The 102,725-nt window shown below is 54.7% G+C and carries 103 protein-coding genes, 2 tRNA genes and 1 other RNA gene (1 of these 106 cut by a window edge); 56 read left to right on the plus strand and 50 right to left on the minus strand.

What is annotated here, in order from left to right:
- On the plus strand, positions 1-678 hold the 3' end of the coding sequence (locus tag ACTJJA_RS19805) for a YdgA family protein (protein WP_440668996.1). 855 nt of this gene lie to the left of the window's left edge; 678 of the gene's 1,533 nt are visible here — the last part of the coding sequence; its start codon lies off the left edge, out of view; its stop codon occupies positions 676-678.
- A gap of 39 nt (positions 679-717) precedes the next feature.
- Here the strand turns inward: ACTJJA_RS19805 and ACTJJA_RS19810 are convergent, their stop codons facing one another.
- Positions 718-1,572 (minus strand): alpha/beta fold hydrolase, encoded by an 855-nt coding sequence (locus ACTJJA_RS19810; protein WP_440668997.1) that lies wholly within the window; start codon positions 1,570-1,572, stop codon positions 718-720.
- Positions 1,573-1,587: 15 nt separating this feature from the next.
- Positions 1,588-2,568 (minus strand): MBL fold metallo-hydrolase, encoded by a 981-nt coding sequence (locus tag ACTJJA_RS19815; RefSeq protein ID WP_256459698.1) that lies wholly within the window; start codon positions 2,566-2,568, stop codon positions 1,588-1,590.
- 107 nt (positions 2,569-2,675) lie between these two features.
- Here ACTJJA_RS19815 and ACTJJA_RS19820 point away from each other — a divergent pair, with 107 nt between their 5' ends.
- Complete coding sequence (locus ACTJJA_RS19820; RefSeq protein ID WP_089599530.1) at positions 2,676-3,572, plus strand: LysR family transcriptional regulator; 897 nt, start codon at positions 2,676-2,678, stop codon at positions 3,570-3,572.
- A gap of 2 nt (positions 3,573-3,574) precedes the next feature.
- On the opposite strand, the gene ACTJJA_RS19825 is transcribed toward ACTJJA_RS19820, so the two are convergent.
- Positions 3,575-4,603: a Mal regulon transcriptional regulator MalI gene (locus ACTJJA_RS19825; RefSeq protein WP_320385420.1), complete on the minus strand. Its 1,029-nt coding sequence runs from the start codon at positions 4,601-4,603 to the stop codon at positions 3,575-3,577.
- 177 nt (positions 4,604-4,780) lie between these two features.
- Between ACTJJA_RS19825 and malX the strand changes: the two genes are divergently transcribed.
- The 3 genes from malX to add all read left to right on the plus strand — a co-directional run bounded on the left by malX (position 4,781) and on the right by add (position 8,692).
- Complete coding sequence (malX, locus tag ACTJJA_RS19830) at positions 4,781-6,373, plus strand: maltose/glucose-specific PTS transporter subunit IIBC (RefSeq protein ID WP_440668998.1); 1,593 nt, start codon at positions 4,781-4,783, stop codon at positions 6,371-6,373.
- A 48-nt stretch (positions 6,374-6,421) separates the two neighbouring features.
- On the plus strand, positions 6,422-7,594 hold the full coding sequence (locus tag ACTJJA_RS19835; protein ID WP_440668999.1) for a MalY/PatB family protein: 1,173 nt from the start codon (positions 6,422-6,424) through the stop codon (positions 7,592-7,594).
- A gap of 96 nt (positions 7,595-7,690) precedes the next feature.
- Complete coding sequence (add, locus tag ACTJJA_RS19840) at positions 7,691-8,692, plus strand: adenosine deaminase (protein WP_440669000.1); 1,002 nt, start codon at positions 7,691-7,693, stop codon at positions 8,690-8,692.
- Between the two features lie 51 nt (positions 8,693-8,743).
- Here the strand turns inward: add and ACTJJA_RS19845 are convergent, their stop codons facing one another.
- Positions 8,744-9,784, minus strand: a complete 1,041-nt coding sequence (locus ACTJJA_RS19845; RefSeq protein WP_440669001.1) for an oxidoreductase — start codon at positions 9,782-9,784, stop codon at positions 8,744-8,746.
- Positions 9,785-10,025: 241 nt separating this feature from the next.
- Between ACTJJA_RS19845 and blr the strand changes: the two genes are divergently transcribed.
- The 12 genes from blr (at position 10,026) to gstA (ending at position 20,204) form a co-directional block, all read left to right on the plus strand.
- Positions 10,026-10,151 (plus strand): division septum protein Blr, encoded by a 126-nt coding sequence (gene blr / locus ACTJJA_RS19850; protein WP_168112406.1) that lies wholly within the window; start codon positions 10,026-10,028, stop codon positions 10,149-10,151.
- A 221-nt stretch (positions 10,152-10,372) separates the two neighbouring features.
- Positions 10,373-10,588, plus strand: coding sequence for a transcription modulator YdgT (ydgT, locus tag ACTJJA_RS19855; RefSeq protein WP_108416867.1), 216 nt, complete (start codon positions 10,373-10,375; stop codon positions 10,586-10,588).
- An 85-nt stretch (positions 10,589-10,673) separates the two neighbouring features.
- On the plus strand, positions 10,674-11,114 hold the full coding sequence (locus ACTJJA_RS19860; protein WP_010430380.1) for a DUF2569 domain-containing protein: 441 nt from the start codon (positions 10,674-10,676) through the stop codon (positions 11,112-11,114).
- A gap of 76 nt (positions 11,115-11,190) precedes the next feature.
- Positions 11,191-11,772, plus strand: coding sequence for an electron transport complex subunit RsxA (gene rsxA, locus ACTJJA_RS19865; protein ID WP_010430378.1), 582 nt, complete (start codon positions 11,191-11,193; stop codon positions 11,770-11,772).
- Complete coding sequence (rsxB, locus tag ACTJJA_RS19870) at positions 11,772-12,350, plus strand: electron transport complex subunit RsxB (protein ID WP_440669002.1); 579 nt, start codon at positions 11,772-11,774, stop codon at positions 12,348-12,350. The genes rsxA and rsxB overlap by 1 nt, the downstream gene beginning before the upstream one ends.
- Positions 12,343-14,364 (plus strand): electron transport complex subunit RsxC, encoded by a 2,022-nt coding sequence (gene rsxC, locus ACTJJA_RS19875; protein WP_440669003.1) that lies wholly within the window; start codon positions 12,343-12,345, stop codon positions 14,362-14,364. Before rsxB ends, rsxC begins: the two co-directional genes overlap by 8 nt.
- A complete protein-coding gene (gene rsxD / locus ACTJJA_RS19880; protein ID WP_089599515.1) occupies positions 14,365-15,417 on the plus strand; it encodes an electron transport complex subunit RsxD in 1,053 nt (350 codons plus the stop codon).
- 10 nt (positions 15,418-15,427) lie between these two features.
- Positions 15,428-16,048 carry an electron transport complex subunit RsxG gene (rsxG, locus tag ACTJJA_RS19885; RefSeq protein ID WP_212473806.1) on the plus strand — a complete coding sequence of 207 codons (621 nt, stop codon included), beginning with the start codon at positions 15,428-15,430 and terminating at the stop codon, positions 16,046-16,048.
- A 2-nt stretch (positions 16,049-16,050) separates the two neighbouring features.
- Positions 16,051-16,737 carry an electron transport complex subunit E gene (locus ACTJJA_RS19890; protein WP_010430367.1) on the plus strand — a complete coding sequence of 229 codons (687 nt, stop codon included), beginning with the start codon at positions 16,051-16,053 and terminating at the stop codon, positions 16,735-16,737.
- Positions 16,734-17,369, plus strand: a complete 636-nt coding sequence (gene nth / locus ACTJJA_RS19895; RefSeq protein WP_008500570.1) for an endonuclease III — start codon at positions 16,734-16,736, stop codon at positions 17,367-17,369. The genes ACTJJA_RS19890 and nth overlap by 4 nt, the downstream gene beginning before the upstream one ends.
- A gap of 611 nt (positions 17,370-17,980) precedes the next feature.
- Positions 17,981-19,489: a dipeptide/tripeptide permease DtpA gene (gene dtpA, locus ACTJJA_RS19900; RefSeq protein ID WP_010430365.1), complete on the plus strand. Its 1,509-nt coding sequence runs from the start codon at positions 17,981-17,983 to the stop codon at positions 19,487-19,489.
- Between the two features lie 109 nt (positions 19,490-19,598).
- Positions 19,599-20,204, plus strand: coding sequence for a glutathione transferase GstA (gene gstA, locus ACTJJA_RS19905; RefSeq protein ID WP_023299960.1), 606 nt, complete (start codon positions 19,599-19,601; stop codon positions 20,202-20,204).
- A gap of 59 nt (positions 20,205-20,263) precedes the next feature.
- On the opposite strand, the gene pdxY is transcribed toward gstA, so the two are convergent.
- The 5 genes from pdxY to anmK all read right to left on the minus strand — a co-directional run bounded on the left by pdxY (position 20,264) and on the right by anmK (position 24,845).
- The gene (pdxY, locus tag ACTJJA_RS19910) at positions 20,264-21,124 is read right to left on the minus strand and encodes a pyridoxal kinase PdxY (RefSeq protein ID WP_120158808.1); all 861 of its coding nucleotides are present in this window, start codon (positions 21,122-21,124) and stop codon (positions 20,264-20,266) included.
- Positions 21,125-21,189: 65 nt separating this feature from the next.
- Positions 21,190-22,464 carry a tyrosine--tRNA ligase gene (gene tyrS, locus ACTJJA_RS19915; RefSeq protein WP_211445817.1) on the minus strand — a complete coding sequence of 425 codons (1,275 nt, stop codon included), beginning with the start codon at positions 22,462-22,464 and terminating at the stop codon, positions 21,190-21,192.
- Positions 22,465-22,589: 125 nt separating this feature from the next.
- Positions 22,590-23,246, minus strand: coding sequence for a pyridoxamine 5'-phosphate oxidase (gene pdxH, locus ACTJJA_RS19920; protein WP_003857601.1), 657 nt, complete (start codon positions 23,244-23,246; stop codon positions 22,590-22,592).
- A gap of 57 nt (positions 23,247-23,303) precedes the next feature.
- Positions 23,304-23,627: a C-type lysozyme inhibitor gene (mliC, locus tag ACTJJA_RS19925; RefSeq protein ID WP_023335447.1), complete on the minus strand. Its 324-nt coding sequence runs from the start codon at positions 23,625-23,627 to the stop codon at positions 23,304-23,306.
- Positions 23,628-23,720: 93 nt separating this feature from the next.
- The gene (anmK, locus tag ACTJJA_RS19930; protein WP_440669004.1) at positions 23,721-24,845 is read right to left on the minus strand and encodes an anhydro-N-acetylmuramic acid kinase; all 1,125 of its coding nucleotides are present in this window, start codon (positions 24,843-24,845) and stop codon (positions 23,721-23,723) included.
- Between the two features lie 254 nt (positions 24,846-25,099).
- On the opposite strand from anmK, the gene slyB reads away from it, so the two are divergent.
- Both slyB and ACTJJA_RS19940 read left to right on the plus strand, forming a co-directional pair.
- Positions 25,100-25,567, plus strand: coding sequence for an outer membrane lipoprotein SlyB (gene slyB, locus ACTJJA_RS19935; RefSeq protein WP_420985646.1), 468 nt, complete (start codon positions 25,100-25,102; stop codon positions 25,565-25,567).
- A gap of 198 nt (positions 25,568-25,765) precedes the next feature.
- On the plus strand, positions 25,766-27,127 hold the full coding sequence (locus ACTJJA_RS19940) for an MASE4 domain-containing protein (protein ID WP_440669005.1): 1,362 nt from the start codon (positions 25,766-25,768) through the stop codon (positions 27,125-27,127).
- Between the two features lie 40 nt (positions 27,128-27,167).
- Here ACTJJA_RS19940 and slyA read toward each other — a convergent pair whose 3' ends face one another.
- The gene (gene slyA, locus ACTJJA_RS19945) at positions 27,168-27,608 is read right to left on the minus strand and encodes a transcriptional regulator SlyA (protein ID WP_029485052.1); all 441 of its coding nucleotides are present in this window, start codon (positions 27,606-27,608) and stop codon (positions 27,168-27,170) included.
- A gap of 186 nt (positions 27,609-27,794) precedes the next feature.
- Between slyA and ACTJJA_RS19950 the strand changes: the two genes are divergently transcribed.
- The 3 genes from ACTJJA_RS19950 to ACTJJA_RS19960 are packed head-to-tail and all read left to right on the plus strand — an operon-like array spanning position 27,795 to position 30,927.
- Entirely contained in the window at positions 27,795-28,031 is a 237-nt protein-coding gene (locus ACTJJA_RS19950) for a DUF1656 domain-containing protein (RefSeq protein ID WP_010430338.1), read from the plus strand.
- 2 nt (positions 28,032-28,033) lie between these two features.
- Positions 28,034-28,897 (plus strand): efflux RND transporter periplasmic adaptor subunit, encoded by an 864-nt coding sequence (locus ACTJJA_RS19955; RefSeq protein ID WP_256459706.1) that lies wholly within the window; start codon positions 28,034-28,036, stop codon positions 28,895-28,897.
- Positions 28,894-30,927: an FUSC family protein gene (locus tag ACTJJA_RS19960; RefSeq protein ID WP_440669006.1), complete on the plus strand. Its 2,034-nt coding sequence runs from the start codon at positions 28,894-28,896 to the stop codon at positions 30,925-30,927. Before ACTJJA_RS19955 ends, ACTJJA_RS19960 begins: the two co-directional genes overlap by 4 nt.
- On the opposite strand, the gene sodC is transcribed toward ACTJJA_RS19960, so the two are convergent.
- The 3 genes from sodC to ACTJJA_RS19975 all read right to left on the minus strand — a co-directional run bounded on the left by sodC (position 30,906) and on the right by ACTJJA_RS19975 (position 32,689).
- Entirely contained in the window at positions 30,906-31,424 is a 519-nt protein-coding gene (gene sodC, locus ACTJJA_RS19965; RefSeq protein WP_010430333.1) for a superoxide dismutase [Cu-Zn] SodC, read from the minus strand. The two genes, ACTJJA_RS19960 and sodC, sit on opposite strands and share 22 nt — an antisense overlap.
- A gap of 80 nt (positions 31,425-31,504) precedes the next feature.
- Positions 31,505-32,401 carry an aldo/keto reductase gene (locus tag ACTJJA_RS19970; RefSeq protein WP_089600251.1) on the minus strand — a complete coding sequence of 299 codons (897 nt, stop codon included), beginning with the start codon at positions 32,399-32,401 and terminating at the stop codon, positions 31,505-31,507.
- A 48-nt stretch (positions 32,402-32,449) separates the two neighbouring features.
- Positions 32,450-32,689, minus strand: coding sequence for a DUF1289 domain-containing protein (locus ACTJJA_RS19975; protein WP_010430327.1), 240 nt, complete (start codon positions 32,687-32,689; stop codon positions 32,450-32,452).
- 148 nt (positions 32,690-32,837) lie between these two features.
- On the opposite strand from ACTJJA_RS19975, the gene eptA reads away from it, so the two are divergent.
- The 5 genes from eptA to rnt all read left to right on the plus strand — a co-directional run bounded on the left by eptA (position 32,838) and on the right by rnt (position 37,518).
- A complete protein-coding gene (gene eptA / locus ACTJJA_RS19980) occupies positions 32,838-34,478 on the plus strand; it encodes a phosphoethanolamine transferase EptA (protein WP_440669036.1) in 1,641 nt (546 codons plus the stop codon).
- A 26-nt stretch (positions 34,479-34,504) separates the two neighbouring features.
- Positions 34,505-35,104 (plus strand): TetR/AcrR family transcriptional regulator, encoded by a 600-nt coding sequence (locus ACTJJA_RS19985; RefSeq protein WP_100166913.1) that lies wholly within the window; start codon positions 34,505-34,507, stop codon positions 35,102-35,104.
- Positions 35,105-35,157: 53 nt separating this feature from the next.
- A complete protein-coding gene (locus ACTJJA_RS19990; protein WP_010430318.1) occupies positions 35,158-36,255 on the plus strand; it encodes an alkene reductase in 1,098 nt (365 codons plus the stop codon).
- Between the two features lie 99 nt (positions 36,256-36,354).
- Positions 36,355-36,762, plus strand: coding sequence for a lactoylglutathione lyase (gloA, locus tag ACTJJA_RS19995; RefSeq protein WP_010430317.1), 408 nt, complete (start codon positions 36,355-36,357; stop codon positions 36,760-36,762).
- 96 nt (positions 36,763-36,858) lie between these two features.
- Positions 36,859-37,518 (plus strand): ribonuclease T, encoded by a 660-nt coding sequence (rnt, locus tag ACTJJA_RS20000; protein ID WP_042718996.1) that lies wholly within the window; start codon positions 36,859-36,861, stop codon positions 37,516-37,518.
- Positions 37,519-37,595: 77 nt separating this feature from the next.
- On the opposite strand, the gene grxD is transcribed toward rnt, so the two are convergent.
- The gene (gene grxD, locus ACTJJA_RS20005) at positions 37,596-37,943 is read right to left on the minus strand and encodes a monothiol glutaredoxin 4 (protein ID WP_010430312.1); all 348 of its coding nucleotides are present in this window, start codon (positions 37,941-37,943) and stop codon (positions 37,596-37,598) included.
- 338 nt (positions 37,944-38,281) lie between these two features.
- Here grxD and ACTJJA_RS20010 point away from each other — a divergent pair, with 338 nt between their 5' ends.
- Both ACTJJA_RS20010 and sodB read left to right on the plus strand, forming a co-directional pair.
- The gene (locus ACTJJA_RS20010; protein ID WP_089599800.1) at positions 38,282-39,055 is read left to right on the plus strand and encodes a C40 family peptidase; all 774 of its coding nucleotides are present in this window, start codon (positions 38,282-38,284) and stop codon (positions 39,053-39,055) included.
- 123 nt (positions 39,056-39,178) lie between these two features.
- Positions 39,179-39,760 (plus strand): superoxide dismutase [Fe], encoded by a 582-nt coding sequence (sodB, locus tag ACTJJA_RS20015; protein ID WP_440669007.1) that lies wholly within the window; start codon positions 39,179-39,181, stop codon positions 39,758-39,760.
- A gap of 37 nt (positions 39,761-39,797) precedes the next feature.
- Here sodB and ACTJJA_RS20020 read toward each other — a convergent pair whose 3' ends face one another.
- Positions 39,798-40,964, minus strand: a complete 1,167-nt coding sequence (locus ACTJJA_RS20020; RefSeq protein ID WP_010430305.1) for an MFS transporter — start codon at positions 40,962-40,964, stop codon at positions 39,798-39,800.
- A gap of 165 nt (positions 40,965-41,129) precedes the next feature.
- Positions 41,130-41,219, minus strand: coding sequence for a cytochrome bd-I oxidase subunit CydH (cydH, locus tag ACTJJA_RS20025; RefSeq protein ID WP_042717882.1), 90 nt, complete (start codon positions 41,217-41,219; stop codon positions 41,130-41,132).
- A gap of 297 nt (positions 41,220-41,516) precedes the next feature.
- Here cydH and purR point away from each other — a divergent pair, with 297 nt between their 5' ends.
- Positions 41,517-42,542, plus strand: coding sequence for an HTH-type transcriptional repressor PurR (gene purR, locus ACTJJA_RS20030; RefSeq protein ID WP_010430302.1), 1,026 nt, complete (start codon positions 41,517-41,519; stop codon positions 42,540-42,542).
- 16 nt (positions 42,543-42,558) lie between these two features.
- Here the strand turns inward: purR and punR are convergent, their stop codons facing one another.
- Positions 42,559-43,470: a DNA-binding transcriptional activator PunR gene (gene punR, locus ACTJJA_RS20035; protein ID WP_421512116.1), complete on the minus strand. Its 912-nt coding sequence runs from the start codon at positions 43,468-43,470 to the stop codon at positions 42,559-42,561.
- A 114-nt stretch (positions 43,471-43,584) separates the two neighbouring features.
- On the opposite strand from punR, the gene punC reads away from it, so the two are divergent.
- Both punC and cfa read left to right on the plus strand, forming a co-directional pair.
- Positions 43,585-44,784 carry a purine nucleoside transporter PunC gene (gene punC / locus ACTJJA_RS20040; RefSeq protein ID WP_174339409.1) on the plus strand — a complete coding sequence of 400 codons (1,200 nt, stop codon included), beginning with the start codon at positions 43,585-43,587 and terminating at the stop codon, positions 44,782-44,784.
- A 298-nt stretch (positions 44,785-45,082) separates the two neighbouring features.
- Positions 45,083-46,231 carry a cyclopropane fatty acyl phospholipid synthase gene (gene cfa, locus ACTJJA_RS20045; protein ID WP_440669008.1) on the plus strand — a complete coding sequence of 383 codons (1,149 nt, stop codon included), beginning with the start codon at positions 45,083-45,085 and terminating at the stop codon, positions 46,229-46,231.
- 31 nt (positions 46,232-46,262) lie between these two features.
- Here cfa and ACTJJA_RS20050 read toward each other — a convergent pair whose 3' ends face one another.
- Positions 46,263-46,904: a riboflavin synthase gene (locus tag ACTJJA_RS20050; protein WP_010430291.1), complete on the minus strand. Its 642-nt coding sequence runs from the start codon at positions 46,902-46,904 to the stop codon at positions 46,263-46,265.
- Between the two features lie 225 nt (positions 46,905-47,129).
- On the opposite strand from ACTJJA_RS20050, the gene mdtK reads away from it, so the two are divergent.
- From mdtK to ACTJJA_RS20070, 4 genes are all read left to right on the plus strand, one after another.
- Positions 47,130-48,503: an MdtK family multidrug efflux MATE transporter gene (mdtK, locus tag ACTJJA_RS20055; protein ID WP_010430289.1), complete on the plus strand. Its 1,374-nt coding sequence runs from the start codon at positions 47,130-47,132 to the stop codon at positions 48,501-48,503.
- Between the two features lie 153 nt (positions 48,504-48,656).
- Positions 48,657-48,733: transfer RNA gene (locus ACTJJA_RS20060), tRNA-Val, on the plus strand.
- A 4-nt stretch (positions 48,734-48,737) separates the two neighbouring features.
- Positions 48,738-48,814: transfer RNA gene (locus tag ACTJJA_RS20065), tRNA-Val, on the plus strand.
- Between the two features lie 119 nt (positions 48,815-48,933).
- The gene (locus ACTJJA_RS20070) at positions 48,934-50,529 is read left to right on the plus strand and encodes an FAD-NAD(P)-binding protein (RefSeq protein ID WP_440669009.1); all 1,596 of its coding nucleotides are present in this window, start codon (positions 48,934-48,936) and stop codon (positions 50,527-50,529) included.
- A gap of 28 nt (positions 50,530-50,557) precedes the next feature.
- On the opposite strand, the gene ACTJJA_RS20075 is transcribed toward ACTJJA_RS20070, so the two are convergent.
- Positions 50,558-51,193 carry a carbonic anhydrase gene (locus ACTJJA_RS20075; protein WP_010430283.1) on the minus strand — a complete coding sequence of 212 codons (636 nt, stop codon included), beginning with the start codon at positions 51,191-51,193 and terminating at the stop codon, positions 50,558-50,560.
- A 72-nt stretch (positions 51,194-51,265) separates the two neighbouring features.
- Positions 51,266-52,048 carry an MBL fold metallo-hydrolase gene (locus tag ACTJJA_RS20080; protein WP_440669010.1) on the minus strand — a complete coding sequence of 261 codons (783 nt, stop codon included), beginning with the start codon at positions 52,046-52,048 and terminating at the stop codon, positions 51,266-51,268.
- 125 nt (positions 52,049-52,173) lie between these two features.
- Here ACTJJA_RS20080 and ACTJJA_RS20085 point away from each other — a divergent pair, with 125 nt between their 5' ends.
- On the plus strand, positions 52,174-52,314 hold the full coding sequence (locus tag ACTJJA_RS20085; protein WP_010430278.1) for a hypothetical protein: 141 nt from the start codon (positions 52,174-52,176) through the stop codon (positions 52,312-52,314).
- A gap of 37 nt (positions 52,315-52,351) precedes the next feature.
- Here the strand turns inward: ACTJJA_RS20085 and ACTJJA_RS20090 are convergent, their stop codons facing one another.
- The 4 genes from ACTJJA_RS20090 to ACTJJA_RS20105 form a co-directional block, all read right to left on the minus strand.
- Complete coding sequence (locus ACTJJA_RS20090) at positions 52,352-52,831, minus strand: GlcG/HbpS family heme-binding protein (protein ID WP_218308098.1); 480 nt, start codon at positions 52,829-52,831, stop codon at positions 52,352-52,354.
- A gap of 94 nt (positions 52,832-52,925) precedes the next feature.
- A complete protein-coding gene (locus ACTJJA_RS20095) occupies positions 52,926-53,537 on the minus strand; it encodes a response regulator transcription factor (protein ID WP_440669011.1) in 612 nt (203 codons plus the stop codon).
- Positions 53,530-54,855, minus strand: coding sequence for a sensor histidine kinase (locus ACTJJA_RS20100; RefSeq protein ID WP_440669012.1), 1,326 nt, complete (start codon positions 54,853-54,855; stop codon positions 53,530-53,532). Before ACTJJA_RS20100 ends, ACTJJA_RS20095 begins: the two co-directional genes overlap by 8 nt.
- A gap of 105 nt (positions 54,856-54,960) precedes the next feature.
- Positions 54,961-55,128 carry a hypothetical protein gene (locus ACTJJA_RS20105; protein WP_042713742.1) on the minus strand — a complete coding sequence of 56 codons (168 nt, stop codon included), beginning with the start codon at positions 55,126-55,128 and terminating at the stop codon, positions 54,961-54,963.
- A 247-nt stretch (positions 55,129-55,375) separates the two neighbouring features.
- Here ACTJJA_RS20105 and ACTJJA_RS20110 point away from each other — a divergent pair, with 247 nt between their 5' ends.
- From ACTJJA_RS20110 to ACTJJA_RS20125, 4 genes are read left to right on the plus strand one after another with little or no spacing between them, the layout of a single operon-like run.
- The gene (locus ACTJJA_RS20110) at positions 55,376-56,206 is read left to right on the plus strand and encodes an ABC transporter substrate-binding protein (RefSeq protein WP_029485049.1); all 831 of its coding nucleotides are present in this window, start codon (positions 55,376-55,378) and stop codon (positions 56,204-56,206) included.
- 1 nt (position 56,207) lies between these two features.
- Positions 56,208-57,023, plus strand: coding sequence for an amino acid ABC transporter ATP-binding protein (locus tag ACTJJA_RS20115; protein WP_042713739.1), 816 nt, complete (start codon positions 56,208-56,210; stop codon positions 57,021-57,023).
- A complete protein-coding gene (locus ACTJJA_RS20120; RefSeq protein WP_440669013.1) occupies positions 57,023-57,769 on the plus strand; it encodes an amino acid ABC transporter permease in 747 nt (248 codons plus the stop codon). The genes ACTJJA_RS20115 and ACTJJA_RS20120 overlap by 1 nt, the downstream gene beginning before the upstream one ends.
- Entirely contained in the window at positions 57,753-58,439 is a 687-nt protein-coding gene (locus tag ACTJJA_RS20125) for an amino acid ABC transporter permease (protein WP_440669014.1), read from the plus strand. Before ACTJJA_RS20120 ends, ACTJJA_RS20125 begins: the two co-directional genes overlap by 17 nt.
- On the opposite strand, the gene fumD is transcribed toward ACTJJA_RS20125, so the two are convergent.
- From fumD to ACTJJA_RS20145, 4 genes are all read right to left on the minus strand, one after another.
- A complete protein-coding gene (fumD, locus tag ACTJJA_RS20130; RefSeq protein ID WP_008500615.1) occupies positions 58,420-58,629 on the minus strand; it encodes a fumarate hydratase FumD in 210 nt (69 codons plus the stop codon). The two genes, ACTJJA_RS20125 and fumD, sit on opposite strands and share 20 nt — an antisense overlap.
- 108 nt (positions 58,630-58,737) lie before the next feature.
- Positions 58,738-59,550 carry a MetQ/NlpA family ABC transporter substrate-binding protein gene (locus tag ACTJJA_RS20135; RefSeq protein WP_010430254.1) on the minus strand — a complete coding sequence of 271 codons (813 nt, stop codon included), beginning with the start codon at positions 59,548-59,550 and terminating at the stop codon, positions 58,738-58,740.
- A 28-nt stretch (positions 59,551-59,578) separates the two neighbouring features.
- Positions 59,579-60,247 carry a methionine ABC transporter permease gene (locus ACTJJA_RS20140; protein ID WP_440669015.1) on the minus strand — a complete coding sequence of 223 codons (669 nt, stop codon included), beginning with the start codon at positions 60,245-60,247 and terminating at the stop codon, positions 59,579-59,581.
- Positions 60,240-61,262, minus strand: a complete 1,023-nt coding sequence (locus ACTJJA_RS20145; protein WP_089599778.1) for a methionine ABC transporter ATP-binding protein — start codon at positions 61,260-61,262, stop codon at positions 60,240-60,242. Before ACTJJA_RS20145 ends, ACTJJA_RS20140 begins: the two co-directional genes overlap by 8 nt.
- Before the next feature lie 401 nt (positions 61,263-61,663).
- On the opposite strand from ACTJJA_RS20145, the gene ACTJJA_RS20150 reads away from it, so the two are divergent.
- From ACTJJA_RS20150 to lpp, 5 genes are all read left to right on the plus strand, one after another.
- Positions 61,664-63,034, plus strand: coding sequence for a pyridoxal-phosphate dependent enzyme (locus ACTJJA_RS20150; RefSeq protein WP_440669016.1), 1,371 nt, complete (start codon positions 61,664-61,666; stop codon positions 63,032-63,034).
- An 11-nt stretch (positions 63,035-63,045) separates the two neighbouring features.
- The gene (locus tag ACTJJA_RS20155; protein ID WP_440669017.1) at positions 63,046-64,191 is read left to right on the plus strand and encodes a trans-sulfuration enzyme family protein; all 1,146 of its coding nucleotides are present in this window, start codon (positions 63,046-63,048) and stop codon (positions 64,189-64,191) included.
- Between the two features lie 73 nt (positions 64,192-64,264).
- Positions 64,265-64,561, plus strand: a complete 297-nt coding sequence (gene ynhH / locus ACTJJA_RS20160; RefSeq protein WP_419716694.1) for a protein YnhH — start codon at positions 64,265-64,267, stop codon at positions 64,559-64,561.
- 7 nt (positions 64,562-64,568) lie between these two features.
- Complete coding sequence (gene pykF / locus ACTJJA_RS20165) at positions 64,569-65,981, plus strand: pyruvate kinase PykF (RefSeq protein WP_010430242.1); 1,413 nt, start codon at positions 64,569-64,571, stop codon at positions 65,979-65,981.
- Positions 65,982-66,292: 311 nt separating this feature from the next.
- Positions 66,293-66,529 (plus strand): murein lipoprotein Lpp, encoded by a 237-nt coding sequence (gene lpp / locus ACTJJA_RS20170; protein ID WP_010430241.1) that lies wholly within the window; start codon positions 66,293-66,295, stop codon positions 66,527-66,529.
- Positions 66,530-66,589: 60 nt separating this feature from the next.
- Here lpp and ldtE read toward each other — a convergent pair whose 3' ends face one another.
- The 9 genes from ldtE to ACTJJA_RS20215 all read right to left on the minus strand — a co-directional run bounded on the left by ldtE (position 66,590) and on the right by ACTJJA_RS20215 (position 75,667).
- Positions 66,590-67,603 carry a L,D-transpeptidase LdtE gene (ldtE, locus tag ACTJJA_RS20175; protein ID WP_440669018.1) on the minus strand — a complete coding sequence of 338 codons (1,014 nt, stop codon included), beginning with the start codon at positions 67,601-67,603 and terminating at the stop codon, positions 66,590-66,592.
- 97 nt (positions 67,604-67,700) lie between these two features.
- Entirely contained in the window at positions 67,701-68,117 is a 417-nt protein-coding gene (sufE, locus tag ACTJJA_RS20180; protein WP_100166932.1) for a cysteine desulfuration protein SufE, read from the minus strand.
- 14 nt (positions 68,118-68,131) lie between these two features.
- Complete coding sequence (gene sufS, locus ACTJJA_RS20185; protein WP_100166933.1) at positions 68,132-69,352, minus strand: cysteine desulfurase SufS; 1,221 nt, start codon at positions 69,350-69,352, stop codon at positions 68,132-68,134.
- Positions 69,349-70,620, minus strand: a complete 1,272-nt coding sequence (gene sufD / locus ACTJJA_RS20190) for a Fe-S cluster assembly protein SufD (protein ID WP_440669019.1) — start codon at positions 70,618-70,620, stop codon at positions 69,349-69,351. The genes sufS and sufD overlap by 4 nt, the downstream gene beginning before the upstream one ends.
- Positions 70,595-71,341: a Fe-S cluster assembly ATPase SufC gene (sufC, locus tag ACTJJA_RS20195; RefSeq protein ID WP_440669020.1), complete on the minus strand. Its 747-nt coding sequence runs from the start codon at positions 71,339-71,341 to the stop codon at positions 70,595-70,597. The genes sufD and sufC overlap by 26 nt, the downstream gene beginning before the upstream one ends.
- A gap of 9 nt (positions 71,342-71,350) precedes the next feature.
- Complete coding sequence (sufB, locus tag ACTJJA_RS20200) at positions 71,351-72,841, minus strand: Fe-S cluster assembly protein SufB (RefSeq protein ID WP_032657798.1); 1,491 nt, start codon at positions 72,839-72,841, stop codon at positions 71,351-71,353.
- Between the two features lie 8 nt (positions 72,842-72,849).
- Positions 72,850-73,218, minus strand: coding sequence for a Fe-S cluster assembly scaffold SufA (gene sufA, locus ACTJJA_RS20205; protein WP_010430228.1), 369 nt, complete (start codon positions 73,216-73,218; stop codon positions 72,850-72,852).
- A gap of 306 nt (positions 73,219-73,524) precedes the next feature.
- Positions 73,525-74,259: a MerR family transcriptional regulator gene (locus ACTJJA_RS20210; protein ID WP_440669021.1), complete on the minus strand. Its 735-nt coding sequence runs from the start codon at positions 74,257-74,259 to the stop codon at positions 73,525-73,527.
- A gap of 187 nt (positions 74,260-74,446) precedes the next feature.
- Positions 74,447-75,667, minus strand: coding sequence for a diguanylate phosphodiesterase (locus tag ACTJJA_RS20215; protein WP_440669022.1), 1,221 nt, complete (start codon positions 75,665-75,667; stop codon positions 74,447-74,449).
- A 341-nt stretch (positions 75,668-76,008) separates the two neighbouring features.
- On the opposite strand from ACTJJA_RS20215, the gene ycgZ reads away from it, so the two are divergent.
- The 4 genes from ycgZ (at position 76,009) to fdhF (ending at position 79,220) form a co-directional block, all read left to right on the plus strand.
- Positions 76,009-76,248 (plus strand): regulatory protein YcgZ, encoded by a 240-nt coding sequence (ycgZ, locus tag ACTJJA_RS20220; RefSeq protein ID WP_440669023.1) that lies wholly within the window; start codon positions 76,009-76,011, stop codon positions 76,246-76,248.
- 4 nt (positions 76,249-76,252) lie between these two features.
- Positions 76,253-76,573 carry a hypothetical protein gene (locus ACTJJA_RS20225; protein ID WP_440669024.1) on the plus strand — a complete coding sequence of 107 codons (321 nt, stop codon included), beginning with the start codon at positions 76,253-76,255 and terminating at the stop codon, positions 76,571-76,573.
- A 29-nt stretch (positions 76,574-76,602) separates the two neighbouring features.
- Entirely contained in the window at positions 76,603-76,881 is a 279-nt protein-coding gene (locus tag ACTJJA_RS20230) for a biofilm development regulator YmgB/AriR family protein (protein WP_010430215.1), read from the plus strand.
- Positions 76,882-77,069: 188 nt separating this feature from the next.
- A complete protein-coding gene (gene fdhF / locus ACTJJA_RS20235; RefSeq protein WP_440669025.1) occupies positions 77,070-79,220 on the plus strand; it encodes a formate dehydrogenase subunit alpha in 2,151 nt (716 codons plus the stop codon).
- A 41-nt stretch (positions 79,221-79,261) separates the two neighbouring features.
- Here fdhF and fliB read toward each other — a convergent pair whose 3' ends face one another.
- From fliB to ACTJJA_RS20270, 7 genes are all read right to left on the minus strand, one after another.
- The gene (fliB, locus tag ACTJJA_RS20240; protein WP_440669026.1) at positions 79,262-80,479 is read right to left on the minus strand and encodes a flagellin lysine-N-methylase; all 1,218 of its coding nucleotides are present in this window, start codon (positions 80,477-80,479) and stop codon (positions 79,262-79,264) included.
- A gap of 103 nt (positions 80,480-80,582) precedes the next feature.
- Positions 80,583-81,224 (minus strand): helix-turn-helix transcriptional regulator, encoded by a 642-nt coding sequence (locus ACTJJA_RS20245; RefSeq protein ID WP_440669027.1) that lies wholly within the window; start codon positions 81,222-81,224, stop codon positions 80,583-80,585.
- 39 nt (positions 81,225-81,263) lie between these two features.
- Positions 81,264-81,776, minus strand: coding sequence for a fimbrial protein (locus ACTJJA_RS20250; RefSeq protein ID WP_440669037.1), 513 nt, complete (start codon positions 81,774-81,776; stop codon positions 81,264-81,266).
- Positions 81,777-81,786: 10 nt separating this feature from the next.
- A complete protein-coding gene (locus ACTJJA_RS20255; RefSeq protein ID WP_440669028.1) occupies positions 81,787-82,737 on the minus strand; it encodes a fimbrial protein in 951 nt (316 codons plus the stop codon).
- A 1-nt stretch (position 82,738) separates the two neighbouring features.
- Positions 82,739-85,282, minus strand: a complete 2,544-nt coding sequence (locus tag ACTJJA_RS20260; protein ID WP_440669029.1) for a fimbria/pilus outer membrane usher protein — start codon at positions 85,280-85,282, stop codon at positions 82,739-82,741.
- 28 nt (positions 85,283-85,310) lie between these two features.
- Positions 85,311-85,988, minus strand: a complete 678-nt coding sequence (locus ACTJJA_RS20265) for a fimbrial biogenesis chaperone (RefSeq protein ID WP_440669030.1) — start codon at positions 85,986-85,988, stop codon at positions 85,311-85,313.
- 60 nt (positions 85,989-86,048) lie between these two features.
- Positions 86,049-86,579 (minus strand): fimbrial protein, encoded by a 531-nt coding sequence (locus tag ACTJJA_RS20270; protein ID WP_440669038.1) that lies wholly within the window; start codon positions 86,577-86,579, stop codon positions 86,049-86,051.
- A 433-nt stretch (positions 86,580-87,012) separates the two neighbouring features.
- Between ACTJJA_RS20270 and ACTJJA_RS20275 the strand changes: the two genes are divergently transcribed.
- Both ACTJJA_RS20275 and ACTJJA_RS20280 read left to right on the plus strand, forming a co-directional pair.
- Complete coding sequence (locus ACTJJA_RS20275; protein WP_010430197.1) at positions 87,013-87,672, plus strand: helix-turn-helix domain-containing protein; 660 nt, start codon at positions 87,013-87,015, stop codon at positions 87,670-87,672.
- 77 nt (positions 87,673-87,749) lie between these two features.
- A complete protein-coding gene (locus ACTJJA_RS20280) occupies positions 87,750-88,376 on the plus strand; it encodes a helix-turn-helix domain-containing protein (protein ID WP_440669031.1) in 627 nt (208 codons plus the stop codon).
- 46 nt (positions 88,377-88,422) lie between these two features.
- Here the strand turns inward: ACTJJA_RS20280 and ACTJJA_RS20285 are convergent, their stop codons facing one another.
- From ACTJJA_RS20285 to ydiJ, 3 genes are all read right to left on the minus strand, one after another.
- Positions 88,423-88,617: a YdiH family protein gene (locus ACTJJA_RS20285; protein ID WP_010430192.1), complete on the minus strand. Its 195-nt coding sequence runs from the start codon at positions 88,615-88,617 to the stop codon at positions 88,423-88,425.
- A gap of 86 nt (positions 88,618-88,703) precedes the next feature.
- The gene (gene menI / locus ACTJJA_RS20290; RefSeq protein ID WP_440669032.1) at positions 88,704-89,114 is read right to left on the minus strand and encodes a 1,4-dihydroxy-2-naphthoyl-CoA hydrolase; all 411 of its coding nucleotides are present in this window, start codon (positions 89,112-89,114) and stop codon (positions 88,704-88,706) included.
- The gene (gene ydiJ / locus ACTJJA_RS20295) at positions 89,111-92,167 is read right to left on the minus strand and encodes a D-2-hydroxyglutarate dehydrogenase YdiJ (protein ID WP_089601396.1); all 3,057 of its coding nucleotides are present in this window, start codon (positions 92,165-92,167) and stop codon (positions 89,111-89,113) included. The genes menI and ydiJ overlap by 4 nt, the downstream gene beginning before the upstream one ends.
- A gap of 200 nt (positions 92,168-92,367) precedes the next feature.
- On the opposite strand from ydiJ, the gene ydiK reads away from it, so the two are divergent.
- Both ydiK and rprA read left to right on the plus strand, forming a co-directional pair.
- Entirely contained in the window at positions 92,368-93,483 is a 1,116-nt protein-coding gene (ydiK, locus tag ACTJJA_RS20300; RefSeq protein ID WP_010430184.1) for an AI-2E family transporter YdiK, read from the plus strand.
- A gap of 209 nt (positions 93,484-93,692) precedes the next feature.
- An RNA gene (gene rprA / locus ACTJJA_RS20305) (antisense sRNA RprA) lies at positions 93,693-93,800 on the plus strand.
- A 5-nt stretch (positions 93,801-93,805) separates the two neighbouring features.
- Here the strand turns inward: rprA and ACTJJA_RS20310 are convergent.
- The 3 genes from ACTJJA_RS20310 to ppsA all read right to left on the minus strand — a co-directional run bounded on the left by ACTJJA_RS20310 (position 93,806) and on the right by ppsA (position 100,197).
- Positions 93,806-96,181 (minus strand): glycoside hydrolase family 3 N-terminal domain-containing protein, encoded by a 2,376-nt coding sequence (locus ACTJJA_RS20310; RefSeq protein WP_440669033.1) that lies wholly within the window; start codon positions 96,179-96,181, stop codon positions 93,806-93,808.
- Positions 96,182-96,184: 3 nt separating this feature from the next.
- A complete protein-coding gene (locus ACTJJA_RS20315; protein ID WP_108416822.1) occupies positions 96,185-97,585 on the minus strand; it encodes an MFS transporter in 1,401 nt (466 codons plus the stop codon).
- 233 nt (positions 97,586-97,818) lie between these two features.
- A complete protein-coding gene (gene ppsA / locus ACTJJA_RS20320; RefSeq protein WP_440669034.1) occupies positions 97,819-100,197 on the minus strand; it encodes a phosphoenolpyruvate synthase in 2,379 nt (792 codons plus the stop codon).
- A gap of 335 nt (positions 100,198-100,532) precedes the next feature.
- On the opposite strand from ppsA, the gene ppsR reads away from it, so the two are divergent.
- On the plus strand, positions 100,533-101,366 hold the full coding sequence (gene ppsR / locus ACTJJA_RS20325; protein WP_042719439.1) for a posphoenolpyruvate synthetase regulatory kinase/phosphorylase PpsR: 834 nt from the start codon (positions 100,533-100,535) through the stop codon (positions 101,364-101,366).
- A gap of 152 nt (positions 101,367-101,518) precedes the next feature.
- Complete coding sequence (gene aroH, locus ACTJJA_RS20330) at positions 101,519-102,565, plus strand: 3-deoxy-7-phosphoheptulonate synthase AroH (protein WP_108416820.1); 1,047 nt, start codon at positions 101,519-101,521, stop codon at positions 102,563-102,565.
- Positions 102,566-102,725 lie beyond the last annotated feature (160 nt).

Genomic DNA, 102,725 nt, shown 5'->3' on the forward strand with positions numbered 1-102,725 from the left:
CAGAATCAGGATCTGGGGACCGGAAAATTAACGCTGAAGATCGGCAATATCGACGGCCAGGCGTGGCACGAATTTAGCCAAAAATACAGCAAAGAGAGCCAGGCGCTGCTGACCGATGCCGCGCTGCAGCAGAATCCGGAAGTGTACCAGCAGCAGGCGATGGCGGTGCTGTTCAACAACCTGCCAATCCTGCTGAAAGGCGAGCCGGTGATCACCGTCGCGCCGCTGAGCTGGAAAAACAGCAAAGGCGAAACTAACTTCAACCTGTCTCTGTTCCTGAAAGATCCGGCAACCGCAACGGGTGAACCGCAGACGCTGGCGCAGGAAGTGGATCGCAGCGTGAAGTCGCTCGAGAGCAAGCTGACCATCCCAATGGACATGGCGACCGAGTTTATGACCCAGATTGCGAAGCTGGAAGGTTACGGCGATGAAGACGCTGGCAAACTGGCGAACCAGCAGGTGAAAGGTCTGGCTGCAATGGGCCAGATGTTCCGCATCACTAAAGTGGAAGACAACACGATTTCCACCAGCCTGCAGTATGCCAACGGCCAGGTAAACCTGAACGGCGATAAAATGCCGCTGGAAGATTTTGTCGGCATGTTTGGTATGCCCGCTCTGGGGATGCCGGAACCGGCTGAACCTGCAGCGCCAGCCGAACCGGCGGCACCGCAGCAGTAAACAGCAAAACCCCTCGCATGAGGGGTTTTTTATTGCCCGTTAAAATTTCCATCCCGCCAGGAAATCCAGCAGCAGTGCGTTCACTTTCTCTGGCTGCTCCTCCTGCGGCAGATGACCGCACTCATCAATACCGTATGCCCGCAGGTTATCCGCCATTTCGGCCCAGACGCTTTGCATATCGAAGAGCTTGCCAACCGCGTGAAAATCATTGCCCCACAGCGACATTACCGGGCAAGTAATTTTCACGTCAGCGTCTGCCAGATCCTGCGCCACATCCTCTGCGTTAGCGCGATAGTCAGCCATTGCGCCCCGCACGGCACCCGGCGCCTGATACGCGCGTACATAGGTGTCAAACACCTCGCCGCTGATGGTTGACGGGTCGTAGGTCCAGTCCGAGAAAAAGTGGCGCAGCCATACGTTTTCTCTACCCGCAATCAGGGCTTCCGGCAGGTCGGGCACAAGATGAAACAGGAAGAACCAGTATGCACGCGCAATCGAAGCATTCAGATCGCGGGCCACAATACGCGTTGGCACGTTGTCCATTACCACCAGGCGGTCGATTAACTCGGGATAATCTTTCGCAAAGCGGGTCGCAACCCGCGCCCCGCGATCGTGCCCAACCAGCACCACCTTCTCCAGACCCAGCACTCGCATCAGTTCCCGGATGTCACGCGCCATGTTCCGTTTATCATAACCGGAGGCCGGTTTATCCGTTTCCCCATATCCGCGTAGATCGGGCGCAATCACGCGATAGTGGCGGGATAAAACCGGTATCTGGTGGCGCCAGGCATAGTTTGTTTCTGGAAAACCGTGCAGAAGAATAACCGGCGCGCCTTCACCCTCTTCGACCACAAACTGACGGATGCCGTTTGCCGTTACGGTGTAACTTTTCATGCGGTTAACCTCACTTTATTTCAGCAGAGGCACATGGGCCGCACGTTGATAAGGACCATAATTTACGGGGGTCCAGCGGTAGCCCTGCTGCCAGGCGGTGATATGCCCAATACCCGGGAAAGGCAGATGCGCCGCGGCCATCCACTCGCCGTCTTTCGCCAGCGCGTTAAATTCCTGCGCGCGGGATGAGACGGCTTTTTTCGAATCGACATCGAAACGAATAGACACTTCAGGATGCGGGAACTGGACAGCAGGAGCATGAATCAGGTCCCCAATGAAGTTAATGGCCGTTCCCTGTGAAGCAAACCGATAAACGGTGCTGCCGGGCGTATGGCCAATGGCATAGGCTGTCTGGACTTCAGGAATAGGCGAAGCGGGCGGAATAAAGGTTTTAAGATGTCCGGTGGCCTTATACGCAGCCAATGCATTCCTGGCGATAGCGAAATAGGCTTTCGCATTCGCAGGCGCGCTCGCCTCTTTAGCCGGATCGAGCCAGTATTCGGCCTCCCCCTGCGGCACATAGACGGTGGCATTGGGGAACAATGCCTTACCGTCCGCATCGCTCAGGCCGCACACATGGTCAAGATGAAGGTGGGTCAGGAAAATCGTATCGACCTGCTCAGGCCGATAACCTGATGCGTTCATATTGCCGATGAGCTGGCCGGCAGTTTCCGCCATGCAGTGTCCACCCCCGCTGTCAATCATGACCAGGTGTTTACCGGTATTCACCAGAAAGGCGTTGAAGGCGGTAGGCATGCGCTCGGCATCGATTTTTTGTTGTGCCAGCAGTTTACGAACCGCGTCGGGTGAAAGGCCTTGTAACAGCGTGGGCGAAAGATCGTTATAGCCGTCGAACAGCGCCGTCACCTCGTACTCCCCTACGGCAAGGCGATAATAGCCGGGGACCTGCTGCTTAACCTGCGCGGGTGCATCTGCCCACGTCGCGCTCGCAAACATCAGGCCGCTGAACGCCAGAACCGTTTTCAACTTTTTCATCTTCACTCCAAATTCATGTTTATCAAGATGTGAAGAGACTATGGCAGCGTAACGACAAATAATGTAGATATGCAATTTGATAAGGCAGCATAACGAAAAGCGAGATAATGAGACTGGAAGATATTGAAGTTTTTGTTGAAGCCGTCAGGGCGGGTAGCCTCGCCGGCGCCGCACGTCGGCTCTCCATGAGCGCCATGGCCGCGTCGCGCGCCCTGACGCATCTCGAAGCGGAGCTGGGGGTTCGGCTGGTACACCGCACCACGCGTTCGCTCTCGCCCACCAGCGACGGGGATATTTTTCTCCCTCACGCGCTGGCGCTCCTGGAAGATAAAAGCAACGCGCTTGCCGACCTGTTTCCCGACGGGACCCACCTTTCCGGACGCCTGCGCATTACCGCCTCAGCGGGGTTTGGCCGGAAGATCGTGGCTCCTATGCTGACCCGGTTCATGCAGCAGCATCCCGCCCTGCAGGTCGATTTACTCGCCACCGACGAACAGGTTGATATTGTCGGCAAAGGCATAGACGTGGCATTACGCATTGCGCCGCTGCGCGATAACCGACTGGTTGCCCATCGCCTTTGCCATAACCCTCGCGATCTCTGCGCCAGCGCGGAGTATCTGGCAACAAACGGTTATCCAAAATCGTTTAACGATCTGGCGGCACACAGCTGTCTGACCACGTCAGACACGGTCCACTGGTCTTTCGAACAGGGCGAACTACGCTACAAGCAGAAGGTGTCGGGCCGATTCTCCGCGAACTCTGTCGAGGCCATTTTCGAAGCCTGTCTCGGTGGGATGGGGATCGCTAATTTATCTCGCTGGTACGTAGAACCGGCGTTCAGAGAGGGGAAACTCGTGCGCATCGTCCTCGAAGATGCCCAGCCGGAATCGCTGGCCGTGTGGGCGGTTTACCCGACCTCCCGCCTGATCCCGGCAAAAGTACGAAAGTTTGTGGAAGCCCTTGAGGCCGAGCTTCTGCTCAACCCGCTTACGCAACAGACCTGAGGTTATTTCGCCGTCACTAGCCGCGCCGCCACAATCTGGTGCCCGGCCTGAACATCCGTATTGTCGATGCGCTGCATGATCCTGTCCGCCAGCGTGTAGCCCATCTCCCGCGCAGGGGTCGTGGCCCAGACGATCGGGAGATCGTCGAGCGCATTTTCGCCGACGTCGGCGAACGCCCCGAGCGCCACCTGATGGCCGAAGAACGTTTCTACCCCACCCTCGCCGCTCTGGCGTCCGGCGCGGATCAGGCCAAACCAGGCACCCATGGCAATCACGTCGTTATAGCAAATCACGGCGCTGATCGTCGGACTGCTTCGCAGTAGCGCGCCTATCGCTTCCGCCGCTTTCTTCTGGCTGGATTCACACTCCACGACCCATTCGCTGTGGAACGGCAGGCCGTATTTAATCAGCGTCGCGCAGTAGCCGCCTACCCGCTCGGCGCGCGTCAGGGACGAGCTTTTCCCGCCCAGCCAGGCGATGCGCTGATGCCCGCGACGAATCAGATGCTCGGTCAACATTTGTGCGGCCTGCATGTTATCCGGGCGCAGCGTATCGGCCTCGTCCAGGTAGCTGGCGCGAGAGGCAAACACCAGCGGTACGCCTTTTTCGGCGGCACGCTCACACAGCTCGCTGCCCACGCCCGACGCCCCGGCGACAATCACCCCGTCCACTCCCTGGTTTAGCAGCATATCGAGCCGGGAAAGAAGCTGATCGGCCTCGCGTCCGCCATGCAGCAAAAAGACCATTCGCCCCTGCGCTTCAAGCGCTTCAGTTAACCCTGCGGTCAGTTCCGCATAGAACGGCGACGTCAGGTCACGGACAATCAGGCCAATCACCCCGCTTTGCCCGCCGCGCAGCGCCGACGCCTGGCGATTACGCACAAAACCCAGCTGTTCAACCGCCTCGTTAACCCGCTGACCGGTTGCGGGCGAGATACGCCCTTTTCCGCTTAGCACCAGAGAAACGGTGCTGACGGAAACGCCCGCCGCCAGCGCGACATCGTTAATGGTGATTTTTTTCGCTACAGCCATGTGTCGGCGTGACTCCCTGAAATGAGATCGGTAAAACGTTTTATCAATACGTTATCTTTATACTACCAGTCAAAGCCTGAGAATGTGATTTAGCGCGCACTAAACTTTGATAAAACGTTTTATCTTCTCGCAGCATTGAAGCAGACAAACTGATTTTAACAATAAAGGAGTCGTTTTATGACGGCGAAAGCAGCACAAAAAATATCGCTGTGGGAATTTTTCCAGCAACTGGGTAAAACCTTTATGCTGCCCGTAGCACTCCTCTCGTTCTGCGGGATCATGCTCGGGATCGGCAGCTCGCTAAGCAGTAAAGACGTCATCACGCTGATCCCATTCCTCGGCGCACCCGTGCTGCAGGCGATCTTTATCTGGATGAGTAAAGTCGGCTCCTTTGCGTTTAGCTTCCTGCCCGTCATGTTCTGCATCGCCATCCCGCTGGGCCTGGCCCGTGAGAACAAAGGCGTCGCGGCGTTTGCCGGGTTTGTGGGCTACGCGGTAATGAACCTTGCGGTTAACTTCTGGTTGACCGCAAAAGGCATTCTGCCTACCACCGACGCTGCGGTGCTCAAAGCCAACAACATTCAGAGCGTGATTGGCATCCAGTCTATTGATACCGGGATCCTCGGGGCAGTGATCGCCGGGGTGATTATCTGGATGCTGCACGAGCGCTTCCACAATATCCGCCTGCCGGATGCCCTGGCCTTCTTCGGCGGTACCCGCTTTGTGCCGATTATCACCCTCGTGGTCATGGGTCTGTTTGGTTTGATCATTCCGCTGATCTGGCCGGTCTTCGCGATGGGTATCACCGGTATTGGTCGCATCATTAACGGCGCGGGTGATTTCGGTCCGATGATCTTCGGTACCGGTGAACGTCTGCTGCTGCCGTTTGGTCTGCAGCACATTCTGGTGGCCCTGATTCGCTTCACCGAAGCGGGCGGGACGATGGAGGTGTGCGGTCACGACGTGAGCGGTGCGCTGACGATCTTCCAGGCGCAGCTGAGTTGCCCGACCACCCACGGCTTCTCTGAGAGCGCAACCCGTTTCCTGTCTCAGGGCAAAATGCCTGCCTTCCTGGGCGGCCTGCCGGGCGCGGCGCTGGCGATGTACCACTGTGCTCGTCCGGAAAACCGTCATAAGATTAAAGGCCTGCTGATTTCCGGCGTGATCGCCTGCGTCGTGGGCGGCACAACCGAGCCAATCGAATTCCTGTTCCTGTTCGTCGCGCCGGTGCTGTATCTCATTCACGCCGTGCTGACCGGTCTGGGCTTCACCGTGATGGCGGTACTGGGCGTCACCATCGGCAACACCGACGGCAACGTGATTGACTTCGTGGTGTTCGGGATCCTGCACGGCTTGTCCACCAAGTGGTATCTGGTGCCGGTCGTGGCGGCAATCTGGTTTGCGGTGTACTACGGCATCTTCCGCTTCGCCATCACCCGCTTTAACCTGAAAACACCGGGCCGTGATGCTGAAACAGCGACCAGCGTTGAACAAGCGGTTGCAGGGACGGTAGGAAAATCGGGTTACAACACCCCGGCCATTCTGGCAGCGCTGGGCGGTGCGGATAACATCACCTCGCTGGATAACTGCATTACCCGCCTGCGTCTATCGGTGGCGGATATGTCGAAAGTGGATACCAATGCGCTGAAAGCTAACCGCGCCATCGGTGTGGTACAGTTAAATCAGCATAATTTGCAGGTGGTTATCGGCCCGCAGGTGCAGTCGGTGAAAGATGAACTGGCCACCCTGATGCGAACAGTCGAAGCCTGATGCCTCAGCCCCCTCTCATGAGGGGGTTTTACGTTAAGGATGAGAGTTATGTTTGATTTCTCGACCGTCGTGGATCGTCACGGCACCTGGTGCACCCAGTGGGATTACGTTGCCGACCGCTTTGGCGCGGCCGATCTGCTGCCCTTCACTATCTCGGATATGGATTTCGCCACTGCACCCTGCATTACCGACGCGCTGCATCAGCGCATCGATCACGGCGTGTTTGGCTACAGCCGCTGGAAAAACGATGAGTTTCTGGCTGCCGTCGCGCACTGGTTCCAGCAACGCTTTAACAGCCGTATCGATACCGAATCCGTCGTTTATGGCCCTTCCGTCATCTACATGGTGTCAGAGCTGATCCGTCTCTGGTCGCAGCCCGGCGACGGCGTGGTGGTTCATACTCCTGCGTACGATGCGTTTTATAACGCCATCGAAGGCAACGCGCGAAATGTCGTTCCGGTGGCGATGGTGAAACAGGCGAGCGGCTGGATGGGTGATATGGCCGCGCTGGAAACGGCCCTGGCCAAACCAGAAAACAAAATTTTGCTGCTCTGCAGCCCGCAAAATCCAACCGGTAAGGTCTGGACGCGGGATGAGCTGACGCAAATGGCGGAACTGTGCGCACGCTATGACGTGGCGGCGATCAGCGATGAAATTCATATGGACATGGTGTGGGGAAAACATCATCACACACCGTGGAATGAGGTAGCACGCGGCAAATGGGCGCTCCTCACCTCTGGCTCGAAAAGCTTTAATATTCCGGCGCTGACAGGAGCTTACGGGCTGATCGGCGATGAAGCGAGTCGAACGGGTTACCTCCGCGCGCTTAAAGGCCGCGACGGACTCTCTTCCCCTTCCGTGCTGGCGCTGACGGCGCATATCGCCGCCTATCAGCAGGGAGCGCCATGGCTGGATGCCTTGCGGGGTTATCTGGAGGAGAATCTGTTGTATATCGCGCAGGAATTAAACCGCGCTTTTCCGAAACTGAACTGGCAGCCGCCGGAAGCAACCTATCTGGCCTGGATTGACCTGCGCCCGCTGAAGATTGATGACAGGGCACTGCAAAAAGTGCTGATTGAGCAGGAAAAAGTGGCAATCATGCCGGGATATACCTACGGATTAGAGGGTAATGGCTTCGTGCGCCTGAACGCTGGCTGCCCGCGCAGCAAGCTGGAACAAGGGGTACAACGCCTCATCGCCGGGATCGCTACCCTGCTGTAATGCCATTGCGCAACGGAATATTCCCTTGCGCAAATAGCTTTTTACCCCGTTTTGTTTTTATAATATGGCGCACTTTAACCAGCAAAGAGTGCGACCATGATTGATACACGCCTGCCTTTAACTGATATTCATCGTCACCTTGACGGTAACATTCGTGCCCAAACCATCCTCGATCTTGGCCGCCAGTTCAATTTAACGCTTCCAGCACAAACGCTTGAAACCCTGATTCCACATGTTCAGGTCACCTCGAATGAGCCGGATCTGGTCAGCTTCCTGAGCAAACTCGACTGGGGCGTAAAGATGCTGGCCTCGCTGGATGCCTGCCGCCGCGTGGCGTTCGAGAACATTGAAGACGCCGCCCGTAACGGCCTGCATTACGTCGAGCTGCGCTTCTCACCAGGGTATATGGCAATGACCCATAACCTGCCCGTCGCGGGCGTGGTGGAAGCGGTGATTGAGGGCGTTCGCGAAGGATGTAAAGCTTTCGACGTTCAGGCACGTCTGATTGGCATCATGAGCCGTACCTTCGGTGAAGCGGCTTGCCTTCAGGAGCTGGAAGCATTGCTGGCGCATCGTGACCAGATCACCGCTGTCGACCTCGCCGGAGATGAACTAGGCTTCCCGGGTAGCCTGTTCCTCTCTCATTTCAATCGCGCGCGTGACGCGGGCTGGCACATTACCGTTCATGCGGGTGAAGCAGCAGGCCCGGAAAGCATCTGGCAGGCCATTCGCGAGCTGGGCGCAGAGCGTATCGGCCACGGGGTGAAAGCCGTCGAAGATCGTGCCCTGATGGATTTCCTGGCGGAGCAGCGCATCGGTATCGAATCCTGCCTGACCTCCAACATTCAGACCAGCACCGTGGCAACGCTGGATAAACATCCGCTGAAGACCTTCCTGGAACACGGCGTACTGGCCTCGCTGAACACCGACGATCCGGCGGTTCAGGGTGTGGATATTATTCACGAATACAACATCGCCGCACCGCAGGCGGGCCTGAGCCGCGAGCAGATCCGCCAGGCGCAGATTAACGGGCTGGAAATTGCGTTTCTGACGCCTGAAGAGAAGCTGGCGCTTAAAGATAAAGTGGCTCGCGGTTGAGCATTTGCCGGGTGGCTCTGCGCTTACCCGGCCAACAAAAACATTGAGAACTTATGCCAGACAGAGCGTGGAGCGATGTTTGGCAGATTCGATGCCCAGCTCAATCAGCTCCATGATCTGAATCGCCTGGCTGGCCGGAACCGGATTCTCCCCCGTCCCGTTGAGCGCGTCACGGATAGCCGCGTAATAAGCCGGATAGTTCCCTGGAATGGTCAGCAGCGTTTCCTGAACCAACTCTTCACCTTCCGCGCGCGTCAGCACGCCATCACGCATGTCGTAGCCCCAGTCCTCTTGCGGCAAACGCTCACCGTTTTTCAGGCGGTCCTCCTGCGGATCCAGACCAAACTTCACGTAGCTACCGCGCGTACCATGAAGGATATAACGCGCCGATTCCGCGGCGGCGAGCATCGTCCCGTGCAGTACGACACGACGCTGCGGATAGCTCAAAACGGCGTGGAAGTAATCTGTCGTCTGCGCGCCAGGCCGAAGCTGCGCTAAATCAACCGTCATACTCACCGGCAGACCAAACAGATTTACGGCCTGATCGAGTAAATGCGGCGCTAAGTCATACCAGATACCGCTTCCGGGGCCCGCCTGTTCACGCCATCGGTTACGCACCTGCGGACGAAAGCGGTCAAAATGAGATTCAAAATAGCCTATTTCACCGAGAGTGCCTTCACTAAGCAGGGCTTTCACCGTCAGGAAATCACTGTCCCAGCGCCGGTTATGGAAGACGGACAACAGCCTGCCAAGACTTCTTGCCAGTGCATCCAGCTCGCGCGCCTGTGACAGTGTCACGGTAAAGGGCTTATCGACCACAACATGTTTACCCGCTTCCAGCGCCGCTTTAGCTAACGGAAAGTGCGTGTCGTTTGGGGTAGGAATGACGATGACATCAATATTCGGATCGTTGAAAAGATGTTTAGGCTCAGAAACAACCGGAACGGTTGGCCAGTCGGCATGTACTTTGGCGGCATCACTGCTCGAAACCGCCCCCAGCGACATTCCCGGCGTCCCGCTAATCAGAGGCGCGTGAAAGGTTTTACTCGCGTAACCATAACCAATCAGCCCGACACGGATATTTTCACCCATCGTAGTGCCCTCCTGTCATTATCTTATTTCACACTGGCTTTGCGGGTATTACTACACATTAATAATGTGTCATATGACTTAAAATAGCACCTTGCACCAGATGTTTTTGTTACAAGAATGTAACTCACTGAGATTGATTAAGGGTATCGTTCCCAAACCGCTTGCCGAGGTCAGTGCTGCACGGTAACATTTGCAATCTGTATTTATGGATAAATTACAAACACGAGTCATGTCATCAATAATTAATCGAATCATTGAATTAGCGGGATGGATTGTCCTTGGGGTTTCGGTCATTTTGCTTGGCGTTGCCAGCCACATCGATAACTACCAACCGCCGGAGCCTGTCACCGTCGCACAACCGAAGTAACGCCCTTGTGACACATTCTGTCAGTTGCATATTGCCAGCCGTGTTGAACAGGGTTAACCTTCTCTTCCAGGCATCGTCTGATGCCTGAATCTTTCAGCAAAGAAAACTCCTAATTTCGTCACATTACCTGAGTGGGCTGTTTACGTCTTTATTTATCCGTTTATTATTCGAACGAATTACCGACACGGGTATTACTCACTTTTATATGGAAACTTATTAACATGACAGTTCAGGACTATTTATTAAAATTTCGCAAGATCAATTCCCTTGAGAGCCTGGAAAAACTGTTTGACCATCTAAACTACACGCTGTTGGATAATCACGAAATTATCAATATGTATCGCGCCGCTGACCACCGCCGGGCTGAACTGGTCTCCGGTGGCCGTTTGTTCAACGTCGGGGAAGTGCCGAAGTCCGTATGGCGTTACGTTTTATAAGAAAGTAGCCATCCGCGCGAAATGTTATATACTCTCCGCCCTGCAAATTTCTGTATACCCTTTCGCGCAGACTATGGGAGAGAGCATGACCGTATCGCCTGGAGAAAGAATTGGAGGCTGGTTAATCGCCCCGCTGGCATGGCTGCTGGTTGCATTATTAAGCGCATCGCTTGCGCTGTTACTCTATACCACCGCGCTGATCACACCTCATGCCATTCAGACCCTGATGTCGCAAAGTGTGCTTAATATTGCGTTGTGGTTTGCCTCGTTCGTCTTCGCCATCGGGATGTGGTACTACACGCTCTGGTTGACCATTGCGTTCTTTAAGCGCCGCAAAAGTGTGCCAAAACATTATATTATCTGGCTGCTGATTTCCGTGCTGCTGGCGGTGAAAGCCTTTGCTTTTTCTCCGGTTTCTGACGCGCTAGCGGTTCGCCAGCTGTTATTCCCGTTACTGGCTGCTGCGCTGCTGGTCCCTTACTTCAAGCGTTCGACGCGGGTGAAGAAAACCTTCGTGAACCCGTAATAACCTTACTGTTAACCTGTTGTCGCCTGTCGTGCTTTGTCCGATAATAGGCGGCTTTTTTATTTCAGGCTGAATAATGACCGATTACTTACTGCTCTTTGTCGGCACTGTGCTGGTTAACAACTTCGTTCTGGTGAAGTTTCTTGGCCTGTGTCCTTTTATGGGGGTTTCCAAAAAACTGGAGACCGCGATGGGCATGGGGCTAGCGACAACCTTCGTCATGACGCTGGCGTCCATCTGCGCATGGTTGATTGATACCTGGATCCTGATCCCGCTGGACATGATCTATTTGCGCACCTTGTCCTTTATTCTGGTCATTGCGGTCGTCGTGCAATTTACCGAAATGGTGGTGCGCAAAACCAGCCCGGCGCTCTATCGCCTGCTGGGTATCTTCCTGCCGCTGATCACCACCAACTGCGCCGTACTCGGGGTGGCGTTGCTGAACATCAACCTCGGGCATAACTTCATGCAATCGGCGCTGTACGGCTTTTCTGCCGCCGTCGGTTTCTCACTGGTCATGGTTCTGTTTGCCTCTATTCGTGAACGTCTGGCTGCAGCGGATATTCCCGCGCCCTTCCGCGGAAACGCCATTGCACTGGTGACGGCAGGTTTAATGTCTCTGGCCTTTATGGGCTTTAGTGGTCTGGTGAAGTTGTAATGAATGCTATCTGGATTGCCATCGCCTCCATCAGCGTACTGGGGTTGGTGTTTGGCCTGATTCTGGGTTACGCCTCCCGCCGTTTCGCGGTTGAGGACGATCCCGTTGTCGAAAAAATTGACGAGCTGCTGCCGCAAAGCCAGTGCGGGCAATGTGGCTACCCCGGATGTCGGCCTTATGCCGAAGCGGTTGGCGTGCAGGGTGAAAAAATCAACCGCTGTGCGCCCGGTGGCGAAGCGGTGATGCTCAAAATTGCCGCCCTGCTTAACGTTGACCCGCAACCTGTCGACGGCGATGCCGAGGTGCAGGAGCCGGTTCGCGCCCTCGCGGTGATCGACGAAGCGAACTGCATCGGCTGCACCAAATGTATTCAGGCTTGCCCTGTTGATGCCATTGTGGGCGCAACCCGCGCCATGCACACCGTTGTGGCCGATCTGTGCACCGGCTGTAACCTTTGCGTGGCCCCCTGCCCAACGCAGTGCATAGAACTGCGCCCGGTTGAAACGACTACCGAAAGCTGGAAATGGGATCTTCAGATCATTCCGGTTCGCAATATTCCTGTGGAACAACATGCTTAAGTTATTTTCTGCTTTCAGAAAAGAGAAGATTTGGGACTTCGACGGCGGTATCCATCCCCCGGAGATGAAAACCCAGTCAAACGGCACGCCGCTGCGACAAATTCCGCTGGCGACGCGTTACGTTATGCCGCTCAAACAGCATATCGGCGCGGAAGGCGAACTCTGCGTTAAAGAAGGCGATACCGTTCTTCGCGGCCAGCCGCTGACCTTTGGTCGGGGACGAATGCTGCCGGTACACGCCCCCACCTCCGGTAAAGTGGTGTCGATCGCCCCACATACCGTCGCGCACCCTTCAGCGCTGTCTGAACTGAGCGTGATTATTGAAGCCGACGGCGAAGACCGTTGGATCGACCGTGACGGCTGGAGCGATTACCGTTCCCGCAGCCGCGAAGAGCTGATTGAACGCGTTCATCAGTTCGGCGTGGCCGGTCTTGGCGGCGCAGGTTTCCCGACGGGTACCAAACTGCGCGGCGGTGGCGACAAAATTAACACGCTAATCATCAACGCTGCGGAATGCGAACCTTATATCACCGCCGATGACCGTCTGATGCAGGACTGTGCCGCCCAGGTGGTGGAAGGTATACGCATTCTCGCCCATATTCTTCAGCCACGAGAAGTGCTGATCGGCATTGAAGACAATAAGCCGCAGGCCATTTCCATGCTGCGGGCCGTGCTGGCGGGTTGCCATGATATTAGCCTGCGCGTCATCCCGACCAAATACCCGTCTGGCGGCGCAAAGCAGCTGACCCAGATCCTCACTGGTAAACAAGTACCGCACGGTGGCCGCTCCTCTGACATCGGCGTGCTGATGCAAAACGTCGGTACGGCGTATGCGGTAAAACGTGCGGTGATTGACGGCGAGCCGCTAACCGAGCGCGTGGTGACGTTGACCGGTGAATCGGTGTCCCGTCCAGGCAACGTCTGGGCGCGTCTGGGTACGCCGGTGCGTCATCTGCTGGAGCAGGCCGAGTTTTGCCCTGGTAGCGACCAGATGGTGATCATGGGTGGCCCGCTGATGGGCTTTACCCTGCCGTGGCTGGATGTCCCGGTCATCAAAATTACTAACTGTCTGCTCGCCCCCTCTCCGACCGAGATGGGTGAAGAACAGGAAGAAAAAGGCTGCATCCGCTGCAGCGCCTGTGCTGATGCCTGCCCGGCGGATCTGCTCCCGCAGCAGCTGTACTGGTACAGCAAAGGCCAACTGCACGACAAAGCGCAAGCCCACAATCTTGCCGACTGCATTGAATGCGGTGCCTGCGCCTGGGTCTGCCCAAGCAATATTCCGCTGGTGCAATACTTCCGTCAGGAGAAGGCTGAGATTTATGCCATCTCAATGGAAGAGAAGCGCGCAGCCGAAGCCAAGGCGCGCTTTGAAGCCCGTCAGGCGCGTCTCGAACGCGAGAAAATCGCCCGCCAGGAGCGCCATAAACAGGCTGCCGTTCAGCCTGGTGAGAAAGATCAGGACGCCATCAACGCTGCACTGGCGCGCGTGCGTGAGAAAAAAGCCACTGCAACGCAAACCCTGGTGATCCCGGCTGGCGAAAAACCGGATAACAGCGAAGCGATTGCGGCACGCGAAGCGCGCAAGGCCCAGGCTCGCGCCCGTCAGGCAGAGAAAGCAGAAACTGCCCAGCCGGAAACGGGTGTCGATCCGCGTAAAGCGGCGGTTGAAGCGGCAATTGCCCGTGCCAAAGCCCGTAAAGCTGGTCAGCAGGACGTGGTTGTTAAGAAAGACGCTGAGGATCCGCGTAAAGCTGCTGTCGAAGCGGCCATTGCACGCGCGAAAGCGCGCAAAGCAGCGCAGCAGGCGCAAACTGCGGAGCCCGAAGTGCCGGTTGATCCTCGCAAAGCCGCTGTCGAAGCCGCTATCGCTCGGGCCAAAGCGCGCAAAGCCGCCCAGCAGGAAGAGCAGCCGCAGGCCGCAAACGACGATCCACGCAAAGCCGCCGTCGCCGCCGCGATTGCGCGCGTTCAGGCGAAGAAAGCCGCACAACAAGCAGTTAACGAGGATTAAATGGTTTTCAGAATCGCAAGTTCCCCTTACACCCATAACCAGCGCCAGACATCGCGCATCATGATGCTGGTCTGCCTGGCGGCGTTGCCTGGCATCGCCGTTCAGTTCTGGTTTTTCGGCTGGGGAACCCTTTTCCAGTTGGTCCTTGGCTGCGCCAGTGCGTTAGCGGCGGAAGCGCTCGTGTTGAAGCTGCGAAAAATGGCGGTCTCCCGCATTCTCGCTGACAACTCCGCGTTACTGACCGGTCTGCTGCTGGCGATCAGTATTCCACCGTTTGCCCCATGGTGGATGGTGGTGCTGGGTACCGTGTTTGCGGTGATTATCGCCAAGCAGCTGTACGGCGGGCTCGGGCATAACCCGTTTAACCCGGCAATGATCGGCTATGTTGTTCTGCTGATCTCCTTCCCGGTGCAGATGACCAGCTGGTTGCCCCCCCATGAAATTGCCGCCACGGTTCCTGGCTTTATGGATGCCCTGCACGTTATCTTTACCGGCCATACGGCCCTCGGCGCGGATATGAACGCGCTGCGTATGGGCGTGGACGGTATCAGCCAGGCAACGCCTCTCGATACCTTTAAAACGTCCCTGCACGCCGGGCACAGCGTTGAGCAGATCATGAAATCCGCCATCTACAGCGGCGTGCTGGCAGGTGCTGGCTGGCAGTGGGTCAACCTGGCGTATCTGCTGGGCGGCCTGTTCCTGCTGCAACAAAAAGCGATCCGCTGGCATATTCCCGTCAGCTTCCTCGTGACGCTGGCGGTTTGCGCTACGCTGGGATGGGTCTTCTCTCCTGAGTCACTGGCCAGCCCGCAGATGCATCTGCTCTCCGGCGCGACCATGCTGGGTGCATTCTTTATTCTTACCGACCCGGTTACGGCGTCGACCACCAATCGTGGCCGTTTGATCTTCGGCGCGCTGGCGGGTCTGCTTGTGTGGCTGATTCGCAGTTTTGGCGGTTATCCGGATGGGGTAGCGTTCGCCGTCCTGCTCGCCAACATTACCGTTCCGCTCATCGACTACTACACGCGTCCGCGCGTGTACGGTCATCGCTAAGGGTTTCGCCATGTTAAAGACCATGCAAAAACACGGTGTCACGCTGGCTATTTTCGCTGCGGTACTGACCGGCCTGACGGCGCTGGTGAACGAGCTGACCAAATCGACGATTGATGAGCAGGCGGCAAAGCAGCAAAAAGCGCTGTTTGATCAGGTGATCCCGTCTGACTTCTACGATAACGACCTGCAGAAAAGCTGCTTTGTTGTAGAAGCGCCGCAGCTTGGGAAAGGCTCGCACCGCGTCTTTATCGCCCGCAAAGGGGATAGGCCTGTGGGTGCAGTCATGGAAACCACGGCCCCCGACGGTTATTCCGGAGCCATTCAACTGCTCGTCGGCAGCGATTTTTCCGGTACCGTACTGGGTACCCGTGTGACGGAGCATCACGAAACGCCGGGACTTGGCGATAAAATTGAAACGCGCTTAAGCGACTGGATTTTGCACTTTGCCGGTAAAGTGATCCACGGCGAAAATGACGCCGCGTTTGCGGTGAAGAAAGATGGCGGTGAGTTCGACCAGTTCACGGGTGCGACCATCACGCCGCGTGCCGTGGTTAACGCCGTAAAACGCGCCGGGCTGTATGCTGAAACGCTGCCTGCGCAGATTAACAATCTTCCGGCCTGTGAGGAGTAGCCATGAGCCAGGTTAAAGAGGTTATTGTTCAGGGACTGTGGAAGAACAACTCCGCGCTGGTGCAGCTTCTGGGGATGTGTCCACTGCTGGCCGTCACCTCGACTGCGACCAACGCACTCGGTCTGGGGCTGGCGACCACGCTGGTGCTGACCCTGACTAACCTGTCCATATCCGCACTGCGCCGCTGGACGCCTTCGGAGATCCGTATTCCGATTTACGTCATGATCATCGCGTCGGTGGTGAGTATCGTTCAGATGCTGATTAACGCTTACGCGTTTGGCCTGTATCAGTCGCTTGGGATCTTCATTCCGCTGATCGTGACCAACTGTATTGTGGTCGGGCGTGCCGAGGCATTTGCCGTGAAGAACAGCCCGGCGATGTCGGCGCTTGACGGTTTCGCCATCGGTATGGGGGCGACAGGCGCCATGTTTGTCCTCGGCTCGCTTCGTGAGATCCTCGGCAACGGTACGCTGTTTGACGGTGCAGATGCGCTGCTCGGCGGCTGGGCAAAAGCGTTGCGTATTGAAGTGTTCCACACCGATACGCCTTTCCTGCTGGCCATGCTGCCGCCGGGTGCTTTTATTGGCCTTGGCATGATGCTGGCGATAAAATACCTGATTGATGAAAAACGTAAGCGCCGCGCGGCTGAGCGTAGCGTTCTGGAAGGGACACCCGAGAAGGCTTCATGAATAAAGAAAAGCGCATTGCGATCCTGACCCGTCTGCGGGACGAGAACCCGCACCCGACGACGGAGCTGAATTTTACCTCCCCGTTTGAGCTGCTGATCGCCGTGTTGCTCTCTGCGCAGGCTACCGATGTCAGCGTCAATAAAGCCACCGCCCTGCTCTATCCGGTGGCCAACACGCCGAAGGCGATGCTTGAGTTAGGCGTCGAAGGCGTGAAGTCGTATATCAAAACCATCGGCCTGTTTAACAGCAAGGCCGAGAACGTGATCAAAACCTGCCGGATTTTGCTGGAACAGCACGGAGGCGAAGTGCCGGAGGATCGCGCCGCGCTGGAGGCACTTCCCGGCGTCGGACGCAAAACGGCGAACGTGGTGCTGAATACGGCGTTCGGCTGGCCGACTATCGCCGTCGATACGCACATTTTCCGCGTCTCTAACCGCACCAACTTTGCACCTGGCAAAAACGTTGAACAGGTAGAGGAGAAGTTATTAAAAGTCGTTCCGGCGGAATTTAAGGTCGACTGTCATCACTGGCTGATTTTGCATGGCCGCTATACCTGCATCGCACGCAAGCCTCGCTGCGGCTCCTGCATCATCGAAGATCTCTGCGAATATAAAGAAAAAGTCTATCCCTGATCGCTTTAGTGTATTTACTTCTGAATCAAAACCCTACAAAAGGAAGGCCATCTGCATACCTTCCTTTTGACCGTAATTTGTCCGTTTTTTCGCTATCCCACCTTATGGATTGTTCGGCTATTTAACACTCAAACAGGTTAATAGTTTTTTCATCACCAAAAATTTCTATACATCTGTGATCAAGATCACTCTGATAACGTCATGTTGGATTTTTGTTGTCAAACCCCTCGCAAAACCTTTACCCGATAAGAATTAACCGTTCATTTACCGCATATAAGACCAGTCATTTTTCAGATTATGGGCTATATCACTACCCAGAAGGTCAAATAGCAGAACATATCGCCATAGCGGGCTGGAAAAGGGTTTGGGGTAGTGAAAAAAACTAACAAAACGCAACGGATGAAATTTAACGCTGAATAACATTTATGTGACCCGTGGATTATACCACCTCAGTTAAATGTAACAGAGTATTTCAAACATATTGCCAGATGGGTCAGGATAGTGAACATTACCCGCCGTTTCCCCTCCCAATATAACTATAAAGCGGATGGACTACGGTCATCACGCTATGAACACCCCCGTTAATATGGGATGTAAAAAAAGAGGTATATGTGTCTACTGCAAACAATAAACCAACAAATGAAAGCGTGAGTCTCAACGCTTTTAAACAGCCGAAAGCGTTCTATCTCATCTTCTCTATCGAGTTATGGGAGCGTTTTGGTTATTACGGCCTGCAAGGGATCATGGCGGTTTACCTGGTTAAACAACTGGGTATGTCCGAAGCGGATTCCATCACGCTGTTCTCCTCCTTCAGTGCTCTGGTGTACGGTCTGGTTGCTATCGGCGGCTGGCTGGGTGACAAAGTCCTCGGCACCAAACGCGTCATTATGCTGGGCGCCATTGTCCTGGCGATTGGCTATGGTCTGGTTGCATGGTCTGGACACGATGCGGCTGTGGTCTATATGGGTATGGCAACGATTGCCGTTGGTAACGGCCTGTTCAAAGCGAACCCGTCCTCCCTGCTCTCTACCTGCTACAACAAAGATGACCCACGTTTGGACGGTGCATTTACCATGTACTACATGTCCATCAACATCGGCTCATTCTTCTCCATGCTGGCAACACCATGGCTGGCAGCGAAATTCGGCTGGAGCGTGGCCTTTGCGCTGAGCTTCGTGGGTATGCTGATCACCGTTGTGAACTTCCTGTTCTGCCGCAGCTGGGTTAAAGACTACGGTTCTAAGCCAGACTTCGAACCGGTTCACATGGGTAAACTGCTGGCCACCATCGCGGGCGTTGTCGTTCTCGCCGCGATCGCCACCTGGCTGCTGCACAACCAGGGCGTTGCACGTGCGGTTCTGGGCGTGGTTGCGCTGGGTATCGTCTGCATCTTTGCGAAAGAAGCCTTCGCCATGCAGGGCGCTGCACGTCGTAAGATGATTGTCGCGTTCATCCTGATGCTTGAAGCGATTATCTTCTTCGTGCTGTACAGCCAGATGCCAACTTCCCTGAACTTCTTCGCTATCCGTAACGTTGAACATTCAATCCTCGGTATCGCGTTCGAACCTGAGCAGTTCCAGGCTCTGAACCCGTTCTGGATCATGATTGGTTCCCCGATTCTGGCCGCTATCTATAACAAGATGGGTGACCGTCTGCCAATGCCGCACAAGTTCGCCGTGGGCATGGTGCTGTGTTCTTGCGCCTTCCTGGTGCTGCCGCTGGGAACGAAATTTGCGTCCGACGCGGGTATCGTCTCCGTTAACTGGCTGATCCTGAGCTACGCCCTGCAGTCTATCGGTGAGCTGATGATCTCCGGTCTGGGCCTGGCGATGGTTGCACAGCTGGTGCCACAGCGTCTGATGGGCTTCATCATGGGTAGCTGGTTCCTGACCACTGCGGGTGCGGCAATCATTGCAGGTAAGATTGCTAATCTGATGGCGGTTCCGGAAAACGTAACTGACCCACTGCTTTCCCTGAACGTGTACGGCACAGTGTTCATGCAGATTGGTATTGCCACGGCGGTTATCGCTGTGCTGATGCTGCTGACCGCGCCTAAGCTGAACCGCATGACTCAGGACGACGACAAAACGTCTAAAGCGACCGAAACCGCTACCGCGTAATGTCATCGGGAAACGACTGAATGGAAAGAAGCCGCTAAAGCATTAGCGGCTTTTTTTTTATCCGAACGCGCACTAACATAGCTGAAACCTCAGCAAAAAGGAGTTACCGATGAAACTGTTCTACAAACCGGGCGCCTGCTCTCTTGCTTCCCATATCACTCTTCGCGAGAGCGGCAAAGATTTCACGCTGGACGGCGTTGACCTGATGAAAAAGCGCCTCGAAAACGGCGATGATTTTTTTGCGATTAACCCGAAAGGACAAGTTCCGGCTTTGCTGCTGGATGACGGTACGCTGCTGACCGAAGGCGTGGCGATTATGCAGTATCTGGCCGACAACGTGCCGGATCGTCAGCTGCTGGCACCCACAGGCAGTATCTCTCGCTATAAAACCCTTGAGTGGCTTAATTACATCGCGACCGAGCTGCACAAAGGCTTTACGCCGTTGTTCCGCCCGGATACCCCGGAAGAGTACAAACCGACCGTACGTGCGTTACTTGAGAAAAAGATGCAGTACATTAATGAATCACTGAAAGACGATCAGTGGATCTGCGGCGCGCGTTTCACCATTGCTGATGCGTATCTGTTTACCGTTCTGCGCTGGGCGCGCGCGGTTAAGCTGAACCTGGAAGGGTTAGATCATATTGCGTCGTATATGGAACGCGTAGCGGCACGCCCTGCCGTAGCGGCGGCGCTGAAGGCGGAAGGGTTGAATTAATCCGAGCGCTCTGTATTGCCGGGTGGCGCTGCGCTTACCCGGCCTACATATCCCTGCTTTTACAATTGGGTTGCGCTGAAATAATGCTCGGGCTTCGCGATACGATCCTGCGCTGCCACCACCTGCAGCTCATATTCCTGCATGTTTTTCGTCGCCATCATAATTTCATAAACTGCTGCGGTCACATGCTCCAGCGCATCCCGCAGAGCCGTCCCCTGGAGCAACTTCACCAGCAGCAGGCCGCTGGTCACATCGCCCACCCCAACCGGCTGACGCGTACCAAAATCCACCAGCGGACGGCTGATGTGCCATGCCTCGTCTTTCGTCACCAGCAGCATCTCAAAACGGTCCTGGCTTAACCCTGCGCGCGCAAGGTGCTTCACCAGGACAATCTCAGGCCCCTGAGCAATTAGCTCGCGAGAGGCGCTTACAGCCTCTTCTACGCTGTTGACCGGATGCTCGCAGAGGATTTCAAGCTCGATCAGATTTGGCGCAATAATATCGCTAGCCGGCAGCGCGTGGCGGACGTGGAACTCCGCCACGCCGGGCGCGACAATACAGCCCTTTTCAGGGTGTCCCATGACCGGATCGCAAAAATATTTTGCCGCCGGATTCGCCGCTTTCACCTGACGAACGATCCCCAGGATATGTTCCCCCTGTTCTGCTGAACCGAGATAGCCGCTCAGCACCGCGTCACAGCGCTTAAGCTGGTCGATTTCGGCAATACCCTGCACAACCTCCGTCAAGTGCGATGGCGGCATCACGCAGCCGGTCCATTTGCCGTATTGCGTGTGGTTTGAAAACTGTACGGTATTGAGGGGCCAGACGTTGGCACCGAGGCGGCGCATCGGGAATTCCGCTGCGCTGTTGCCAGCATGCCCAAAAACAACGTGGGACTGGATGGCGAGGATGTTCTTCATTTTTTCTTACCAAACCCTGTAAAAACAAAAGGGGCGTGGTTTCCCACGCCCCTGTGTACTTTTAATTACTTCCAGCAGACCAGACAGTAATTTTTCTTACCGCGACGCAGCAGCGTGTAACGTCCGTACAGACGATCGCCGTCAACGAAGGCGTATTCCGGGTCAGCCTGCTTCTCACCGTTGATGGTGATGGCGTTAGACGCGATGGTTTTACGCGCCTGACCGCGAGACGGCTGCAGCTCAGAATCCACCAGTGCCTGCATCAGGTCAGCGCCTTTCTCCATCTCAACCATTGGCACGCCGTCCTGCGCCAGCTGTTCGAAGTCCGCTTCGCTCAGATCGCTCAGGGTACCGTTGAACAGGCTTGCGGTAATGCGTTTTGCCGCGGCCAGACCTTCTTCACCGTGAACCAGTTTGGTCACTTCGTCCGCCAGCACGTACTGCGCGCGTGGCGCTTTACCGCTATTTTTGTCTTCTTCTTCCAGCGCATTGATTTCTTCAATGTCCATAAAGGTGAAGAACTTCAGGAAGCGATAAACATCGGCATCCGCCGTGTTGATCCAGAACTGGTAGAATTTGTACGGGCTGGTTTTCTTCGGATCGAGCCACACCGCGCCGCCTTCAGTTTTACCGAATTTGGTGCCGTCGGCTTTGGTGATCAGCGGAACGGTCAGGCCGAAGACCTGATTCTGATGCAGACGGCGGGTCAGATCGATACCGGAAGTGATGTTACCCCACTGGTCAGATCCCCCAATCTGCAGGGAAACGCCGTGCAGTTTGTTCAGGCAGGCAAAGTCATAGCCCTGCAGCAGGTTGTAGGAGAACTCGGTGAAGGAGATGCCCTGGTCGTCACGGTTCAGACGCTGCTTCACGGCTTCTTTGTTAATCATCTGGTTAACAGAGAAGTGTTTGCCGATATCACGCAGGAAGGTCAGCACGTTCATGCCACCAAACCAGTCGTAGTTGTTAGCAGCAATTGCGGAGTTGTCGCCACAGTTGAAGTCGAGGAACGGTGCCACCTGTTTGCGGATTTTATCCACCCACTCCTGCACGGTGTCTTCGGTGTTCAGTTTACGCTCAGCGGCTTTGAAGCTTGGGTCACCAATCAGACCGGTTGCGCCGCCCACCAGGGCAACAGGCTTATGCCCCGCCATCTGGAAGCGTTTCAGGCATAACAATGGAACAAGATGCCCCAAATGCAAGCTGTCAGCGGTGGGATCGAAGCCGCAATAGAGCGCGATCGGGCCTTGCGCCAGTCGCTCTGCTAACGCTTCCTCGTCCGTCACCTGGGCCACGAGGCCCCGCTCTTGCAATTGTTTAATCAAGTTACTGCTTGCCATCAAATTCTCCATGTATAAACGACTGCACCTTTGCCGGTACACGACTTTTCGCCTGATGCGAAAGGACCATAGAATAAAGCGCAAGCGCGGTGCGCGCTAGCGCTTAAATCAACAAATTTCGGGGATTACGGTGCCAGTCTGTCGATTTTCCAGCCGCCGTTGTCGCGCTGGTATAAAAAGCGGTCGTGCAGGCGGTGTTCGCCCCCCTGCCAGAATTCCATCTGCTCAATGGGGATGCGGAAACCGCCCCAGAAGCTTGGCAGGGGCACTTCACCCTGCTGGAACTTCTGTTTGAGTTCGAGGAATTTGCTTTCCAGCACGCCGCGGGCAGAAATACGGCTGGACTGTTTTGAAACCCAGGCGCCAATCTGGCTGTCGCGCGGGCGGCTGTGGAAATACTTCACCACTTCCAGCGTCGAAAGACGTTCCGCTTTGCCTGTCACCATCACCTGACGCTCCAGCATGTGCCACGGAAACAGCAGGCTGATGCGAGGATTGTTTTCCAGATGGTGCGCTTTGCGGCTGCCCAGGTTGGTATAAAACACCAGCCCTTTCTCGTCATAATGCTTGAGCAATACGATGCGCTGATACGGTTGACCATTTTCATCAACCGTCGCGACAACCATGGCGGTGGGGTCGGCGAGTTTCGCTTCACAGGCCTGTTTCAGCCAGCGTTCGAAAAGCACAAGGGGTTCAGCGGGAAGATCCTGGCGACGCAAGCCGCCTTTGGTGTATTCACGGCGCAGATGCGCAATTTGCTGCAGTTCGTCGTTATCTGACATGGCGTTAGCTGACATTGAGATTGGGTGGCGCTATTGTGCGCCGCCCCTGTGAAAATCTCAACGCTTCGGATTTTCGAGCTGGCAATTGTTCAGCACAATGCGGTCACGTTTGTAGACCGTTGCGCTGTCACCTTTCGACCAGAACACGTAAATCCCGTCGGTATAACGCGCCCCGGAAGCCGACATCCCCTGTTTCAGGGTCAGCAGTTTGTTGTCGTAGACAAAACTGGCTTCCTGACGCGGATTATTCAGCTTAACAGTCAGCGGCTTTTCATCGCAGCGATACTCCAGCGTATCGGTCTGCATGCGCTCAAGGAGCTGGTTATAGACGCTGCATCCTGACAGCAATAAAGGCGCGGCAATAAGAAGAAGTTTTTTCATGGGCGTATTCCGAAGACTTTCCTGGTCCTGGAGGGCATCGCTGCCCTCCTGTTTCATTCCATTCTAACGACGACACGCCATGATGAATTTCAGTTAACTCTGATTATGACGCGGATTTGCCGGGAAAATCGCCCCGAGGACGCTTGCCTCCCGCGCGCCGGTGACAGAAGGTAAATTACCGGGCAAACCGGCAACGGTACGCCAGGCAAGCCAGGCGAAGGCCAGCGCTTCCATATCATCACCGCTGATCCCGGCTTCATCCGTTGTGGTGACTTCAGTACCCGGCAGTAGCCCCGCCAGACGCGCCATCACCAGCGGATTGCGGCTCCCTCCGCCACACACCAGCAGGCGTTCGCACCCTCCGCTGAGGAGAACCTGTTCGGATATCGACACTGCGGTCAATTCGGTGAGCGTGGCCTGAACATCATGTGGTGCCAGCGCAGGGAACTGCGCCAGCTGGCGTTCAAGCCAGCCGTAGTTGAAATACTCGCGCCCCGTACTCTTCGGCGCGGGCAGCGCAAACCAGGGATCGCTTAGCATGGACTGCAGCAGCGGAAGAATGACTTTGCCTTCGCTGGCCCACTCAGCGTCTTTATCATAGGGCTTCCCGCACTGACGCCAGATCCAGGCATCCATTAACATATTGCCCGGCCCCGTATCGTACCCGCGCACGGGCTGGCCGGGGATCAGCATCGACAGGTTTGCAATCCCGCCGATATTAAGCACCATACGGCGCTCAACCGGATGTGCCAGCAACGCGTGATGGAACGCGGGCACCAGCGGCGCACCTTGCCCGCCCAGCGCAATATCGCGGCGACGAAAATCCCCCACCACGGTGACACCTGTTTTTGCCACAATCTGATTATTATCACCGATTTGCAACGTGTGCGGCGCGTCGCCGGTGGGTTCATGCCAGACGGTCTGACCGTGACAACCAATGGCGACCACATCCTGCGGTTGCAGATTCTCTTTGCGCATCAGGGCTAAAACAGCCTCTGCAAACAGCGCCCCCAGCCGCACATCGAGCTGTCCCAGCTGCGAAAGCGTCAGTTGTTGGCCCTGGCAAATGCTCAAAATGTCTTCTTTGAGCGAAACGGGGATAGGCCAGGTCAGACTCGCCTGCTGCGCCACCATGTTTTCATCAATGGCGGCCAGAACGACATCGACACCGTCAAGACTGGTCCCAGACATCACACCGATATAGCGACCCGATTTCATGCGCTTTCCTTACGTTGAGTGGGCTAAGGATATCCACTCCACCATAAACAGCGGTGCTTTGCTATGCGGAGATAATATTTTTTAACAATGTCAGACAGGCGGCACGCGGGAAGTCCGTTTATCTTCCGTTAAGCCAAATTCAAGTACAATTTTCTGATAGTTAGTGCAAAGATATGAAGTATGGCCCGTAATGCCATATAATTTAGCCATAATGGATGCCCGAACCGGGCGTTTTGGGTGAACAGGAGATTCAAATGATTTTACGTGTACTGGGCGTTTCGCTGATTGGTTTAACACTCGCTGGTTGTGTGAATGACAGTTCACTTTCTGGCGACGTCTATAGCGCTTCTGAGGCTAAACAAGTTCAGAACGTGACTTACGGTACCATTGTTAATGCGCGTCCTGTTCAAATTCAGGGCGGCGATGAAAACAACGTAGTGGGTGCTATTGGCGGTGCGGTTCTGGGCGGCTTCCTCGGTAACACCGTAGGCGGTGGTACGGGCCGTTCGCTAGCGACAGCAGCTGGTGCCGTTGCCGGTGGTGTCGCAGGCCAGGGCGTTCAGGGTGCGATGAACAAAACCCAGGGCGTGGAGCTGGAAATCCGCAAAGATGACGGTAGCACCATTATGGTCGTTCAGAAACAAGGCAGCACCCGTTTCTCCGCTGGCCAGCGTGTTGTTCTGGCGAGCAATGGCCGTCAGGTGACGGTTTCCCCGCGTTAATCTGATAACGGATGTGGCTCTCGGGCCACATCCATTTACAAAATACATCATTTGAATGAATATATTTACAATATATATTTATTGCACTTATTATTAATGTTATCCGATATTGTTTCTGCGCAAAGTATTTATTGAATTAATAGATTAGACTCATCGCACTTAGCTCTTTTAATTCATTATAACTTTGTTAAAAATTATATGCTTGCGATGAGTCGTTTTGTAAAAGGTCGTTATATCTCGTTCTGTCTCGGTTGCATTGTTGTCATCGGGATATTACAAACGTTATTTATCAAACTGGTGGAATGGATCCCCTCCTTTTCACCGTTTCTGTTCCCGACGCTCACCATTTTCCTGCTGGTATTTCACCTCTTTATTGCCTGTTTTATGGCAATGAAATACTGGTGTGACAGGAAACGGTTGTATCTGGTAGCGATCGCCTTCGCCTTTGCCGGTTCGGCATTGTTGATGATTGGCACGCTGTCGAGTTTCCCGGCCTGGCTGGATCTCTATCAATTTAATGTCGTCAACTATAACGATGCGATGATTTACTACATGTTCCGCCATCTGTTGATGGCGATACTGATCATCGTCTCGGCATTACTCTACACCACGCGGAATCAGCCACTGTCACGGCTGACGCATGTTTCAATTATTAGCGGGTTATTTGTCTTTACCTTTTGTACCGTGTTTCTGGCCTGGGTCTATTCAAGTCATTCAGATTTGTTATCAATTGACCTGGTGGATAATGAAACCCGCCAGTTTATGGTTCTCTGGAGCCAGTGCATTAATATTTCATTAATTGTGCTGTGGATAGTGACATTAGCAACGCTGATGTTTATTACGCGCGTACGCAACCTTTTCTGGGTCGGGGGGAATTTCCTCTGCGTCTGTTATGTGGTCACGCTGTCAATGCTGTTAGTGGGTGGGCATGCCGAAGATATCTCCTGGTATCGCGCCCGTTTATTTGAAACTGTCGCGACGCTGCTTATTATTTTTGTCCTGCTTTACGACGTTTTCAATTTGTATCGTGAATCACATTTAAAGTATCAGCAGTCTTATCAGAACTCGATTCGCGATCCGCTGACGCGTCTTTATAACCGCAGTTATTTTTATGATTCATTAAATCAGGCGCTGGCTATCGCCAAAGCCAGCCGTCCGGTTTCGGTGATTGTCAGCGATCTCGATCGCTTCAAACGCATTAACGACAACTACGGGCACTTGCAGGGCGACAAGGTGCTGCAGTTTGTCTCTAACCTGCTGATGGATTCCGTGCGACCGCAAGATATCGCGGCACGTATCGGCGGCGAGGAGTTTGTCCTGATGCTGGAAAATACCTCTTCAGAAGAGGCACGCCAGGTCGCTGAACGCATCCGTATAAAGTTAAGCAGCTTTGATAAAGCCAGCAGTGAGGGGCAACTGCCAGAGCCGATTACGATCAGTATGGGCGTCTTCACGGCAACATCGTCGGACATAACCGCCGAGAAGTGTGTAGAAAGTGCGGATAAGGCGATGTACGAGGCCAAAGAGACTGGCCGAAACCGCGTGGTGATTTTCCAGTAAAAAGAGAAAGGCCTTGCTCATGCAAGGCCTTTTTTACTTCTCAGTCGCGTGACTGCAACTCATGAATGTTTTGCTCAAGACGCCCAATGAGGCTGATGAGCATTTCCAGTTCTTCAGGTGATACTCCGGAGAGGATTTCACCTCGCGTTTTACTGATAACGGCTTCCATCTCAGTAATGATAGGCGCCGCTTTTTCCGTCAGTTTAATCCGCTTCGCGCGACGATCGCTGGCACAGGTTTGCCGGGAGATGAGTCCTTTCTCTTCCAGCTGATCGAGCGTACGCACCAGTGACGGTTGCTCAATACCGATCGCTTTTGCCAGTTGAATTTGCGACTGCTCGGGCGGTAGCTGATGAATGTTATGCAGCGTGACCCAATGCGTCTGTGTCAATTCCAGAGGTTTCAGGCGATGGTCAATCAGAGCACGCCAGACGCGTACCAACCTTGCCAGATCAGAACCTAATGGCGATTCCAATTTCATCTCCTTATAATTAGCTTGCTAAGTTATTATACTGATTTTAGAATAGTGTGCAGTATTTATATTGCCAAAACAAATGCATTACTGCATTCAACATTAATAAAAGTATGATTTACACTGAATACACATGTTACTTCATTGTAAGACAGGCCATCGTGGCACTCAGTTCACTGCAAAGGACCACTGCTCGTGACGTTCTCGTTAAACTCCACGGGGTTACCCCTCCAGGACCTGATCTTTGGTGCATCAGTCTATTTTCCTCCCCTGTTTAAAGCCGTACTGGTGGGCTTTGCTATCTGGCTTGTCGCACACCGACTCCTGCGAGACTGGATGTATTCCGGCGAGATCTGGCACCCCATGCTGATGGATCTCTCCCTGTTTGCCCTCTCCGTATGCCTGGGCCTTGCTGTGTTGACCGTGTGGTGAATATGTCTCTGAAAACGCTGAAATACTTTTCCACTCTTCTTGTTCTGGCGCTGGCGCTGATTGCCGGTTGGTGGATGTGGAACTATTACATGCAGTCCCCCTGGACACGCGACGGTAAAATTCGGGCTGAGCAGGTCAGCATCACACCGCAGGTGTCTGGAAGCATCACGACGCTTCTTGTTAAGGATAACCAGTTCGTCAAAAAGGGAGACGTTTTATTCCGTATTGATGATACGCCCTTTCATATCGCCATCCTCAACGCCCAGGCACAGCTAGCGAAAGCGCAGTCCGATCTCGCGAAAGCCAATAACGAAGCGACCCGCCGTCGGCATTTGTCGCAAAACTATATCTCTGCCGAAGATTTAGACACTGCCAACATAAACGTTAAGGCTATGCAAGCCAGCGTTAACGTGGCGGAAGCGACGCTCAAGCAGGCGCAGTGGGCGTTAACGCAAACGGTGGTGGAAGCACCGGTCGATGGCTGGGTGACAAACCTCTCTGCCCGCGTGGGGAACTATGCCACTACCGGTCAACCCGTTTTTGCCTTAGTCGACAGCCACTCTTTTTATGTCGTGGGCTATTTTGAAGAGACCAAGCTTCGGCATATTCAGGAAGGGGCACCTGCAACCATCACCCTCTACAGCGGTTCGAACAGGTTACAGGGTCACGTTTCCAGCATTGGGCGCGCCATTTACGATCAAAGCGTTGAGACGGATTCCGGCCTGGTACCCGATATTAAACCTAACGTTCCGTGGGTTCGTCTGGCACAGCGCGTTCCGGTTCGCGTAGAGTTTGATAACCTGCCCCAGAATCTCACGCTGGTTTCAGGCACGACCTGTACTGTTTCTATCGGAACGCGCAGATGAACCTGCGGGTGCTCTCCTGGCAAAACCTTCCGTGGGTAAAAGCATCGCGCCCTCAGTGGCGTTACGCGCTGCGAAACGGCATTGCCATGTGCCTTGCGCTGACCGTCGCCTATTACCTGAATCTGGATGAACCCTATTGGGCGATGACCTCTGCGGCGGTGGTAAGCTTCCCGACCGTCGGTGGGGTCATCAGCAAAAGTCTGGGGCGCGTGGCCGGAAGCCTGCTGGGAGCCACCGCAGCGTTAATCATTGCGGGGCATACGCTAAACGATCCGTGGCTCTTTTTACTGAGCATGGCGGCCTGGCTGGGGTTTTGTACCTGGGCCTGCGCCCATTTTACCAATAACGTTGCCTACGCATTCCAGCTGGCGGGTTATACCGCCGCCATTATTGCCTTTCCCGTAGTGAATGTACTCGACACCACCGAGCTATGGGACATTGCCCAGGCACGCGTCTGTGAAGTGATTGTCGGCATTCTTAGCGGTGGGTTTATGATGATGATCCTGCCCAGTACCTCCGACGGTACAGCGCTTATCACCGCCCTGAAGACCATGCATGCCCGCTTACTGGAGCATGCAAGCCTTCTCTGGCAACCAGATACCAACGATGAAATCCGTCTGGCCCACGAAAAGGTCATCGGGCAGATCCTGACCATGAATCTTCTGCGCATTCAGGCCTTCTGGAGCCACTATCGCTTTCGTCGTCAGAACAAACTCCTTAACTATTTGCTGCATCAGCAGTTGCGGATGACCAGCGCTATCTCCAGCCTGCGTCGAATGCTGCTCAACTGGCCCACGCCGCCTGCCAACACGCGCGCCGTCATTGATGCCTTGCTGACTGCCCTCGCCCGCCCGGATACGGACATCTACACCGTGGCAAGGATCATCGCCCCGCTCGTTCCCGTCGATGAGTACGATTACCGTCACCGCGCGTTCTGGCAGCGCCTGAACTATTTTTGTCGGCTGTATCTGCGAAGCAGTCGCTGGATCAACGCGGTCGAAAATTCCAGTCCAATAACGGAATTCACCGTCCCCAGCAGCCCGGCGCTGGCGCGCCACACCGACTATATGGAAGCGCTGTGGAGCGGTTTTCGCACCTTTTGCGCCCTTACCCTCGTTGGCGCGTGGAGCATCACCACGCAGTGGGAATCCGGCTCTGCGGCCTTGACGCTTGCCGCCATCAGCTGCGTGCTCTATTCCGTTGCCGCGTCACCGTTTAACTCGCTTACGCTGCTTTTGCGCACGCTGCTGTTGCTGTCGCTGTTCAGTTTTGTGGTGAAGTTCGGATTGATGGTTCAGATAAGCGACCTGTGGCAGTTCCTGCTGTTCCTGTTCCCGCTGTTAACCACCATGCAGCTGCTGAAGCTGCAAATGCCCAGGCTGGCCGGTCTTTGGGGGCAGCTGATTGTCTTTATGGGGTCGTTTATCTCAGTGACGAATCCACCGGTGTATGATTACACCGACTTTCTCAATGACAATCTGGCGAAAATCCTCGGTGTGGGTCTGGCGTGGCTGGCGTTCGCCGTACTGCGGCCGGGTTCTGATGCGCGTAAAAGCCGCAGACATATCCGTGAGCTAAGACGGGGATTTGTCGACCAGCTTAGCCGTAAACCGCATCTGCGTGAAAGTGAGTATGAATCGCTGGTTTATCACCATGTCAGCCAGCTCAATAATAGCCAGGACTCTCTTTCCCGCCGCTGGCTGTTACGCTGGGGCGTGGTACTGCTGAACTGTTCACACGTCGTCTGGCAGCTTCGTGCGTGGGAAACGCGTTCCGACCCGCTGTCGCAGGTGCGTGATGTCTGCCTCTCCCTGCTACGTGATGTGATGAGCGAGCGCGGCGTCCAGCAGCGGCCGCTGGAAACCACGCTGGCTGAACTGCAGCGGATCTGCGATACCCTTGCGCGGCATCACCTGCCCGCGGCTCGTGATTTGGCCTCGATAATCTGGCGCCTGCACTGCTCGCTGTCGCAGCTGGAACAGGCACCGCCACCGGGAACGATTGGGGATCAGATCACGCCACAGGCATAGCGTGCTCCGCCACCCCCGAGGGGTTTAGGCTGATCGGACATGTTATCGCCGCCGACATGGATCATCAGCGCTTTCCCTTTCACCTCGTCCAGCTTTTTCAGACGAGGCGCCACCACCGGATCCGTCGCTTTACCGTCATTGTTCACCACCAGCACAGGCAAATCGCCCAAATGCCCCATTCCCTCCGGGCCTTCATGCTTGCCGGAATGCTGCGGATCGAGGTGACCCCCTGCAGCTTCCGCCGCCGACGGTTTGCCTTCTTTTAAAGCGGGCTGACAGCTGCCTTTAGCATGGACATGGAAACCATGTTCACCGGGAGGAAGTGCTTTGAGGTTGGGGGCGAACTCCAGTCCTTTATCGGTCTCCGTGATCTTCACCGTACCGATGGACTGACCTACCCCCTGTGAGGTGACGAGATTCATTTCTACTTCGTCGCTGGCTGCCTGCGCCCCTGCGCAAACAACCAGCGTGACCAATGCCAGAGCAAAACGCTTCATATGACCTCCGCTGGTTATTTTTTGCCCCTTAAGTGTATACCAGAGGCAAAGATTTCACCGGAAAGCCACCTTATGGCGGTTTATGGTACGTCGTAACCCAGCGCGGCCTTGCGGATGCGGAACCACTGCTGACGGCTCATCTGCAGCTCTTCGGCCGCCAACGCGGACCGCACACGCTCAATTTTACCCGAACCGATAATCGGCAGTGGTTTAGACGGCAGACGCAGGATCCACGCATAGACCACCTGCTCAATGCTTTCGGCATTCAGTTCGCGGGCAACGGTTTCCAGCTCGTCACGCAGGGGCTGGAATTCATCGTCATTGAACAAACGACCGCCGCCCAGGCATGACCACGCCATAGGACGGATGCGCAGCTGCTGCAGCTGATCGAGCGTACCATCCAGCAGCAGCGGCTGGTGTACTGGAGAAATCTCGACCTGATTAGTGGCCAGGGTAAACGGCAGACGCGATTGCAGGAGCGCAAACTGCGCCGGGGTGAAGTTAGACACCCCAAAGTGTCGGACTTTGCCACTCTGGTGCAGATTCAGAAACGCTTCCGCCACCTCATCGGCATCCATCAACGGGTCCGGACGATGGATCAGCAGCAGATCGATATGATCGGTTGCCAGATTCACCAGAGATTGCTCGGCACTCTTAATAATGTGTGCGCTGTCGGTAATGTAGTGGCCGAGCGCGTTTTCAGGTTTCGCGGTGGTGGCGATCCCGCACTTGGTGACGATCTCCATCCGCTGACGCAGGGCTGGCACCAGCTTTAGCGCCTCACCGAAGGCAGATTCACACTGATAGCCGCCATAGATGTCGGCATGATCGACGGTGGTGATGCCTAAATCGAGATGCTCTTCAATGAAGCTTGCCAGCTGAAGCGGGGACATATTCCAGTCCATCAAACGCCAGTAGCCCATGACAAAACGGGAGAATTCCGGGCCCTGCGGGGCAAGGGTAATACGCTGAACCATAACATTTTCCTCAAGAACGTGATGTCATGAGTATACGCAATTACCGTGTTAAAACAGTGAAGGTTGCTGGGGTTCTTCGGTTTCCCCCGCTTTGTTTGCGCGAATTTTGCGCAGCAGACGCTGTCGGCAGAGGCGAAGCACGTCCTGCTTTTGTGTATCGCTAAAGTTTTGCCAGTTAAACCGCTCGTCACGGGTACGCATACACCCACGGCAATAGCCGCGTTCATCAACCTGACAAATCCCCCGGCACGGGCTCTGGATGGGGAAAAATTCCAGTTGCTCTGCCACACTCACCTCCACAAATCGACCATCACTTACAGTGAAGACGTTATGCGCCTACTGTGCAAGAGATTTACCACCGTTTTGTGGCATTAAGGTTTCACTAATCTTCCCTCTCTATACTCGCCGCATCACTATAAAGAATGGTTTGCTTATGATGTGGTTTGCAAAAAAGTTACACTGTAACGATATTAAATTCACTCTGGGTTGTGCGCTTTTCTTCACTGCGCTAAATGCACTTTTTATTCAGCGCAGCTGGGCCATTATCGCCCCTGCACATCTGCACGATATCCTCTTCGCCGCTTCCGTACCGTTGGTGCTGTTTTGCGGCTGGGTGATTGTCTTTAGCCTGCTTAATATTCCCTTTATTCGTAAGCCGCTGCTGATTGTCCTGACCATGGGATGTGCTGCCGCGACCTACTTTATGTACACCTACGGCGCGGTTATCGATCAGAACATGATTGTGAACGTGTTTGAAACCAATTCCCAGGAAGCCACGGCACTGCTCACGCCGCAGATGATCCTGTGGATTGCCGTTGCCGGTATTGTCCCTTCCGTCATACTCGCACTGACGCGGATCCGTACCGGGAAATGGTGGTATGCGCTCCTGATGCGCTTTGCAGCAATGCTGGGGGCACTTCTGGTCATTATTCTGGTGGCTGCTGTCTTTTATAAAGATTACGCCTCGCTGTTTCGGAATAATAAAAGCATTGTCAAAATGGTCACGCCAGCGAACTACGTCAGCGCCGTCGTGAAATACAGCAAAATGCGCTGGTTTGCGGGCGACCAAACGCTGGTACGCATCGGTGAAGATGCCCATAAAGGCCCACTGATTGCCGGGCAGCAGAAAAAAACCGTGCTGGTGCTGGTCGTCGGTGAAGCCTCACGCGCGGCAAACTACTCGCTCAACGGTTACGGGCGCGAAACTAACCCGGAACTGAAAAAGCAAGACGTCATTAACTTCCCGCAGGCCTCGTCCTGTGGTACCGAAACCGCCGTTTCTGTCCCTTGTATGTTTTCCGGCATGACCCGGAAAAAATACGATGCCGACCTCGCGCGTCACCAGGAAGGTCTGCTCGATGTGCTTAACCATGCAGGCATCAATCTGCTGTGGCGCGATAACGATGGCGGCTGTAAAGGTGCCTGCGATCGTGTGCCGCACACAGATATGACGCAGTGGAAACTGGATCAATTCTGCAAAGACAAAACCTGCATTGATGATGTGGATCTCTATCGTCTGGATAATGTGCTGGACGGTCTGAAGCAAGACACGGTACTGGTTATCCATCTGATGGGCAGTCACGGTCCGGCGTATAGCAAACGCTATCCGGACAGTTTCCGAAAATTTACGCCAACCTGTGATACCAACGAAATTCAGGACTGCGATCATCAGGCGCTGATGAACACCTATGACAACACCATCCTCTATACCGACAGTGTGGTCAGTAAAACGATTGACGCCTTAAAAGCCCGTCAGGCCAACATGAACACGGCGCTGATTTATCTTTCCGATCACGGTGAATCACTGGGTGAAAGCGGGATTTATCTGCACGGTACGCCGTACATGCTGGCGCCCGAGCAGCAAACGCATATTCCCTTTATGTTCTGGCTCTCACCTGACTACGCGAAAAATTATGGCGTCAACGAGCAGTGTTTGCGTGACCATGCAGCAAAAGATGCGGTATCGCAGGACAATTTGTTCGCCACCGTACTGGGTATGATGGACGTGAAATCAACGGTTTATCAGCAACAGATGGATATTTTGTCGCCATGTCGTCACTCAGCAAGCTTGCATTAGACCGAACGGTCTATTAGAGTGCATCCATGAGCAGACACACTGAACACGATACACGCGAACATTTACTGGCAACCGGCGAGCGTCTTTGCATGCACCGCGGGTTTACCGGTATGGGGTTGAGTGAGTTACTGAAAACCGCTGAGGTGCCGAAGGGGTCGTTTTATCACTACTTCCGCTCCAAAGAAGCCTTTGGCGTGGCCATGCTGGAGCGGCATTACGCCAGCTACCATCAGCGCCTTGCCACCCACTTCGCCAGCGGTGCAGGTAACTACCGCGATCGTGTTCTGAACTACTATCAGGAAACGCTGACGCAGTTCTGTCAGCAGGGCATCATCAGCGGTTGCCTGACGGTAAAACTCTCTGCGGAAGTGTGCGATCTCTCCGAAGATATGCGCGCGGCGATGGATAAAGGTGCCAGCGGGGTTATCGCCCTGCTCGCGCAGGCGCTGGCGAAGGGGCGTGATGAAAACACACTCTCCTTCCCCGGTGACCCGCTAACACAGGCTCAGGTTTTATACTCCCTCTGGTTAGGAGCCAACCTGCAGGCCAAGATTTCTCGCAGTGCCGTGCCGCTCGAAAGCGCGCTGGCACATGTAAAAAGCAGTATTACTGCGCCTGGCGCTTAGCAGGCGTTTTTATTTACATTATTACTAGTCGACTGGTCTACTCAGGAGTCGTTATGTCCGCTGAAAAGTTATTTACCCCACTGAAAGTGGGCGCCGTTACCGCGCCAAACCGTGTGTTTATGGCCCCGCTGACCCGTCTTCGCAGCATCGAGCCGGGTGACATCCCAACGCCTCTGATGGGTGAATATTACCGTCAGCGCGCAAGCTCAGGCCTTATCATCTCAGAAGCCACGCAGATTTCTGCCCAGGCGAAAGGCTATGCCGGTGCACCCGGTCTGCACAGCCCGGAACAGATTGCCGCGTGGAAGAAAATCACCGCAGGCGTGCACGCAGAAGATGGCCGCATTGCGGTTCAGCTGTGGCACACCGGCCGTATCTCGCACAGCAGCATCCAGCCTGGCGGTCAGGCTCCGGTGTCCGCTTCTGCCCTGAGCGCAAATACCCGAACGTCCCTGCGCGATGAAAACGGCAACGCCATCCGCGTCGATACCTCCATGCCGCGCGCGCTGGAGCTGAACGAGATCCCTGGCATTGTGAACGATTTCCGTCAGGCCGTGGCGAACGCCCGTGAAGCCGGTTTCGACCTGGTTGAGCTGCACTCTGCACACGGTTACCTGCTGCACCAGTTCCTGTCACCGTCCTCTAACCACCGCACGGACCAGTACGGCGGCAGCGTCGAAAACCGCGCGCGTCTGGTCCTGGAAGTGGTGGATGCGGTTTGTAAAGAGTGGAGCGCAGACCGTATTGGTATTCGCGTCTCCCCAATTGGTTCTTTCCAGAACGTCGACAACGGCCCGAACGAAGAAGCGGACGCGCTGTATCTGATTGAAGAGCTGGCGAAACGCGGTATTGCTTATCTGCACATGTCCGAGCCGGACTGGGCAGGCGGCCAGCCTTACACAGAAGCATTCCGCCAGAAAGTGCGCGAGCGCTTCCACGGTGTGATCATCGGTGCGGGTGCGTATACCCCAGAAAAAGCGGAAGATCTGATCGGCAAAGGTCTGATCGACGCGGTCGCGTTTGGCCGTGACTTTATTGCGAACCCGGATCTGGTTGCCCGTCTGCAGAAGAAAGCGGAGCTGAACCCACAGCGCCCTGAAAGCTTCTACGGCGGCGGCGCGGAAGGCTACACCGACTACCCTTCGCTGTAATCCCCCATTGTGCATTGATAGCGGCGACATTTCGCCGCTATACTAAAACATCGTTTCTGTTCAAAAAGTTACTCCATTCTATTGGTTAATGAGGAAATTATGCGCCTACTTCACACCATGCTGCGCGTTGGCGACCTGCAACGTTCCATCAATTTCTACACTAACGTTCTGGGCATGACGCTGCTGCGCACCAGCGAAAACCCTGAATACAAATACTCGCTGGCGTTCGTGGGTTACGGCCCGGAAACCGATGAAGCCGTCATCGAACTGACCTACAACTGGGGCGTGGACAGCTATGAGCTGGGCACCGCATACGGTCATATCGCGCTGGAAGTGGACAACGCAGCGGAAGCCTGCGAGCGCATCCGCAGCAACGGCGGCAACGTTACGCGTGAAGCGGGCCCGGTAAAAGGCGGCACCACCGTGATTGCGTTTGTTGAGGATCCCGACGGTTATAAAATCGAACTGATCGAAGCCAAAGACGCTGGCCGCGGTCTGGGCAACTGATCCCGCAGGGCGCACTATGCGCCCGTAGTTTTACTGCATCCCCTCTCAAAATTTGCCATAATGCGCACTGCTTTTTTCCCCTTGTAAGAGACCCTGATGTCCGATAACGCTCAATTTACCGGTCTGTGCGACCGTTTTCGTGGTTTTTATCCCGTTGTCATTGATGTAGAAACAGCCGGATTTAACGCTAAAACCGATGCGCTGCTTGAAATTGCCGCCATCACGCTGAAGATGGATGAACAGGGCTGGCTTACACCGGACACCACGCTGCATTTTCATGTTGAACCTTTCGAAGGGGCAAACCTGCAGCCAGAGGCGCTGGCCTTTAACGGTATCGATCCGAAAAACCCGCTACGTGGCGCGGTCAGTGAATATGACGCGCTACACGCCATTTTTAAAATGGTGCGCAAAGGCATGAAAGAGAATGACTGTAGCCGCGCCATTATGGTGGCCCATAACGCGACGTTCGACCACAGCTTTACGATGGCCGCCGCAGAGCGCGCCTCGCTGAAACGCAACCCGTTCCATCCGTTTGTGACCTTTGACACCGCAGCGCTAAGCGGTCTGGCGCTGGGGCAAACGGTCTTGTCTAAAGCCTGCATCACGGCAGGGATTGAGTTTGACGGCACCCAGGCGCACTCGGCGCTCTACGACACAGAGCGTACGGCAGAACTGTTCTGTGAAATTGTGAACCGCTGGAAACGTCTGGGCGGCTGGCCGCTGCCGATGGATGATGAGGCCGATCGCCAATCGTAGGCCGGGTAAGCGCAGCGCCACCCGGTAAAAAAAAAGCGACCACACTAAGCGGGTCGCTTTTTTATTAACGCAGAAACTTACTCTGCGTCTGGTTCTTCCGTTTTGTACTTCGCCGCCGTCTCTTTGATCAGCTGCTGCAGTTCGCCACGCTGATACATTTCAATCAGGATGTCGCAACCGCCCACCAGCTCACCGTCAACCCACAGCTGTGGGAAAGTCGGCCAGTTTGCGTATTTTGGCAGCTCAGCGCGGATGTCCGGGTTCTGCAGGATATCAACGTAAGCAAAACGCTCACCACAGGCAGATAACGCCTGAACCGCTTGCGCGGAGAAACCGCAGCTTGGCAGCTTCGGAGAACCTTTCATGTACAGGAGAATCGGGTTTTCAGCGATTTGTTGCTGAATTTTTTCAATAGTGGTGCTCATGTCTTGCTTCCTTTAACTTCTGTTACGGCATTCGTCTGACATTGTAGCGGTTCAGACAGACATCGGAAAATAACATTTTCGTCACGTCTTACTATTTTAACGGCTAACGCTAAAAGATGCATTGCTAATGACGCTTATCCCTGTTTGCCGTACGGTTTTGCTTAGGGAGTGAACAATAGTGCGACAGAACGATGAATTTTTTTGCACTTGCTAACGAAACATGATTTTAGAATGAAAAATGCTATTAACTTCTCGGGTTTTTATGGATTAGAATCGACAGGCTTTGTAAATCATACGCGGGTATTATTGATGGCCTGCATTAATCAGGGGACTGCCCAGTGGCGCGGATAAATAAAATCTCGATCACGCTCTGTGCTTTACTGTTTACATCACTCACTTTCACGCCAGCGGCGAACGCCTCTGAACAGGCGCGGCATTCTGCTGTACAAAAATCGCATCTGGTTAAGTCCACAGAACGTAAGAAAAAAACCACCAGCAAGACCGTAAAGAAAAAAACACCCACACAGACCAAAAAGACCGCCTCCAGCAAGACGAAAACATCCCCAATCCACACCGCACATTCCAGCCGACGTAAAGCCTCGCAAACGGCCGCCAACCTCGTGACAGAAAAATGCACTACGCGTAAAGGTCACAAAGCGAAGTGCACGAAAGTCACGAAATTAGCCGAAGTGCATAAAGTCCGTATGCAGAAAGCGCAAAAAACGGCGATGAATAAACTAATGGGGCAAATAGGTAAACCATATCACTGGGGTGGCACTTCTCCGCGAACGGGTTTCGATTGCAGTGGCCTGGTGTATTACGCTTATAAAGACCTGGTGAAGTTCCGTATTCCGCGTACCGCTAATGAAATGTACCACCTGCGCGACGCCGCACCGGTCAATCGTGGTGAGCTGGAGAACGGTGACCTGGTGTTCTTCCGTACCCAGGGTCGCGGCACGGCTGACCATGTCGGGGTCTATGTCGGCAACGGAAAATTCATTCAGTCACCGCGTAGCGGCCAGGACATCCAGATTACCTCACTCAGTGAAGACTACTGGGTGCGTCATTACGTTGGCGCGCGCCGTGTGATGACGCCAAAAACCATCCGCTAACCCCTGCCCTGCCGCACGCGTGGCAGGGTAAGTTCCTCTTTTGCATACCCTTTCAATTTGCTATCCTTTCCCTGCTGTCTGTAGGGTTATTGACAACGTACAAATAAAATAAGGAGAGAAGCAATGTCGTTCGAATTACCTGCACTACCGTATGCAAAAGACGCCCTGGCGCCACACATTTCTGCGGAAACGCTTGAGTACCATTACGGCAAACATCATCAAACCTATGTCACCAATCTGAACAACCTCATTAAAGGTACCGATTTCGAAGGCAAAACGCTGGAAGAGATCGTCCGTAGCTCAGAGGGTGGGGTGTTTAACAATGCGGCTCAGGTGTGGAACCACACCTTCTACTGGCACTGCCTGGCGCCAAATGCCGGTGGTGAACCTGACGGTGAACTGGCGAGCGCCATTAACGCCGCTTTTGGCAGCTTCGCGGACTTCAAAGCGAAGTTTACCGATGCGGCCATCAAAAACTTCGGTTCCGGCTGGACGTGGCTGGTCAAAGAAGCGGATGGCAAGCTGGCTATCGTTTCCACCTCTAATGCGAGCACTCCGCTGACCACCAGCGCTAAACCGCTGATGACCGTAGACGTATGGGAACACGCTTACTACATTGATTACCGTAACGCGCGTCCTAACTATCTGGAGCACTTCTGGGCACTGGCTAACTGGGACTTTGTGGCGAAGAACTTCGCCGCGTAAGAGACACGCAGAAGGGTTCACCCTTCTGCGTTTTTGTTTATTCCGCCGCGCAGGCAGCTTCTGGCTGTTTACGACCGGACATCAGCACTAACAGCAGGCCGAGTGCGGCAATAATTGCCCCCATCACCGGCACAAAACTGTATCCTAAACCACCGGAAATCACCGCCCCGCCCGCTGCAGCCCCAAGCGCATTACCCAGGTTAAACGCACCGATATTCACGGAAGAAGAGAGACCTGGCGCTTCATGGGCGACACGCATCACCCGCATCTGAAGCGGTGGTACCACGGCAAAGGTGGCAGCGCCCCACACGACCATTGCGATAGCAGCACCCCATTCGTTGCGTGCCAGCCAAGGGATCGCAATCATGATGACAATCAGCAGGGTTAAAAAGCCTTTCAGCGTACCGCTCACGGAACGATCGGCCAGCTTCCCGCCAAGATAGTTACCAATAGAGAAGCCCACGCCTATCAGCACCAGCATCGCGGTAATAAAGATCGGCGTCGCGTGGGTAATATCGTGCAGCACCGGTGAAATATAGGTGTAGAGGGTAAACATCGCACCGGCCCCCAGCACCGTGGTCAGCAGTGCGGAAAGCACCTGAGGACGCATCAGCACCGACAGCTCTTTGCGCACGTCAGGACGTTCCCCGGCGCTCCCCTTCGGTAAGGAGAAGAACAGCGCCACCATCGCCACCACACCCAGCCCTGCTGTCGCCAGGAAAGACATTCGCCAGCCAATGACTTCACCCAGCCAGGTGGCCGCAGGCACACCGCCTATGTTGGCGATCGTCAGCCCCATAAACATGGTCGCCACCGCGCTGGCCTGCTTGTGCTTCGGAACCACGCTTGCCGCAACAACCGAGCCCAGACCGAAAAATGCGCCATGGTTCAGGCTGGTCAGAATACGCGACAGCATCAGAGTGGTGTAATCCGGCGCAATCGCGGAGAGCACGTTGCCCAGCGTAAAGATCGCCATCAAAAATATCAGCGCATTGCGACGCGCGCGGTGCGACAGCAGCAGCGTCATCAGCGGGGCCCCTACCATCACGCCGATGGCATAGGCGCTGATTAACATCCCGGCCGCAGGAATAGAGACGTCTACACCGCGTGCGATAACAGGCAGTAACCCCATTGGGGAGAATTCAGTGGTGCCAATCCCAAAGGCGCCAATCGCCAGGGCCAGCAGAGGAAAATTGATTTTCATGAGTCAACTCCGGATGCCGTGTCATCACGCGACACAGAACTAAGAAGTCAAAAGCATGACATCAATCACAAAATTTGAGAAGTTAACATTTTGGCAAAAGATTTTTGCCGGAGAGGTAACAATAGGAAGCAAATGAGGAGGGAGAGGACTCTCCCCCCGCGTAAATCAGTGCAGCGCAGCCGTCAAACCACCGGCAACAATCAATGCCAGCACGATAAAGGTGGTCACCAGCGAAAACTTCAGATCGGAACTCATCAATTTTTCTCCTTTTAATCACCCCACGAAAAGTGAGCTTGCTCATTTTTACACAGTTTACGTCAAAAATCTTCCTGGATTTAAACTGATATCCACTTTAGCTCTTCCCCTTTTCATCAAGATAGGACAAAATTCCACGCTAAATTTATTAGCGTACCGGCCATTGACCCCCTCCTGACGTCCTGTGTCGTTTTCCCGGCGTGTCGCAACTCAAGATTGCGTAATAAGGGTGAGAGAAGGCAAACGTTTACCTTCAAGTTTTTCAGGAGTTTAGGATATGGTCTGGAGTGACATTGAATGGCAACAATAAAAGACGTAGCAAAACGCGCAAACGTTTCCACTACAACCGTATCACATGTAATTAACAAAACCCGCTTCGTCGCGGAAGAGACGCGCAACGCCGTCTGGGCGGCGATCAAGGAGTTACATTACTCCCCAAGTGCGGTTGCGCGCAGCCTGAAGGTGAATCACACCAAGTCGATTGGCTTGCTGGCGACCAGCAGTGAAGCGGCCTATTTTGCCGAAATCATCGAAGCCGTTGAGAAAAACTGCTTCCAGAAAGGCTATACGCTGATTCTGGGCAACGCGTGGAACAGCATTGAGAAGCAGCGCGCCTACCTGTCGATGATGGCGCAAAAGCGCGTCGATGGCCTGCTGGTAATGTGTTCTGAGTACCCAGAGTCCGTACTTTCTATGCTGGAAGAGTACCGCCACATCCCGATGGTGGTGATGGACTGGGGCGAAGCGCGCGCGGACTTCACCGATTCCGTTATCGATAATGCCTTTGAAGGCGGCTATATGGCCGGTCGTTATCTGATCGAACGCGGTCACCGCGAGATTGGCGTGATCCCAGGTCCGCTGGAGCGCAACACCGGTGCGGGCCGTCTGGCCGGTTTTATGAAGGCAATGGAAGAGGCGCTCATCACCGTGCCGGAAAACTGGATCGTTCAAGGCGACTTTGAGCCGGAATCTGGTTACCGCGCAATGCAGCAGATTGTCTCCCAACCGCATCGCCCGACGGCTGTTTTCTGTGGCGGCGATATTATGGCGATGGGCGCACTCTGCGCCGCCGACGAACTGGGCCTGCGGGTGCCGCAGGATATTTCCGTGATCGGGTATGACAACGTGCGTAACGCGCGCTTCTTCACCCCGGCGCTGACCACCATTCACCAGCCAAAAGACTCGCTGGGCGAAACGGCTTTCAACATGCTGATGGACAGGATCGTCAACAAGCGTGAAGAATCCCAGTCGATTGAAGTTCACCCGCGCCTCATCGAGCGCCGCTCCGTGGCGGACGGTCCGTTCCGCGACTATCGCCGTTAATCGCTTACGGAGCCAGTTATGCTGGCTCCCGTAGCCACTCCCGATTCAACGTTTCACTGTCTCCCAGATAATCCAGAAGCCAGGCCATCGCAGGCGATACGTCGTTTTGCTGCCAGGTCAGACAGCAGGCCGCATCCGGGAACGGATTTTCCAGCGTCAGCGCTGTCCACTCTCCGGTATCGATGCGCGGACGCGCGAAGTGAACGGGCACCATCGCCACGCACAGCCCCGCAGAAAGACAGGTTGCCGACGATTCCCAGTCAGGGGCCACCACGCGGCGCTGGTTGTCCAGGAGCCAGGTGATGCGCTTGGGCAGCGAGCGCGAGGTATCTTCCAGCACCAGCGACGGCCAGTTGCGCAGCGTGTCATCGCTGAGAGGGCCTTCCATTGCCGCCAGCGGATGTTCGCTGGAGACAACGCAGGTCCAGCTCAGCATCCCCATATCGCGAAACGCATAGCGTCCCCCAACGGGGATCGCCTGCGTTGCACCAATCGCCATCTCCACCCTGCCATCCGCCAGCGCATCCCAGACGCCGTTGAACACCTCCTGGGAGACCCGCAGTTCGACATCAGAAAAATGACGATAGAAATCCACGATCATTTGCCGGGTCCGTTCCGGCTTAACGATATTATCCACCGCGATGGAGAGATGGCCTCGCCAGCCGTTAGCGATCTGCTGACACTGCTCGCGGGTGATCTGCATTTTTTTGATAACAGAACGCCCTTCCTTCAAAAACCACGCGCCTGCAGGCGTTAATTCCACGTCGCGATGACGCCGCTCGAACAGCGGAACCGCCAGCCACTCTTCCAGCTGACGCACGGTGTAACTGATCGCCGAGGGTACGCGGTGTAACTCCTGCGCGGCACCGGTGAAACTGCCGTTACGGGCAACAGCATCCACAACTTCAAGAGAATAATCTGACCACATGTTCTGCCTGCAAAAAATTTGAATGCACTCTGCAAATATTAGCGTTTCACAAGCCGCTTTGCACTCCCTACACTCTGCGCCAACGTACACCTGCCTCCTCAGGAGAATAAAACAATGCAACCCAGGAAAGGATTTTTAGTCTGGCTCGGCGGCTTAAGCGTGCTGGGCTTTTTAGCGACCGACATGTATCTGCCCGCATTTGCCGCGATGCAGGAAGATCTGCAAACCCCCGCAGCCGCTATCAGCGCCAGCCTGAGCCTGTTCCTCGCCGGTTTTGCCTTCGCACAACTCCTCTGGGGGCCACTCTCCGATCGCTTTGGTCGTAAACCGGTGCTGCTGCTGGGTCTGGCTATTTTTGCCGTGGGCTGCCTGGGCATGCTGTGGGTACGTGATGCCACCTGGCTGCTGGTACTGCGATTCATTCAGGCCGTTGGCGTCTGTGCTGCAGCGGTGACCTGGCAGGCGCTGGTGACCGATTATTATCCGGCATCCCGCACTAACCGAATTTTCGCCACCATTATGCCGCTGGTCGGTCTCTCGCCTGCCCTCGCACCGTTGCTCGGAAGCTGGATCCTGGCCCATTTCGACTGGCAGGCGATCTTCGCCACGCTCTTTGCCATCACGCTGGTACTGATGCTGCCTGCGTTTTTCCTCAAGCCTGCGCATAAAAAAGAGACGCATCCTGACGCGAAGCCGATTACCTTTGCCTCGCTACTGCGTTCAAAAGCGTATCGCGGCAACGTCCTGATTTACGCGGCCTGTTCCGCCAGTTTCTTCGCGTGGCTGACTGGCTCGCCGTTCATTCTGCACGATATGGGATACAGCCCGGCGGCAATCGGCCTGAGTTATGTTCCACAGACCATCGCTTTCCTGGTCGGCGGCTACGGCTGTCGTGCAGCGCTGCAGAAGTGGGAAGGCCAGCAAATGCTGCCCTGGCTACTGGTGCTGTTCGCGTTAAGCGTTTTCGGCACATGGGCCGTCGGGTTTATTCCGGGTACGGGCCTGACCGAAATTTTGATTCCGTTCTGCGTCATGGCGGTCGCTAACGGTGCTATTTACCCAATCGTGGTAGCGCAGGCGTTACGTCCGTTCCCACAGGCGACGGGACGCGCCGCCGCGCTGCAGAACACGTTACAGCTGGGTCTGTGCTTCCTGGCGAGTCTGGTGGTCTCTGCGTTGATTGCCACGCCGCTCCTGACCACCACCAGTGTGATGCTGGTGACCGTTGCGCTGGCTGCCCTTGGCTACCGTATGCAGTCTTCCGCTCAGCGCGAGCAGAATGCGCGTCAGAAGGTGGAAACGTCGCACGCATAATCGCGCCAGAAATTATGTTAAGACCTAGTGATTAGGTTGCTAAGAATTTTCTATTGAATCACCAAATTTTGAGGCCTATACTAAATTTGGTTCGATTAAATACGATAAATATTAAGTGTTAACGGGAGCCGGAGTGCTCCCGTTTTACCATGGAAGGCTTTTCGGCAAGGGTTATCTCCCTTCCTCTGTTCTACGTCGGATATTAGCCTCGCGGGCATTACCGTGAGATTTCTCACAAACCCAAAAAAGCGTCTACGCTGTTTTAAGGTTCTGATCACAGCAAGGTGATGGAGAAGCTATGAGTTCATCGTGTATAGAAGAAGTCAGCGTTCCGGACGATAACTGGTCCCGGATCGTCAGTGAACTGTTGGGACGTGCGGGCATCACGATTAATGGGTCTTCCCCCGCCGATCCGCAGGTCAAACATCCCGATTTTTTTAAACGCGTCTTGCAGGAGGGATCGTTAGGCCTGGGCGAAAGCTATATGGACGGCTGGTGGGAGTGTGAACGGCTGGACATGTTTTTCACCAGCGTATTGCGCGCCGGTCTTGAAAATCAGCTCCCTCGCCACTTCAAAGACACGCTGCGTATCGCCTCCGCTCGACTGTTCAATCTGCAAAGTAAAAAGCGGGCATGGATCGTCGGTAAAGAGCACTACGATCTCGGTAATGACCTGTTCAGCCGTATGCTTGATCCCTTAATGCAATATTCCTGCGGCTACTGGAAAAAGGCCACAACGCTTGAAGAGGCGCAGCAAGATAAACTGCGTCTAATCTGCGAGAAACTGCAGTTAAAACCGGGTATGCGCGTGCTGGATATCGGCTGCGGCTGGGGCGGTCTGGCCTGGTACATGGCGCAACACTACGGTGCCAGCGTTGTGGGCGTGACGATTTCAGCTGAGCAACAAAAAATGGCGCAGACACGTTGCCAGGAACTGGATGTCGATATTCGACTTCAGGACTACCGCGACCTGAACGAACAGTTCGACCGCATCGTTTCCGTTGGCATGTTCGAGCACGTGGGTCCGAAAAACTACAGAACCTATTTTGACGTTGCCGACCGAAACCTGAAGCCTGACGGTATTTTCCTGCTCCATACCATTGGTTCTAAGCGCACCGACAATAACGTGGACCCGTGGATCAATAAATACATCTTTCCGAATGGCTGTTTACCGTCCGTGCGCCAGATTGCTAACGCCAGCGAGCCCCACTTCATTGTGGAAGACTGGCATAACTTCGGCGCGGATTACGACACCACATTGATGGCATGGCACTCCCGTTTTCAGGAGGCCTGGCCTGAGATTGCAGACAACTATTCCGAACGGTTCAAACGCATGTTTAGCTATTATCTGAATGCCTGTGCGGGTGCGTTCCGTGCGCGGGATATTCAGCTCTGGCAGGTTGTTTTCAGTCGCGGCATTGAACACGGATTACGTGTCGCCCGCTAAAAAAATAACCCCGGATATCCGGGGTTATTTTTTATTCTTCCTCAACGGCTTTTATTATCGCCGCCTCTTTTGCCGCCAGGACGCGTTCAACGGTATCCACAACCGCCTGGGTTTGCGGATCGATTTCGATATTCACGCGATGCCCCAGTTTTTTTGCGCCCAGCGTTGTGCGCTGCAGCGTTTCGGGAATTAAATGCACGCAAAAGCGCGTCGGCGTCACTTCTCCGACCGTCAGACTAATCCCATCAATACCAATAAATCCTTTATACAGGATGTATTTCATTAATGCGGGATCCTGAACTTTAAACCAGATTTGACGGTTATTTTCCGAGGTCACAATTTTTGCGACCTCGGCGGTGGTCATGATGTGGCCCGACATCAGATGGCCGCCGATCTCGTCACTGAACTTCGCCGCGCGCTCAACGTTGACGGTATCCCCCACCACCAGTTCACCCAGGTTGGTGATACGCAGCGTCTCTTTCATTAAATCAAAGCTAATCTGGTTACCGTTAATTTCGGTCACCGTCAGGCAGCAGCCGTTATGTGCAATCGAGGCGCCGGTCTCTATGCCGTCGAGCATATATTCGGGCAGCTCAACCACGTGAGTGCGGAAATTGGGTTTTTCATCAATGGACACCACTTTGGCGGTGCCCTGCACAATACCAGTAAACATGCTTACAACTCCTGTTTTTTCCGGACGGTGGTGACACCGTTTAATCCCATCACAATAACAGTTGGAAAAACAGGTTGCCAGTGGAGCGCATTTTCTGGCGATTTTTTCACTAGATAAATAGTTAAAGCCCGCTACAATAGCTGGCACCCCCCTGCATTTTCTTCTTGCTGCCAGTTACGGCGGCTTTTTTAGTCTCTCAAATAACTACAAAATAAAGGTGTTCACGTGCAGAAGTACATGAATGAAGCGCGCCAGTTATTGGCACTGGCTATACCAGTGATCATCGCGCAAGTGGCCCAAACCGCAATGGGATTTGTGGATACGGTAATGGCAGGTGGCTACAGCGCCACCGATATGGCTGCCGTGGCAATCGGCACATCTATCTGGCTACCGGCCATCCTGTTTGGTCACGGTTTACTGCTCGCGCTCACGCCAGTTATCGCACAGCTGAACGGCTCGGGCCGCCGCGAGCGCATTGCCCACCAGGTTCGCCAGGGTTTTTGGCTGGCAGGGTTTGTCTCCGTGCTGATTATGGTGGTGCTCTGGAACGCCGGGCATATCATCCGCGCGATGCATAACATCGACCCGGCGCTGGCGGATAAAGCCGTGGGCTATCTGCGCGCCCTGCTCTGGGGCGCGCCTGGCTACCTCTTTTTCCAGGTCGCGCGTAACCAGTGTGAAGGTCTGGCAAAAACCAAGCCCGGTATGGTGATGGGCTTTATCGGTCTGCTGGTCAATATCCCGGTGAACTACATCTTTATTTACGGCCACTTCGGCATGCCGGAACTGGGCGGCGTCGGGTGCGGCGTGGCGACGGCAGCCGTTTACTGGGTGATGTTCTTCTCAATGATCACCTTTGTAAAACGCGCCCGTTCCATGCGCGATATTCGCAACGAGAAAAGATTTAGCACGCCGGACTGGAACATCATGACGCGCCTGGTGCAGTTAGGGCTGCCTATCGCGCTGGCGCTGTTCTTCGAAGTGACCCTGTTTGCCGTGGTCGCCCTGCTGGTCTCCCCGCTGGGCATTATTGATGTCGCGGGCCACCAGATTGCGCTGAACTTCAGTTCCCTGATGTTCGTCCTGCCGATGTCGCTGGCCGCGGCGGTGACGATCCGCGTAGGCTTCCGTCTGGGCCAGGGGTCAACGCTGGATGCGCAAACGGCCGCCCGGACCGGGCTGGGCGTCGGCGTCTGCATGGCCGTCTGTACGGCGCTCTTTACCGTTGCGTTACGCGAGCAGATTGCGCTGCTCTACAACGACAATCCGGAAGTCGTCACGCTGGCGTCGCACCTGATGCTGCTGGCCGCGATTTACCAAATTTCTGACTCCATCCAGGTGATTGGCAGCGGCGTGCTGCGCGGATATAAAGATACGCGTTCAATTTTCTTTATTACCTTCATCGCCTATTGGGTGTTGGGACTGCCGACAGGCTACATCCTGGCGCTTACCGATCTGGTGGTTGATCGCATGGGTCCGGCAGGGTTCTGGATGGGCTTTATCATCGGTCTGACCTCTGCGGCCATCATGATGATGCTGCGTATGCGTTTTCTGCAACGCCAGCCTTCCACGGTCATTTTGCAACGCGCCGCACGTTAAACAGGCAGTAGCCGCCAGCTGGCGGCTACTTTCTCTTCACTTTGCGCGGTAATGAAGCAATCGCGTGAATTCAGAGAGAAAAATGCGTTTTCCCTCTTGCCTCAACGATGCTGTGCCGCTAATATTCGTCCCCGTTGTCACCGACAACACGTTGCGTTCATAGCTCAGTTGGTTAGAGCACCACCTTGACATGGTGGGGGTCGTTGGTTCGAGTCCAATTGAACGCACCATTCTGCGTCCGTAGCTCAGTTGGTTAGAGCACCACCTTGACATGGTGGGGGTCGGTGGTTCGAGTCCACTCGGACGCACCATTTCAGTCCTGAAATGGTGCAAATCCTCTCTTTATGTTCTGAATTATCCCAATCTCCTGATTTCTTAATTATTCTCCTGCTACGCTTTTCTCATGACAAAAAAAGCAGGAAGAACGCCGATGAAGAAAATCGCGATTATTGGCTCCGGCCCAACAGGGATTTACACCTTTTACGCACTTCTTAAAAATCCGCAGCCGCTTTCGGTCTCCGTCTTTGAACAAGCTGAGGAAGCTGGCGTGGGTATGCCCTATAACGACGACGAAAACTCTCGTCTGATGCTGGCGAACATTGCAAGCATTGAAATCCCGCCCATTTTTATGACCTATCTCGACTGGCTTAAGGGCCAGAGCGAAGCCCATCTGGCGCGCTTTAAGGTTGATAAAGCCCGTTTGCATGACCGGCAGTTCCTGCCCCGGCTCCTGCTGGGTGAGTATTTCCGCGACAGCTTTCTCACGGTTGTAAAAGAGGCTAAAAAATTAGGATTCAAGGTCGAGATCCACAAATCCTCGGAAGTCACAGATATCGAGGTCAACTCAAACGCCATCACGCTTTCAGTTAACGGTGATGCGTTTGCCGAACGGTATGACCTTGCGGTTATCGCCACCGGTCACGTCTGGCCAGATGAAGATGAAGCCACGCGCACGTTCTTCCCAAGCCCGTGGTCAGGACTCATGGACGCCGAAATCCGCCCCTGCAAGGTGGGCATTATGGGAACGTCTTTGAGCGGTCTGGACGCGGCCATGGCGGTGGTGATGCAGCATGGTCAGTTTGTGGACGACGCGTTCATTCTGGATAAAGGAAGCGAGGCGCTAAAAATCGTCCTGATGTCCCGGACCGGCATTTTACCAGAGGCCGATTTTTACTGCCCGATCCCTTACGAGCCGCTGTCGGTACTGACCGAATTCGTGGTTCAAACCGAGATTGCCAAAGGAGCAGACGGCTTGCTGGACCGCATCTTCGCCCTGATGGTTAAAGAGCTTGAACTTGCCGACCCGGCGTGGTGCGAGGCCATATCGCTGAGGCAACAGGACGCAGACAGCCTTCGCGAGGCGTGGTTTGAAGAGCGTAAACAGCACGGTCCCTTTACCTGGGCGGAAGAGAATCTCAAAGAGGTCGAGCGAAACAAACGTGAACGGCGCACCGTGGCCTGGCGCTATACCGTACTTCGCCTGCACGAGATCGTTGCAGAAATCGTACCCGCCCTGAACGAAAAGGACAGAGCGCGGTTCAAAGCCGGGCTGGAGCGCGTGTTTATTGATAACTATGCCGCCATCCCCCCTCAGTCTATTCGCAGGCTGCTTGCCCTGCGCGAGGCGGGGATCATAAGCGTAGTGGCATTGGGTGAGGATTACACTCTGGATATCGGTAGTGCTCAAACGGTCATTACCACCAAAGAGCACCGCTACCGCTTCGACGTCTTTATTGATGCGCGCGGGCAGAAACCCCTCAAGACAAAAGATTTACCCTTCCCGTCCTTGCGTAAACTGCTACAAACGACAGGCGACGATATACCCGATGTTGGTGAAGATTACACGCTGCTGGCGCCCGATACGCTTCGCGGACGTATTGCCTTTGGTGCGATACCGTGGCTGATGCACGACCGCCCCTTTGTCCAGGGACTCGCAGAGTGCGCAGGGATTGGGGAAGCAATGGCAAAAGCGGCAAATAAACCTGCGTCGGTTACGCGCAAAAAGTTACCTTTTATGGATAACTGACAGGGCCTCCCTGCCCTCAACGGTCTGATTACTCGAAGAAAACCTCCGGGTTTTCAGACAGAGAGATAAAGGTTTTCGTCGCTTTATCCAGCGCGCGTATGTCGCCGCTTTCAATGTCGTACACCCAGCCGTGCAGTCGGATGGAATTATTACGCAGGCCCACCGCGACGGACGGGTGGGTCTTAATGTTGCTCAGCTGCGCAAACACGTTCTCCTGCACCATCGCATTCACTTTATCGATTGGCTGGTCCCAGGATTTCTTCTCCACCACGGCTTTCGCCGCATCAGAGTAGCGCAGCCAGTGGGAGACCGCAGGCATCGGCTCCAGGTTGGCATTGTCGGCAATCGCTTTCATCGCACCGCAGTTAGAGTGGCCACAGATCACGATATCGGTCACGCCCAGCGCGACAACCGCGTATTCGATAGTGGCGGAGACGCCGCCTGGCTCTGGCCCGAACGGCGGCACAATATTGCCAGCATTTCGAATGACAAAGAGTTGTCCTGGCTCTTGTTGCGTAACCAGTTCCGGCACCAGTCGGCTGTCGGAGCAGGAGATGAACAGCGCTTTGGGATTCTGGCTGGACGCTAAACTGCGGAAGAGCTCTTTACGTTGCGGGAAAATCTCTTTTTGAAAGCTGAGAAAACCTTCAATGATATGTTGCATAGCAATTTCTCTTTTATCTGTTGTAGTTTAGGTATGATCGCGATCACACTCGTAAAGTTTACCCACCGTGCTTTACTTCAGACAAGCAATATATTTTTGGCCCGACCGCTGCACAATATCGTCCGCGAAAGCCTGGATGTTCTGCCCCTCGAACGCGCCATACAGACGCTCAAATTTTCTGCCTTCAAGGCGATGGGTGACGGACGCAACAGTGTGGCCGGGTAGCGGAAGCATATTCGGATAGCTCCACATAAACGAAACGGCGTCTTTCCCCGGCGTGACCTGCAGAATATCCCCCGCCAGCAAAACCCCTTCGCCCTCCTGCCAGTGCAGCACCGTTCCGCCTGCAAAGTGGCCGCCGAGACGCAGTAACGTCACGGAGGGGACAATCTCCAGCGTTTCGCCTTGCCAGAAGTGAATGGCCGGACTGTCGCGCATGACCCACTCCCGATCGCTGGCATGGAGATACACCGGCGCGTCGAACGTCTCCGCCCAGTCCTGCATGGTGGTGTAATAGTGAGGGTGTGAAATGGCGATGGCACTGATACCCCCGAGGGCGGCGATCAGCGTTCGGGTTGCCGGGTCGAGGTTGGCGATGCAATCCCACAGAATATTGCCGTGTGGGGTGCGCAGCAGCAGTGCCCGTTGATTGATGGCAAAGGCGGGCACCGTTTTGATGCTAAAGAGCTGCGGTTCAAGCTGCTGCCATTTGTTGGTATGCGTGGCAGTGACGGTTTCAAGTTCGGTCCACGCCTGCCCGGTAACGGGAACATACTGGCGTTCATCCTCGCAGACAGGGCATCTGTCGGGTTGATACGCATACGAGGTCCCGCAGGCTTTACAGAGTATAATCATGTGCTTTCCTCAGTGACAACGCACTGAGTATGGCAGGGATTATCCTTATGTGCTGCGAGGTACATTCCTGGTTTTTTTTGCCCTATACTGTGCCAGTATCAAAAACTGAACATAGCAGGTGCCACATGGAAATTGATCTCGATAACCTGGTCTTTAACGGACTGGATGAAGCAGAAGAGCGTAACGCCGAACGTCTGGACGACGCAGACAAAAAAGCGCAGGCGATGGTTGCCGATGATGACTGCGGCGACGCCTGCAAGATCTGATTGCAAAGCACCGGTAAAGCCGGTGCTTTTTTTGATGTTACTTCTTCAGCCCGTCAATGGCTGCCTGAGCACAGGCCTCATCCAGATGACCGCCCGGCGCCCCGCCGATACCAATCGCCCCGATCACCTCATCGCCCTCTTTAACGGGTAAGCCACCCGCCAGCAGCAGGAAGCCTGGGATATCACGCATATTCTGCGCGCCCGCGTTGTTCTGCGCCGCTTCCATCACTTTGCCTGAGGCATTCTTCGAGCTGAGCGCCGTGAAGGCTTTCATTTCACTGGCTTTGACCGTATGTGGGCCCGCATTATCGGTGCGCTGTACCGCTTTCACCACACCCGCACGGTCAACCACGGTCACCGAAACCTGATAGTTCTTCGCCAGACACGCCTGAACGGCAGAGTTTGCCAGCGCATTGGCCTGGGCCAGGGAGAGATTTTTCTGGCTCACGGAATCTGCCTGCGCAGTCAGACTTACACTACCCGCGACCAGCGCTGCCGCCATCATTAACTTTTTCATTGCATAACCTCGAATAGAATAACTGAAGACCATTCGAGGATACCGGGACAGGCAACGACGCGTAATTCGGTTGATTACGCACGCATCCTGGTAATTATACGGATTGCAATTTGTCGTACTCGCGGCTTGCCTGAACTAGGCTCGTGACGCCCAGCTTGGCAAACGCGGCTGCACGATGCGCTTCCACCGTGCGCGGCGACAGGTTAAGCCGCGCCGCCACCTCTTTATTGCTGAGCCCTTCCATCAACACCGCCAATACCTCACGTTCCCGCGCGGTGAGTTGTTCAAAGCGCGCTTTTATTCGTGAGAGCGCCTGCCATGCGGCGAACCGTCGCTGGCTCTCCTCACACGCCAGCCCCACGGATTCGATAAGCTTGTCCGCATCCAGCGGCTTGGTGAAAAACTCAAAGACGCCGTTACGGAACGCCCGGCGGCAGGCGTCGACGCTGCCGTGCCCGGTCATGATAATCACCGGCAGCAGCGGCCACGGCCACTCGCCCTCTTCCAGCCACGTCAGTCCCCCTTTTCCCGGCATGCGCATATCCAGCAGCAGGCAGCCGACGAGCGTTGAGTCCTTAACATGGGCCGAGGTAAACGCGTCGATACTCCCGAATGTCTTCACTTCCCAGCCCATGCCCGAAAGTAAAAATGCCATCGACTCTCTGATGGATTCATCGTCATCGATCAGCCAGATTATATTATCCATGCGTCGTCTCCTTTCCATTAGCCAGTTGCAGGACGATTCGCGCCCCTCCCTCCGGCGAATTACCCAGCGTAATCGATCCGTTCATGCGCGTCATCAGTGACTCCGTCAAGGTCATCCCCAGGCCAATGCCCTCTTCTCTGCCGCTGTAAAACGGCATAAAGGCATTCTGTAGCGCCTCCGGGCTAAAACCGGGGCCGTCATCCGTCACGATGACCTGAATGCCATTTGCGCCTTTCCGGCTTTCGATCCGCACCCAACCCTGCGCGTTCGCCTGTTGAGCCTGAATCGCATTGCTGAGCAGATTGTGTAGGACCTGCTCAAGCCAGAGTCTGTCAGCCAGAACCGTCGTTGCCTCCGGTGTAAACGCATGGGTAACGATGATATGTTCAGCGCGTCTCTCGTGCTCCAGTAAATTCACAACCTGCTGCCAGCATTGCGCCAGGTCGGTTTCGCGCAGCGTCACTTTCTCCTGCACCACGTGTTCACGAAAACGGGTTAACAGGGCGCTGATACGCTGTGTTTGCACCAGCGCTGCTGCCAGCGCCTGGGACACCGCCTGTGGATTGTCCAGCTTTTGCTGTCGCTGCGCGCCCTGGATCCAGGTCTGCACGGCCGTGAGCGGCTGGTTGATCTCATGGACAATACCCGCAGTGATCTCCCCCAGCGTGTTCAGTCGGGCATGCTGGTAATACAAGGCGCGCTGCTCTGCGTCTCGTCTTGCCTTACGCTGCCAGAGCGCCGCGCTGCCCACCGCAATGATCACACCCCATCCAAGAAAGACGGCCAGGAAGATAAACCACTGAATACCGAGCCAGTCTGGCTGAGCATCGGCTGAAAGCACGAAGGGTTGCGTTACCTGCGGGAAGGAGCGTGCCCAGTGCCAGAAGGCATCTGAAGAGTGTGGTTCGCTTCGCTTCGAATAATAGACTTCCAGGCGCTCAAAGGCATGATGCGTATTGAGTAGTGGGGCAAGATCAACCCGTACACGGATTTGCCGCCAGGGATTGTAGAGCCAGTATTGTCGATCGCTGGCGGGCTCAACGCGGGCGGCGTCCAGCGCGCGTCCGGTTGTTTTCTCCAGCGCAAGAAGATGGGGGAATTTTTTATTCAGTGCCGTGATATCTTCATCACCGCTCAGTAGCGGCAATACAGACTCGTTCTGCGTAAGGACGGCGCTAATCTCAGAAAAGAGCGCCGAATACTCCCGATCGCGCTCCCAGTACTGCCGGCGAATTTGTTCGGCATAGAGCAGGATACCGCTGACAAAGCAGACGATGATCCAGACAATGATGGCGCGCGTGAACAGTGTGTTTTTCATTCCGTTAACTGGCAGGTTTTACAGCCTGTCACATTAACAGTTAACGATTGTCATAACAAAAAAACGCACAGCTCATTCCAGTACATTTCGCGCGTCCGGCGCAATTCAGCGTGACGTTTTATCATAGAACCACTCCGGATCGATGTTGGCAACGTCCACGCCATACAGGCTGGCGACAGGCAGTATCGACTCAAGAACCCGTTGCGCGCTGTTCTCCGCATTGACCTGCCGGGTCGCAAAAAACCGCCGTAACGTGCTTATCCATTTTTTCATTGTCTTTACCCCTCTTCGCTTTGCCTGACCTAAGTTAAACACTCAAATTCGGCGCGAGGGAAATACCAATATCGTCTGTTCATGTGCAGTATCTGCAAATAGCGTCCCCTTTCATTTACCTGTTCATAACACCCTGTTCACTAATGCTTTTTTGCTTATAGCAAAGAACGATTTCTTATTTGGCGATAGCTTTCGCTTATGGGAGCGTAAAGGGACAAAACAAAAAACGACGGGATGAAGTATGACTATGGCAGCAAAAACGAAAGGGTTTAACAAACGGACACTGGTTCTGGGATTACTGGCAGCCGGGAGCCTGCTTTCAGCGCAGGTACAGGCCGATCAGCTGGCGGATATTAAGGCCGCAGGGGTGGTGAAAGTCGCCACCTTTGACGCCAATCCGCCGTTTGGCTCTATTGATGCAAAGACGCACGACATCGTGGGTTACGACGTGGACTTTGCCAAAGCGCTGGCAAAATCACTCGGCGTGAAGCTTGAACTGGTTGCCACCAATCCGGCGAACCGAATTCCGTTGCTTCAGTCCGGTAAAGCAGATCTGATCGTGGCGGATATCACCATCACCCCGGAACGCGCACAGGTGATTGATTTCTCAACCCCCTATTTCGTGACCGGACAACAGTTCCTGGTCCCCGCCAAATCACCCGATAAGCTGGATGAATACAGCCGGGCACGCATTGGTGCGGTGAAAGGGACAACGGGCGAGCAGGCGCTGCACCAGCGTTTCCCGCAGTCTCGCGTGCTCTCTTATGATGACATTCCTCTGGCGCTGACGGCGCTGCGCAACGGCAACGTGCAGGCCATCACCCAGGACAGCACTATTCTTGCAGGCCTGCTGGCACAGGCCCCGGATAAAGCGAACTTTAAAATCCTGCCCGATCTGCTCAGCAAGGAAGAGATTGGCGTTGGGGTGAAAAAAGGTGAAACCGCGCTGCTGAAGGCCGTTAACGATGAGCTGGTTAATCTCGAGAAGAACGGTCAGGCGGCTAAAATCTACGATGTCTGGTTTGGCCCAAACACGCCCGCTCCACAGCCTCGCGCCTTTAAAATAGAAGCCCAGTAATATGCTCTCAGGTTTATTTTCACACTCCGCGGCCGGTGCCGCGGATTTTTCACATCTGGAACACGCCAGCGTCGAGTTTCGTGACGTCGTAAAACGTTACGGCGACCATGAGGTATTAAAAGGCATTAACCTCAGCATTTCTCCGGGTGAAGTGGTGGCGATCCTCGGTCCATCCGGTTCGGGGAAATCGACGTTGATCCGTCTCATCAACCAGCTTGAAACCCTCAGTAACGGCGACATTCTGATTGATAACAAACCCACCGCCCGGCTTGCCACTGCGGCACTGCGCCAGTTACGCAGCCGCGTCGGTTTTGTGTTCCAGCAATTTAACCTTTACGCCCACCTCACCGCCAGCCAGAACATTACCCTGGCGCTGGAACATGTGCACGGCTGGAAGCCGCAGCCTGCCCAGGAGCGCGCGCTGGCGCTGCTGGAAAAGGTCGGGATGCTGGAAAAAGCCCATCATTTTCCCGCACAGCTCTCCGGCGGCCAGCAGCAGCGCGTGGCGATTGCTCGCGCGCTGGCCTCGTCGCCGCAAATCATTCTCTTTGATGAGCCGACGTCAGCCCTCGATCCCGAGATGATTGGCGAAGTGTTATATGTAATGAAAGCCCTCGCCCACAGTGGGATCACCATGATTGTGGTGACGCACGAGATGCAGTTTGCCCGGGAGATTGCTGACCGGATCGTCTTTATCGACGGTGGACACATTCTCGAAACCGCCCCGCCTGCGCAATTTTTCAGTCAACCGTCGCATCCACGCGCCCAGCGATTCCTGCAAAAAGTGCTCGACCCGCTTCACCAGGAGCCGCTGTAATGGCCGCGCTCGACTGGCAGGGAGTGCTGACCGGGCAGCCCCTGCAGTGGATAGTATCCGGTTTTCTCACCACGCTGTGGGTCACGCTCGCGGGCGTGGTACTTGCCACCCTGCTTGCGTTGTTTTTTCTGCTGCTTCGCCTCTCCGCAGGACGGTTCGGTCATGCCGTCGTCAGCGGCTGGGTCTCGCTGTTTCGCAACACACCGCTGCTGGTACAGCTCCTGTTCTGGTACTTCGCCGCCTGGAACGGACTGCCGCTCGGGTTTCGGGACGTCGTGAATGCCGATCACACCTGGTCGATTTTGCCCGGTGACGTCTGGTGGTTCACGCCTGAATTTTTATGTTCTGCCTGGGGGCTGGGCGTGTTCACCTCGGCCTTTTTAATTGAGGAGATTGAGTCCGGGCTGCGTTCCGTCCCCAACGGACAGCGGGAGGCAGCGCTGGCGCAGGGGTTTTCTGCCTGGCGGTTATTTCGCTACATTCTGCTGCCGCAAGGGCTGGCGAATGCCTGGCAGCCTGTCGTCGGTCAGTATCTCAACCTGATGAAGCTCTCCTCGCTCGCCAGCGGCATTGGCTTTGCCGAACTCACCTATCAGGTGCGGCAGATTGAAAGCTATAACGCGCACGCGCTGGAGGCCTTTACCGTGGGAACCGCACTGTATCTGCTTACCGGCGTGCTAATGGGTATGCTACTGACGCGACTCGGCCCCCGCGCAGGGAGGACTCAGCATGATTGCCGGATTTAACGTGATTGTTGATAACCTGGATTATCTGCTGTGGGGACGTGCTGCTGCGGGTGAACCCGGTGGCGTGTTGCTCTCGCTGCTGATGGCCGCGGGAGCCGCCATACTTGCTCTGCCCTGCGGTATTGCGCTGGCGTGCGCCGCGTGGCGCTATCCCGGGCTTGGGCGTAAGGCGCTGTTCCTGTGGGCAGAGTTGATACGCGGTATTCCGCTCATCTTTGTGATTTTCTGGATGTGGTATCTGCTGCCGCTGATGACCGGCGGCGATCTGCCCGGCGCTCTTACTGTGACGCTGGCGCTGGCCTGGTTCACGGCGGCATCGGTCATGCATTCGGTACTCGCCGGACTAAACGCGTTGCCCACCGGGCAATATGAAGCGGCACTGACTCAGGGATTCAGCACGCGGCAAACCTTGTGGCGCGTGCTGCTCCCGCAGGTGATGCGCAATATTCTGCCGTCTCTGGTGGGGATATTTATCAGCCTGCTGAAGGATACGTCGCTGGCGTTTATTGTGAACGTACCTGAACTGACCACCGTGGCGGGCCAGGTGAACAACCGGGTGCAAATCTACCCGGCGGCCATTTTTATCTTTACGGGGGTGGTTTACTACCTGCTGTGCTGCTCGCTTGAGCAACTCGCAAAGCGCTGGCGCATTACCCGGCCAGCGCTTTAACCACCGTTTCCATCGCTTCGGTTGTCAATTCACTGCGTTTGACGCGCTGGTTCGCCAGCGCGGTTCGCAGCACACCGGCAATCACAATATGCTTTGGCTCCTGCCCTAAATCACGCATTTCGAGAACGACCTTGCCGACCACCCGACACATCTCCTGGTACAGCGCTTCGTCTTTGGTCACATTGCCCATTACCTTCACTCCATTGCCCTAAAGCGTCAGCTTAAATGATTCATCGGCTGGATACAAAAAAGAAGCCCGACGAGAGACTCGCCGGGCTTCATCTGTAAAATCAGCTAATTAGTTGTTGACGGGAATGACCGCACCTTTGTATTTGGTGCGGATCCAGTCCTGAATCTCTTTGGAGTGCAGGACGTTCACCAGCGCAACGATATCTTTTTTCTTCTCATCACCGCGGTGTACGGTAATGATGTTGGCGTACGGGTTATTTTCACCACTCTCTACCGCAATCGGATCGTGAACCGGGTCCAGACCTGCATCAATGGCGTAGTTGGCGTTGATCACCACCGCAGCGCCTTCGTCGTTGTTGTACATCTGCGGCAGCAGAGACGCTTCGACGTTAGGTGTGAACTGCAGCTTTTTCGGGTTCTCGACGATATCGCTGATGCGTGCGGTCACTTTATCAATGCCCGGCTTCAGCTTGATCACGCCCTCTTTCTCGAAGATAGAAAGAATGCGGCCCTCTTCGGAAACCGCGTCACGCATGATGATCTTGCCGCCTTCCGGCAGGTCTTTCAGCGACTTGTATTTTTTAGAGTAGATGCCGATTGGCTCAATGTGGATCGCGCCTGCGCTGACAAAATCGTAGTCCTTATCGCCCGCATGATCTTTCAGCACGCTGTTCAGGTAAGGAATGTGCTGGAAATAGTTCGCATCGATGTCACGTCCCGCCAGCGCGGTGTTAGGCAGAATGTAGTCCTGGAACGGTTTAATCTCCAGGTCGATACCCTGCTTCGCCAGAATCGGCTTCGCCTGCTCCAGAATTTCGGCGTGCGGCGTGTTGGACGCGCCTACGGTCAGCGTGTCAGCCCAGGAGGCGAAGCTCAGGGCACTCAGGGTTGCTGCGGCGATCAGTGTCAGTGTCTTTTTCATGATGATGGTTCCTGTGTGTTATTAGAGATTATCTTTTGTCTAACAGTGAAGTAATGACATCGCCGCAGAACTGGATAATGAAAACGATGATTAATATGGTCACCGTTGCCACCAGCGTGACGTCACCATGGTTGCGCTGGAATCCTTCCAGATAAGCCAGATTTCCCAAACCGCCGGCGCCAATCACCCCCGCCATTGCGCTGTAGCTCACCAGCGCAATCAGCGTCACCGTAATACCTGAAACCAGTGCAGGTGATGATTCCGGCAGTAAAACCCGAAACACTAACGTGCTCAGTCGTGCGCCCATCGAGCGCGTTGCTTCTATAACGCCTTTGTCCACTTCACGCAGGGCGATTTCCACCAGGCGTGCGTAGAACGGTGCTGCGCCCACAATCAGCGCCGGGAGTGCCGCGTTGGCGCCAAGGATGGTCCCCACGATGGTTTTCGTGAACGGGATCAGCAATACAATCAGGATGATGAACGGAATGGAGCGGAACACGTTCACCACAATCGAAATCACGCTGTAGACCGTTCGGTTATGGAACAGCCCGTCGCGCGCGGTTAAAAACAGCGCCAGACCGAGCACGAGCCCCAGAACAAAGGTCGCCACGCCGGAGAGCGCGGTCATGTACAGCGTCTCCTGGGTTGCTGCCCACAGTTGGTCCCACTTCAGATGCGGAAAGAGATCCTCAGCCATGTTTAATCACCTCGCCTTCAATATCGCTGTGCTGCAGGTCGGCGAGGATATTGTTCAGTTGTTCATCAGATGCCACCACGTGCACCCAGAGTTGCCCGAAAACACCGTGGGCGGTTTGCGTCATTTTTCCGTGCAGGATGTTAAACGGCAGGCCATAGCGCAGCGTTAATTCACCGACGACAGGCTTATGCGTGCTATGTCCGGTAAAGGTCAGCTTGATAACCGTACCTTCCAGTTCATTTGCCAGCTCAGCGTTGAAGGTCTCTTCCTCGGCGTACTGGCTCACCTGACGAACAAACTGTTGCGTGATGGGCTGTTGCGGATGGGTAAAGACGCTCAGGACATCGCCCTCTTCCACCACCTTGCCATTCTCCATCACCGCCACGCGGTCGCAGATTTTGCGCACCACGTGCATCTCGTGGGTGATCAGCACGATGGTGAGTTTGAAACGACGGTTAATATCCAGCAGCAGATCGAGGATCTGATCGGTGGTCTGTGGGTCAAGAGCCGACGTGGCTTCGTCGCAGAGCAGCACGTCCGGATTATTGGCCAGTGCGCGCGCAATGCCCACGCGCTGTTTTTGCCCGCCGCTCAGCTGGGACGGGTACGCATTCTCACGCCCTTTCAGGCCGACCAAATCCACCAGCTCAGCAACGCGCGCCTTGATATTGGCTTTAGGCACGCCCGCGATTTGCATCGAGAAGGCGATGTTCTCGTTAACCGTTCGCGACCAGAGCAGGTTGAAATGCTGGAACACCATGCTGATCTTCAGTCGCGCCTGGCGTAAGGCTTCGCCCTTAGCGGCAGAAATATTCTGCCCGTTGATGGTGACGCTGCCGGTACTGGGTTTTTCCAGACCGTTCAGCAGGCGGATAAGCGTACTTTTCCCGGCGCCGCTGTAACCGATAATCCCGTAAATCTGTCCCTGCGCTATCGTCAAATTGACATTATCAACGGCTGTCAGTGCCACCTTTCCGTTGTCAAAAACCTTCGAAATATTGCTCAGTACAATCATTCTTATTCGTTATCCGTTCCGCCCATGGCGGTTTAGCAGTATGGATGTCCAAACGATAGTAAACAGGCGTTATCAGGTTTTAAATGAACAAAAAAGAATTTGTTATAACTTTAGGAAATAAACAGCGGATTTAACGGCTGGAAAGCATTTAGATCATTTTCAGCAATGATTATCTGCCATACGCATATTCGATGGCTGACCCGCTGAAAAAATGGTCATTTTTGCAGCATTTTATCCCGATATATCCATCCTCACATCCAGACAACTTTACGTCTTGCTGTCCTTACATCCGAAAACATGCTGAATATTCCTTTCTGTTCTAAAAGGCAGTGAAACGTTCTTTATTGAGAAATTTTCATGGTCCTATCATCCGGTCATGACCTCCTTAAAGGAAAAAGACCATGACGATTTATCACTCCGTCACCGAACTGATTGGCCACACGCCGCTTATCCAGCTGCACAAACTGGATACCGGTCCCTGCTCCTTGTTTCTGAAGCTGGAAAACCAAAACCCCGGCGGCTCGATTAAAGACCGCGTTGCGCTGTCGATGATCAACGAAGCGGAGCGCACCGGCCAGCTACAGCCGGGTGGCACGATTATTGAAGCGACGGCGGGCAATACCGGCCTCGGCCTGGCCCTGATCGCCGCGCAGAAAGGCTACTCGCTGATCCTGGTAGTACCCGATAAAATGAGCCGCGAAAAGATTTTCCACCTGCGCGCGCTGGGGGCTCAGGTGGTGTTGACCCGCTCCGATGTGAATAAGGGGCATCCGGCCTATTACCAGGATTACGCCCAGCGTCTGGCCAACGAGCTGCCCGGCGCGTTTTACATCGACCAGTTCAATAATGAGGCCAACCCGCTGGCGCACCGCACCACTACGGCGCCGGAACTGTTTGAACAGCTTGACGGGCGGATCGACGCCATTGTTGTCGGCGTGGGCTCTGGCGGCACGCTGGGGGGATTGCAGGCGTGGTTTGCGGAACACTCCCCAGATACGGAGTTTGTCCTGGCAGACCCGGCCGGATCGGTTCTGGCCGACCAGGTGGAAACCGGACGCTATCACGATGCCGGCTCATGGCTGGTTGAAGGGATTGGCGAAGACTTTATTCCGCCGCTGGCCCACATCGAAGGGGTGAATCGCGCCTGGCGCATCACCGACCGCGAAGCCTTCACCACCGCACGCGAGCTACTGAAAACGGAAGGCATTCTGGCGGGCTCCTCCAGCGGCACGCTGCTGGCGGCGGCGCTGAAATATTGTCAGGCGCAGACCACGCCAAAACGCGTGGTCACCTTCGCCTGCGACAGCGGCAATAAATACCTCTCGAAGATGTTCAACGATGACTGGATGCGTCAGCAAGGGCTCATCACGCGCCCTCAGTCTGGCGATCTCTCCGACTATATTGCCCTGCGTCACGATGAAGGTGCCACCGTCACCGCCGCCCCGGACGACACGCTTTCAACCGTACTGGCGCGCATGCGTTTGTATGACATCTCCCAGCTTCCGGTGCTGGAGAGCGGCAAGGTGGTGGGCATTATCGACGAGTGGGATCTGCTGCGGCATATCGGCGGCGATGGCGATCGCTTCGCCCTTCCGGTGACGGCAGCCATGACGCGTCAGGTGGAGTTCCTTGATAAACACGCCCCTGAGAGCGCCCTGAACGCTATTTTCGACCGTGGCCTGGTGGCCGTTATTAATGACAACGACCGCTTTTTGGGTCTGATCACGCGCAGCGACGTCCTGACCGCCTGGCGCAACCGTCTACAACAATAAAGGAATAAGAGATGAAAAACCTGGCAACCCTGAGCGTTCACAGCGGCGAGTTCAACGACCAGCACGGCGCCGTCATGCCGCCGATTTACGCTACCTCAACGTTTGCGCAACCGTCACCCGGCGAGCATACCGGCTATGAGTATTCCCGCAGCGGCAACCCCACCCGCCACGCGCTGGAAACCGCCATCGCCGAACTGGAAGGCGGCTCGCGCGGCTACGCGTTTGCCTCCGGTCTGGCGGCCATCTCCACGGTGCTCGAACTGCTGGATAAAGACAGCCATATTGTCGCCATCGATGACGTTTACGGCGGGACGTATCGCCTGATTGAAAACGTGCGCAAGCGCAGCACCGGTCTGCAGGTCAGCTGGGTTAAACCGGACGATCTGGCCGGGCTTGAGGCCGCCATTCGTCCGGAAACCCGCATGGTGTGGGTCGAAACGCCAACCAACCCGCTGCTAAAGCTGGCGGATCTGGCGGCCATTGCGCAAATTGCCCGTCGTCATAACGTCATCAGCGTGGCGGATAACACCTTCGCGTCGCCGGTGATCCACCGTCCGCTTGAATCAGGTTTCGATATCGTGGTGCACTCCGCCACCAAATACCTCAACGGCCACTCCGACGTCGTCGCCGGGCTGGCGGTGGTGGGAGATAACAAGACGCTGGCTGACAAGCTCGGCTATCTGCAAAACGCGGTGGGTGGCGTTCTGGATCCGTTCAGCAGTTTCCTGACCCTGCGCGGTATTCGTACCCTTGCGCTGCGCGTCGAAAAACACAGCACCATCGCGCTGGCGATTGCGCAATGGCTCGATCAACATCCTCTGGTGGAAAACGTTTTCTATCCCGGTCTGGAATCGCATCCACAATATCAGCTTGCCCGTACGCAGATGGCGCTGCCAGGCGGGATGATTTCCGTTGTGGTGAAAGGCGATGCGCAACGCGCCACCGAGGTGATCCGCAACCTGAAGTTGTTCACCCTCGCGGAAAGTCTGGGCGGCGTGGAGAGTCTGGTGAGCCAGCCGTACAGCATGACCCATGCGTCAATTCCGCTGGAACAACGCCTGGCAAACGGCATTGTGCCGCAGCTGATCCGCCTGTCAGTCGGAATTGAAGATCCGAAAGACCTGATTGCCGACCTCAGCCAGGCGCTGCAAAAATAAGCAAAATGCGGCAGGTCAGGCACCTGCCGCCATAAGTTGTCATTATGCCTTAACGCCTTGATAACAAACTTATGTGAATCTGCACAGATTATTTTTGAAACGCTGTTTCCATTTTCCTTTTATCTTAAAATCAGCGTATAATGCGCGCCAAATCCCTGGTGAATGGTTTCAGCGCTTGGAATACAAAAAACAACGTACAACTTCTCCTCTCCTTCGTTGGGCTGACACTCAGGCACACTTTCTTCTGCACGCTCATTTGATGTCTCCTATCCTTAGTGCGTGTCATATACTCTTTTGCAACACAGGTTTGACTCCGCGGCGGTGCGCCCCCGGAGCGAGATTTCCATATCCTTCCCAACTTAAAGACTAAGACTGTCATGAAAAAGACGAAAATTGTTTGTACTATCGGCCCGAAAACCGAATCTGAAGAGATGCTGAGCAAAATGCTGGATGCCGGCATGAACGTGATGCGTCTGAACTTCTCCCACGGCGACTATGCAGAGCACGGCCAGCGTATCCAGAACTTGCGCAACGTGATGAGCAAGACCGGCAAAAAAGCCGCTATTCTGCTGGACACCAAAGGTCCGGAAATCCGTACCATCAAACTGGAAGGCGGTAACGACGTTTCTCTGAAAGCGGGCCAGACCTTCACCTTCACCACCGACAAATCCGTTGTTGGCAACAGCGAAATCGTTGCAGTGACCTACGAAGGCTTCACCAGCGATCTGTCCGTCGGCAACACCGTGCTGGTGGATGATGGTCTGATCGGCATGGAAGTTACCGCTATCGAAGGTAACAAGGTTATCTGTAAAGTGCTGAACAACGGCGACCTGGGCGAGAACAAAGGCGTTAACCTGCCGGGCGTCTCTATCGCGCTGCCAGCACTGGCTGAAAAAGACAAACAGGACCTGATCTTTGGTTGCGAGCAAGGTGTTGATTTCGTTGCTGCATCCTTCATCCGTAAGCGTTCCGACGTGGTTGAGATCCGTGAGCACCTGAAAGCGCACGGCGGCGAGAAGATCCAGATCATCTCCAAAATTGAAAACCAGGAAGGCCTGAACAACTTCGACGAAATTCTCGAAGCGTCTGACGGCATCATGGTTGCCCGTGGCGACCTGGGCGTTGAAATCCCGGTTGAAGAAGTGATCTTCGCGCAGAAGATGATGATCGAGAAATGCGTTCGCGCGCGTAAAGTGGTTATCACTGCAACGCAGATGCTGGACTCCATGATCAAAAACCCACGTCCTACCCGCGCTGAAGCAGGCGACGTGGCGAACGCCATCCTCGACGGTACTGATGCAGTGATGCTGTCCGGTGAGTCAGCTAAGGGTAAATACCCGCTGGAAGCGGTCGGCATCATGGCGACCATCTGCGAGCGTACTGACCGCGTGATGACCAGCCGTCTGGACTTCAACAACGACAGCCGCAAACTGCGCATCACCGAAGCTGTGTGCCGCGGTGCAGTTGAAACCGCTGAGAAACTGGACGCACCGCTGATCGTGGTAGCGACCCAGGGCGGTAAATCTGCTCGTGCAGTGCGTAAATACTTCCCGGATGCCACCATCCTGGCCCTGACCACCAATGAAACCACCGCGCGTCAGCTGGTGCTGAGCAAAGGCGTGGTTGCCCATCTGGTGAAAGAGATCGCGTCTACCGATGATTTCTACATTCAGGGTAAAGCGATGGCGCTGGAAAGCGGTCTGGCACAGAAAGGCGACGTTGTGGTGATGGTTTCTGGTGCCCTGGTTCCAGCAGGTACCACTAACACTGCATCTGTTCACGTACTGTAATAATTCCCGAACGAATTATTTTTTGATAGAAAGCGTCCTTCGGGGCGCTTTTTTTATTCCTGTCATTAGCCCTATCTATTCAAAAAGCAAATCGGGTTTTTCTATTTAATTGCGATTTATCTAAGATGAATCCGATGAAAAATGCCTTTTTTAACATGGCTTTTTCGACAAAAAGGCCAAATTCGTTGCTTCTTTGAGCGAACGATCAAAAATAGGCGTATTCCCATCAAAAAAATATTCTCAACCCAAAAAACTTTGTGTAATACTTGTAACGCTACATGGAGATTAACTCAATCTAGAGGGTATTAATAATGAATCGTACTAAACTGGTACTGGGCGCGGTAATCCTGGGTTCTACTCTGCTGGCAGGTTGCTCCAGCAACGCTAAAATCGATCAGCTGTCTTCTGACGTTCAGACTCTGAACGCTAAAGTTGACCAGCTGAGCAACGACGTGAACGCAATCCGTTCCGACGTTCAGGCTGCTAAAGACGACGCAGCTCGCGCTAACCAGCGTCTGGACAACCAGGCTACTAAATACCGTAAGTAATAGTACCTGTTAATAAAATGGCGCACATTGTGCGCCATTTTTTTTGCCTTCGTCAAACCCCTACTGCGTCACCCTCTCCCCTTCCTCTTCGGCTACCGCAGCTGACACCCGACTGTTCTGCACCGACAACACGCTGTTGCTGGCTGATGGGCCATTACCGGCAGATACTACCACCGGGATCCCCGCACGACGTGACAGGGCTTTATCGATAAGCGCTTTATCACTCCCCGATTGAGACACGAAGGATGCGAAATCTTCGGAGTGGCTAATGGGCGCAACCTGTGGGTTTTCCCCTTCAACCTGCGCTAACGGACGGTGTACTTCGATGTAGCGTTTCCCGTCCGGCTCGACGGCAAACTTCACCGGCTCATTGATAATCTGGACCCGCGTGCCAACACGCACCTGCCCAAACAGCGCTTTGATATCCGGCGCGTTCATCCGCATACAGCCTGAACTGACCCGTAAACCAACGCTGTCCGGCGCGCTGGTGCCGTGGATAAGATATTCACCGTTCCCTACGCCTAAACGCAGCGCAAAGCGTCCTAACGGGTTATTTGGCCCTGCTGGCACGACCGGCGGCAATTTTATTCCTTGCGCCAGAGAGCGCGCCCTGATGCCCGCTGTCGGTGTCCAGGTTGGATTAGGGATTTTCTGACTCACGCGGGTGGTCGTCACCGGCGTTTCCAGTCCCAGTTGCCCGATACCGAGCGGGAAGACCTGAACGATATTCTCCCCAGGCGGGAAATAGTAAAGCCGAAGCTCAGCCAGGTTGACCACGATCCCTTCCCGCGGCGTATCCGGCAGCAGCATTTGAGAAGGAATGGTGATCACCGTCCCCGGCGCGGGGTTCACCGGTGCAATGGTATTATTGGTTTCAAGAATAAGCTGGGCAGCCGTATTAAACCGGCGGGCAATGGCCTGCAGTTTATTGTCACCTTCCTGAATCGTGTAGGTTTGATTTTGCCCAATCAGACGGCTGCCTGCGGGCGGCAACGGATAATCCACTGCCCGGGCCGAATTAAGCACACCGAGCGAACCAAGGAGTAATAGAGTTATTAGAGACGCGCGCTTCATGCTGAGATTCCTTATTCACTGACAGAACGCCAGAAAGCTGAAAAACCAGCGAGGCGGGAACCACCTCGCGAAACAGAATGAATGCTGTTCTGTAAGTCTAGCTAAGGATTGCAGCTTTGGCGCGAATGCCGCGGATCATCGCTTCCAGTCCCTGGGAGCGGGACGGGGTGAGATGTTGGGTGAGCGCCATTTTTTCGAACCAGGGACGAACATCAAAAGCGACAATGTCCTGCGCCGACATCTGGTGATAGAGGATAAAGACGACGGCAATAAGCCCTTTCACAATCGCAGCGTCGCTGTCGCCGTGTAATTCGATAGTGCCGTCGTCAGATTGCTTCATCACAATCCACACCTGGCTCTGGCAGCCCTGAATAATATTATCCGGGTTATGCGCCTCTTCGCTGAGCGGCGCTAAACGCTGCCCCAACTCAATAATATAGAGATATTTCTCTTCCCAGTTAGCGCAACGCCCGAAGTTGCGCAGCAATTTATCTTTATCCGGCAGTTCTGCCATCTTTCGCCTCTCCGTTAGCCCAGCAACTGGTGAATGCGCTTAAGCCCCGCCACCAGCCTGTCGACCTCTTCCGTTGTGTTGTACATTACCAGCGACGCGCGGCACATTGCCGGCACCTGGTAAAACGCCATCAGGGGCATGGCGCAGTGATGCCCGGTACGGACCGCCACGCCATAATTATCCAGAAAACTGCCCACGTCATAGGCGTGATGTTTACCCAGATTAAACGCAATCACACCCTGTCGGTCAGCCGGGCCGTATAAGGTTAGATCCGGTACGCTGGCAAGCTGGGCAAGCGCATAGTGCATCAGCACCTGTTCGTATTCCTGAATGGCGTCAAGGCCAATTGAGGAGACCCAGGAGATGGCCGCCCCCAGACCAATAATACCGCCGGTGTTTGGCGTGCCCGCCTCAAAGCGCCACGGCGCGCGCGCATAGGTGGTGCCCTCCGACAGGCTAACGGTGGCGATCATCGACCCGCCCCCTTCCCACGGTGGCATCGCCTGCAGGATCGCCTCTTTGACGTACAGCACGCCTATCCCGGTCGGCCCATAGAGCTTATGGCCTGAAAAGACATAGAAGTCACAGTCCAGCGCCTGGACATCAACCGCGTGGTGCATCACCGCCTGCGCGCCGTCAATCAGTACCTTCGCCCCTGCCTGATGGGCCTTTGCGATAATCTCCGCCACCGGGTTCTCAGTCCCCAGGACGTTAGAAACCTGGGTGACCGCCACCAGCCGCGTGCGCTCATCCAGCAACGCGTCAAGCTGCTCAAGCTGAAGCGTCCCGTCGGCATTCAACGGGATCACCCGCAGCTGCGCGCCAACGCGCTCGCAGAGCATTTGCCACGGCACGATATTGGCGTGGTGCTCCATTTGCGTGATGACGATGTTATCGCCCGCATGCACCTGCGCGTTGCCCCAGCTGTTGGCGACCAGGTTGATCCCTTCGGTGGTGCCGCGCACGAAGACCAGCTCTTCAGGCGATTGCGCGTTGAGGAAGGCGGCAATCTGCGTGCGCACGTTTTCCATGCGCTGGGTCGCCTCGGCGCTCAGGGTATGAATACCGCGATGCACGGCGGCGTAGCCGTGACGATAGAATTCGGCTTCTGCATCCACCACCTGATTCGGTTTCTGCGCGCTGGCCGCGCTGTCCAGATAGGCCAGCGGCAGACCGTTCACTTCACGGGTCAGAACGGGAAAATCTGCCCGTACTTTCTCGACGGGAAAACTCATGCTTCGCCTCCAGGCAGACGCTGACCTATACGGGCCAGCACCTGCTGTTTTAACGCGCCATCTTGCAGCGCTTCCGTCAGCTCGGCGGCAAACGCGTAGATGATCATCTTCTGCGCCGCCTGCCGATCGATACCGCGGGAGCGCAGGTAGAACATCTGCTCATCGTCAATCCGCCCGACCGTCGCACCGTGGCTGCATTTCACGTCATCGGCGTAGATCTCCAGCTGCGGTTTGGTGTCCACTTCAGCCAGACGCCCCAGCAGCAGGTTGTTGTTGGTCATCTGTCCGTCGGTTTTAATGGCGTGCTGGGCCACGTTAATCAGGCCGTTAAACACTGCGCGCCCTTTGTCGCTGACGATAGTTTTATGCAGCTGACGGCTGTTGCAATAGCCTTTGTTGTGCTCAAGCCAGGTGCGCGTGTCGCACACTTCAGATTTGACCGGCATCGCCAGGCTGTTAATGCGTAGCGTGGTATTTTCACCGTTAAGCTGGGTGCTGGTATTGTGGCGCAGCACCGCGCTGCCGAGCAGGAAGCTATGACTGTAGGCCGCGGCATCTTGCCCAAGTAAAATGTCGTTATGGGCAAAGTGGTGGCTCTGCGGGTTCTCAAACGCCAGCTTGATGTGGTGAAGCTGGGCATTGGCCGCCACATTCATCGTCAGACGCGAGCCGGTAAAATGGCGCGTCTCGTTGAGGCTGACGTAATGTTCAATCACCGTGGCCTCCGCCCCCTCCGCCAGTTCAAGATGGTGGCGATAGTGCGCGGTGTTGATTTCGTCGCCGTCAAGACCCTGATTGATATGCATCAGGAGCAGCGGCTTCGCCGGACGCTGGTTACGTTTCACGCTGATATGCGTCACAGACTGCGCCAGGCTTTCGGTGAGATGCAGGAAGACCTCCGGCTGCACCGGTGCGGCCAGACTCGGATGAACGTCATTCACGTCGATCTGAAAGCCGCTGTGTCGCGTCTCGTCACTGAGTTCCGGGTGAAACACGCCGTCGACAAAGACCAGACGCAGCGCATCCACAGGTAACGCCAGCCCGTCTCGCTGGGCCGGCGTGACGTCCGCCGAGCGCGTGACAAACTCGCCGTTCAGCAGGCCATCGAGCGGTGTGTATTTCCAGTTTTCGTGCTTACGGGTGGGCAGACCCAGACGCAGCATCTGCTGAAGGTGCTGCTGGGCCTGTTCAGAACGCGATTGCCCCTGCGTTTCAAACAGCCGGTGCCACTGCTGGAGTGCATTACTGCTGTTCGGTAAGCCAGCCATAACCCTGCTCCTCCAGTTGTTTAACCAGCGTGAAATCGCCGGATTTCACAATGCGCCCCTGGTAAAGCACGTGGACGTAGTCTGGTTTGATGTAGTCAAGAATGCGCTGGTAGTGGGTGACGATAATAAACGAGCGCTTGCCGTCACGCAGCGAGTTCACCCCGTCTGCGACAATCTTCAGGGCGTCGATGTCCAGGCCTGAATCGGTCTCATCAAGAATGCACAACTCGGGCTCGAGCACCGCCATCTGCAGAATGTCGTTACGCTTTTTCTCACCGCCGGAGAAGCCGACGTTGACCGAACGGGTCAGCAGGTCTTCCGGCATTTTCAGCAGCTTGATCTTCTCTTCCATCAGATCCTGGAAGTCGAAGCGGTCCAGCGCCTCGAGACCGCGATATTTGCGCACCGCGTTCAGCGCCGTCTGCAGGAAGAACTGATTGCTGACGCCCGGAATTTCTACCGGGTACTGGAAGGCCATAAAGATGCCCTCCCCAGCCCGCTCTTCCGGCGACATCTCAAGCAGATCTTTGCCGTTAAACTCGACGGAGCCGTGGGTGACTTCGTAATCTTCGCGTCCTGCCAGCGTCGCGGAAAGCGTACTTTTCCCGGAGCCGTTCGGCCCCATGATGGCGTGAACTTCACCCGGCTTGACGTCAAAATTGAGGCCACGCAGGATCTCTTTCTCTTCCACGCTAACCTGTAAATCTTTAATGCTTAACATGTGCTTTCCTTAACCGACGCTGTGTTCAAGACTAATGGCGAGGAGTTTTTGTGCTTCAACGGCGAATTCCAGCGGCAGTTCAGAGAACACGTCCTTACAGAAGCCGTTCACAATCATTGAAATGGCATCTTCTTCACTGATCCCGCGCTGCAGGCAGTAGAAGAGCTGGTCTTCCCCGATGCGCGACGTGGTCGCTTCGTGCTCAAGCTGGGCCGTGTTATTACGGCACTCGACGTACGGGAAGGTATGCGCGCCGCAGTCAGCGCCAATCAGCATCGAGTCACACTGGGTAAAGTTACGCGCGTTGGTAGCCGTCGGCATGATTTTCACCAGCCCGCGATAGCTGTTCTGGCTGTGCCCGGCGGAGATCCCTTTCGAGATAATGGTGGATTTGGTGTTTTTACCAATGTGGATCATCTTGGTGCCGGTATCGGCCTGCTGATGGCCGCTGGTCAGCGCCACCGAGTAAAACTCGCCGATGGAGTTATCCCCGCGCAGGATGCAGCTCGGGTATTTCCAGGTAATGGCCGAGCCGGTTTCCGACTGGGTCCAGGACATCTTGCTGTTTTCGCCTTCGCACAGCGCGCGCTTGGTAACGAAGTTCAAAATGCCGCCGGTATTGCCGTCGCCCGGGAACCAGTTTTGCACCGTGGAGTATTTCACCTCGGCGTCTTTGTGAATGATGACTTCCACCACCGCCGCGTGCAGCTGATAGCTGTCGCGTACCGGCGCGGAACAGCCTTCGATATAGCTGACGTAGCTACCTTCATCGGCCACCAGAATGGTACGTTCGAACTGGCCGGTTTTTTCCGCGTTGATACGGAAATAAGTCGACAGCTCCATCGGGCAACGTACGCCTTTTGGTACGTAAATAAAGGTGCCGTCGGAGGCCACCGCCGCGTTGAGCGCCGCAAAGAAATTATCGTTAGAGGGCACCACGGTTCCAATGTACTTTTTCACCAGTTCCGGATGATCGTGAATCGCTTCGCCGAAGGAGCAGAAAATGATCCCCTGCTCTGCCAGCTTCTCGCGGTAGGTGGTCGCCACCGAGACGGAGTCGAAAATGGCGTCCACCGCCACCTCTTTCCCTTCGCGAACGGGCACGCCAAGCTGATTAAAGGCCTCTTCAACTTCTTTGCTCAGGAAGCTGTTTTCTGCGCCGGTTTGCTGTACCGCACCCGGCTGCGAGGCGCAGGTGTCGTCACAGCTGCCGCAGGAGGGCGCGGAGTAGTAGCTGTAATCCTGATAGTTCAGCTTGTCGTAGTGCGCTTTCAGCCAGTGCGGCTCTTCCATTTCCAGCCAGGCGCGGAAGGCACTCAGACGAAATTCGAGCATCCATTCGGGCTCGTTACGTTTGGCCGAGATCGCCCGCACGACATCTTCGTTGATGCCTTTCGCCAGCTCATCGGTCTGCAGCTGCGTGAAGAACCCTTCTTTATAATTCAGGTGTCCGCCGCTCCAGGTGTTCACATCACTCGTTGCTTCAGTATTACGAGACATAGTACCGCCTATACCCCAAAGCTTTCGCCGCAGCCGCATTCGTTCTGGGCTTTCGGGTTATGAAATTTGAATAACTGGTTTAAGCCTTCGCGGACGTAGTCCACTTCGGTGCCGTCGATAAAGGGCATCGCCTGCAGCGCCACGAACAGTTTCGCGCCATCGGTTTCGAAGACCAGGTCATCTTTCTCGGGTTCGGTGACGGTATCAAGCACGTAACCAAAACCTGCGCATCCGGTCTGTTTGACGCCTAAACGCACGCCGAGGATCTCGGGCTTTTTCGCCACCAGCTCGTGAATGTGTGCCGCCGCCGCTGGCGTGAGCGTTAAACCGCGCCAGGCAAAATCGGCCGGATTAAAGGTTTCTGAATGCAGTTCCATAGGTCCACCTCGTCTGAATAGCCATCAGGGCATAACACCATGTTAGTGATAACGATTATCACTTCAACCCCCTGTCAGTAGGGGCATCTGGGTAAACCGCCCTTTTTGGTTACTTTTATTAAGCATAGACCCTGTAGAAGGATGCAGGCAGAATGGATTTAATTGTTCAATGCATTGATAAATAATGCATTTCGCCGCAGCATTTGTGGCGGACAGGAGAAAAGTAAAATATGCATCGGAAATGCCTATTTTTAAGATAGCTTTTGCTCAGGAAGTGACAAAAACAAAAAAGGCCCTCAAGGCCTCTTACGATCGGTGATGAAATGAAACAGCAAATCCCTGTTCACGCCAGTGATCAAGCTGTTCCTGCTGGCGAGGTGTGGGGGATTTCCCCGTCCAGACGAAGATTTTTTGCCCCGGGAACAGTTCAGGACGCGGTGAATCGATGGGTTCAGCCAGCACGTCAATATGCCAGCCCTTCTGTGCCAAACGCGCGGCTTCAAGCCAAAGATGCGTTCGGTCGTCGCATTCCCAGCCGATCAGGAGAGCATCTTTACCGGCTTTCTTACGGGATTCCGCGAGGCTTGCAAACGCGAATTCGATCAGTACGCCGTCAAAAAGACTCGCCATGTGACGCACGGTGTTTTGGTCCTGGTTCATTCGCTGTCGGACCGGAGAAATAATGTTATCGATCAGCGCATCCATCGCATGATCGCGGCGGAACTCGCCGATTTTGGCGCGCAGTTTACCTGGGCTGGCGTAACGCAGAACCGTCATCATCTCTTCCTGGAAAGAGATCCAGTTACCCTGCGTCAGCTCTTCTTTGGTTTCCAGTAACGCTTTGACTTTTCCGACCGAGACGCCGGTTTTCATCAGGCGCTTGATCTCTTCGATACGCAGGATATCCTCATCGTCAAACTGACGATGGCCCCCTTCGCTGCGTTGCGGCTTCAACAAACCATAACGGCGTTGCCAGGCACGCAGCGTAACGGGGTTGATACCGCATCGTTCGGCGACTTCGCCGATACTGTAATAGGCCATTAACTCCCTCACGCTCAAAACCTTCATACCTAACCGCACCAACCTTATCAGATTGTACAACGCATTTGTATAACCAACTCCCCGTTCTGAGACAAGTGAAAGGGGTCAAATCCTTTCACTCGTTTATCTATTGTTGTCTAAATTTATCTCTTCGTACAGTTAACTCTCGAGTGCCATGTACAGGTTTTTAGAAATCGTTCTTTCTCTCAGGCCAGGCAACAGCCGGGATCCCGCCCAGACGCGGGCTGGCGAACAGATGCCCCTGAAACTGCGAAATCCCGGCGGATTCCAGCCACATCCACTCCTCAGCCAGCTCTACCCCCACCGCGCAGAACTGGATTTCCAGGGACGCGCAGCATTTGATGATGGCTTGTACAATCGCCTGGCGCGGACCGCTTTTGTGCACGTTGGCTATCAAATCCCGATTAATCTTAATTCTGTCCGGCTGGAACTGCGCCAGCAGCTGCAGCCCGGCAAACCCTGCGCCAAAGTGATCGATCGTCACGCTGATACCCGCGCTCTTTAACTGCCTGACTGAATGCGTAAATTCGTCAAAGCGGGAGATCGCTTCACTCTCCGTGAACTCGACAACGATCTGTTCCGGCACAAAACCATTCGCCTCAATGACCGTAAGCAGGAAATCAACCGCGTTAGGCACGTTAACCAGCGTCATCGGCAGCAGATTGAGGGACAGCGTTTGGGTGTGCAGCCCCAGCGCGCTGGCCATCGACAGTGCCACCTGCTTGCTCTTCAGATCGGCCTCATAAAGCGCGTCTCGCGGCAGAGTCTGAAAATAGGCAGCAGGTGAATCCCCTTCTGGCGTACGAATTAGCGCTTCCCAGGAGACAATCTGTTGCATAAAGGGATCGACAATAGGTTGAAACGCAAAGCTGCAATCTGCACCTTTTGCCACAACCTCTGACTGCGCGGATAAGGGTGTCTCTTCAGGAATAAAATCCCAGCTGTTCGCCGGAGGCAGTTCAAAATAGTTGGCTTTTTCTGTGGCCTCAACGAAGGTGCGGAAAAACTGCAAGGCACGGTCGTTATACGTCAACCGGTACTTCGTTGTCCCTTTATCAAGCACCTGCTGGAGCACTTCGTCTGTATCAAATTGACGCAAATCGAAAAGCTCCATGCCCACGTTGCCAAAGCGTCTGAAGGGACCGTGATCGCACATGAGTTCCACCACATTATGATGTCGCGGGTCACGGCAGATATGCTGATAGATGGCCGTCACATTATCAACTGGCCCTTCAAGTAACTGGAAAAAATGTGTGCCGTTAAACAGCAAGATCCCCGTGACATCGGAGTGCCGATTATTACGATTTGCAGCAGCTACCATTTCTTCCAGCGCTTTCACCGGAACGCCCTCGCAGATATGACTGCGGTAAATGATGGTTGTTAGCATGCTTTTCCTGGGGGGTTATAGGTTCGGCCACGAAAAGATCGTGGATAGAGTGTTGTTATAGCACATTCATTACTTAACAAATAATTTACACGTCAATGATTTAGCGCATTTACAAAGCCTGGTTTTGCTGTTGTACAACTCTCTGAGCAAAATCGAGATTGTACAATATATTCTGCAACGATAACGTTAAACACCACAATAACAACCAATTGATATTTATAGAAATTATAAAATATATCAAGAAAAATTTAAAAATCTGTACATTTTGAATGTACAGATTTGAAAAATATGTATACCTTAATTGTAACGTTACTGATTACGGATATTTACAGGAGCGAAACATGAACCAGAACGGTTATGTCGCAGATTCAGCAGCAGCAATCGCGCAGTACTTCGAGAAAGCCGCGCTACCTACTCAGCAGGAGACGCTGGGTCAGGTGGTTGTTGAGATTCTTAGCGACGGGCGACATCTCAATCGCAAATCGCTCTGTACCAAACTTTTAAGTCGCCTCGAAAGGGCTAAAGGCCCGGAAGAGGAACAGCATTATCACATGCTGCTTGGACTGCTTTTCGAACGGTAACGTGATGAACAGTAGTGACGCAGATCGCCTGATCGACCAGCTAATCGGTGAAGCCGTTCTTTCTCTTCTGAGAGAGCGTGGCCCCGTGACAACCGAAGGTCTTATCCAGCGTCTGCGCAATATGAAAGCACATGAAAAGGATCCCCAGCGGCGGGAGACACTTGCGAGGGTGATTGCCGAAATCGGTTCAAATGACCTCGCCTTTAAACGTCGCAGAACCGCACAGGGACGACCAAAAAGAGAGGGATCTCTCAGAGAGAGTCGAGACAATGTAGTGCCGTTATTTGGTAATGGAAAACCGTCCGATCCAAAGAAGATACATTGACTGCAACCATACAGCTACGGTGAGAACAAATGAGACAAAATATTCAGCTTCAACCCGAATTTCACTCTGCTTTTTTAGACAGTGCGTTATCGGAGTACTTCCGTCATGCAGGCGAACGTTTTGCTGAAGAGTCCGCTGTTTTTTCTACTGCAGTACGCTGTGTCCTCGCCTCTGAAGGACATCTGACCAATAAGGCCATTATCCTCTGGCTGATCCAGACGCTGGAAGCCACTGACGATGTCGTTCAGGCGGATGTGATCCGCAAGACGCTGGAAATCGTCGTCGGTTACACCATGGACGATCTTTGACCTCCTTCCCCACAAAAAAGCGAACGTGTCATCGTCAATTCTGACGAACAGCCTGACGATGACACGCCGCTCGTCAATAACACCCTGTAAATCAAGCACAAGCAATGTGGCATGGATCCTGCTTAAGCCAATAAGGGACTGGGCTTTCCAGTTAAACATTGCTTCATTTCTTAACAGGTCTGTTATTGATGAAAAAAATCGCCAGCGTCTGCCCGTACTGCGGTGCAGGCTGCAAACTTAACCTCGTCGTTGAAAATAACCGTATTATCCGAGCCGAAGCAGCAGACGGCGTCACCAATCAGGGCACGCTTTGCCTGAAAGGATTCTACGGCTGGGATTTCCTCAACGACACCCGCCTGCTCACCCCCCGCCTGACGCAGCCCATGATCCGCTACAACAAAGGAGAGGCGTTCACCCCTGTCACCTGGGAAGAGGCCATTCGCTATACCGCCCACAGGCTCAAGAGCATCAAAGAACAGTTCGGTCCACGGTCAATCATGACCACCGGCTCCTCGCGAGGAACGGGTAATGAGACCAACTATGTCATGCAGAAATTTGCCCGTGCCGTGCTTAATACCAACAACGTCGATTGCTGTGCACGAGTCTGCCACGGCCCTTCGGTTGCCGGTTTGCAGGAGACGCTCGGTAACGGCGCCATGAGTAACTCGATCAACGACATTGAAAACTCAAAATGCCTGTTGGTGTTCGGCTATAACTGCGCAGACTCTCATCCTATCGTCGCCCGACGCGTGCTGAAAGCGCGTGAGAATGGCGCAAAAATCATCGTCTGCGATCCGCGTCGTATTGAAACGGCACGCATTGCCGATCAGCATCTTCAGCTGAAAAACGGCAGCAACATGGCGCTGGTGAATGCCTTTGGCTATGTGCTGCTGGAAGAGGAGCTGTACGACAAAAACTACGTCGCACGTTTTACGGAAGGGCTGGAGGCGTACCGACAGATTGTCAAAGATTACGCGCCAGAGCGCGTGGAGCATCTGACGGGTATTCCCGCGCGCGATGTGCGTCAGGCAATGCGCACGTTCGCGGCGGCACCGTCAGCGACGGTAATGTGGGGGATGGGTGTTACCCAGTTTGGTCAGGCGGTTGATGTGGTGAAAGGCCTTTCCAGCCTGGCGCTGCTGACGGGCAACCTTGGCCGTCCGGCGGTCGGCGTTGGCCCGGTACGCGGGCAAAACAACGTTCAGGGCGCGTGTGACATGGGCGTTCTACCCAATATGTTCCCCGGATATCAGGAGGTAACGGACCCGACGGTCAGACAGAAATTTGCCGATGCGTGGAAGATAGACGTCAACAGAATGGACGATCGCGTCGGGACGCGCATCACCGAGGTGCCGCATCTTGCGCTGGAAGGTAAGGTCAAAGCGTATTACATCATGGGGGAAGACCCGCTTCAGACAGAAGCCGATCTCGGTCTGGTCCGTCGCGGTTTCGACGCGCTCGATTTTGTGGTGGTTCAGGACATCTTTATGACCAAAACGGCGGAAGTGGCGGACGTGCTGTTACCGGCCACGTCATGGGGTGAACACGGCGGCGTCTTTACCTGCGCCGATCGCGGCTTCCAGCGTTTCGGGAAAGCCATTGACGCCAGCGGCAACGTGAAGCGCGACTGGGAGATCATCAGCCTGCTGGCGACGGAGATGGGCTACCCGATGCATTACGACGACAACCAGCAGATCTGGGACGAAATGCGCGAACTGTGCCCGCTGTTCTACGGCGTGACCTACGCAAAAATGGGCGAGATGGGCCATGTTCAGTGGCCGTGCCCGACGCTCGATCACCCCGGTACGCCCTATCTGTACAAGGACAATAAGTTCGACACCCCAACGGGCAAAGGGCAACTTTTTGCCGCCGCCTGGCGCGCGCCAGCGGAAACCCCGGATGAGGATTACCCGCTGGTACTATGCACGGTACGCGAGGTGGGGCACTACTCCTGTCGCTCCATGACCGGAAACTGCGCGGCGCTGCAAAGCCTGGCCGACGAGCCAGGCCGCGTCCAGATGAACCCCGCCGATGCCTATAGACTGGGAATTGCTGACGGCCAACTGGTCTGGGTACGTTCACGCCGGGGTAAAGTGATAACCCGCGCCAGCATCAGCGAACGCATCAACGCCGGAGCCGTCTACATGACCTATCAGTGGTGGATTGGCGCCTGCAACGAGCTGACCCAGGATAACCTCGACCCCGTCTCCAAAACGCCGGAAACGAAGTATTGTGCGGTGCAGCTGGAGGCGATTGAGGATCAACGCTGGGCGGAGGACTTTGCGGCGTCGGCCTACCAGTCCATGAAGTCGCGGTTAATCAGTGCGGTAAACGTTTGAAGAAATGAGGCTCGCACCGCGAGCCTCTTACCACGGATCGTTTAACCAATCAGCAGCAGACAGGATAAATCATCCCCGCCGTTAATTTTATCAATCGCAAAATCGAATCGTGCATCAATGCTATTGTTATGCATCGTCTTTTCCGAAAAGCCTGCGATGGTTTTCATGACGACCTGCTGGTCAATCGTTTCCTGCATCGATTTCACACTGAGGAAGACTTTCAGATAGTAGAAATCCAGAACAATGCGATAAAACTGACGCAAAATAGTGTCGATGCTGTTGCCCGGGAAATAATTGCTATACATTTTATATAACAAGTAATTACGTAAGACGTGCGGTTCGGACAAGCAGCTGTTCTCGCATAATCTGTGCCACTGCAAATTGAGGTCAGCAAATTTTTTATCCAGTGCCACTGTGTCATGATGATTAGCGAAATCCAGATAGTCAGCAATGGCTTTATGCCCTTTCAGGATGGTCTCTTCTCTGGCGGAAAAACGTGCAACATTCGTCCCCATAACGGACAAGGCAAGATACTTCATCGCATTTGATTGACCAATATTATTGGCCTGTAAGAGAGAATGGCCATTTTTCAATTCAGCCATCAGCATTTCATAATAATCTTCAACCTGCTCAAATTTGTTATGCAAATCGAAATTTACGTGCTGCAGACATAAAATAAACTGCGCCAGCGCCATCAGGTTCTCTTCAACGTTAAGAGAAGGAGACTGGATTACGTTCCAGGCAAAAAGATGGATAACCTGAGTCACGTCAGTCATAGACTGACGACGTCCGATGAGGTTGGTTTTGTAGACTGCCCGCAGCGTTTCCTGCTCCTGAAGCAGCATGGCATCCGGGTCGAAGAGCACTAACCGAACCACTTCAGGACAGGAGAGCGTCATCGTGTGCCGGGTTTCATCTTCGTAGCGGGTAGAACCTCGCGGATAGGTGCTACAGGTGTGGGACAGCGCGCTTTCCCCTAATTCACGGTGAATCAGACAGAGTTTATTTTCGTCGATAAAGGGACAGTCGCCCTTCTCATCCAGCTTCACTCTCGAATAGTTATTTTTCCCCTTGCGCAGTGGAATTAGGTTCGCTTTTGCAAGGCGAGAAATGTCCGAATGCGTTGAGGAAATGTATTTTCCATGTGTTTTCTTGTCAATGGAAATTGTCCAACCACGGCAACAGGACATCAGGCACTCAGGCCCGACACACTGGAATTTACTCACAAAAATCGGTTTGATGGTCTTATGAATTTGCATACGAATGGGTCATTATTTAAAACCAATGAAAATAACATTACCTCAGGCGAAATCGATAGCGGCATTACTCAACAGTACAGCGGGCTATTCAGACTATTAGCCGTTACGCATAATTATTTTCCAGGTAATCGTGGAGCAGGTTTGGCCGACTCTTTTTCTCCATTAACCTTCTGAGCAGAACGATCAACTCGTAATCACTTCGCAGGTTAAACTTCTGCATCATCATATATTTATGGGTAAAGACTGTTTTATCACTCATCTTTAATATGTTGGCGGTCTGCGCAACCGAATGCCCCTGATAGAAATTCACCATAATTCGAATCTGTTGCGGTGACAGGACTTTATGTTGGCATTCGAAACAGGATTTTTTATTCCAGATGTATCCCGGTAATTGCGTCCTGAACAAGGCGATAAACAATGCGCCGCTTATACGATCAAGCGAAGCACGGCGAGAGAGGAAAATGATGTCCTGAAAACAGGAGGGCAACGCGGAAAAACGGCGCTCATCATCCACCAGACCTATCACAATCCCTTTTTCCCGGACCTGCAATTCAGGAAAACAGGTCAGCGTTTCACCCTGACAGAGCGAAAGGACAATAATATCGGCCTGAATGATGTTGTCCTCGGTCAGGCCTGCGTTAAAATGGATGGATCGATGAAAATTATGCTCAAAAAAATCCTCGAAAAAAAACTGCAGCCCGGCCTGAAAAAATAAATCCGTTTCCTGAATCAGGATATTCAACATAGCTCACCCACGTCTCATTTTAAATGCGCTTTCCGGCATTCAGTTGTACTGCATCGTCATCACAACAACCGCGCTGATGCTTCCCGGCGTCGCGCCACCGGCCTGGGATATCACCGATGCCTGCATGGGCATGCTGGCCGTTCGGTCTGCTGCAATATTTTGCGTAATGCTGGAACCTGTTCCCTTTAGCGTCCCCGTTGCGCTCTCGCGCATGGCTATCGCCACGTTGCTTGCCGAGCCGCTGTTCATGTAGTAGTCCGCCCCGGCTACCGGATCGGGGTTTCCGGTGAAGGAGACCGTCACGCTGCGCGTCCCCGCGGGACACTGCGTAAACTGCAGATTAAACGTCACCGGGTCGGAGGATGAACCCGGCGTCACCATGTTTGTCGCCTGAATATTGCCGAGATTAATATCCAGCTGCGTATTCCCGCCATTAAATATGCAGGGCGAGGCCACAATATTTCCCGTCACGTCAAGATTCACGTTATCGGCGGAAAAGGCCTTCCAGCAGAGCAAGGCGAGGAAGACCAGCTTCTTGTGCGATATTTTCATCATTTACCTGCTACTGGTAGGTCAAATTAAGCGTTGCAGAGGCATTGGCCGCGCCGGATTCGACAGACGTTAACGTCTGGTAATATCGCGCCGTTAACGGCAGCGTCTCTTGTCCACCCGAAGATTGTTTTAATAGCAGGCGGCTATTCAACACCAGCGGCGTGCCGTTATACAAAAGCTGTACGCCAACCCCTTTTGCGGTCCCGGTATTTCCCTGCCCGGTTAATGCCATCACGCTGGTATTCGCACTGTCCGGGTTCTGTATGCCGCTCAGGGAAACCGTAATATTGGTTCCGGGACTGCAGTTTACCCCCAGGTTTTGCGTATTCTGCGCGCCCGTGGGCGTGGTTCCGATCGCCGTGCCAAACGCTGAGGCGGAGATATCACCAATGGGGAACGTCAGCTGAGGCGTGGTAATACTGCATGCAAGCGCATTGATCGTCCCGCTGGTGAGCTGGGTCGTCAGGCCGTCGCGGTAAACGCCGTCGCTCCCCTGAAGCGTCACTACGCCTATGACCCCCGGCGTTAAGGCACCAGACGAAACCGGACCGGTGACCACAAGTTCAATTTTGCCACCGTACCAGTCAACATACGAGGTCTGCGCATTATAAGAAAACGTATTGGCCGGATTTTCAAAGTCGTTATTCGAAGAAAAACGAATACCCATTCCGCTGATATTGGTGTTGTAAACATGGTTGCCATAGCTGCTCAACGTGGCGTTGTTATAGCGCATGCTAAATCCGAGCATTAATGGATTACTGCACCCGGTAAGATAGGATCCCGTATAGGTGGCCGCGCCGGAAAATACCACCGTCCCGACAGGCGCATCGCGCTGGACATTAATCGTGCCCACCGACAGCGTGGAAATTTGCGGTATTATTGTCGTGCAGGTCCCTGCACGCACGCTGTTATTCCAGCCCGTGAGTAAACAGAGCAGTAAAATAGCCTGAATGAATTTCATGTTAATGCTCCTGGCGACACGTGGCACTCACGTCCGTTATTCCACTGTAGGTAGATTGTTTCGGCAGATTGAAATCAGCACGGCACTGTTGGCTGTCCTGGTTTCCCCAGGTCGCAACTAACGTCCCCTGCTCGCTCATGCCGATCAAATACACCTGGCCACGATCGCCCACGATGAAACTGTTGTTACGCTCACCCGAGAGGGTGACCATGGCGCCAAACGGGACGGGGCGGTTGTTGTCTGTCAGGGTCATCAGCACCCGACGCCCGACTCTTGAAAGGTAGTCCGCTCTCACCACCGCCCCGCGCGTCGGGGTGACCGTACGGGTATTGATCTCCAGCTCAACATCGTCAGGCATATTTTCCGGATCGAGGATGAGATCGTTTTTTCGGTACACGGACAAATTACTGACCACCGTATAACCGCGATAATCCGTACGTACTCCGGACTGATTTCGGATATCGACACCCCGCGCACCGGGTGCTTTTATCAGGGCATTCGTCTCACCCAGCGGCTGAGAAAACGTGACGCCATCGGCGTGTGCGAGTATGCCCCCCTGCAGCCCGTAATTCAGACGCTCGCTGTTTTTGTCGTAGCCATAGCCCGCCGTCAGTTCGCCGTAGGTGCCTTTGTAATCACCGTTCATGTTGCCGGTATAACCCACGCCGTTCGTGCCGTAACCCTGCTGCACGTTCCAGCTGAGCGAGCTGTTTTCCAGCGCAACGCCGTTCATGCCGATATTGTGCGTGGTGCCGTTATTCTTGCTGGTACTCATGGCATAGTTGGCCCACGTCCGCGGCAGGAATTTATCCAGCGGTACGCTGACGTTGAATGCCAGCTGCTGGTCATGATCATAGGTTTTCCCACTCCCGCTGCTGTATGACGCAGCGCTGGCATTTTTGCTGTATGTCCAGGTCACCCCGAAGCTGATGTTATGCCAGTCGTTGTTGTATCCGACACTCCAGGAAGCCATCGACTTACCGGTGTTCCAGTAATCTTCCCGCGCCGCGCTAAGGGTTAGAGACCCAAGGTCGCCGCCCAGCGCCTGGCTCATCGTCAGCTCTGCGCGGTTACGCCGCCTCTCCTGAAGCGCGCTGCTGTCTCCATAAGAATCCAGCACCTCCTGCATCCCGTAATAACCGCGGGTTGAATAGCGGTATCCCGCGATGGAAAAGTTCGTCCCGGTATTCACGAAATTCTTGCTATACCTCGCGCGTAAGGACTGACCGTTGGTTTTGGCTGTGTTATCCGGCGTTGACCAGCCCTGCGTGACGTCTGCTGAGAGCGCGCCGAAATCGCCCATGTTCTTACCCACCCCCATCGCCAGCGAACGATATCTGCTTGAGCCCTGCACTCCGCCATAGAGGGTGATCCCGTGCTTCAGGCCATAAATGCCGGTAAGTTGCCCGAAAGGCGTGTTGTCCACGCTGTGGTTATAGGATCGATATTGACCCCCGGTGAGGGCATATTTCAGACGGCCTTCACGCTGCAGTACCGGCAACGACGCATACGGCAGTATGAAATGTTGCTCGCTGCCGTCGGCTTCTTTGATCGTCACGTCCAGATCGCCAGCCCCTCCGGTCGGATACATATCCGTAATCTCGAATGCACCGGGTGTTACGTAGCTTTGGTAGATCTGATAACCATTCTGACGCACCACAACCTGCGCGTTGGTGCGCGCGATACCCCGCACGACGGGGGCATACCCCTTCAGGGAATCTGGCAGCATGTCGTCATCAGATGCCAGCTGAGCACCGCGAAACGGCATACTGTCAAACACGTCAGCAGGTGCAGAACTGTCTCCAAGCGTCAGCTGTGCCTTCAGGGGGATCACGGCACGCTGCGCGTAGGTATAGACGGTATCCCACCGGTCCTGGCCAGAGCCATCCCGTGACCACGTGGAGTAATTGCGCAGACGCCACGGACCGATATTGATCCCCGGACGCAGGTTGGCATACTGGCTGTCGCTGCTGCTGCCTTCACCGTGGCTCGCCCGGGTGTTCGCGCCGCTCAGGCTGTAATTGAGCATGGCCGCCGCGATCCCCTCATCCCACATCTCTGGCGACACATAGCCTCGCGCGGGCAGGTCAATCGCCGCCTGTGGAATGCTGATCAGAAGGCGCTGAGCGCCAAACTGAAAATCGGTACTGGCTTGCGGAATGGCCTGAAGATCCGCGCAGTCACTTTTTCCCGAAGCAAGCTGAGGAAATAGCGCGGTTTTCACTCCCCACTGTTTTAACTGGTCGATGCTCAGGCAAGGCTGCAATATCTCATTACCGTTGTCGCTTTGAACTGCGGCAAAGGCGATATCGCGGGTCTCCATTAACTGGTCGTCAAGAATGATGTCAACATGGTACGTTCCCGGCGCCTGAGAGCCTGTTTCAAAAGCCGACAGGTCTGCTTTGCCCATTCCAGGATTATCCAGCTCAACCAGTTCCGTATTGAACGTTTCACTGGCATAAAGTGCCGGTGATGAACCGGCAAGTGCGCAGGCGATAAATATCGCCAGACGAGCAGGCCGTATCCTATGCGTTGATGTTGTCATTGCAGGAAACCTAATGAATGCACGGACATCAGAAACTGGCTTGATGTGCGGTGCCAGGACTACCATAGTCATTAATAACGTTAAATGTGAGAGAATGACCACTCACCCCCTCAGGTAATGAAAACCGGGCTGATGCGCCGGGTAAAACATACGTCACATCATCAAGTTTTCGCCCGCCCAGGGTAATCTCATTAAAATTGATCACGTAGGGCGTGGGATTATTCACCTGAATCGCATTCCCGGATTGTTGCCACGTTAATTTATTCGCTTGATCCTCCGGGGTTGATGCCCGCAGACCTTCAGGTCGATAAATTAATTTAATCCGCGTCTTTACCGCAATTTGCAGGGCGTTCATCTGTTTTGAGGCTGAGGGAATCGCTTTAATGTTCAACCAAAATAAACTTTCCTGCTCCTGAGGCAGGGAACCCGTCATTACAATGCGCTCAAGGTTTTTTTGTCCACCGTCCAGGCGATACAGCGGCGGCGTAATAATAAACGGCGCTTTACCCGACACCCCATCCTGCATATCTATCCAGGACTGGATTAAATAAGGAGTATTTTCAGGGTTAGTAATATTGATTGTGGCTTCTTTCTTCGCACCCTCGAAAATAACGCGCGTACCACCAATAATAACCCCGGCATTGGCCGTCATTAATGCCAACGGTAACAGCGCCACCGCCAGTCCTGTTGTTCTGATAAAACGCATGGTAAAAACCTCTTAAAACAAAGGGGCCGGGTTGGCCCCCCTACTGATTGCTGCTAAAACTTAGTTGTAAACCACGGAGAAGTTCGCGACCGAGTTAGCCGGACCGGCAGTGACTGATGAGGTGGTCGAAATATACTGCGCATAGAAGTTCAGCGTATTATCTGCGGTGCTGCTCAGTGCGTAGGAATAGCTGTTGCTGCCATGCAGAGGCAGATCGGCCTTATCGGCGCTCATCAGGTTGATTGCCACCCCTGTTGCAGCCCCTGCCACCGAGGAGTCAATCGCCAACAGGCTGGCGTTGCTTAAATCAGGCGTACCGTCAAAGCGCACTTTCGCGTTAGTCACCGTGACCGGACAGTTTTTCAATACAATACTGAATTGTGTGGCAGCGGTTCTGGCTCCCGTTGTCGGGAATTCAGTTTTATAATAATCGCCTAATACGACGACCTGGTTCTGAGAAGCCACATCAACGTCGCAGGCGGAATCCAGAATATTACCGTTAAAATTAACGGTACCCGCTGCAGCAAAAGCCTGCGTCATCGGCAGTGCAGAACTCACTGCCAGCATTGCCATCATCATTTTCTTTTTCATCATACCCTACCCTGTATCACTTTATTTATTACTGAAATCCGGGCAAACGTTCCCCCCAAGTATCAATCAACCTGAGCGTTGCCTTTTATTGTTTGTCAGGAACCCGATAAATGACTCACGAATAGAAATCTGAGCACTCCTGTCAACGAGTCAAAATTTAACCAACTCTTATTCAGCGCACAATCTATTTGAGGTCTAGCTGTAGACTTACATTTAACAACCACGAAACATTTCTTTTTAGATAAACCTTAGAAACCTTATTAAGGGTCTACTTTTAGACTCTTAATACAAACCCTTTAAATTCATAATATTAGATTTTAAACACCCACCAGTCTATTATTAGACCTGCTTCGATCATTCCCTGAGATGCTGTTTTTTAAGATAATTCTCTATGCCGATCAAAAAATGATCGCATGAGTGAATGAGGCAGCTGATGAATACCCGAATGGCTACAGAATATAGTAAAGACAATTCCACCGTGCTCCATCTAAAACCCTATAAGCACATTGAAAAAATTATCGATACCCTACTTCCTTCAGCAGAAAGGAAAATACTGTCCAGAGGGGAAGTGGTTCACTATTACAAGAGCGATATTCGCCAGTGTTTTTTACTGATCCAGGGGAGCGTGGCATTACACCGCCGTGGAGATGGTATTGTCTTAAATTCTGAATCAGCGCCCTTTATTCTGGGTGTAAGCAGCCAGTTCTCCTCTGAGCATCTTTATGTCAGGGCGCTGGAAACCTCCGAAGTCGCGGCTGTGTCGCTGGAGCGTTTTAATTGCATCGTTGCGCAGCAAAATCTGTGGGAGCATTTTTCTAACCTGCTGATCTATACCGCCTCACGCGTCTATGAACACTGTGCCCAGATATCGCAAATGTCGGCTTACGACATCATCCGCTTTCAGCTTGTTGAACTGATGCAGGAGCCTGAGGCGATAAGGCTCAACACGACCGCCGCAGCCTATATCAAAAGCCGGACCTATCTTTCCCGTAGCGGTATTATGCGTATTCTGGCGGAGTTACGAACGGGTAAATACATCACTATGGCGCGCGGAGTGCTGATGGATATCCATCACTTACCCCGAAAGTACTGACCTCACATTTATCTCTGGAGAAGGTGGAGGATAAGAGCGACACTATAATAAGTCCGGTCTTTTTCAGGTTTCAGACAATGTCTTCAGCACAACAGCATCGTGGCTCTCCCTACGCCCAGGAACTGATCTCGTATTTAGAGCCGTACTGCACCACGCGCAGAACAGGCCGCGGCGAGCAATTCGATCTTCAGGTCAACGGCCAAGGGATCTGTTATTTAATTCTGGAGGGGACAATTGCCATCTACCGCAGAAGCGATGACATGATGCTCTCCACAGCCCGCAGCCCTGCTCTGTTTGGTCTCGCTAATCTGACGGACATTTATTTCAATGATTACATCAAAACCGTGAGCCCATGCCTGATTGGCATTCTCCCTACCGAGAAGGTAAGTGAAATTATTAAAGAGAAAGCGTTATGGGGCCTGCTTTCTAACCAGCTGATGTTTGTCTATAGCCGACTGTATAACAACGTGATGCCAAAAGGCGCACCGACGGCGTATGAGATGATCCGCCAGCAGCTTGTTAAGCTGATGGAGGAAGATGAGGCTTATCGGCTCGGCGTGACGGCAGAAAAGTATATCAGGGAAAAAACGCAGCTCTCGCGCAGTGGCGTTATGCGCATTCTGGCCGATCTAAAAACAGGCGGGTTTATTGAAATCGATGAAGGCAGGCTGATAAAAATCAATAAGCTTCCCGCCAAATACTGAATTCCAGACACAAAAAAGGCCGCATACGCGGCCTTTTCATTCGCACTCAATGGACGTGAACGCCCAACCGCCAGGCAAAATAGATCTCTTCTTTCAGCTCGTTTGAAGAGAGCGCCAGCAAATCTGCAAATTCCAGCTCAAGTTGTTTCAGTTTTTTCAGGTACTGCGCCGGAGACAGGTTGCTCTTATCGCGACGTAAATATTCAATTGCCAGTTGGGTTGGGGTTATTTCAGTATCCATGATGTCCTCGCTTATGTACAAATCCTGACCAGTATATCACAACGCGCTGGCTAATTTTTGACCATGAGCAAAAACATCAGGAAACTTTACACAACTGCCGTCGTCAGTCTTGAGGAGCAGCACAGGCGTTCCTGCTCATCGAGAATATCGATCTGCCACACCTGATGACGGCTCCCGGCATGAAGCGCGCGGCAAATACCGCGCACGCGCCCACTGCGAACAGAGCGGATATGGTTAGCGTTCACCTCCAGCCCGACAACCTTCTGCTCCCCTTCGGTACAGAGATAGCCCGCAACCGAACCCAGCGTTTCGGCCAGCACAACGGACGCGCCGCCGTGCAGTAAACCGAACGGCTGATGCGTGCGGCTATCGACGGGCATCGTCGCTTCCAGCTCATTCTCATCCATGCGGGTAAACTGGATGTCCAGCAGCCCCACCATATTCCCTTCGCCCATGGCATTTAACGCCTGCAGCGTCACCGCACGTTTCCAGATCATCCGATAATCTCCAGCAAAGCCTGTAATGGATGGCGAACGCCGTTACCCTCAACGCGTTTCACCTGGCTGCGACACGAATACCCCGTAGCCAGACAGCGGTTACGCGGTAGACGCTGCATCGCCTGTTGCCACGATAATTCATAGATCCCAAGCGAATTGGCGTGGTTTTTCACTTCGTGCCCGTAGGTGCCTGCCATACCGCAGCAGCCCACGCTGACGTTTTCCAGCTTCGCGCCAAAACGGGCGAAAATGGCCGCCCACTGGGCAGGTGCACCCGGCAGTGCCGTGACTTCAGTACAGTGGCCAAAGAGATACCATGGCTCACCGCTGGCCTCTCGTGCGGCAGTTTGCTGCAGCGCTAAAGGCAGCCACTCGTGTACCAGCATGACGTGGAAATCACCGCGTTTTTCGCCCAGCGTCTGCTTGTACTCATCGCGGTAGCACAGTACCAGCGCCGGATCGACACCGACCATGGGTATCCCAAGCTGCGCCACGCGATTCAGGAAGTCAGACGTTTTCTGCGCCGTCTTCGCAAAACGGGTCAGGAAGCCCTTAATGTGCTGCGCCTTGCCATTCGGGGAGAACGGCAGCACAACCGGCTGGTAGCCCACTTTTTCCGCCAGACGGATAAAATCGGCCACCACCTGCGCATCGTAATAACTGGTAAACGGATCCTGCACCACCAGCACCACGTTGGCTTTTTGCGCATCACTCAGTGCTTCAAGCTGCTCCAGCGTCATGTTTGCCGAGCGGTGTCCCACCAGCTGGCGTTGCAGCGACGGTGTCGAGAGCAGCGGCAGATCCACCATGCCGATATGTTTTTCGGAAAGCTTGCGCACCAGCGGCTGATTGATAAAGAAGTTAAAGGTCTTCGGCGCACGCGCCATCAGCGGGGCGTAGCTTTCCACCGTCGCCACCAGATGGTCGCGCATCGGTCGCAGATAGCGCGTGTGATACAGCTGCAGGAAGCGCGAGCGGAACTCCGGCACGTCGATTTTGATCGGACACTGCGTTGAACAGGCCTTGCAGGCCAGGCAGCCGGACATGGCCTCTTTCACTTCATGCGAGAAGTCGTATTCGCCTTTATTCGCATGCCAGCTGTTGCGGGTGCGTTCGATAAGGGAACGCAGGCTGGCGCGTTTTTCCGGCAGTTCCTGCTCGAGCTTGAGCGGGTCGACGCCGCGGTCCGCCAGCAGTCGAAGCCACTCGCGCACCAGCGTCGCACGCCCTTTTGGCGAGTGGATACGGTTGCTGGTGATTTTCATCGACGGGCACATCGGGCTCTTCACATCGAAGTTAAAGCACAGGCCGTTGCCGTTGCATTCCATCGCGCCACGCCAGGAAGAGCGTACCGCGATCGGAATTTGTCGGTCATAGGTGCCGCGCTTGACTGCATCCACCTGCAGCATTGGCGCGTCAACGCCCTCCGGCGGGCAAATCTTACCGGGATTGAGGCGGTTATCCGGGTCGAAGGCCGCTTTGACCTTACGCAATTCACCGAAGAGTTGCTCCCCGAAGAACGCCGGACTGTACTCCGCGCGGAACCCTTTGCCGTGCTCACCCCACAGCAGGCCGCCATATTTGGCGGTTAAGGCCACCACGTCGTCGGAGATCTCCTTCATCAGGATCTCCTGCTGCGGGTCACACATATCCAGCGCCGGACGCACGTGCAGCACGCCCGCGTCCACGTGGCCAAACATGCCGTAGCTCAGGCCGTGGCTGTCCAGCAGCGCGCGGAATTCAACAATGTAATCTGCCAGATGTTCCGGCGGCACGCAGGTATCCTCGGCAAACGGAATCGGCTTCGCGGCCCCTTTCGCATTCCCGAGCAGCCCCACCGCTTTTTTACGCATCGCGTAGATACGCTCAATGCCGGAGAGATCGTTGCACAGCTGCCAGCCGATCACGCCGCCTTCACCGCGTGCAATCAGTTCGTCCAGCCGCTGGCACAGCGTGCTAACCTGACGTTCGATCAGTTCGGCGTCATCGCCAGCGAACTCAACGATGTTCAGACCGAGCATCTCTTTGTCGGGTACATCGGTAATCAGCTCACTGACCGAATGCCAGACGATATCTTCCCTTGCCAGGTTCAACACTTTTGAGTCAACGGTTTCCACCGACAACGCCCGCGCATCCACCATAAAAGGCGCATTGCGCAGGGCAGAATCGAAGGAGTTGTATTTAACGTTCACCAGGCGACGCACCTTCGGCAGCCGGGTGATATCCAGACGCGCTTCGGTAATAAACGCCAGCGTACCTTCCGAACCGGTCAGCACGCGGGTTAAATCGAACTGGGTCAGGTCGTCGTTAAAGACGTGACGCAGATCGTAACCCGTCAGGAAGCGGTTTAGTTTTGGGAATTTGTCGAGGATCAGCTGACGGTTATCGCGACAGCGCTCCAGCACGGTGCGATAAATCCGCCCGCTCGCCGTGCTCTCTTTACCCAGCGTCTCGGCCAGCTCGACCGGCATTGGCTGGGTATCGAGGATGTCGCCCCCCAGCAGCACCGCGCGTACGCCCAGCACGTGATCGGAGGTTTTACCGTAGACCAGAGAGCCCTGGCCGGATGCGTCGGTATTGATCATCCCGCCAATGGTCGCCCGGTTGCTGGTCGACAGCTCCGGCGCAAAAAAGTAGCCGTACGGTTTTAAGAATTGATTAAGCTGATCTTTGATAACCCCCGCTTCCACGCGCACCCATCCCTCTTCAGGGTTGATTTCAATGATGCGGTTCATATAGCGGGACATATCGATGATGATGCCCTGGTTCAGCGCCTGCCCGTTGGTGCCGGTACCGCCGCCACGGGGTGTGAAAACCAGAGAGGTGAAGCGCTCCTGCGAGGCCAGACGGGCAATCAGCGCCACATCCGCTGTAGAGCGTGGAAAAACGACGGCATCGGGGAGAAGCTGGTAGATACTGTTATCGGTCGCCATTGTCAGCCTGTCGGCATAATTCGTGGCGGTATCACCTGTAAAACCCTGTTGCTCCAGTGCTTGCAAAAAATTAAGCACCAGCTGAACGACGCCAGGTGCCTGAGAAATCTGTGGGATCATCACTGTCGACCCTAATTAGAGTTGTTGTGGAAATCGTTTGCGTTGTATCACAACTTTTTATCACATTTTTTTCTTATGCGCTCAGCAGAATTACGGGCAAAATCCGCCTGTCAAAAATCGCTGATATCACTAATGATTAGAGAAAGGCGGTTCACGTTCTCGCCAGCCATGCTGGTGTTCATTTAAGGAAAGTTACATTTATGGTCAATCTTCGTCAGCCCAGGGATGTTGCGCAAATTTTGCTGTCGGTGCTGTTTTTAGCCCTGATGATTATTGCGTGTCTGTGGATTGTTCAACCCTTCGTGCTTGGCTTTGCGTGGGCCGCTACCGTTGTCGTCGCCACCTGGCCTCTGCTATTACGGCTGCAGAAACTGCTGTTTGGCCGCCGTGGCCTGGCGGTGCTGGTCATGACACTGCTGCTGTTCATGCTGTTTATTATTCCGATTGCCCTGCTGGTAAATAGTCTTGTCGACTCCAGTGGCCCGGTTATCCGTGCCGCCACCAGCGGGGATCTGACGTTGCCGGATCTCGCGTGGCTTAACAGCATTCCACTGGTCGGTGCAAAACTCTACAGCGGCTGGCACAGCCTGCTGGAGATGGGCGGCAGCGCGCTGATCGCGAAAGTGCGGCCGTATATTGGCACCACCACCACCTGGTTTGTCGGTCAGGCAGCGCACATTGGGCGCTTTATGATGCACTGCGCGCTGATGCTGGTCTTTAGCGCGCTCCTGTACTGGCGCGGTGAGCAGGTTGCCCTTGGGGTGCGTCATTTTGCCACCCGACTGGCGGGTAAACGCGGCGATGCTGCCGTGCTGCTGGCTGCGCAAGCCGTCCGTGCCGTTGCGCTGGGCGTGGTGGTGACCGCGCTGGTGCAGGCGGTGCTGGGCGGTATCGGTCTGGCCATTTCCGGCGTGCCGTACGCTACCGTATTCACCGTTGTCATGCTGATGACCTGCCTTGCGCAACTGGGACCATTGCTGGTGCTGGTGCCTTCCATCATTTGGCTCTACTGGACGGGCGATACCACCTGGGGCACCGTGCTTCTGGTCTGGAGCTGCGTGGTCGGCACCATGGATAACGTCATTCGCCCGATACTGATCCGCATGGGGGCTGATTTACCGTTAATTCTGATCCTGTCAGGCGTGATCGGCGGGTTAATCGCGTTTGGGATGATCGGCCTCTTCATTGGCCCGGTGCTGCTCGCAGTGACATGGCGCCTCTTCTCGGCCTGGGTGCATGAAGTTCCCCCTCCGGGAACAGATCCGGATGTGATCCTGAGTGAACTGGAAGAGCTGGAAGAGAAGAACACGCATTAAGCCTTTTGGCCGGATGGCGCTAACGCTTACCCGGCCTACATGCTTTCGTATAATACTTTAATGCTGCTAAAGTATTTATTCATTATTCACTGGTCAGACCCGCCATTTCAGCAGCACGTCCGCTGCTAACCTCAAGAAATCTTTACGTCTCTTTAACTATTGAGACGAATCTGATCGACGCTAAAAGCCGACATGCCTACTATTAGGACACGGTTATAAATCAACACCTTGATTTATAAGCATGGAAATCCCCTGAGTGAAACAACGAATTGCTGTGTGTAGTCTTTGCCCATCTCCCACGATGGGCTTTTTTTTATCCTGACTACGCGCGCTTAACCTCACAGGTACTGAGCATCCGCCACTCAACAGGCAATACCCGCGTTTCCCCTGTCACATTGACCATCACCGCCTCGCGAATATCCCCCGACGATGCGCCAACCTGCAGTTCAAACTCACCCGGCTCAACGATGCGTTTCCCGTCGCGACGGGTAAAGTTGAACATCTCAACCGGTAGCGTAAAGGTGAGCGTGGCGGTTTCGCCCGGCGAGAGCGTGACGCGCTGGAAGGCTTTCAGCTCCTGAAGCGGCCGCACCTGCGTGGCGACCTTATCCCTGACGTAAACCTGTACCACCTCGCTCCCGCTGCGCTCACCGGTATTGGTGATATCCACATTCAGCGTCACCTCTCCGTCGACCGGCACGCTGGATGCCGCCACTTTTGCCGCTCCCCAGCTAAACTGTGTCCAGCCGAGGCCGAAGCCAAACGGGTAACGCGAACCGAAATGGAACGCAAACGGCGTGCCGCCGCTTTTGAGCTTGTGATTGTAGTAATACGGCATTGCCCCGGCGCTTTTCGGCACGCTCACCACCAGACGCCCCTGTGGCTCCGCCCGCCCCGTCAGCACGTCCGCAATCGCCCAGCCCCCTTCCTGCCCGGGCGCCCAGGCCATCATCAGCGCCGCGACCTTATCTTCCAGGCCCTGAAGGTTGTACGGACGTCCGCCGGTCATCACTACGATCACCGGCTTACCGGTGGCGACCAGCGCTTCCAGCAGCTGTTGCTGCACGCCAGGCAGATTCAATGAGTCAGTATCTGAGCCTTCACCCACGGTGCCGCTCTGGAACAGCCCGGCCAGATCGCCAACGCAGGCCACCACCACGTCACTGTGTTGCGCGGCATCTACCGCCTCGGGGATCAGTGCGGTGCTTAGTGAAACCGGTGACTGCTGCATCGGCTTACCGCCGCTGTCGCCGGGGAAGACCGGCGCGCCCGCCATCCGTTTTTCAATGATGTGGCACCCTTTGGCATAGCGCACGTTCGATGCACCCAGATAGTGTTCCAGCGCCGCGCGCGGGGTCGTCACCTGCGACGTCTCTTCCACCATGTCGCTGATGATCAGGTGTACCGGAAAGCTGTAACCGCTGAGTAACGCCAGCGGATCGTCTGCCGTCGGGCCGACCAGCACAACGCGAGGCTTTCCGCCGAGGGGCAAGATGCCATTGTTTTCCAGAAGCGTGATCGACTTTGTCGCGACATCACGCGCCACCTGCCGGGTCGTCTCATTTTGCAGATCGCTGCCCTGCTCATCGGCATAGGGACGCTCAAACAGGCCAAGGCGGAATTTTTCCGTCAGCGTACGCGCCACGATCTCATCCACCTTCGCCATAGAAATCAGCCCACGCTCTACCGCTTCCGCCAGATGGCGCGCGCAGTCATCTTTCGGCAGCTCAACGTCCAGCCCGGCGTTGAACGCCAGCGCAGCAGATTCGGCCGCGTCGTGGGAAACTCCATGGTGCTGGTGCAGCAGGCTGACGCCGCCGTAGTCCGCCACAATAATCCCATCGAATCCCCACTGTTCGCGCAGGACGGTGGTAAGCAGGAAGCCGTCGCTGTGACCCGGCTGATTATCAATATCGTGGTAGGCGGGCATGACCGAACCGGCGTTGGCCAGCTTCACCGCCATTTCAAACGGCAGCAGGAAGGTATCATTCAGCTCGCTAAACCCGAGGTGCACCGGCGCGTGGTTGCGCGCCCCTTCGCTAAACGAGTGGCCAACGTAATGTTTCAGGGTCGCCAGCAGGTCGCGTTTATCGCCCTGTAAGCCCTTCACGTAGGCGGTCGCCATCACCCCCACCAGCCAGGGATCTTCGCCGAAGGTCTCTTCGGTACGCCCCCAGCGCACGTCGCGGGACACGTCCAGCACCGGCGCCAGCCCCTGCTGACAGCCGACGGAGCGCGCCTCTTTGCCAATCTGCTCCGCCGCCCGCTGCACCAGTTCTGGGTCCCAGGTCGAACCATAGTTCAGCGAGGACGGGAACAGTGTTGCGTCTTTGCACAGCAGCCCCACCAGACACTCCTCGTGGAAGAGCGCCGGAATACCGAGACGCGTCTCTTCCATCATCATGCGCTGGAGTCGGTTGGCCGCGCGCACGCCCGTTTTCGCATCAACAATATGCGTGCCGAGCGGACGCGTGATCTGCCCCACACCCAGCTTCAGCCGTTCGCTGAGCGAGGCCTGCTCGCTCACGCCTGCGAACTCATCGCTAAGATCGCTCCGTTCGCGGTGATTGCCGTTTTCATCGAGGATCAGCCAGTACGCGTGCATCTGGGCAAACTTCTCTTCCGGGGTCATGCGCGCCAGTAAGTCGGCGACGCGCTCGTGTACCGGACGTCCTGCGTCCTTATAGATAGCCGTCATGTTTTACTCCTGTATTGCAGAATGGGTTGCCGGGCTGAGCTTTCCTGCGTCGGGACGCACATCACGCTTGCCCGCAAGTTCACGGGCAATGGAATCCACCAGCCGACTGTTGAGTTTGTAAATGGAAAGAAGCGCCACCATGCAGAGGAACAGCACGCAAGGAATGAGCGTAAAGAGCGCGTTGATGGTAGAGAGCACGTGCGGCGCCTGCGTCACCTGGCCCGGTGCGTAATCCACCATGCCAAGCACCCAACCGACCACGGCCCCGCCCAGCGCCAGCCCAAACTTGATGGCAAACAGCGCGGTAGAGAAGACCAGACCGTCCAGACGACGACCGCTGCGATGCTCTTCGTAATCCACCACGTCGGAGAACATGGTCCACTGGAGCGGCGTAGTCAGGTTTTGAATAAAGCTAAAAACGATGTTGAGGCCGAATATCAGCCAGACCTGCGAAGGCGGAATGAAGAAAATCAGCGCCCCGAAAATGACGAACGTCATAATGGTCCACTGATAGGCGCGAACGCGATCAAATTTTCCAAGCAGGCGTTCAGATAATAATGCCCCGCTTAATGAGGCCACCATGCCTGAAACAATAAAGGCAAAGACCAGCTCCGGACGCAGCAGCACATAGTTGACGTAATACATGGTGGCAGAGCCGCGCGTCACGACCGCCGTTAACAGCAAAATATTAAACACGAACACAATTCGCCACTGGCTGTTTTTGGCCAGCAGTTTTAAATCCGTCAGCATGGAGCCGGAGGTATCATTTCGTGGCGAATAACGTTCGCGGGTCATCAGGAAGCAGCAGAAGAATAAAACAATACCCAGCAGCCCCATCAGGCTCATGGCATAGAAATAGCCTTTCTGTACGTTACCTTGCCCCAGCTGTGACACCAGCGGCAGGGCAATCACCGTCACGATCAGTCCGCCGATAAAAGACAACCCAAAGCGCCAGGATTGCAAAGAGTGACGTTCGCGGGGATCCAGCGTCAGCGCCCCCGGCATGGCGCAGTAAGGCACGTTAATCGCCGAGTAGATAAGGCTCAGAATGGCGTAAGTCACGCAGGCATAGACGATTTTCCCGGTCGGCCCGACGTCCGGTACATAGAAGGTAATCAGACAGCTGACGCCAAACGGAATAGCAAACCACAGCAGCCAGGGGCGAAAACGACCGTGGCGCGTTTGCGTGCGGTCGACGAGCGCACCAATGCAGGGATCGATAAATGCATCGACCACGCGCACCACTAAAAACATGGTGCCCATAATCGCGGCGGGCAAGCCAAAAACGTCCGTATAAAAATAGGCGAGAAATAACGTCGCCGTTTGCCAGACCAGCGCGCTGGCCATATCACCTAAGCCATAACCTATTTTATCTTTGGTACGTAATACAGAGGAGATTGTCATTGTTATTTGCCTTTTTATCAGGTTAAAACGTATTTCAACCAGTTGCGCATCATCTGAAGGGACGTGCGCAGTAAGGCTCAAGTATTAGCAACGCTTTGCGCGCTAACAATTGTCTAAATTAACAGACAAATTATGATATTTGGTTTTTTGTTTTATTTGTGATGGGGAGCATATTCGGGCGGAAATAAAAAAGGCGAGGAGATATCTCCTCGCCTTTTTCCGTTTTTACGCGGTTACTTATTCAGTTCCGCCAGGCTCAGCCAGGTTTGCACCACGGTGTCCGGGTTCAGGGAGAGACTATCAATCCCCTCCTCCATCAGCCAGGCGGCAAAGTCTTCATGGTCGGATGGACCCTGACCGCAGATCCCGACGTATTTACCCTGCTTCTTCGCCGCGCGGATGGACATCGAGAGCAGCGCTTTCACCGCCTCGTTACGCTCGTCGAACAGCTCAGAGACCACGCCAGAGTCGCGGTCCAGACCGAGCGCCAGCTGCGTCATGTCGTTAGAACCGATAGAGAAGCCGTCGAAGTGATCCAGGAACTGCTCGGCCAGCAGAGCGTTGGACGGGATTTCGCACATCATGATGATCTTCAGCCCGTTCTCGCCGCGCTTCAGCCCCTGACGCGCCAGCTCGTCCACCACCGCTTTCGCCTGGTCCACGGTACGCACGAACGGGATCATGATCTCCACGTTAGTCAGCCCCATGTCGTTGCGCACGCGTTTCACCGCGTCACACTCCAGCGCGAAACAGTCGCGGAAGCTGTCGGACACGTAGCGTCCGGCCCCGCGGAAGCCCAGCATCGGGTTCTCTTCTTCCGGCTCGTAGCGCTCGCCGCCCACCAGGTTGGCGTATTCGTTAGACTTAAAGTCTGACAGACGCACAATCACGCGTTTCGGGTAAAATGCCGCGCCCAGCGTCGCGATCCCTTCGGTCAGACGGCCGACGTAGAACTCTCTTGGTGAGTCGTAGCCTTTCATCATCTCGCGGATTTCGTTCTGCAGCTTCGGATCCTGGTCATCAAACTCCAGCAGCGCGCGCGGGTGAACGCCGATCATACGGTTGATGATAAATTCAAGACGCGCCAGGCCCACGCCTTCGTTCGGCAGGCAGGCGAAGTCAAACGCGCGGTCCGGGTTACCGACGTTCATCATGATCTTCAGCGGCAGGTCCGGCATGGTATCCACGCTGGAGCTCTTCACGCTGAAGTCGAGGATGTCGGCGTACACGTAGCCGGTATCGCCTTCGGCGCAGGAGACGGTTACGTTTTGTCCGTCCTTCATGCGTTCGGTGGCGTCACCGCAGCCAACAACCGCAGGAATACCCAGCTCGCGGGCAATGATCGCCGCGTGACAGGTACGACCGCCGCGGTTGGTGACGATAGCCGCCGCTTTCTTCATGATCGGTTCCCAGTCCGGGTCGGTCATGTCGGTCACCAGCACGTCGCCTGGCTCAATGCGGTTCATCTCGCTGATGTCGTGGATCACTTTCACCGGACCGGCACCGATACGGTGGCCAATCGCGCGGCCTTCCGCCACGATTTTGCCCTGCGCGTGCAGCGTATAACGCTCCATCACCTGACCACGAGAGCGGACGGTTTCCGGACGCGCCTGCACGATAAACAGCTTGCCGGTGTTACCGTCTTTCGCCCATTCGATATCCATCGGACGGCCGTAGTGTTTTTCGATCTGCACCGCCTGCTTCGCCAGTTCTTCCACTTCGGCGTCGGTCAGGGAGAAGCGGTCGCGCTGCTCCTGCGGCACATCTTCAATCTTAACCTGCTTGCCATGCTCCTGGGTCGGGGCATAGATCATGCGGATTTTTTTCGAGCCCATGGTGCGGCGCACCACTGCCGGACGGTTAGCCGCCAGCGTAGGCTTGTGGACGTAGAATTCGTCAGGGTTTACCGCGCCCTGCACCACCATCTCGCCCAGGCCCCACGCGGAGGTGATGAACACCACCTGGTCGAAGCCGGATTCGGTATCAATGGAGAACATCACGCCGGAAGAACCTACGTCCGAACGCACCATGCGCTGCACGCCAGCGGAGAGCGCCACGCCGCGATGGTCGTAGCCCTGGTGCACGCGATAGGAGATGGCGCGGTCGTTAAACAGGGAAGCAAACACGTGCTTCACCGCCACCAGCACCGCATCGTAACCCTGAACGTTCAGGAAGGTTTCCTGCTGTCCGGCGAACGAGGCATCGGGCATATCTTCTGCGGTTGCAGAAGAACGCACGGCAAAGGAGGCCTGCGCATCGTCAGCGGAGAGCTGGTTGTACGCGTCATGAATGGCTTTTTCCAGTTCCGGCTGGAAAGGTGTGTCGATGATCCACTGGCGGATTTGTGACCCGGCTTTGGCAAGCTCGGTGACATCATCAATATCCGTTTTATCCAGCAGGTCGTAAATGCGCTGGTTAACACCGCTCTGGTCTAAAAACAGGTTAAAGGCATCGGCGGTGGTGGCAAACCCGTTTGGTACGGAAACACCCATACCGGACAGATTTGTAATCATTTCACCCAGGGAGGCATTTTTGCCCCCAACTCTGTCTACATCATTCATGCCGAGTTGGTTATACCAAAGCACCAGCGGTGACGAGCCATTGTTGGACATCGAAACAATCCTTTTGTGATATTTGATCGGAGTAAGAAACACCTGACTACGTATTTATACTGGCATATTTACTTCCGCTAAAAAAACGGTGAATCGTGTAAGCAATTTAAATTTTCAACTTTTCGGATACTTTCCCATCACTCGCTAAACCGATGATTCCTATATATTCAGCCTAAAACCACAAAAATAAAGTCGCTATTTGAAAAATGAAATCCACTTTTCAGGAAAATCAAAAACACCGTTTCATTTATAATTCGGATAAGTTCTTTGCTGTGTAATTTACTTTTTTAATTTATGCTTTCAGGCAATTAGGTCTGATATTCAGGGTGGATAAAATGGATAGTGCTGTCGATCGCCACGTTTTTTATATTTCTGATGGTACGGCGATCACCGCCGAGGTGCTGGGGCACGCGGTGATGTCGCAGTTTCCCGTTTCGATTAACAGCATCACGCTGCCCTTTGTGGAAAATGAGAGCCGCGCCAAAGCGGTGAAAGACCAGATTGACGCCATTTTCCAGCAGACCGGCGTGCGCCCGCTGGTGTTCTATTCGATTGTTATCCCGGAAATTCGCAGCATCATTCTGCAAAGTGAAGGATTTTGTCAGGACATCGTGCAGGCGCTGGTGGCACCGTTGCAGAGCGAGCTCAAGCTCGACCCGACGCCTATCGCCCACCGTACACACGGGCTGAACCCCGGCAACCTGACCAAGTACGATGCGCGTATCGCCGCCATTGACTACACCCTTGCCCACGACGACGGGATCTCGCTGCGTAATCTTGACCAGGCGCAGGTGATCCTGCTGGGCGTGTCGCGCTGCGGCAAAACCCCGACCAGCCTCTATCTGGCGATGCAGTTTGGCATTCGCGCCGCAAACTACCCGTTTATTGCCGATGATATGGACAACCTGGTGCTGCCCGCCGCCCTTAAGCCGTTGCAGCACAAGCTGTTCGGCCTGACCATTAACCCGGAGCGCCTCGCCGCCATCCGCGAAGAGCGCCGCGAGAACAGCCGCTACGCCTCCATGCGCCAGTGCCGGATGGAAGTTTCCGAGGTTGAAGCGCTGTACCGCAAAAACCAGATCCCGTGGCTGAACAGCACCAACTATTCCGTAGAAGAAATTGCTACCAAAATCCTCGACATCATGGGGCTGAATCGCCGCATGTACTAATATGCTAGTACATTAATCCGGTTTCAGTTATCATAATGGGCATCATCGGGGCGAATTTGCCCCGAACTTGAAATCAGCAGGGATTGGTTTAAGGTGATGCCCATCACTTCCCGGTAGTCTGCCGATGAAGCACAAAAATTCTGAGACATTCCATGAACAAAACCGACGAACTCCGCACTGCGCGCATTGATAGCCTGGTGACTCCGGCTGAACTGGCCCAGCGGCACCCCGTTTCCGCAGGCGTTGCGGAACATGTAACGGCATCCCGCCGCCGCATTGAAAAAATCCTGAACGGCGAAGACAAGCGCCTTCTGGTGGTGATTGGCCCCTGCTCCATTCACGACCTGGATGCCGCGATGGACTACGCAAAACGTCTTCAGGGGATGCGTGAGAAGTATCAGCATCGCCTTGAGATCGTCATGCGCACCTACTTTGAAAAACCGCGCACCGTGGTGGGCTGGAAGGGACTGATTTCCGATCCTGACCTCAACGGCAGCTATCGCGTGAACCACGGTATTGAGCTGGCGCGGAAGCTGCTTTTACAGGTCAACGAGCTGGGCGTTCCGACGGCGACCGAGTTTCTCGATATGGTGACCGGGCAGTTTATCGCCGATCTGATCAGCTGGGGCGCAATTGGCGCACGCACCACCGAAAGCCAGATCCACCGTGAGATGGCCTCCGCCCTCTCCTGTCCGGTTGGCTTTAAAAACGGGACCGATGGCAACACGCGAATTGCGGTTGACGCGATCCGCGCCTCGCGTGCCAGCCATATGTTCCTGTCGCCGGATAAGAGCGGTCACATGACCATCTACCAGACCAGCGGCAATCCGTACGGGCATATCATTATGCGCGGCGGCAAAAAACCGAACTATCATGCGCAAGATATCGCAGCAGCCTGCGAAACGCTGGCCGAGTTTGACCTGCCGGAACACCTGGTGGTGGATTTCAGCCACGGCAACTGCCAGAAGCAGCATCGCCGCCAGCTGGATGTCTGCGATGAGATCTGCCAGCAGATCCGCAGCGGTTCCACCGCCGTGGCAGGCATTATGGCGGAAAGCTTCCTCAAAGAAGGCACGCAGAAAATCGTTACCGGACAGCAGATGGTTTACGGCCAGTCGATCACCGACCCGTGCCTGAGCTGGGAAGACAGCGAGCTGCTGCTGGAGAAGCTGGCAGCTGCGGTTGATTCTCGCTTCTGATGTTATTGTCGGGCGGCGCTGCGCTTACCCGACCTACGGTTCGTGCCCTTCTCCCTCTCCCTGTGGGTGTACGGTCCGGGGACATAGTGAACACTTGTTCGGGGACATGGTAGACACTTACAACTAAGGCATAAGAACCCGTTTATGGAGTCGCTTATGC

The organism is Enterobacter sp. 22452, from assembly GCF_052045065.1.
In the GTDB taxonomy this organism is placed as follows: Bacteria; Pseudomonadota; Gammaproteobacteria; order Enterobacterales; family Enterobacteriaceae; genus Enterobacter; species Enterobacter mori.

Coding starts and splice junctions, on each gene's coding strand:
- ACTJJA_RS19810 (WP_440668997.1), bottom strand. CDS start 1,572: ATGAAAAGTTACACCGTAACGGCAAACGGCATCCGTCAGTTTGTGGTC.
- ACTJJA_RS19815 (WP_256459698.1), bottom strand. CDS start 2,568: ATGAAAAAGTTGAAAACGGTTCTGGCGTTCAGCGGCCTGATGTTTGCG.
- ACTJJA_RS19820 (WP_089599530.1), top strand. CDS start 2,676: ATGAGACTGGAAGATATTGAAGTTTTTGTTGAAGCCGTCAGGGCGGGT.
- ACTJJA_RS19825 (WP_320385420.1), bottom strand. CDS start 4,603: ATGGCTGTAGCGAAAAAAATCACCATTAACGATGTCGCGCTGGCGGCG.
- malX (WP_440668998.1), top strand. CDS start 4,781: ATGACGGCGAAAGCAGCACAAAAAATATCGCTGTGGGAATTTTTCCAG.
- ACTJJA_RS19835 (WP_440668999.1), top strand. CDS start 6,422: ATGTTTGATTTCTCGACCGTCGTGGATCGTCACGGCACCTGGTGCACC.
- add (WP_440669000.1), top strand. CDS start 7,691: ATGATTGATACACGCCTGCCTTTAACTGATATTCATCGTCACCTTGAC.
- ACTJJA_RS19845 (WP_440669001.1), bottom strand. CDS start 9,784: ATGGGTGAAAATATCCGTGTCGGGCTGATTGGTTATGGTTACGCGAGT.
- ydgT (WP_108416867.1), top strand. CDS start 10,373: ATGACAGTTCAGGACTATTTATTAAAATTTCGCAAGATCAATTCCCTT.
- ACTJJA_RS19860 (WP_010430380.1), top strand. CDS start 10,674: ATGACCGTATCGCCTGGAGAAAGAATTGGAGGCTGGTTAATCGCCCCG.
- rsxA (WP_010430378.1), top strand. CDS start 11,191: ATGACCGATTACTTACTGCTCTTTGTCGGCACTGTGCTGGTTAACAAC.
- rsxB (WP_440669002.1), top strand. CDS start 11,772: ATGAATGCTATCTGGATTGCCATCGCCTCCATCAGCGTACTGGGGTTG.
- rsxC (WP_440669003.1), top strand. CDS start 12,343: ATGCTTAAGTTATTTTCTGCTTTCAGAAAAGAGAAGATTTGGGACTTC.
- rsxD (WP_089599515.1), top strand. CDS start 14,365: ATGGTTTTCAGAATCGCAAGTTCCCCTTACACCCATAACCAGCGCCAG.
- rsxG (WP_212473806.1), top strand. CDS start 15,428: ATGTTAAAGACCATGCAAAAACACGGTGTCACGCTGGCTATTTTCGCT.
- ACTJJA_RS19890 (WP_010430367.1), top strand. CDS start 16,051: ATGAGCCAGGTTAAAGAGGTTATTGTTCAGGGACTGTGGAAGAACAAC.
- nth (WP_008500570.1), top strand. CDS start 16,734: ATGAATAAAGAAAAGCGCATTGCGATCCTGACCCGTCTGCGGGACGAG.
- gstA (WP_023299960.1), top strand. CDS start 19,599: ATGAAACTGTTCTACAAACCGGGCGCCTGCTCTCTTGCTTCCCATATC.
- pdxY (WP_120158808.1), bottom strand. CDS start 21,124: ATGAAGAACATCCTCGCCATCCAGTCCCACGTTGTTTTTGGGCATGCT.
- tyrS (WP_211445817.1), bottom strand. CDS start 22,464: ATGGCAAGCAGTAACTTGATTAAACAATTGCAAGAGCGGGGCCTCGTG.
- pdxH (WP_003857601.1), bottom strand. CDS start 23,246: ATGTCAGATAACGACGAACTGCAGCAAATTGCGCATCTGCGCCGTGAA.
- mliC (WP_023335447.1), bottom strand. CDS start 23,627: ATGAAAAAACTTCTTCTTATTGCCGCGCCTTTATTGCTGTCAGGATGC.
- anmK (WP_440669004.1), bottom strand. CDS start 24,845: ATGAAATCGGGTCGCTATATCGGTGTGATGTCTGGGACCAGTCTTGAC.
- slyB (WP_420985646.1), top strand. CDS start 25,100: ATGATTTTACGTGTACTGGGCGTTTCGCTGATTGGTTTAACACTCGCT.
- ACTJJA_RS19940 (WP_440669005.1), top strand. CDS start 25,766: ATGCTTGCGATGAGTCGTTTTGTAAAAGGTCGTTATATCTCGTTCTGT.
- slyA (WP_029485052.1), bottom strand. CDS start 27,608: ATGAAATTGGAATCGCCATTAGGTTCTGATCTGGCAAGGTTGGTACGC.
- ACTJJA_RS19955 (WP_256459706.1), top strand. CDS start 28,034: ATGTCTCTGAAAACGCTGAAATACTTTTCCACTCTTCTTGTTCTGGCG.
- ACTJJA_RS19960 (WP_440669006.1), top strand. CDS start 28,894: ATGAACCTGCGGGTGCTCTCCTGGCAAAACCTTCCGTGGGTAAAAGCA.
- sodC (WP_010430333.1), bottom strand. CDS start 31,424: ATGAAGCGTTTTGCTCTGGCATTGGTCACGCTGGTTGTTTGCGCAGGG.
- ACTJJA_RS19970 (WP_089600251.1), bottom strand. CDS start 32,401: ATGGTTCAGCGTATTACCCTTGCCCCGCAGGGCCCGGAATTCTCCCGT.
- eptA (WP_440669036.1), top strand. CDS start 32,838: ATGTGGTTTGCAAAAAAGTTACACTGTAACGATATTAAATTCACTCTG.
- ACTJJA_RS19985 (WP_100166913.1), top strand. CDS start 34,505: ATGAGCAGACACACTGAACACGATACACGCGAACATTTACTGGCAACC.
- ACTJJA_RS19990 (WP_010430318.1), top strand. CDS start 35,158: ATGTCCGCTGAAAAGTTATTTACCCCACTGAAAGTGGGCGCCGTTACC.
- gloA (WP_010430317.1), top strand. CDS start 36,355: ATGCGCCTACTTCACACCATGCTGCGCGTTGGCGACCTGCAACGTTCC.
- rnt (WP_042718996.1), top strand. CDS start 36,859: ATGTCCGATAACGCTCAATTTACCGGTCTGTGCGACCGTTTTCGTGGT.
- grxD (WP_010430312.1), bottom strand. CDS start 37,943: ATGAGCACCACTATTGAAAAAATTCAGCAACAAATCGCTGAAAACCCG.
- sodB (WP_440669007.1), top strand. CDS start 39,179: ATGTCGTTCGAATTACCTGCACTACCGTATGCAAAAGACGCCCTGGCG.
- ACTJJA_RS20020 (WP_010430305.1), bottom strand. CDS start 40,964: ATGAAAATCAATTTTCCTCTGCTGGCCCTGGCGATTGGCGCCTTTGGG.
- cydH (WP_042717882.1), bottom strand. CDS start 41,219: ATGAGTTCCGATCTGAAGTTTTCGCTGGTGACCACCTTTATCGTGCTG.
- purR (WP_010430302.1), top strand. CDS start 41,517: ATGGCAACAATAAAAGACGTAGCAAAACGCGCAAACGTTTCCACTACA.
- punR (WP_421512116.1), bottom strand. CDS start 43,470: ATGTGGTCAGATTATTCTCTTGAAGTTGTGGATGCTGTTGCCCGTAAC.
- punC (WP_174339409.1), top strand. CDS start 43,585: ATGCAACCCAGGAAAGGATTTTTAGTCTGGCTCGGCGGCTTAAGCGTG.
- cfa (WP_440669008.1), top strand. CDS start 45,083: ATGAGTTCATCGTGTATAGAAGAAGTCAGCGTTCCGGACGATAACTGG.
- ACTJJA_RS20050 (WP_010430291.1), bottom strand. CDS start 46,904: ATGTTTACTGGTATTGTGCAGGGCACCGCCAAAGTGGTGTCCATTGAT.
- ACTJJA_RS20070 (WP_440669009.1), top strand. CDS start 48,934: ATGAAGAAAATCGCGATTATTGGCTCCGGCCCAACAGGGATTTACACC.
- ACTJJA_RS20075 (WP_010430283.1), bottom strand. CDS start 51,193: ATGCAACATATCATTGAAGGTTTTCTCAGCTTTCAAAAAGAGATTTTC.
- ACTJJA_RS20080 (WP_440669010.1), bottom strand. CDS start 52,048: ATGATTATACTCTGTAAAGCCTGCGGGACCTCGTATGCGTATCAACCC.
- ACTJJA_RS20085 (WP_010430278.1), top strand. CDS start 52,174: ATGGAAATTGATCTCGATAACCTGGTCTTTAACGGACTGGATGAAGCA.
- ACTJJA_RS20090 (WP_218308098.1), bottom strand. CDS start 52,831: ATGAAAAAGTTAATGATGGCGGCAGCGCTGGTCGCGGGTAGTGTAAGT.
- ACTJJA_RS20095 (WP_440669011.1), bottom strand. CDS start 53,537: ATGGATAATATAATCTGGCTGATCGATGACGATGAATCCATCAGAGAG.
- ACTJJA_RS20100 (WP_440669012.1), bottom strand. CDS start 54,855: ATGAAAAACACACTGTTCACGCGCGCCATCATTGTCTGGATCATCGTC.
- ACTJJA_RS20105 (WP_042713742.1), bottom strand. CDS start 55,128: ATGAAAAAATGGATAAGCACGTTACGGCGGTTTTTTGCGACCCGGCAG.
- ACTJJA_RS20110 (WP_029485049.1), top strand. CDS start 55,376: ATGGCAGCAAAAACGAAAGGGTTTAACAAACGGACACTGGTTCTGGGA.
- ACTJJA_RS20115 (WP_042713739.1), top strand. CDS start 56,208: ATGCTCTCAGGTTTATTTTCACACTCCGCGGCCGGTGCCGCGGATTTT.
- ACTJJA_RS20120 (WP_440669013.1), top strand. CDS start 57,023: ATGGCCGCGCTCGACTGGCAGGGAGTGCTGACCGGGCAGCCCCTGCAG.
- ACTJJA_RS20125 (WP_440669014.1), top strand. CDS start 57,753: ATGATTGCCGGATTTAACGTGATTGTTGATAACCTGGATTATCTGCTG.
- fumD (WP_008500615.1), bottom strand. CDS start 58,629: ATGGGCAATGTGACCAAAGACGAAGCGCTGTACCAGGAGATGTGTCGG.
- ACTJJA_RS20135 (WP_010430254.1), bottom strand. CDS start 59,550: ATGAAAAAGACACTGACACTGATCGCCGCAGCAACCCTGAGTGCCCTG.
- ACTJJA_RS20140 (WP_440669015.1), bottom strand. CDS start 60,247: ATGGCTGAGGATCTCTTTCCGCATCTGAAGTGGGACCAACTGTGGGCA.
- ACTJJA_RS20145 (WP_089599778.1), bottom strand. CDS start 61,262: ATGATTGTACTGAGCAATATTTCGAAGGTTTTTGACAACGGAAAGGTG.
- ACTJJA_RS20150 (WP_440669016.1), top strand. CDS start 61,664: ATGACGATTTATCACTCCGTCACCGAACTGATTGGCCACACGCCGCTT.
- ACTJJA_RS20155 (WP_440669017.1), top strand. CDS start 63,046: ATGAAAAACCTGGCAACCCTGAGCGTTCACAGCGGCGAGTTCAACGAC.
- pykF (WP_010430242.1), top strand. CDS start 64,569: ATGAAAAAGACGAAAATTGTTTGTACTATCGGCCCGAAAACCGAATCT.
- lpp (WP_010430241.1), top strand. CDS start 66,293: ATGAATCGTACTAAACTGGTACTGGGCGCGGTAATCCTGGGTTCTACT.
- ldtE (WP_440669018.1), bottom strand. CDS start 67,603: ATGAAGCGCGCGTCTCTAATAACTCTATTACTCCTTGGTTCGCTCGGT.
- sufE (WP_100166932.1), bottom strand. CDS start 68,117: ATGGCAGAACTGCCGGATAAAGATAAATTGCTGCGCAACTTCGGGCGT.
- sufS (WP_100166933.1), bottom strand. CDS start 69,352: ATGAGTTTTCCCGTCGAGAAAGTACGGGCAGATTTTCCCGTTCTGACC.
- sufD (WP_440669019.1), bottom strand. CDS start 70,620: ATGGCTGGCTTACCGAACAGCAGTAATGCACTCCAGCAGTGGCACCGG.
- sufC (WP_440669020.1), bottom strand. CDS start 71,341: ATGTTAAGCATTAAAGATTTACAGGTTAGCGTGGAAGAGAAAGAGATC.
- sufB (WP_032657798.1), bottom strand. CDS start 72,841: ATGTCTCGTAATACTGAAGCAACGAGTGATGTGAACACCTGGAGCGGC.
- sufA (WP_010430228.1), bottom strand. CDS start 73,218: ATGGAACTGCATTCAGAAACCTTTAATCCGGCCGATTTTGCCTGGCGC.
- ACTJJA_RS20210 (WP_440669021.1), bottom strand. CDS start 74,259: ATGGCCTATTACAGTATCGGCGAAGTCGCCGAACGATGCGGTATCAAC.
- ACTJJA_RS20215 (WP_440669022.1), bottom strand. CDS start 75,667: ATGCTAACAACCATCATTTACCGCAGTCATATCTGCGAGGGCGTTCCG.
- ycgZ (WP_440669023.1), top strand. CDS start 76,009: ATGAACCAGAACGGTTATGTCGCAGATTCAGCAGCAGCAATCGCGCAG.
- ACTJJA_RS20225 (WP_440669024.1), top strand. CDS start 76,253: ATGAACAGTAGTGACGCAGATCGCCTGATCGACCAGCTAATCGGTGAA.
- ACTJJA_RS20230 (WP_010430215.1), top strand. CDS start 76,603: ATGAGACAAAATATTCAGCTTCAACCCGAATTTCACTCTGCTTTTTTA.
- fdhF (WP_440669025.1), top strand. CDS start 77,070: ATGAAAAAAATCGCCAGCGTCTGCCCGTACTGCGGTGCAGGCTGCAAA.
- fliB (WP_440669026.1), bottom strand. CDS start 80,479: ATGCAAATTCATAAGACCATCAAACCGATTTTTGTGAGTAAATTCCAG.
- ACTJJA_RS20245 (WP_440669027.1), bottom strand. CDS start 81,224: ATGTTGAATATCCTGATTCAGGAAACGGATTTATTTTTTCAGGCCGGG.
- ACTJJA_RS20250 (WP_440669037.1), bottom strand. CDS start 81,776: ATGAAAATATCGCACAAGAAGCTGGTCTTCCTCGCCTTGCTCTGCTGG.
- ACTJJA_RS20255 (WP_440669028.1), bottom strand. CDS start 82,737: ATGAAATTCATTCAGGCTATTTTACTGCTCTGTTTACTCACGGGCTGG.
- ACTJJA_RS20260 (WP_440669029.1), bottom strand. CDS start 85,282: ATGACAACATCAACGCATAGGATACGGCCTGCTCGTCTGGCGATATTT.
- ACTJJA_RS20265 (WP_440669030.1), bottom strand. CDS start 85,988: ATGCGTTTTATCAGAACAACAGGACTGGCGGTGGCGCTGTTACCGTTG.
- ACTJJA_RS20270 (WP_440669038.1), bottom strand. CDS start 86,579: ATGAAAAAGAAAATGATGATGGCAATGCTGGCAGTGAGTTCTGCACTG.
- ACTJJA_RS20275 (WP_010430197.1), top strand. CDS start 87,013: ATGAATACCCGAATGGCTACAGAATATAGTAAAGACAATTCCACCGTG.
- ACTJJA_RS20280 (WP_440669031.1), top strand. CDS start 87,750: ATGTCTTCAGCACAACAGCATCGTGGCTCTCCCTACGCCCAGGAACTG.
- ACTJJA_RS20285 (WP_010430192.1), bottom strand. CDS start 88,617: ATGGATACTGAAATAACCCCAACCCAACTGGCAATTGAATATTTACGT.
- menI (WP_440669032.1), bottom strand. CDS start 89,114: ATGATCTGGAAACGTGCGGTGACGCTGCAGGCGTTAAATGCCATGGGC.
- ydiJ (WP_089601396.1), bottom strand. CDS start 92,167: ATGATCCCACAGATTTCTCAGGCACCTGGCGTCGTTCAGCTGGTGCTT.
- ydiK (WP_010430184.1), top strand. CDS start 92,368: ATGGTCAATCTTCGTCAGCCCAGGGATGTTGCGCAAATTTTGCTGTCG.
- ACTJJA_RS20310 (WP_440669033.1), bottom strand. CDS start 96,181: ATGACGGCTATCTATAAGGACGCAGGACGTCCGGTACACGAGCGCGTC.
- ACTJJA_RS20315 (WP_108416822.1), bottom strand. CDS start 97,585: ATGACAATCTCCTCTGTATTACGTACCAAAGATAAAATAGGTTATGGC.
- ppsA (WP_440669034.1), bottom strand. CDS start 100,197: ATGTCCAACAATGGCTCGTCACCGCTGGTGCTTTGGTATAACCAACTC.
- ppsR (WP_042719439.1), top strand. CDS start 100,533: ATGGATAGTGCTGTCGATCGCCACGTTTTTTATATTTCTGATGGTACG.
- aroH (WP_108416820.1), top strand. CDS start 101,519: ATGAACAAAACCGACGAACTCCGCACTGCGCGCATTGATAGCCTGGTG.